At 69.6% G+C, this 112,164-nt stretch carries 110 protein-coding genes and 1 pseudogene (2 of these 111 cut by a window edge); 65 read left to right on the plus strand and 46 right to left on the minus strand.

Annotation, left to right across the window (positions count from 1 at the left end):
- Both ACQHIV_RS32465 and ACQHIV_RS32470 read right to left on the minus strand, forming a co-directional pair.
- Window positions 1–295 carry the start of a FadR/GntR family transcriptional regulator gene (locus ACQHIV_RS32465; protein WP_427887720.1) on the minus strand. Its footprint begins 398 nt before the window's first position, so only the first 295 of its 693 coding nucleotides appear in the window; it begins with the start codon at window positions 293–295; its stop codon lies off the left edge, out of view.
- Between the two features lie 94 nt (window positions 296–389).
- Window positions 390–1,028 (minus strand): HAD-IA family hydrolase, encoded by a 639-nt coding sequence (locus tag ACQHIV_RS32470; RefSeq protein ID WP_427887721.1) that lies wholly within the window; start codon window positions 1,026–1,028, stop codon window positions 390–392.
- 51 nt (window positions 1,029–1,079) lie between these two features.
- Between ACQHIV_RS32470 and ACQHIV_RS32475 the strand changes: the two genes are divergently transcribed.
- On the plus strand, window positions 1,080–1,847 hold the full coding sequence (locus ACQHIV_RS32475) for an SDR family NAD(P)-dependent oxidoreductase (protein ID WP_427887723.1): 768 nt from the start codon (window positions 1,080–1,082) through the stop codon (window positions 1,845–1,847).
- Here the strand turns inward: ACQHIV_RS32475 and ACQHIV_RS32480 are convergent.
- Entirely contained in the window at window positions 1,812–2,426 is a 615-nt protein-coding gene (locus ACQHIV_RS32480) for a TetR/AcrR family transcriptional regulator (RefSeq protein WP_427887725.1), read from the minus strand. The genes ACQHIV_RS32475 and ACQHIV_RS32480 overlap by 36 nt on opposite strands.
- A 79-nt stretch (window positions 2,427–2,505) precedes the next feature.
- On the opposite strand from ACQHIV_RS32480, the gene ACQHIV_RS32485 reads away from it, so the two are divergent.
- The gene (locus ACQHIV_RS32485) at window positions 2,506–3,177 is read left to right on the plus strand and encodes an NAD(P)-dependent oxidoreductase (protein ID WP_427896614.1); all 672 of its coding nucleotides are present in this window, start codon (window positions 2,506–2,508) and stop codon (window positions 3,175–3,177) included.
- A gap of 162 nt (window positions 3,178–3,339) precedes the next feature.
- On the opposite strand, the gene ACQHIV_RS32490 is transcribed toward ACQHIV_RS32485, so the two are convergent.
- A complete protein-coding gene (locus ACQHIV_RS32490; RefSeq protein WP_427887727.1) occupies window positions 3,340–4,233 on the minus strand; it encodes a LysR family transcriptional regulator in 894 nt (297 codons plus the stop codon).
- A 271-nt stretch (window positions 4,234–4,504) separates the two neighbouring features.
- Between ACQHIV_RS32490 and ACQHIV_RS32495 the strand changes: the two genes are divergently transcribed.
- Window positions 4,505–5,398: a LysR substrate-binding domain-containing protein gene (locus ACQHIV_RS32495; protein WP_427887728.1), complete on the plus strand. Its 894-nt coding sequence runs from the start codon at window positions 4,505–4,507 to the stop codon at window positions 5,396–5,398.
- Here the strand turns inward: ACQHIV_RS32495 and ACQHIV_RS32500 are convergent.
- The 5 genes from ACQHIV_RS32500 to tdh form a co-directional block, all read right to left on the minus strand.
- Window positions 5,395–6,219, minus strand: coding sequence for an aldo/keto reductase (locus tag ACQHIV_RS32500; RefSeq protein WP_427887730.1), 825 nt, complete (start codon window positions 6,217–6,219; stop codon window positions 5,395–5,397). The genes ACQHIV_RS32495 and ACQHIV_RS32500 overlap by 4 nt on opposite strands.
- Before the next feature lie 62 nt (window positions 6,220–6,281).
- Window positions 6,282–7,367, minus strand: a complete 1,086-nt coding sequence (locus tag ACQHIV_RS32505) for a winged helix DNA-binding domain-containing protein (RefSeq protein WP_427887732.1) — start codon at window positions 7,365–7,367, stop codon at window positions 6,282–6,284.
- 71 nt (window positions 7,368–7,438) lie between these two features.
- Window positions 7,439–8,017 (minus strand): hypothetical protein, encoded by a 579-nt coding sequence (locus ACQHIV_RS32510; protein WP_427887734.1) that lies wholly within the window; start codon window positions 8,015–8,017, stop codon window positions 7,439–7,441.
- Between the two features lie 50 nt (window positions 8,018–8,067).
- Window positions 8,068–9,252 (minus strand): glycine C-acetyltransferase, encoded by a 1,185-nt coding sequence (locus ACQHIV_RS32515; protein WP_427887735.1) that lies wholly within the window; start codon window positions 9,250–9,252, stop codon window positions 8,068–8,070.
- Entirely contained in the window at window positions 9,252–10,301 is a 1,050-nt protein-coding gene (gene tdh, locus ACQHIV_RS32520) for an L-threonine 3-dehydrogenase (protein WP_427887737.1), read from the minus strand. Before tdh ends, ACQHIV_RS32515 begins: the two co-directional genes overlap by 1 nt.
- 84 nt (window positions 10,302–10,385) lie before the next feature.
- Between tdh and ACQHIV_RS32525 the strand changes: the two genes are divergently transcribed.
- From ACQHIV_RS32525 to ACQHIV_RS32550, 6 genes are all read left to right on the plus strand, one after another.
- Entirely contained in the window at window positions 10,386–11,003 is a 618-nt protein-coding gene (locus tag ACQHIV_RS32525; protein WP_427887739.1) for a class E sortase, read from the plus strand.
- Between the two features lie 30 nt (window positions 11,004–11,033).
- Complete coding sequence (pyrE, locus tag ACQHIV_RS32530) at window positions 11,034–11,579, plus strand: orotate phosphoribosyltransferase (RefSeq protein WP_427887741.1); 546 nt, start codon at window positions 11,034–11,036, stop codon at window positions 11,577–11,579.
- On the plus strand, window positions 11,579–12,301 hold the full coding sequence (locus tag ACQHIV_RS32535) for a hypothetical protein (RefSeq protein ID WP_427887743.1): 723 nt from the start codon (window positions 11,579–11,581) through the stop codon (window positions 12,299–12,301). The genes pyrE and ACQHIV_RS32535 overlap by 1 nt, the downstream gene beginning before the upstream one ends.
- A gap of 210 nt (window positions 12,302–12,511) precedes the next feature.
- Window positions 12,512–13,402, plus strand: coding sequence for a LemA family protein (locus ACQHIV_RS32540; protein WP_427887744.1), 891 nt, complete (start codon window positions 12,512–12,514; stop codon window positions 13,400–13,402).
- 217 nt (window positions 13,403–13,619) lie between these two features.
- On the plus strand, window positions 13,620–16,601 hold the full coding sequence (locus ACQHIV_RS32545) for a BTAD domain-containing putative transcriptional regulator (protein ID WP_427887746.1): 2,982 nt from the start codon (window positions 13,620–13,622) through the stop codon (window positions 16,599–16,601).
- A gap of 89 nt (window positions 16,602–16,690) precedes the next feature.
- Window positions 16,691–17,101 (plus strand): hypothetical protein, encoded by a 411-nt coding sequence (locus ACQHIV_RS32550; protein WP_427887747.1) that lies wholly within the window; start codon window positions 16,691–16,693, stop codon window positions 17,099–17,101.
- A gap of 5 nt (window positions 17,102–17,106) precedes the next feature.
- Here ACQHIV_RS32550 and ACQHIV_RS32555 read toward each other — a convergent pair whose 3' ends face one another.
- The gene (locus ACQHIV_RS32555) at window positions 17,107–17,787 is read right to left on the minus strand and encodes a DedA family protein (protein ID WP_427887749.1); all 681 of its coding nucleotides are present in this window, start codon (window positions 17,785–17,787) and stop codon (window positions 17,107–17,109) included.
- A gap of 60 nt (window positions 17,788–17,847) precedes the next feature.
- Between ACQHIV_RS32555 and ACQHIV_RS32560 the strand changes: the two genes are divergently transcribed.
- Window positions 17,848–18,474 (plus strand): TrmH family RNA methyltransferase, encoded by a 627-nt coding sequence (locus tag ACQHIV_RS32560; protein ID WP_427887751.1) that lies wholly within the window; start codon window positions 17,848–17,850, stop codon window positions 18,472–18,474.
- Here the strand turns inward: ACQHIV_RS32560 and ACQHIV_RS32565 are convergent.
- The gene (locus ACQHIV_RS32565; RefSeq protein ID WP_427887753.1) at window positions 18,456–18,878 is read right to left on the minus strand and encodes a MarR family winged helix-turn-helix transcriptional regulator; all 423 of its coding nucleotides are present in this window, start codon (window positions 18,876–18,878) and stop codon (window positions 18,456–18,458) included. The genes ACQHIV_RS32560 and ACQHIV_RS32565 overlap by 19 nt on opposite strands.
- A 247-nt stretch (window positions 18,879–19,125) precedes the next feature.
- Between ACQHIV_RS32565 and ACQHIV_RS32570 the strand changes: the two genes are divergently transcribed.
- The 3 genes from ACQHIV_RS32570 (at window position 19,126) to ACQHIV_RS32580 (ending at window position 21,330) form a co-directional block, all read left to right on the plus strand.
- Entirely contained in the window at window positions 19,126–19,893 is a 768-nt protein-coding gene (locus ACQHIV_RS32570; protein WP_427887755.1) for an FUSC family protein, read from the plus strand.
- Window positions 19,883–21,052 carry an alpha-amylase family protein gene (locus ACQHIV_RS32575; protein WP_427887757.1) on the plus strand — a complete coding sequence of 390 codons (1,170 nt, stop codon included), beginning with the start codon at window positions 19,883–19,885 and terminating at the stop codon, window positions 21,050–21,052. Before ACQHIV_RS32570 ends, ACQHIV_RS32575 begins: the two co-directional genes overlap by 11 nt.
- A 92-nt stretch (window positions 21,053–21,144) precedes the next feature.
- Entirely contained in the window at window positions 21,145–21,330 is a 186-nt protein-coding gene (locus ACQHIV_RS32580; RefSeq protein WP_380194658.1) for a hypothetical protein, read from the plus strand.
- On the opposite strand, the gene ACQHIV_RS32585 is transcribed toward ACQHIV_RS32580, so the two are convergent.
- Genes ACQHIV_RS32585 through ACQHIV_RS32595 form a run of 3 tightly spaced genes read right to left on the minus strand, consistent with a single transcriptional unit; the run spans window position 21,319 to window position 25,199 of the window.
- Window positions 21,319–23,049, minus strand: coding sequence for an FAD-dependent monooxygenase (locus tag ACQHIV_RS32585; RefSeq protein ID WP_427887759.1), 1,731 nt, complete (start codon window positions 23,047–23,049; stop codon window positions 21,319–21,321). The genes ACQHIV_RS32580 and ACQHIV_RS32585 overlap by 12 nt on opposite strands.
- Complete coding sequence (locus ACQHIV_RS32590; RefSeq protein WP_427887761.1) at window positions 23,046–23,891, minus strand: dioxygenase; 846 nt, start codon at window positions 23,889–23,891, stop codon at window positions 23,046–23,048. Before ACQHIV_RS32590 ends, ACQHIV_RS32585 begins: the two co-directional genes overlap by 4 nt.
- Window positions 23,892–23,900: 9 nt before the next feature.
- Window positions 23,901–25,199 (minus strand): maleylacetate reductase, encoded by a 1,299-nt coding sequence (locus ACQHIV_RS32595; RefSeq protein ID WP_427887762.1) that lies wholly within the window; start codon window positions 25,197–25,199, stop codon window positions 23,901–23,903.
- Between the two features lie 64 nt (window positions 25,200–25,263).
- Between ACQHIV_RS32595 and ACQHIV_RS32600 the strand changes: the two genes are divergently transcribed.
- Both ACQHIV_RS32600 and ACQHIV_RS32605 read left to right on the plus strand, forming a co-directional pair.
- On the plus strand, window positions 25,264–26,046 hold the full coding sequence (locus tag ACQHIV_RS32600) for an IclR family transcriptional regulator domain-containing protein (protein ID WP_427887763.1): 783 nt from the start codon (window positions 25,264–25,266) through the stop codon (window positions 26,044–26,046).
- 46 nt (window positions 26,047–26,092) lie between these two features.
- Window positions 26,093–27,328, plus strand: coding sequence for a DUF1905 domain-containing protein (locus ACQHIV_RS32605; RefSeq protein ID WP_427887764.1), 1,236 nt, complete (start codon window positions 26,093–26,095; stop codon window positions 27,326–27,328).
- On the opposite strand, the gene ACQHIV_RS32610 is transcribed toward ACQHIV_RS32605, so the two are convergent.
- Both ACQHIV_RS32610 and ACQHIV_RS32615 read right to left on the minus strand, forming a co-directional pair.
- Window positions 27,309–27,734 carry a VOC family protein gene (locus ACQHIV_RS32610; protein ID WP_427887766.1) on the minus strand — a complete coding sequence of 142 codons (426 nt, stop codon included), beginning with the start codon at window positions 27,732–27,734 and terminating at the stop codon, window positions 27,309–27,311. The genes ACQHIV_RS32605 and ACQHIV_RS32610 overlap by 20 nt on opposite strands.
- A gap of 80 nt (window positions 27,735–27,814) precedes the next feature.
- Entirely contained in the window at window positions 27,815–28,834 is a 1,020-nt protein-coding gene (locus ACQHIV_RS32615) for an SIS domain-containing protein (RefSeq protein WP_427887768.1), read from the minus strand.
- Window positions 28,835–28,973: 139 nt separating this feature from the next.
- Between ACQHIV_RS32615 and ACQHIV_RS32620 the strand changes: the two genes are divergently transcribed.
- Together ACQHIV_RS32620 and fbaA are read left to right on the plus strand one after the other, a co-directional pair.
- The gene (locus ACQHIV_RS32620) at window positions 28,974–29,693 is read left to right on the plus strand and encodes a GntR family transcriptional regulator (RefSeq protein ID WP_130388014.1); all 720 of its coding nucleotides are present in this window, start codon (window positions 28,974–28,976) and stop codon (window positions 29,691–29,693) included.
- 207 nt (window positions 29,694–29,900) lie between these two features.
- Window positions 29,901–30,926 (plus strand): class II fructose-bisphosphate aldolase, encoded by a 1,026-nt coding sequence (gene fbaA, locus ACQHIV_RS32625; RefSeq protein ID WP_427887770.1) that lies wholly within the window; start codon window positions 29,901–29,903, stop codon window positions 30,924–30,926.
- A gap of 97 nt (window positions 30,927–31,023) precedes the next feature.
- Here fbaA and ACQHIV_RS32630 read toward each other — a convergent pair whose 3' ends face one another.
- The 3 genes from ACQHIV_RS32630 to ACQHIV_RS32640 are packed head-to-tail and all read right to left on the minus strand — an operon-like array spanning window position 31,024 to window position 33,252.
- Window positions 31,024–31,980 carry a type IV toxin-antitoxin system AbiEi family antitoxin domain-containing protein gene (locus ACQHIV_RS32630; RefSeq protein ID WP_427887772.1) on the minus strand — a complete coding sequence of 319 codons (957 nt, stop codon included), beginning with the start codon at window positions 31,978–31,980 and terminating at the stop codon, window positions 31,024–31,026.
- Between the two features lie 45 nt (window positions 31,981–32,025).
- Window positions 32,026–32,790, minus strand: coding sequence for a GNAT family N-acetyltransferase (locus ACQHIV_RS32635; RefSeq protein ID WP_427887774.1), 765 nt, complete (start codon window positions 32,788–32,790; stop codon window positions 32,026–32,028).
- A gap of 12 nt (window positions 32,791–32,802) precedes the next feature.
- Entirely contained in the window at window positions 32,803–33,252 is a 450-nt protein-coding gene (locus tag ACQHIV_RS32640; protein WP_427887776.1) for an HNH endonuclease, read from the minus strand.
- A 144-nt stretch (window positions 33,253–33,396) separates the two neighbouring features.
- On the opposite strand from ACQHIV_RS32640, the gene ACQHIV_RS32645 reads away from it, so the two are divergent.
- The 3 genes from ACQHIV_RS32645 to ACQHIV_RS32655 all read left to right on the plus strand — a co-directional run bounded on the left by ACQHIV_RS32645 (window position 33,397) and on the right by ACQHIV_RS32655 (window position 35,957).
- Complete coding sequence (locus ACQHIV_RS32645) at window positions 33,397–33,804, plus strand: DUF3151 domain-containing protein (protein WP_427887778.1); 408 nt, start codon at window positions 33,397–33,399, stop codon at window positions 33,802–33,804.
- 43 nt (window positions 33,805–33,847) lie between these two features.
- Entirely contained in the window at window positions 33,848–34,603 is a 756-nt protein-coding gene (locus tag ACQHIV_RS32650; protein ID WP_427887779.1) for a 2-phosphosulfolactate phosphatase, read from the plus strand.
- Between the two features lie 154 nt (window positions 34,604–34,757).
- Window positions 34,758–35,957 carry an MFS transporter gene (locus tag ACQHIV_RS32655; protein ID WP_427887781.1) on the plus strand — a complete coding sequence of 400 codons (1,200 nt, stop codon included), beginning with the start codon at window positions 34,758–34,760 and terminating at the stop codon, window positions 35,955–35,957.
- Here ACQHIV_RS32655 and ACQHIV_RS32660 read toward each other — a convergent pair.
- Window positions 35,944–36,762 carry a DUF6597 domain-containing transcriptional factor gene (locus ACQHIV_RS32660; RefSeq protein ID WP_427887783.1) on the minus strand — a complete coding sequence of 273 codons (819 nt, stop codon included), beginning with the start codon at window positions 36,760–36,762 and terminating at the stop codon, window positions 35,944–35,946. The two genes, ACQHIV_RS32655 and ACQHIV_RS32660, sit on opposite strands and share 14 nt — an antisense overlap.
- A 57-nt stretch (window positions 36,763–36,819) precedes the next feature.
- Here ACQHIV_RS32660 and ACQHIV_RS32665 point away from each other — a divergent pair, with 57 nt between their 5' ends.
- Both ACQHIV_RS32665 and ACQHIV_RS32670 read left to right on the plus strand, forming a co-directional pair.
- Window positions 36,820–37,305, plus strand: a complete 486-nt coding sequence (locus ACQHIV_RS32665) for a VOC family protein (RefSeq protein WP_427887785.1) — start codon at window positions 36,820–36,822, stop codon at window positions 37,303–37,305.
- 280 nt (window positions 37,306–37,585) lie between these two features.
- The gene (locus ACQHIV_RS32670; protein ID WP_427887787.1) at window positions 37,586–38,866 is read left to right on the plus strand and encodes an adenylosuccinate synthase; all 1,281 of its coding nucleotides are present in this window, start codon (window positions 37,586–37,588) and stop codon (window positions 38,864–38,866) included.
- Between the two features lie 21 nt (window positions 38,867–38,887).
- Here the strand turns inward: ACQHIV_RS32670 and ACQHIV_RS32675 are convergent, their stop codons facing one another.
- Together ACQHIV_RS32675 and ACQHIV_RS32680 are read right to left on the minus strand one after the other, a co-directional pair.
- The gene (locus ACQHIV_RS32675; protein ID WP_427887788.1) at window positions 38,888–40,765 is read right to left on the minus strand and encodes a protein kinase domain-containing protein; all 1,878 of its coding nucleotides are present in this window, start codon (window positions 40,763–40,765) and stop codon (window positions 38,888–38,890) included.
- A 51-nt stretch (window positions 40,766–40,816) separates the two neighbouring features.
- Window positions 40,817–40,960 carry a hypothetical protein gene (locus ACQHIV_RS32680; protein ID WP_427887790.1) on the minus strand — a complete coding sequence of 48 codons (144 nt, stop codon included), beginning with the start codon at window positions 40,958–40,960 and terminating at the stop codon, window positions 40,817–40,819.
- Window positions 40,961–41,072: 112 nt separating this feature from the next.
- Here ACQHIV_RS32680 and ACQHIV_RS32685 point away from each other — a divergent pair, with 112 nt between their 5' ends.
- Window positions 41,073–41,681, plus strand: a complete 609-nt coding sequence (locus ACQHIV_RS32685; protein WP_427887792.1) for a DJ-1/PfpI family protein — start codon at window positions 41,073–41,075, stop codon at window positions 41,679–41,681.
- Window positions 41,682–41,756: 75 nt separating this feature from the next.
- Here the strand turns inward: ACQHIV_RS32685 and ACQHIV_RS32690 are convergent, their stop codons facing one another.
- Window positions 41,757–42,458 carry an SDR family oxidoreductase gene (locus tag ACQHIV_RS32690; protein WP_427887794.1) on the minus strand — a complete coding sequence of 234 codons (702 nt, stop codon included), beginning with the start codon at window positions 42,456–42,458 and terminating at the stop codon, window positions 41,757–41,759.
- 88 nt (window positions 42,459–42,546) lie between these two features.
- On the opposite strand from ACQHIV_RS32690, the gene ACQHIV_RS32695 reads away from it, so the two are divergent.
- The gene (locus ACQHIV_RS32695; RefSeq protein WP_427887796.1) at window positions 42,547–43,131 is read left to right on the plus strand and encodes a TetR/AcrR family transcriptional regulator; all 585 of its coding nucleotides are present in this window, start codon (window positions 42,547–42,549) and stop codon (window positions 43,129–43,131) included.
- 126 nt (window positions 43,132–43,257) lie between these two features.
- Window positions 43,258–44,427 carry an alginate lyase family protein gene (locus tag ACQHIV_RS32700; RefSeq protein ID WP_427887798.1) on the plus strand — a complete coding sequence of 390 codons (1,170 nt, stop codon included), beginning with the start codon at window positions 43,258–43,260 and terminating at the stop codon, window positions 44,425–44,427.
- Here the strand turns inward: ACQHIV_RS32700 and ACQHIV_RS32705 are convergent.
- Window positions 44,424–45,230, minus strand: a complete 807-nt coding sequence (locus ACQHIV_RS32705; protein WP_427887800.1) for a siderophore-interacting protein — start codon at window positions 45,228–45,230, stop codon at window positions 44,424–44,426. The two genes, ACQHIV_RS32700 and ACQHIV_RS32705, sit on opposite strands and share 4 nt — an antisense overlap.
- Before the next feature lie 113 nt (window positions 45,231–45,343).
- On the opposite strand from ACQHIV_RS32705, the gene ACQHIV_RS32710 reads away from it, so the two are divergent.
- From ACQHIV_RS32710 to ACQHIV_RS32745, 8 genes are read left to right on the plus strand one after another with little or no spacing between them, the layout of a single operon-like run.
- Window positions 45,344–46,411 carry a FecCD family ABC transporter permease gene (locus ACQHIV_RS32710; protein ID WP_427887802.1) on the plus strand — a complete coding sequence of 356 codons (1,068 nt, stop codon included), beginning with the start codon at window positions 45,344–45,346 and terminating at the stop codon, window positions 46,409–46,411.
- A complete protein-coding gene (locus ACQHIV_RS32715; protein WP_427887804.1) occupies window positions 46,408–47,445 on the plus strand; it encodes a FecCD family ABC transporter permease in 1,038 nt (345 codons plus the stop codon). Before ACQHIV_RS32710 ends, ACQHIV_RS32715 begins: the two co-directional genes overlap by 4 nt.
- A gap of 3 nt (window positions 47,446–47,448) precedes the next feature.
- Window positions 47,449–48,366 (plus strand): ABC transporter ATP-binding protein, encoded by a 918-nt coding sequence (locus tag ACQHIV_RS32720; RefSeq protein ID WP_427887806.1) that lies wholly within the window; start codon window positions 47,449–47,451, stop codon window positions 48,364–48,366.
- Between the two features lie 8 nt (window positions 48,367–48,374).
- Entirely contained in the window at window positions 48,375–49,379 is a 1,005-nt protein-coding gene (locus ACQHIV_RS32725) for an ABC transporter substrate-binding protein (protein ID WP_427887807.1), read from the plus strand.
- A complete protein-coding gene (locus ACQHIV_RS32730; RefSeq protein ID WP_427887809.1) occupies window positions 49,376–50,362 on the plus strand; it encodes a FecCD family ABC transporter permease in 987 nt (328 codons plus the stop codon). Before ACQHIV_RS32725 ends, ACQHIV_RS32730 begins: the two co-directional genes overlap by 4 nt.
- Window positions 50,359–51,393 carry a FecCD family ABC transporter permease gene (locus tag ACQHIV_RS32735; RefSeq protein ID WP_427887810.1) on the plus strand — a complete coding sequence of 345 codons (1,035 nt, stop codon included), beginning with the start codon at window positions 50,359–50,361 and terminating at the stop codon, window positions 51,391–51,393. Before ACQHIV_RS32730 ends, ACQHIV_RS32735 begins: the two co-directional genes overlap by 4 nt.
- 31 nt (window positions 51,394–51,424) lie before the next feature.
- Window positions 51,425–52,711 (plus strand): M48 family metalloprotease, encoded by a 1,287-nt coding sequence (locus tag ACQHIV_RS32740; RefSeq protein ID WP_427887812.1) that lies wholly within the window; start codon window positions 51,425–51,427, stop codon window positions 52,709–52,711.
- Window positions 52,708–57,696 carry an AAA domain-containing protein gene (locus ACQHIV_RS32745; RefSeq protein ID WP_427887814.1) on the plus strand — a complete coding sequence of 1,663 codons (4,989 nt, stop codon included), beginning with the start codon at window positions 52,708–52,710 and terminating at the stop codon, window positions 57,694–57,696. The genes ACQHIV_RS32740 and ACQHIV_RS32745 overlap by 4 nt, the downstream gene beginning before the upstream one ends.
- Here ACQHIV_RS32745 and ACQHIV_RS32750 read toward each other — a convergent pair.
- Together ACQHIV_RS32750 and ACQHIV_RS32755 are read right to left on the minus strand one after the other, a co-directional pair.
- Window positions 57,678–58,871, minus strand: a complete 1,194-nt coding sequence (locus ACQHIV_RS32750) for a glycosyltransferase (RefSeq protein ID WP_427887816.1) — start codon at window positions 58,869–58,871, stop codon at window positions 57,678–57,680. The two genes, ACQHIV_RS32745 and ACQHIV_RS32750, sit on opposite strands and share 19 nt — an antisense overlap.
- A gap of 93 nt (window positions 58,872–58,964) precedes the next feature.
- Complete coding sequence (locus ACQHIV_RS32755; protein ID WP_427887818.1) at window positions 58,965–59,942, minus strand: helix-turn-helix domain-containing protein; 978 nt, start codon at window positions 59,940–59,942, stop codon at window positions 58,965–58,967.
- 143 nt (window positions 59,943–60,085) lie between these two features.
- On the opposite strand from ACQHIV_RS32755, the gene ACQHIV_RS32760 reads away from it, so the two are divergent.
- Window positions 60,086–63,751, plus strand: coding sequence for a S8 family serine peptidase (locus ACQHIV_RS32760; protein WP_427887819.1), 3,666 nt, complete (start codon window positions 60,086–60,088; stop codon window positions 63,749–63,751).
- 58 nt (window positions 63,752–63,809) lie between these two features.
- On the opposite strand, the gene ACQHIV_RS32765 is transcribed toward ACQHIV_RS32760, so the two are convergent.
- Entirely contained in the window at window positions 63,810–64,181 is a 372-nt protein-coding gene (locus ACQHIV_RS32765) for an FKBP-type peptidyl-prolyl cis-trans isomerase (protein WP_427887821.1), read from the minus strand.
- Between the two features lie 129 nt (window positions 64,182–64,310).
- On the opposite strand from ACQHIV_RS32765, the gene ACQHIV_RS32770 reads away from it, so the two are divergent.
- The 4 genes from ACQHIV_RS32770 (at window position 64,311) to purD (ending at window position 68,629) form a co-directional block, all read left to right on the plus strand.
- On the plus strand, window positions 64,311–65,171 hold the full coding sequence (locus ACQHIV_RS32770) for an alpha/beta fold hydrolase (protein WP_427887823.1): 861 nt from the start codon (window positions 64,311–64,313) through the stop codon (window positions 65,169–65,171).
- 11 nt (window positions 65,172–65,182) lie between these two features.
- Window positions 65,183–65,869: a hypothetical protein gene (locus tag ACQHIV_RS32775; protein ID WP_427887825.1), complete on the plus strand. Its 687-nt coding sequence runs from the start codon at window positions 65,183–65,185 to the stop codon at window positions 65,867–65,869.
- A gap of 12 nt (window positions 65,870–65,881) precedes the next feature.
- Window positions 65,882–66,877 carry an SEC-C metal-binding domain-containing protein gene (locus ACQHIV_RS32780; RefSeq protein ID WP_427887826.1) on the plus strand — a complete coding sequence of 332 codons (996 nt, stop codon included), beginning with the start codon at window positions 65,882–65,884 and terminating at the stop codon, window positions 66,875–66,877.
- A 474-nt stretch (window positions 66,878–67,351) separates the two neighbouring features.
- A complete protein-coding gene (gene purD / locus ACQHIV_RS32785) occupies window positions 67,352–68,629 on the plus strand; it encodes a phosphoribosylamine--glycine ligase (protein ID WP_427887828.1) in 1,278 nt (425 codons plus the stop codon).
- A gap of 54 nt (window positions 68,630–68,683) precedes the next feature.
- Here the strand turns inward: purD and ACQHIV_RS32790 are convergent, their stop codons facing one another.
- Together ACQHIV_RS32790 and ACQHIV_RS32795 are read right to left on the minus strand one after the other, a co-directional pair.
- Window positions 68,684–69,262: a hypothetical protein gene (locus tag ACQHIV_RS32790; protein ID WP_427887830.1), complete on the minus strand. Its 579-nt coding sequence runs from the start codon at window positions 69,260–69,262 to the stop codon at window positions 68,684–68,686.
- Window positions 69,263–69,406: 144 nt separating this feature from the next.
- Window positions 69,407–69,904, minus strand: coding sequence for a TIGR04222 domain-containing membrane protein (locus ACQHIV_RS32795; protein ID WP_427887832.1), 498 nt, complete (start codon window positions 69,902–69,904; stop codon window positions 69,407–69,409).
- A gap of 72 nt (window positions 69,905–69,976) precedes the next feature.
- On the opposite strand from ACQHIV_RS32795, the gene ACQHIV_RS32800 reads away from it, so the two are divergent.
- From ACQHIV_RS32800 to ACQHIV_RS32840, 9 genes are all read left to right on the plus strand, one after another.
- Entirely contained in the window at window positions 69,977–70,465 is a 489-nt protein-coding gene (locus ACQHIV_RS32800; protein WP_427887834.1) for a SigE family RNA polymerase sigma factor, read from the plus strand.
- Window positions 70,458–71,066 (plus strand): hypothetical protein, encoded by a 609-nt coding sequence (locus ACQHIV_RS32805; RefSeq protein ID WP_427887835.1) that lies wholly within the window; start codon window positions 70,458–70,460, stop codon window positions 71,064–71,066. The genes ACQHIV_RS32800 and ACQHIV_RS32805 overlap by 8 nt, the downstream gene beginning before the upstream one ends.
- A 15-nt stretch (window positions 71,067–71,081) precedes the next feature.
- Complete coding sequence (gene purB / locus ACQHIV_RS32810) at window positions 71,082–72,518, plus strand: adenylosuccinate lyase (protein WP_427887837.1); 1,437 nt, start codon at window positions 71,082–71,084, stop codon at window positions 72,516–72,518.
- Window positions 72,519–72,521: 3 nt separating this feature from the next.
- Window positions 72,522–72,878, plus strand: coding sequence for a hypothetical protein (locus ACQHIV_RS32815; RefSeq protein ID WP_427887838.1), 357 nt, complete (start codon window positions 72,522–72,524; stop codon window positions 72,876–72,878).
- Window position 72,879: 1 nt separating this feature from the next.
- On the plus strand, window positions 72,880–73,272 hold the full coding sequence (locus ACQHIV_RS32820) for a hypothetical protein (protein ID WP_427887840.1): 393 nt from the start codon (window positions 72,880–72,882) through the stop codon (window positions 73,270–73,272).
- A gap of 63 nt (window positions 73,273–73,335) precedes the next feature.
- Window positions 73,336–74,556 (plus strand): glycosyltransferase, encoded by a 1,221-nt coding sequence (locus ACQHIV_RS32825; protein ID WP_427887842.1) that lies wholly within the window; start codon window positions 73,336–73,338, stop codon window positions 74,554–74,556.
- Window positions 74,557–76,581, plus strand: coding sequence for a glycosyltransferase family 39 protein (locus ACQHIV_RS32830; RefSeq protein ID WP_427887844.1), 2,025 nt, complete (start codon window positions 74,557–74,559; stop codon window positions 76,579–76,581).
- Between the two features lie 2 nt (window positions 76,582–76,583).
- On the plus strand, window positions 76,584–77,075 hold the full coding sequence (locus ACQHIV_RS32835) for a hypothetical protein (RefSeq protein ID WP_427887845.1): 492 nt from the start codon (window positions 76,584–76,586) through the stop codon (window positions 77,073–77,075).
- 129 nt (window positions 77,076–77,204) lie between these two features.
- Entirely contained in the window at window positions 77,205–77,627 is a 423-nt protein-coding gene (locus ACQHIV_RS32840) for a hypothetical protein (protein WP_427887847.1), read from the plus strand.
- On the opposite strand, the gene ACQHIV_RS32845 is transcribed toward ACQHIV_RS32840, so the two are convergent.
- The gene (locus ACQHIV_RS32845; RefSeq protein WP_427887848.1) at window positions 77,611–78,216 is read right to left on the minus strand and encodes a TetR/AcrR family transcriptional regulator; all 606 of its coding nucleotides are present in this window, start codon (window positions 78,214–78,216) and stop codon (window positions 77,611–77,613) included. The two genes, ACQHIV_RS32840 and ACQHIV_RS32845, sit on opposite strands and share 17 nt — an antisense overlap.
- Window positions 78,217–78,269: 53 nt before the next feature.
- Here ACQHIV_RS32845 and ACQHIV_RS32850 point away from each other — a divergent pair, with 53 nt between their 5' ends.
- Together ACQHIV_RS32850 and ACQHIV_RS32855 are read left to right on the plus strand one after the other, a co-directional pair.
- Entirely contained in the window at window positions 78,270–79,349 is a 1,080-nt protein-coding gene (locus ACQHIV_RS32850; protein WP_427887850.1) for an FAD-dependent monooxygenase, read from the plus strand.
- A gap of 137 nt (window positions 79,350–79,486) precedes the next feature.
- Entirely contained in the window at window positions 79,487–80,356 is an 870-nt protein-coding gene (locus ACQHIV_RS32855) for a phosphoribosylaminoimidazolesuccinocarboxamide synthase (RefSeq protein ID WP_427887851.1), read from the plus strand.
- Here the strand turns inward: ACQHIV_RS32855 and ACQHIV_RS32860 are convergent.
- The 5 genes from ACQHIV_RS32860 to ACQHIV_RS32880 form a co-directional block, all read right to left on the minus strand.
- Window positions 80,353–80,844, minus strand: a complete 492-nt coding sequence (locus ACQHIV_RS32860; RefSeq protein WP_427887852.1) for a hypothetical protein — start codon at window positions 80,842–80,844, stop codon at window positions 80,353–80,355. The genes ACQHIV_RS32855 and ACQHIV_RS32860 overlap by 4 nt on opposite strands.
- A 72-nt stretch (window positions 80,845–80,916) precedes the next feature.
- Window positions 80,917–81,543: a CDP-alcohol phosphatidyltransferase family protein gene (locus ACQHIV_RS32865; protein ID WP_427887854.1), complete on the minus strand. Its 627-nt coding sequence runs from the start codon at window positions 81,541–81,543 to the stop codon at window positions 80,917–80,919.
- A complete protein-coding gene (locus tag ACQHIV_RS32870; protein ID WP_427887855.1) occupies window positions 81,543–82,868 on the minus strand; it encodes a hypothetical protein in 1,326 nt (441 codons plus the stop codon). The genes ACQHIV_RS32865 and ACQHIV_RS32870 overlap by 1 nt, the downstream gene beginning before the upstream one ends.
- On the minus strand, window positions 82,868–83,539 hold the full coding sequence (locus ACQHIV_RS32875) for an ABC transporter ATP-binding protein (protein ID WP_427887857.1): 672 nt from the start codon (window positions 83,537–83,539) through the stop codon (window positions 82,868–82,870). Before ACQHIV_RS32875 ends, ACQHIV_RS32870 begins: the two co-directional genes overlap by 1 nt.
- Window positions 83,539–84,057: a PadR family transcriptional regulator gene (locus ACQHIV_RS32880; RefSeq protein WP_427887859.1), complete on the minus strand. Its 519-nt coding sequence runs from the start codon at window positions 84,055–84,057 to the stop codon at window positions 83,539–83,541. The genes ACQHIV_RS32875 and ACQHIV_RS32880 overlap by 1 nt, the downstream gene beginning before the upstream one ends.
- A gap of 112 nt (window positions 84,058–84,169) precedes the next feature.
- On the opposite strand from ACQHIV_RS32880, the gene purS reads away from it, so the two are divergent.
- Genes purS through ACQHIV_RS32905 form a run of 5 tightly spaced genes read left to right on the plus strand, consistent with a single transcriptional unit; the run spans window position 84,170 to window position 89,955 of the window.
- Window positions 84,170–84,421 (plus strand): phosphoribosylformylglycinamidine synthase subunit PurS, encoded by a 252-nt coding sequence (purS, locus tag ACQHIV_RS32885; protein WP_427887861.1) that lies wholly within the window; start codon window positions 84,170–84,172, stop codon window positions 84,419–84,421.
- On the plus strand, window positions 84,418–85,086 hold the full coding sequence (gene purQ / locus ACQHIV_RS32890; RefSeq protein ID WP_427887863.1) for a phosphoribosylformylglycinamidine synthase subunit PurQ: 669 nt from the start codon (window positions 84,418–84,420) through the stop codon (window positions 85,084–85,086). Before purS ends, purQ begins: the two co-directional genes overlap by 4 nt.
- A complete protein-coding gene (locus ACQHIV_RS32895; protein WP_427887865.1) occupies window positions 85,086–87,137 on the plus strand; it encodes a hypothetical protein in 2,052 nt (683 codons plus the stop codon). The genes purQ and ACQHIV_RS32895 overlap by 1 nt, the downstream gene beginning before the upstream one ends.
- A gap of 1 nt (window position 87,138) precedes the next feature.
- On the plus strand, window positions 87,139–89,412 hold the full coding sequence (purL, locus tag ACQHIV_RS32900; protein ID WP_427887867.1) for a phosphoribosylformylglycinamidine synthase subunit PurL: 2,274 nt from the start codon (window positions 87,139–87,141) through the stop codon (window positions 89,410–89,412).
- Between the two features lie 45 nt (window positions 89,413–89,457).
- A complete protein-coding gene (locus ACQHIV_RS32905) occupies window positions 89,458–89,955 on the plus strand; it encodes a DUF1707 SHOCT-like domain-containing protein (protein ID WP_427887868.1) in 498 nt (165 codons plus the stop codon).
- On the opposite strand, the gene ACQHIV_RS32910 is transcribed toward ACQHIV_RS32905, so the two are convergent.
- Window positions 89,944–90,927, minus strand: coding sequence for a LacI family DNA-binding transcriptional regulator (locus tag ACQHIV_RS32910; RefSeq protein ID WP_427887870.1), 984 nt, complete (start codon window positions 90,925–90,927; stop codon window positions 89,944–89,946). The genes ACQHIV_RS32905 and ACQHIV_RS32910 overlap by 12 nt on opposite strands.
- Before the next feature lie 128 nt (window positions 90,928–91,055).
- On the opposite strand from ACQHIV_RS32910, the gene ACQHIV_RS32915 reads away from it, so the two are divergent.
- The 3 genes from ACQHIV_RS32915 to ACQHIV_RS32925 all read left to right on the plus strand — a co-directional run bounded on the left by ACQHIV_RS32915 (window position 91,056) and on the right by ACQHIV_RS32925 (window position 94,776).
- A complete protein-coding gene (locus ACQHIV_RS32915; protein ID WP_427887872.1) occupies window positions 91,056–93,473 on the plus strand; it encodes a beta-L-arabinofuranosidase domain-containing protein in 2,418 nt (805 codons plus the stop codon).
- Between the two features lie 113 nt (window positions 93,474–93,586).
- Window positions 93,587–94,129, plus strand: a complete 543-nt coding sequence (locus ACQHIV_RS32920) for a GNAT family N-acetyltransferase (protein WP_427887873.1) — start codon at window positions 93,587–93,589, stop codon at window positions 94,127–94,129.
- Entirely contained in the window at window positions 94,126–94,776 is a 651-nt protein-coding gene (locus tag ACQHIV_RS32925; RefSeq protein WP_427887875.1) for a hypothetical protein, read from the plus strand. The genes ACQHIV_RS32920 and ACQHIV_RS32925 overlap by 4 nt, the downstream gene beginning before the upstream one ends.
- Here ACQHIV_RS32925 and ACQHIV_RS32930 read toward each other — a convergent pair.
- The 6 genes and pseudogenes from ACQHIV_RS32930 to ACQHIV_RS32955 form a co-directional block, all read right to left on the minus strand.
- Window positions 94,755–96,584: an HPr family phosphocarrier protein gene (locus ACQHIV_RS32930; protein WP_427896616.1), complete on the minus strand. Its 1,830-nt coding sequence runs from the start codon at window positions 96,582–96,584 to the stop codon at window positions 94,755–94,757. The genes ACQHIV_RS32925 and ACQHIV_RS32930 overlap by 22 nt on opposite strands.
- 54 nt (window positions 96,585–96,638) lie before the next feature.
- Window positions 96,639–97,046, minus strand: a pseudogene (gene dhaM / locus ACQHIV_RS32935) (dihydroxyacetone kinase phosphoryl donor subunit DhaM); the annotation flags it as partial.
- Window positions 97,043–97,663, minus strand: coding sequence for a dihydroxyacetone kinase subunit DhaL (gene dhaL / locus ACQHIV_RS32940; RefSeq protein ID WP_427887877.1), 621 nt, complete (start codon window positions 97,661–97,663; stop codon window positions 97,043–97,045). The pseudogene dhaM and the gene dhaL, both read right to left, overlap by 4 nt.
- Entirely contained in the window at window positions 97,660–98,664 is a 1,005-nt protein-coding gene (dhaK, locus tag ACQHIV_RS32945) for a dihydroxyacetone kinase subunit DhaK (RefSeq protein WP_427887879.1), read from the minus strand. The genes dhaL and dhaK overlap by 4 nt, the downstream gene beginning before the upstream one ends.
- A 27-nt stretch (window positions 98,665–98,691) precedes the next feature.
- Window positions 98,692–99,924: an MFS transporter gene (locus ACQHIV_RS32950; RefSeq protein ID WP_427887880.1), complete on the minus strand. Its 1,233-nt coding sequence runs from the start codon at window positions 99,922–99,924 to the stop codon at window positions 98,692–98,694.
- A 65-nt stretch (window positions 99,925–99,989) separates the two neighbouring features.
- Window positions 99,990–100,550 (minus strand): RNA polymerase sigma factor, encoded by a 561-nt coding sequence (locus tag ACQHIV_RS32955; protein WP_427887882.1) that lies wholly within the window; start codon window positions 100,548–100,550, stop codon window positions 99,990–99,992.
- A 94-nt stretch (window positions 100,551–100,644) separates the two neighbouring features.
- Between ACQHIV_RS32955 and ACQHIV_RS32960 the strand changes: the two genes are divergently transcribed.
- Window positions 100,645–102,126 (plus strand): serine/threonine-protein kinase, encoded by a 1,482-nt coding sequence (locus tag ACQHIV_RS32960; RefSeq protein WP_427887884.1) that lies wholly within the window; start codon window positions 100,645–100,647, stop codon window positions 102,124–102,126.
- 127 nt (window positions 102,127–102,253) lie between these two features.
- Here ACQHIV_RS32960 and ACQHIV_RS32965 read toward each other — a convergent pair whose 3' ends face one another.
- The 3 genes from ACQHIV_RS32965 to ACQHIV_RS32975 form a co-directional block, all read right to left on the minus strand.
- On the minus strand, window positions 102,254–102,979 hold the full coding sequence (locus ACQHIV_RS32965) for a hypothetical protein (RefSeq protein ID WP_427887886.1): 726 nt from the start codon (window positions 102,977–102,979) through the stop codon (window positions 102,254–102,256).
- 100 nt (window positions 102,980–103,079) lie between these two features.
- Complete coding sequence (locus tag ACQHIV_RS32970; RefSeq protein WP_427887888.1) at window positions 103,080–103,556, minus strand: hypothetical protein; 477 nt, start codon at window positions 103,554–103,556, stop codon at window positions 103,080–103,082.
- Window positions 103,557–103,610: 54 nt separating this feature from the next.
- Window positions 103,611–104,333 carry a hypothetical protein gene (locus tag ACQHIV_RS32975; RefSeq protein ID WP_427887890.1) on the minus strand — a complete coding sequence of 241 codons (723 nt, stop codon included), beginning with the start codon at window positions 104,331–104,333 and terminating at the stop codon, window positions 103,611–103,613.
- Between the two features lie 300 nt (window positions 104,334–104,633).
- Between ACQHIV_RS32975 and ACQHIV_RS32980 the strand changes: the two genes are divergently transcribed.
- The 3 genes from ACQHIV_RS32980 (at window position 104,634) to ACQHIV_RS32990 (ending at window position 107,616) form a co-directional block, all read left to right on the plus strand.
- Window positions 104,634–105,923 (plus strand): ABC transporter substrate-binding protein, encoded by a 1,290-nt coding sequence (locus ACQHIV_RS32980; RefSeq protein ID WP_427887892.1) that lies wholly within the window; start codon window positions 104,634–104,636, stop codon window positions 105,921–105,923.
- Between the two features lie 143 nt (window positions 105,924–106,066).
- Entirely contained in the window at window positions 106,067–106,798 is a 732-nt protein-coding gene (locus tag ACQHIV_RS32985; protein ID WP_427887894.1) for a carbohydrate ABC transporter permease, read from the plus strand.
- Window positions 106,795–107,616: a carbohydrate ABC transporter permease gene (locus ACQHIV_RS32990; RefSeq protein WP_427887895.1), complete on the plus strand. Its 822-nt coding sequence runs from the start codon at window positions 106,795–106,797 to the stop codon at window positions 107,614–107,616. Before ACQHIV_RS32985 ends, ACQHIV_RS32990 begins: the two co-directional genes overlap by 4 nt.
- Window positions 107,617–107,719: 103 nt before the next feature.
- Here the strand turns inward: ACQHIV_RS32990 and ACQHIV_RS32995 are convergent, their stop codons facing one another.
- Window positions 107,720–109,123, minus strand: coding sequence for a family 43 glycosylhydrolase (locus ACQHIV_RS32995; protein ID WP_427887896.1), 1,404 nt, complete (start codon window positions 109,121–109,123; stop codon window positions 107,720–107,722).
- 122 nt (window positions 109,124–109,245) lie between these two features.
- Here ACQHIV_RS32995 and ACQHIV_RS33000 point away from each other — a divergent pair, with 122 nt between their 5' ends.
- The 4 genes from ACQHIV_RS33000 to ACQHIV_RS33015 all read left to right on the plus strand — a co-directional run.
- Window positions 109,246–109,461, plus strand: a complete 216-nt coding sequence (locus tag ACQHIV_RS33000) for a hypothetical protein (RefSeq protein WP_427887898.1) — start codon at window positions 109,246–109,248, stop codon at window positions 109,459–109,461.
- A gap of 64 nt (window positions 109,462–109,525) precedes the next feature.
- Window positions 109,526–110,173 carry an excalibur calcium-binding domain-containing protein gene (locus ACQHIV_RS33005; protein ID WP_427887900.1) on the plus strand — a complete coding sequence of 216 codons (648 nt, stop codon included), beginning with the start codon at window positions 109,526–109,528 and terminating at the stop codon, window positions 110,171–110,173.
- Between the two features lie 280 nt (window positions 110,174–110,453).
- On the plus strand, window positions 110,454–110,687 hold the full coding sequence (locus ACQHIV_RS33010) for a hypothetical protein (protein ID WP_427887902.1): 234 nt from the start codon (window positions 110,454–110,456) through the stop codon (window positions 110,685–110,687).
- A 155-nt stretch (window positions 110,688–110,842) separates the two neighbouring features.
- On the plus strand, window positions 110,843–112,164 hold the 5' portion of the coding sequence (locus ACQHIV_RS33015; protein ID WP_427887904.1) for an FGGY-family carbohydrate kinase. It continues 13 nt past the right edge of the window; only the first 1,322 of its 1,335 coding nucleotides appear in the window; its start codon is at window positions 110,843–110,845; the stop codon falls past the right edge of the window.

Consider the following 112,164-nt stretch of genomic DNA (forward strand, 5'->3'; position numbering starts at 1 on the left):
CCCGGCGTACCTCGAGCAGTTCGAGGACGCCCTCGAGCGGGATCAGTTCGACCGACAGCGAGAACCGGCTGATGATCGCGGCCGGGTCGAGCGCCGACACGTACGTCCCCGAGCCGTGCCGCGACTCGATCACGCCGAGCGCACCGAGCGACCGGACCGCCTCCCGCAGCGAGCTCCGGGACACGCCCAGGTGGTCGCACAACTCCGGCTCCGGCGGGAACTTCGCCCCCGGCCCGAGCTCCCCGGACGCGATCATCTGCCGCAACCCGGCCAGCGCCTTGTCCGTAGCAGCCATCCCCTCACCTCCCCCCGAAGCGTAAGTCCTCAGACCACTCCTGGTCACATCCGCCCACTCTCCGCCTACAGGCTCGCCGGTTCCGAGTGATTCATCAGACGTTTGCTCGAAGGAACCCTGCCACGTCCGCGGCCCGCCACCGACGCTCGCCGAGCCGCTCGGACGCCGTACCGCCGGCCACCCACACGGTCGCCATCCCGCGCTCGTGCGGCAGCGCCAGGTTCACCTCGAGGTCGTCGAACATCACCGCCCGCGCCGGGTCGATCCCGAACCGGTCGAGGAACGCGTCGAGGCTCTCGGCGTACGGCTTCGGCATCAGCTCACCCGCGAGGATGTCGAACACCCCGTCGATGTGCTCGGTCAGCCCGAGCCGGGAGAGCACCTGCTCGGCGTGGTACGCCGACCCGTTCGTGTACACGTACCGCCGCCCCGGCAACTCCTCCAGTACGCCGGCCAGCACCGGGTCCGCCTCGATCACCGAGTAGTCCATCCGGCGCTCGAAGCCGAGGAACTCGTGCGGGTCGATCGTGCCGGTGAGCATCGCGCCGCGCAGCGAGGTGCCGTACTCCGCGACCAGCTCGGACTGGATCCGCCGGGCGCCGGCGACGTCGGTGCCGTAGTACTCGGCGATCGTCGACAGGATGCCGTGGGTGAGCTGCGCGGCGAGCGCCGATCCGGCCGGGTACAGCGTGTTGTCGAGATCGAGAACCCAGGTGTCGATGTCCGCCAGCACCCTGCCAATGTAGGTGACAGACTGGGGGCGTCATCGACGGAGGGTTGGAAGATGCCGACTGCGCTCGTGACCGGGCCGGCGACCGGGATCGGTCGGGCGTTCGCGGAGAAGCTGGCGGTCGAGGGGTACGACCTCGTGCTGGTTTCCCGGGACGAGGCGCGGCTGAAGGAGGTCGCGGCCGAGATCGCGCGGCTGCACAGTGTCGAGTGCGAGGTGCTGGCCGCGGACCTGACCGACCGGGACGACCTGGCCCGGGTCGAGGCGCGCTTCCGGACCGGGCCGATCGAGGTACTCGTGAACAACGCCGGCTTCGGGCAGAAGAAGCCGTTCTGGGAGAACCCGGTCGACGTCGAGGAGAAGCAACTCGACCTGCTGGTCCGCGTCGTACTGCGGCTCACGCACGCCGCCGTCCAGCCGATGATCGAGCGTGGATCCGGCGCGGTGATCAACGTGTCGTCGGTCGCCGGGTTCCTGCAGCGGAACATCTACAGCGCGCACAAGGCGTGGGTGACGAGCTTCTCCGCCGGGCTGGCGACCGGGCTGCACGCGCAGGGTGTCGCGGTGATGGCGTTGTGCCCGGGGTTCGTGCACACCGAGTTCCACGAGCGGATGCAGATGGACAAGTCCGTCATCCCGTCGTTCATGTGGTTGGACGCGACCGACCTGGTGGACGCGGCCTGGAAGGACCTGATGCGGGGCAAGGCGATCTCGATCCCGAGCCGCCGCTACAAGCTCATCGCAGCCGCCGCCCGGTTCACCCCGCGGGCGCTGATCGCCCGGGTCTCAACCGTCGGCCTGGACCCGCGCCGCCGGTCGTAGCGATTCGTAGAGCGTCTTGCCGAGCGCCGCGGCGTACTTGTCGGTCTCCGCGTCCGACGGTGTCGCGCCGGTGAAGTTCACCTCGAAGCCGCGCTGGAAGCAGGCCCCGAACAGCAGCGCCGCCGCGGCCGGGACGTCGGCGGTACGCCGGATTCGTCCGAGCTTCTGCTCCTCGCGCAGGTAGCGGGTCAGGCCCTCCTGCGCGCGGTGCGGGCCGGCGTTCAGCTCCTGGAGGCGGAGCCGGTGGGCGGTCAGCAACTCGCGGGACGAGAACAGCGACACCAGGATCGGGAAGCCCTCGACGTAGAAGTCGATCGCGATCCGGGCCAGCCGGGTCAGGTTGCCGCGCACCGTACCGCCGCCGGGGTTGCCGATCAGCTCCTTCAGCGAACCGGGCAGCTCCGGCATCCGCTCGTGGATGACCGCGAGCAGGATCGCCGACTTGTCCGCGAAGTGCTTGTAGAGCGCGGCCTCGGAGTACCCGGCGGCCTGTGCGATCGACCGGGTGGTCGCCCGCGCGTACCCCTGCGTCCGCAGCACGTCGGCGGCCGCGTCCAGGATGTCGTCCCGTGTGCCCACGTCCGCACCCTACCTTGACAGGTTGGTGAGTGTTCACTAACCATGGTGAGTGAGTGTTTACTAACCTGGAGGGGTGACGATGAAGCTGGTGGTGTTCGGGGCGTCCGGGCGGATCGGGACCGAGGTGGTGCGCCAGGCGGTGGCGGCCGGGCACGCGGTCACGGCCGTCGTCCGCGCGGGGTCGACCCTGGGGGTGCCGCTCCCCGAGCTCCGCCTGGTCGCGGCTCGGGCCGGCGTCTCCGGCGGACTGGCCGAGGTGGTGACCGCCGACGTGATGGACCCAGCGTCGATCGCTCCGGTGCTGGAAGGGCACGACGTAGTACTGTCCGCGCTCGGCCCGCGGCCGAAGGGGCCGAGTGACATCCTGACGTCGAGTGCACGCAGCACCTTGCGGGCCTTGGAGGACAGCGGCGTACGGCGGTACGTCGTCGTGAGCGTGGCCGGGATCCACACGGGCAACGACGGGCCGGTCACGAAGTACGTCGTGAAGCCGCTGATCCAGCGGCTGCTCCGCGAGTCGTTCGCGGACGCGCGGCGGATGGAGGAACTGATCGGCGCCAGCCCGCTCGACTGGACGATCGTCTGCCCGCCACGGCTGACGAACGGGACCGCGAAGGGCACGATCCGCAGCAACACCGAAGGCACGGTGCGCGGCGGGTTCACCATCACCCGCGCGGACGTCGCCACCTACATGCTGGACGCCGTCGACAATGCGGTCCTGATCCGCAAGACTGCGCTGATCTCGAACTAAGGTCCTGGCTGGTGGTCCAGCGCCTACTGCGGGGCACTCGGCACGGCACCTCGCCGCACGGGTGCAAAGGCCACGATGCTCCGCATCGAGACCTTCGCCCCCGCACGCCGATGCACCGCACCGAGCACCTCCTCGCTACGGCGCTGGACCAGCAGCCAGGACCTAGAGCTTCTCGGCGACCTCGGTGAGGACCGCGAGGGTTGCGGTGATCAGGGGGTGGTCGGCGCGGCTGGTGCGGACGGCGGCGTAGACGCGGCGGGTGGGGGCCGGGTCGGGGAGGGGGCGGATCAGCGCGAGGGTCGGTTCGGGTACGGCGAGGCGTGGGACGAGTGAGACGCCGGCGCCGGCCGCGACCAGGGCGGCGACCGCGCGGAAGTCGTCGGACTGGTGCACGATACGCGGCTGGAAACCGGCTTGTTCGCAGGCGAGCAGGACCACGTCGCGGATCGGGTTGCCGGACGCCGGCATCACCCAGTCGTCGTTCGCCAGCTTCTCCAGCCCGATCGGGCTGTCCTCGGGGTGGGTCGGGGGGAGGACGGCGACGAAAGGTTCGGCGTACAACGGGATTCGGGTCAGGCGGCGGTCATCGGGGCGGGGGGAGCCGCGGTGTTCGACGGCGATCGCGAGATCGGCGTCGCCGTCGAGGAGTTGGGTGATGCCCTGGTGGCCTTCGGCATCGCGTACGACGAGGCTGAGGCCGGGGCTGGTCTCCTGCAGCCGGGTCAGCGCCGGCGCGACCAGCAGGCTGATCGCGGTCGCGAACGCCGTCACCCGGACCTCGCCGTTCGCGCCGTTCGCGTGCAGCCGCATCGCGTCCTCGGCGCGTTCGACCTCGGCGAGGATCGTGTCCGCGTGGGCGAGCAGCAGCCGCCCGGCGGAGGTGATCGACACCCGGCGGCCGCGGCGTTCGAGCAGTTCCTGGCCGACCTCGGTCTCGAGGGCCGCCAGTTGCTGGGAGACCGCCGAGGGCGTCAGGTGCAGCACCTCGGCGGCCGCGGTCACGGTGCCGTGGTCAGCAAGCGCGCGCAACACCTTCAGGCGTCGTACCTCGATCACGGTCCTCAGCTTGGCACACCAGCCTGAGCTCGACCTTCGGCGGCGGTGTACGGCGTGCGCGCCGGCGGGCGAGGGCGTCGCGGATCGGGTGACGTTTCGGGACGTGCGGACGCTGTGGGGCGTTCGGCATCGCGGAGTGGGTCTGTTCGTGGATCGACTTGATGACGGTGAACGGTACGTAGTGCATGTCTTCGACAGTAGGAATCGGACCGTTGATACGTCCAATGAAAGTTGTGCGCAGAGTTGATGCTTCTGGTGCATGATGTATGCCATGGAACTACGCCAGCTCAGGTCGTTCGTGACGGTGGCCGAGGAGCTGAACGTCGGGCGCGCGGCGGTCCGGCTGCACCTGACCCAGCCGTCGCTCAGCCGGCAGATCGCCGCCCTGGAACACGATCTGGGTGTCGAGCTGTTCGCCCGGGTGAAGCGCCGGTTCGTGCTGACGGCTGCGGGCGAGACGTTCCTCGCGGAGGCACGCGACCTGCTCCGCCGGTCCGACGAGGCGGTACGCGCGGCGCAGCGGACGCAGCGCGGTGAGCTCGGGACGCTGCGGCTGCGGTTCGTGCAGTCGGCGACGTTCGACGTACTGCCGCGGCTGCTCGGCGCGTTCCGCCGGGCGTACCCCGAGGTCGTGCTGGACCTGGAGGCGTGGACGACGCTCCGGCAGACGGAGGCGTTGCGCGACGGGCGGATCGACGTCGGGCTGATGCGGCCGAGTACTCCGGCCGGCGGGAGCGCCGTCGTACAGCTCGCGCCGTCGCTGACGTCGCGGGTGGTGGCCGAGGACCGGGTCGTGGTGACGCTGCCGGCCAGGCACCGGTTGGTACGGCGGAAGCGGCTGCGGCTGGCGGATCTCGCAGACGAGCCGTTCGTGTTCTACACCCGGTCGAGCGGGCCGGCCGTGTACGACACGATCGTCGGGTTCTGCCGCGCGGCCGGGTTCACGCCGCGGATCGAGCAGGAGGCGGCCGACGTCCAGACGATCGTGTCGCTGGTCGCGGCCGGGCTGGGCGTCTCGCTGCTGATCGGGCCGACGCCGCCGTCGAACCCGGACGCGGTGGTGTACCGCGAGTTGTCCGACGACCTGCCACCGTGGCAACTCTCCGTAGCCTGGTCCCCGGACAACCGTTCGCCCGTCCTGGGGCGATTCCTCGAACTGCTTTAGCCGAAGACGTCCGGGTCGCCGCCGGTGCGGACGCCGGTCTCCAGGTCCGCGATCGCGGCCATGTCGTCGTTGTCCAGCGCGAAGTCGAAGACCTCGAAGTTCTCCTTGATCCGGCTCGCGGTCACGGTCTTCGGGATCACCACGTTGCCGAGCTGCAGGTGCCAGCGGATCATCACCTGGGCCGGCGACTTGCCGTACTTCGTGCCGATCGCGTCCAGCGCGGCGTTACCGAGCAGTTGTCCGGAGGCCAGCGGGCTCCACGCCTCGGTGACGATGTCGTTCTCGGCGTTGAACGCGCGCAGCTCGTCCTGCGGCAGCGCCGGGTGCAGCTCGATCTGGTTCACCGCCGGGCGGATCGTGGTCTCCTCGAAGATCCGCCGGAGCGCCGGCTCGTGGAAGTTCGAGACCCCGATCGCGCGGACGCGCTTGTCGGCGTACAGCTGCTCGAGCGCCTTCCAGGTGTCGACGTACAGGTCCCGCTGCAGCGACTGCCAGTGGATCAGGTACAGGTCGACGGTCTCCAGGCCGAGTTTCTCGAGGCTGCTGTCGAAGGCCTTCAGCGTGCTGTCGTAGCCCTGGTCGGAGTTCCACACCTTGGTGGTGACGAACAGGTCGTCCCGCGGGAGGCCGGCCGCGGCGATGGCCCGGCCGACACCAGCCTCGTTGCCGTAGATCGCGGCGGTGTCGATGTGCCGGTAGCCGGTCTCGAAGGCCGTCGTCACCACGTCGGTGACGATCGAGTCCTCGACCTGCCAGACCCCCAGGCCCAGCTGCGGGATCTCGACGCCGTTGTCCAGAGTGATGGAGGGGACTGTGCTCATCTGCCCATTCCACCCGGCAAAAGGTTTTCGGCCCAGTCATCCGACGTGTGACAACAACCTCATTAACCGGCAGTAACCACCGAGTAGGTCTTGGCGTTGGGCTCCAGGAAGCGGAGCAGCCCGCTGCCTTCCCGCTCCAGCTCCGCCTGCGTCTTCTTCAGCGTCTTGCCGAACGGCGTGAGCGTGAGAGTGGCCACACCACGCTTCTGCTCGCTCGTCCACAGCCCGGCGACGAAGCCGTCGACGGTGTACGTCGCCTTGACCCGGAGGTTCTTCGTGAACACGGCCGGCTTGTGTTCGTCGGCGATGATCCGCTCCCGCTTCGCGTGCGACAGCAGCAGGTTGTCGAACTCCGGCAGGAACCGCACCGGCGCGGGCGTGTCCGCGTCCGGCCGGGGCGCGTCCGGTACGTCGTACAGCGTCTTGCCGTTCTCGTCCTCGAAGGTCTCCAGGTCGAGGTGGTCGAACAGCGGCTTGGCCTTCTGCAGGCCGGACCAGGTCTGGAAGTCCGCCGGCGTCGCGGGGCCGAACGCGGCGAGGTACCTGGTGACGAGCTCAGTGGGCTCAGCGGATTGGTGGAGCTTCGACCCGATCCAGTCCTCGGCCGGGGTGAACCTCGAGTTCGCCGTCCAGGACCAGCGGACGTCGGCCGGGTACATCACCAGCGGCACCAGCATCCGCGTGCAGAACCCGAGCGCCCGCTCGTTCACCTCCGGGAACTGCTGCTGCAGGGCGTCCCGCACTTCGGTGAACGTCAACGGCTCCTTCGCCAACAGCTTCTCCGCCGCCGCGACAACCTTCTCCGGCTCCAGCCCCGCCGCGCGATCCGCCAGGATCCGCAACCCCGCCTCGAGCACCGGCGCGACCGTCACCCGAAACCGCAGGTAGTCCGCCGCCGTCACCAGATGCAGCGTCCCGCGCAGGAACGTCGCCCGTACGACCTCCCGCCCGGCAACGGCTCGATCGAGCTCACCCTCCGCGAACCCGTCGATCCGCGACCACAACCCGACATACGGATGCTTCGCCTCCTGCCCCTGCATCCCCGCCAGCCGCCCCACCACCTCGACCACCGGCACCGCCTCCCGCCCCAACAACAACTGCCGCGCCAACGTCGCCCGATTGACCGCCCGCCCACTCATCACCACCATGCCCGCATCCTCCCAACCCCCACCGACAAAAGTCAGCCGTCTCGGACGATCTCCTGCTGGGTCCGACAGGCTCAGCTGTAGTCCTTCTCGTTGTACTTCGGGAGGTGGAGGAGCTGGCGGATCTGGGCGGACGGGGCTTTGCCGGCGGCGGCTGTTGCTTCCTTCAGGTGGGCGGCCATTTCGGACTTGGTGCCGGCGGCGGCGACCTTGAGCCAGTGCGGGCGGGCGGCCGTGTCAGAGGCGGCGAGTGCGCTGATCTGCTTCGAGACCGAGGACGGCCAGGTGACCTTCAGCAGCGCGCGGGACTCGGCGAGGTTCGCGGCGGCGACGGCCTTCGCGCGGTTCTGCAGGGTGGTGACCGACATGTTCTCGTTCGCGGCCTTCTCGAAGCTCTCCAGCGCGACGTTGTACGGCCGGGTGATCTGCAGGTACTTCGCTCCCGTGGCGGCGAGCGTCGGAGCCGTCGGGACCGACCGTACGACGGGTGCCGGCGTCGGCGGCTGGTACCGCGCCTCGTCCGGCGGCCGGGTCGTCGGTGCGCTGCTCCGTACGGCGGGCGACGGCGCCGTGGTGGCCGGCCCTTCGCCGGCGCCGCAGCCCGCGACGAACACCGCACTCAGTACTCCGACAACGGCCACCAACTGGCGCATGAGGCTCCTCACCCGGGGACGGACCGGGCAACTCTAGCGGGCCCGCACGCCTATTCGGCCAACGCGTTCCGGGCCTCGACGAACGCCGCGATCGCGCGCTCCACGTCCTCGGTCGAGTGTGCCGCGGACAGCTGCACCCGGATGCGCGCCTTGCCCTGCGGTACGACGGGATACGAGAAGCCGATCACGTAGATCCCGAGGTCGAGCAGCTTGTCCGCGAGCCGTCCCGCGGCCGCGGCGTCACCGATCATCACCGGGGAGATCGGGTGGTCGCCGGGGAGTACGTCGAAGCCGGCCTCGGTCATCTTGGTGCGGAAGAGCGCGGTGTTGGCGGCGAGCTTGTCGCGGAGGGTGCTCGACGTACCGATCAGCTCCAGCGCCTTCAGCGACGCGGCGGTGACGGCCGGGGCGAGCGAGTTCGAGAACAGGTACGGGCGGGAACGCTGCCGGAGCAGTTCGACGATCTCGCGGCGGGCGGAGACGTAGCCGCCGGACGCACCGCCGAGGGCCTTGCCGAGCGTGCCGGTGACGATGTCGACGCGGTCCTTCACGCCGAACAGCGACGGCGTACCGGCGCCGTCCGGGCCGACGAAGCCGACCGCGTGCGAGTCGTCGACCATCACGAGCGCGTCGTACCGTTCGGCCAGGTCGCAGATCTCGTCCAGCGGGGCGACGTACCCGTCCATCGAGAACACGCCGTCGGTGGCGATCAGCCGGTACCGCGCGTCGGCGGCGTCCTTGAGCTGCGCCTCCAGATCGGCCATGTCCCGGTTCTTGTAGCGGTAGCGGCGAGCCTTCGAGAGCCGGACGCCGTCGATGATGCTGGCGTGGTTCAGCTCGTCGGAGATGGTCGCGTCCTCAGCGCCGAGCAGCGTCTCGAACAGGCCGCCGTTCGCGTCGAAGCAGGAGCTGTAGAGGATGGTGTCCTCGGTGCCGAGGAAGTTGCTCAGGGCACCTTCCAGGTCCTTGTGGATCTGCTGCGTGCCGCAGATGAAGCGCACCGAGGAGAGCCCGAAGCCCCACCGGTCCAGCGCCTCCTTCGCCGCCGCGACGACGTCGGGGTGGTCGGACAGCCCAAGGTAGTTGTTCGCGCAGAAGTTCAGCACCTCGTTGCCGCTGGCAACCGAGATCAGCGACTGCTGCGGCGACGTGATCACCCGCTCGGACTTGTACAGCCCGGCGTCCCGGATCTCGCCGATGGTCGTCGTCAGGTCGTCCCGCATCCGCCCGAACATCAGTGCTTCTCCTCCAGGGATTCCGTCGTCCAGTCCATGATCACCTTGCCGCACTGCCCCTGCCGCGCGACGTCGAACGCGCGCTCGAAGTCGCCGTACCCGAACCGGTGGGTGATCACCGGCGTCAGGTCCAGGCCGCGCTCCAGCATCACCGACATCGAGTACCAGGTCTCGAACATCTCCCGGCCGTAGATGCCCTTGATCGTCAGCATGTTGAGCACCACGGTGCCCCAGTCGATCGCGATCTCGTCGGCCGGCAGCCCGAGCATCGCGACCTTGCCGCCGTGGGTCATGTTCGCGAGCAGCTCCCGGAGCGCGGCCGGCTGCCCGGACATCTCCATCCCGACGTCGAAGCCCTCGCGCATCCCGAGGCTCTGCTGGGCCTGCGCGATCGTTTCCTCGCCGACGTTCACCGCGCGGGTGACGCCGATCTTCCGGGCCAGGTCCAGCCGGTACTCCGACAGGTCCGTGATCACCACGTTCCGCGCACCGGCGTGCAGCGCGACCGCGGCGGCCATCACGCCGATCGGCCCGGCGCCGGTGATCAGCACGTCCTCGCCGACCAGCGGGAACGACAGGGCCGTGTGTACGGCGTTCCCGAACGGGTCGAACACCGCGGCGACGTCGAGGTCGACCGGGTCCTTGTGGACCCACGCGTTCGTGGCGGGCAGGGCGACGTACTCCGCGAACGCGCCCGGTACGTGGACGCCGAGGCCGCGGGTCTTGATGCAGAGGTGCCGGCGGCCGGCGCGGCAGTTCCGGCAGCGGCCGCAGACCAGGTGGCCCTCGCCGCTGACCAGGTCACCGACCGCGACGTCGCGGACCCCGACGCCGACCTCGACCACCTCGCCGCAGAACTCGTGCCCGGTCACCATCGGCACCGGCACGTTCTTCTGCGCCCACGGGTCCCAGTTCTGGATGTGCAGGTCGGTGCCGCACAACCCGGTGCGGAGGACCTTGATCAGTACCTCGTCGGCCTCGATCTTCGGCTCGGGTACGTCCTGCAACCACAGACCGGGCTTCGCCTCGGCCTTCACAAGCGCCTTCATGGCCACATCGTCGTCCTGGGCAACCACCGGCGTCCATCGACACGTCGTACACAGCCTTTGCAGCAGAGCTGCATACTTAGCCGTGTGCGGGGAGTGATCAGGGGACTCGGGATTGTGTTCCTGCTGGGTGGGCTCGGGGTGCTCGGGTGGATCGGGTGGCAGTACTTCGGGACCGGGATCGCGGCGAACCAGCAGATGGGGAACGCCGAGGAGACGCTCCGCGAGGAGTGGCGGAAGCCGTCCGCCCCGGTGACCGCCGAGGTGGGGCAGCCGCTCGCGTTGTTGCGGATCCCGCGGTTCGGGGCGGACTGGGAGAAGCCGATCGTGGAAGGCGTCGGCGCGGACGACCTGGCGCGCGGGATCGGGCACTATCCACAGACCCAGCTGCCCGGCCGGCCGGGGAACTTCGCGATCGCCGGGCACCGGGTCACGCACGGCTCGCCGTTCCGGAAGCTGCTCGAACTGCAGCGCGGCGACCAGATCGTGGTCGAGACCGCCGAGGCCGTCTACACGTACGCGCTGGACGGCTCGCCCCGCGACCTGACCGTGAAGCCGTCCGACGGCTGGGTCCTCGACCCGGTCCCGGGCCGGCGTACCGCCCCGACCCGTTCGATCATCACGCTGACCACCTGCCAGGACCTGTTCCACTCCCCGGACCGCTCGGTCGCGTTCGGCCACCTGGTGAAGGTCAGCAAGAAGTAGCGGACCGGCCGTCATCTAAGCTCAAGGCTCATGAGCTACGACCGGGACGGACTGCTGGAGCAGGTCAAGAGCAAGGCCATCGTGCACGGGAAGGTGACGCTGGCTTCCGGTAAGGAGGCCGACTACTACGTCGACCTGCGGCGGATCACGCTCGACGCGGCCGCGGCACCGCTGATCGGCACGGCGATGCTCGAGCTGACGAACGACCTGGAGTACGACGCGGTCGGCGGCCTGACACTCGGCGCGGACCCGGTCGCGATGTCGATGCTGCACGCCGCCGCCCAGCAGGGCCGCACGCTCGACGCGTTCGTCGTACGGAAGGCCGAGAAGACGCACGGTCTGCAGCGGCGGATCGAGGGACCCGACGTGCAGGGCCGCCGGGTGCTCGCGGTCGAGGACACGTCGACGACCGGTGGCTCGGTGCTGACCGCGGTCGAGGCGCTCCGCGAGGCCGGCGCCGAGGTGGTCGCGGTCGCGGTGATCGTGGACCGCGCGACCGGCGCCCAGGAACGGGTCGAAGCGGAAGGGCTGGAATACCGCTCCGTGTTCGGCCTCGAGGACCTGGGGCTGAGCTGATGCGGTCCAGCACGATCCTGATCTTCCTGGTCGCACTCGTCGTCTGCGGCGGTCTCTTCTACTTCAACTACTACCGGGCGAAGAAGCGCCGCGAGCTGTTCGCCGGGTTCGCCGCCCAGCGCGGCTGGCAGTACCTGGAGTCCAACCCGTCGCTGGCCGGTCAGTGGGGCGGTACGCCGTTCCAGACGGGCGACAACTGGCGCGTCAAGAACGTGCTGTCCGGGCCGTTCAACGGGCACCAGATGGTTGCCTTCGACTACAGCTACCAGACGCATTCGACCGACTCGAAGGGCCGCCGTACGACGACCACGCACAAGTTCGGCGTGGTCGTGCTGCAGCTGCCGGGGGCGCTGCCGCACCTGGAGGTCACGCACGAGGGCATCTTCGGCGGCGCGGTCGCGAACGCGCTCGGGTTCCGGGACCTGCAGTTCGAGAGCGACCAGTTCAACCGGGCGTTCCGGGTGAAGGCCGACGACGAGCGGTTCGGGCACGCGGTGGTGACGCCTCGGATGATGGAGCTGCTGCTGGCCCGCGGCGAGATCGGCTGGCGGATCGAGGGCAACTCGCTGGTCGGGTGGGACCGGGGCGCACACGACCCGAACGAGGTGCTGAACCGGTTGTCGCTGCTGGAGCAGGTGGTCCAGCAGGTCCCGCAGTACGTCTGGCGCGACTACGCGGGCGTCGATCCCCGTCCGCAGCAACCACCGAGCGGACCCACGTAGGGGGTGTCTTGCGGGTTCACGCCTACTGCGGGGCACTCGGCACGGCACCTCGCCGCACGGGTGCAAAGGCCACGATGCTCCGCATCGAGACCTTCGCCCCCGCACGCCGAGCTACCGCACCGAGCACCTCCTCGCTACGACGTGAACCCGCAAGACACCCCCTACCCGTAGAGTCGCGTACAGCACTGCCAACTCTCGGGAGCTCTTGTCATGCTTTGGGTCATCATCGCGATCGTCGCGGTCGTCGTCATCGTGGCGATCATGCTGATCACGTCGTACAACCGGTTCGTCAAGCAGCGGAACCTGATCCAGGAGTCGTGGCGGCAGATCGACGTCGAGCTGCACCGCCGGTACGACCTGATCCCGAACCTGGTCGAGACCGTCCGGGCGTACGCCGCGCACGAGCGGCACGTGTTCGAGGAGGTCGCGCGGCTGCGGACCCAGGCGGTGAACACCCAGGGCGCGAACCCGGAGCAGCGGGCCGCCGCGGAGGGTGAGCTGTCCGGCGCGCTGCGCCAGATGATGATCTCGGTCGAGCAGTACCCGCAGCTGCAGTCGAACCAGAACTTCCTCGGCCTGCAGCGTGAGCTGACCGACACCGAGGACCGGATCGCGGCCGGCCGCAGGTTCTACAACGCGAACGTCGGCGACTACAACACCCGGATCGAGGCGTTCCCGTCGAACCTGATCGCGAACGGCTTCAAGTTCGAGAAGGCCGGGTACTTCGAGGTCAAGGACGAGTCGGTCCGCGCGGTCCCGCAGGTCTCGTTCGGCACGATCGGCTCGGTCGCCGGCGAGCAGGCGCCGCCGCAGATGCAGCCGGGCGCCCCGTCGTCGGGCCAGATCCACCCGCAGATGCCGGGTGACCAGGGCAACTACCAGCAGGGCTACCCGCAGCAGCAGATCCCGCAGCAGCCCTACCAGCAGCAGCCGCCGGCTCAGCAGCCGCAGCAGGCGCCGTACCAGGGTCAGCAGGGGCAGGGCGGCTACCCGGCCCCGCAGCCGCAGCAGGGGTACCAGGGAGAGCCACCGGTGGGCGGGCCGCCTGCGGGTTCCCCCGCGCCACAGGACGGTCAGCCGCCATTCACCGGTGGCCAGTAGGCACCGGTTCCCCGTGGTCCAGGTCCCCCGATCCCGGACTCGCTCCCAGTGCCAGGCCCGGTGTGACGGCGGTCAAGTCGCCACCGCCGGGCCTGTCCTCCCCCCGGTACCTGTGAGAACTCTGTCGCAGTGACATACATCCGGCGTACATCGGCCTTCACGCCGGGCCGGGCGGGATGCCACGATAGGTCGGTTCAAGAGTGGAGAGGTCGAGCGTGTGGACAGTCTGAGGTACGGGATCCTCGGACCTCTGCGGCTCGTCCACGCCCAGGGACAGCCGCTGAAGGCCGCGAAACCGCGGCAGCTGCTCGCTACCCTGCTGCTGCACCCGAACCGGTTCGTCTCCACCGACCTGATCGCGGACGCGCTCTGGGAGACCACCCCGCCGCGGTCGGCCACCGCCAACATCCGGACGTACGTCCGCGCGCTCCGCGGGGTGCTGCAGGACGCCGGGCTGCCCGCCCCGATCGACACGTCGGCGGCCGGCTACAGCATCGAGGTGGGCGTCGACGAGCTCGACGCCAGCCTGTTCGAGTCGCTGCTCGCCGAGGGCGGGCACCTGCGGGACGCCGGTGACGGCCGCCAGGCGATGCAGGTGCTGTCCCGGGCGTACTCGCTGTGGCGCGGCCGTCCGCTCGAGGACCTGCCGATGCCGGCGGCCTGGGAGGGCTCGATCGCCCGCCTGGAGGCGCAGCACCGCGGCCTGGTCGACAGCCTGCTGGACCTGCGGCTGGAGTACGGCGACGCGAGCGGTGCCGCCGTACTGCTGAGTGCGCGGCTCACCGAGGACCCGTACGACGAGCAGCTCTGGCGGCGCCTGGTCGACGCGTTGGTTGCCGCGGGCCGGGTGGGCGAGGCGCGGGCGGCGTACGCGAAGGCCGTGCAGACCCTTGCCGACGAGTTGGACATCAAGCCAGGCCCCGAGCTGGAGGCTGCCGGGGCCCGCGCTGAGAACGGCCGTTCGGCCAACTGGCCCAACCCGGGCATTCCAGCCGACCGTACGGCGGACCGTCCGAGCCAATCCGCACCACTTGGCCCCATGGCCGCGCCTGAACTCAAAGACCCGGTCAGGCCGCCTAGCCAACTGCCCCTGGACCTGGCTGACTTCAGCGGACGCCAGGAGCTCCTGGAACAGCTGCGGGACCTGGTGTGTGGCCGTGACCCGGTACGGCCGCCTGTGGCTGTCATCTCCGGTGCACCTGGCACCGGCAAGACCTCACTGGCCGTCCGGCTCGGGCACCTGGTCCGGGAGTACTTCCCGGACGGCCAGATTTACCTGGACATGCACGGCGCGACTCACCCGCGCGACCCGGCCGGTGCGCTCACCGACCTGCTGCTCAGTCTGAACCTGCCGGACTTCGCGATCCCGACGGATCCGGAGCGGCGCTCGGCGATGCTGCGGTCCGAGCTGGCCAGCCGGCGGGTGCTGATCATCCTGGACGACGTGGCCACGGCCGGCCAGGTCACCCCGCTGATGCCCGGCACCGGTGCGTCGGCCGTGGTCGTGACCAGTCGCAACCGGCTGATGGACCTGGCCGGCGCGGACAGCACTCCGCTCGACACGTTCGACGACCGCGAGGCGGCCCGGCTGCTCGCGTCGGTCGCGGGCGCCGGCCGGATCGACCCGTCGTCGCCGGAGGCCGAGGAGATCCTCGCCGCCTGCGCGAACCTGCCGCTGGCGATCCGGATCGTCGGCAGCCGCCTGGCGCAACGGCCCGACCTGAGCGCCCGGGAGCTCGCCCGGCGGTTGCGGGACGAGACGTCCCGGCTGGACGAGCTCAGCATCGGCGAGCTCGCCGTACGGACCAGTGCCGATCTGAGCTACGACGCGTTGAGCCCCGAGGAAGCCCGGCTGTACCGGTTGATCGGGCACTTCGCGGTCGGCGTCTTCTCGGCCCGGGCGCTGGAGGCCGTGGCCTCGCCGGCCGCCGTACGGCGCAGTCTGGACCGGCTGATCGAGGTCAACCTGGTCCGGATCAGCTCGGTCGACCACCGCGGTACGGCGCGGTACCGGGTGCACGACCTGCTCCGGCTGCACGCGCTCGGGGTCGGTACGGACGAGCAGCGCGCGCAGGCGGTCCGGGACGTGGAGACGGTCGTCGACGCGATCCTGAACAAGATCCGCCGCGCCAACAACGCCTTGTCGTTCGAGTACTTCGGCGTCCTCGAGCACACCGGTCCGCTGACCGCGCCGGACCCGTCGCCGTTCACCGAGACCGACGCGATCGCCTGGTTCGACAGCGAGCGCAGTACGTTCGTGCCGGCCATCCGGGCCGCGGCGCAGAACGGGCTGCACGAGCACGCCTGGCGGATCGCCGCCGCCTGGGGACCGTACCTGGACCTGCGGGCCGGCTTCGACGACTGGAACGGGTCGCATCAGCAGGGGCTGCGGAGCGCGATCGAGTGCGGGGACCGGCACGGCGAGGCGATCATGCACCGGAACCTCGGCCAGCTCGCGGTCTACCAGGACGACTGGGACAGTGCGCGCCGGCACTTCGACGCGGCCGCGCAGGCGTTCGCCGAGGTCGGCGACCGGCTCGGTGAGGGTGTCGCGGCCGTCGGCCTCGGTACCTGGCTGCGGGAACGCGGCGAACGGGACGCCGGGCTGGCGCAGTACGAGAAGGCGATCGAGGCGTTCGTCGAGGACGGCAACGCGAATGCCGAGGCGCTGGCCCGGACCGCGGCCGCCGGCGTGTACCTGGCCCGCGGCGACGTGGCCGGCGCCCGGAGGTACCTCGCGCAGGCGTTCCTGATCGCCGTACGGCGCGCGGACGCGCACCGGGAGGCCAAGGTACGTCGGCGGATCGCGGCGCTCCGGGTCCACCAGGGCCGGCACGACGAGGCGGTTCGGCAGCTGCGCAAGGCGCTGGCGATCTTCGACGGGATGGGCGACGACCACTGCGCGGCGTACACCCGGGCGCTGCTCGGGCGGGCGCTGATGGAGCGCGGCGAGGTGGCGACGTCCCGGAAGACGCTGCTGGACGCGATCGACGTCGGCCACCGGCTGGGGGACCGCAGCGTGGAGGGTCAGGCGGCGCAGTACCTCGGGGAGCTCTACCTGTCGACCGGCAGTGTGGACAACGCCCGCCGTACGCTCGAACGCGCCGCGCGCGTGTGGCTCCAGGCAGGCAACGACTCGGCCGCCGCGGACTGTCGCCGGCTGCTGGTCGGCTCCGAGACCGGTGCCGCGGCCGGCTAGCAATGTACGGCGGCTGTATCCCCGCGCGGCAGCATTCGTGGCATGCCACGGCACGACCGGCCGAGGACGGGGGATCGGGGAGGATACCTATGGCCTGGGGGGAGGTTGCCGTGGAGCGCCGGAACGTCCCGCGGGTGGCAAACCCGCGGGACACCGAGGCGGCGCTGAACTGGCAGCTCGAACGTGCCGGTTCGGCGGCCTGGGAGGACTGGACGCTGAAGTTCCAGCGGATGGCCTTCGGCTACGCGCACGACAGCGGCTGGCACGACGCGGCCGACGCGGTGAGTTGGCTCGACCACCACGCCCTGCTCCGCGAAGGGGCCGCGCCACGGGGGGCGCTGGTCTGGTACCAGGCGGCTGACCGGATCCGGGTGGCCTGTTCACTCGGCGCCGGTCAGGTGGTCGGCCCGCTACCGACCGGTCCGGTGGAGATCGCCGAGCTGCGGCTGCTCAGCACCGACTGGGTCTGGTCGGAGCCGTACTTCCCGTTCGGGCACTAGCCAGGTCAGCGGGCGGCGTGCTTCGGTGCGTCGCCGGTGGCGGCGTTCTTGTTGCGGTTGCGCCGCCGGGCGAGGAAGTACTCGACGAACATCGGGATCAGCGAGATCAGCACCAGCAGGACGAGCGCGGCCTCGAGGTTCTTGTGGATGAACTCGACGTTGCCGAGCGCGTGCCCGAGCAGCGTGATGCCCGGCGCCCAGATCACCGCGCCGACCCCGGTCCACAGGAAGAACTTCTTCGGGTCCATCCGGCCCGCACCGGCGACGATCGTGATGAACGTCCGGACGATAGGCACGAAGCGGGCCAGCACCAGCGCCCGCGGGCCGTACCGGTCGAAGAACTCGTGCGTCTGCTCGATGTACTTCGGTTTCAGGAACCGGGCGTCCGGGTTCTTGAACAGCGACGTACCGAGGAACCGGCCGATGTAGTAGCCGGACACGTTGCCGAGGAACGCGGCCACCGTGAGCAGCACGCAGGCCAGCCAGAGCGGCACGTGGATCGTTCCCTGCGCGATGAACAGGCCGACCGCGAACAGCAGCGAGTCACCGGGCAGGATCGGGAAGAGCACCCCGCACTCGATGAACACCACGACCAGCGTGCCCCAGAGGGCCCAGTCACCCAGCCAGTTCAGCAGGTACTCCGGGTTCATCCAGGAGGGCATCAGCATCGCGACAAGAGGAAGCACGCGGACAGGGTAGCGTCCCCACCTGTGCACGAGCTGAGCAGTGACGTACGTGGAGCCGACATGGTAGGCCCGAACGAGGTTGGCGTGGGCCCGTGGACGGGCGATCTGCCCGACGACCCGCGGCTCGATCCCGAGCTGCTCGCGCACGGTGACCGGCGCAACGTCGTGGACAAGTACCGGTACTGGAAGCTGGAGGCGATCGTCGCCGACCTGGACGGGCAGCGAAACCCGTTCCACGTCGCGATCGAGAACTGGCAGCACGACCTGAACATCGGCTCGGTGGTGCGGACCGCGAACGCCTTCCTGGCCGCCGAGGTCCACATCGTCGGCAACCGCAAGTGGAACCGCCGTGGCGCGATGGTCACCGACCGCTACCAACACGTCCGCCATCACCCAACACTGCCCGACCTGGCTGGTTTTGCCGCCGAGAACGACCTACCGGTGATCGGCATCGACAACCTGCCGGGCTCGGTGCCGCTGGAGACCTACGAACTACCTGCGGCCTGCATCCTGCTCTTCGGCCAGGAGGGTCCCGGGCTGACGGCTGAGGCCCACCAGGTCTGCACATCCGTCCTCTCGATCGCGCAGTTCGGCTCCACCCGCTCCATCAACGCCAGCGCCGCCGCCGCGATCGCCATGCACGCCTGGATCCGCCGCCACACCTTCGGTCAGCCGTCGAGCAGCTGATCCAGGATGTTGGTGGCCAACTGAAGGACGGCCTGTTCCGTCGGATTGAGCCGCTCCGCGATCGCCTCCGCCAGCCAGTCGTCGGAACTCTTCACGTGCTCCTTGAGCAACGCCCGCCCGGTCCCCGTGAGCTCGATCGTCTGCCGGCGCCGATCGTGTGGATCCTGCCGGCGGTTGATCAGGTCCTGCTCTTCCAGGCTGGTCAGCACGCGCGTCAGCGATTGCGGCTGGACCCGCTCGGCCTTGGCGATCTCGCTCGCCGTCAGGCTCCCGTGACGGTGCAGCTGACCGAGTACGGCGACGCCCGTACTGCCGAGCCCGTCGCCGGTGCGCTCGGCGCGGAGTCGTAGCGCCAACCGCGTACTGGCTCGCCTGAGGGCGACCGCTGTTTCATACGCTTCCACTTATTGTTCTCCGTATCTGACCGCTGGCAAATGTTAAGCTTAGCTTATTATGAGCGTGTACGCCTGGTCGCGAGAGACAGTTGTTCCTCGGGCCCACTCGGTCACGGCCGCCCTCGCCATGGCTGGGCCTGTTACCTACGGCGTGGCCACCGGGCATCTTGTGCAAGCGTCCTTTGCTGCCCTTGGCGCTCTCGCGATTCCGTCCGGCCGGCTCTCCGTGGGGCGGTGGTCTCGGCTCGGGGTGCTGTTGACCGGTGCCGCTGCGCTCGGAGCCTTCGTCGGCGGGCGAGGCTGGCTCGCTGTGGTGGTGGTCGTCGGGCTTGCCCTGGTGGCGGCTGTGGGTGGTGGGTTCAGCCGGGAGACGGCGGACGCGGCAGCGCGGTTCGTCACGTTCCTCGTGATGGCGACCGGCTTCGGTGGGGCCGACGGGTGGGAGGTCGCGCGGTGGTTCGCGGTCGGTGTGCTCTGGGCGATCGTGCTGTCACTCGCCCAGCCGTCGACGCCTGAAGCGAGCGCGCCGACGTACCGGCAGCTCTGGCGGCGCTGGCTGCGGAACCTCCGCGCCTTCGACGGCTGGCAGTACGCCGTGCGGCTCGTCCCGCCGCTGGCGGTCGCGCTGACGATCGGCGTGGTCTGGCACCAGGAGAAGTCGTACTGGATCGCACTCGCCGTGGTGATCGTGGTCCGGCGCCGCGGCGGATCGTTGCTCCGGGCAACGCAACGCTGCCTGGGTACCTGCGCCGGCGTACTGCTCGGCGGCGTGCTCGTCCTCTGGGTCCCACCGTCCTGGCTGATCGTCGCGGTGGTCGGCGTACTCGCCGGTCTGCGGCCGTTGCTGAAGGAGCGCAACTACGCCGCGTACGCGACGATCATGACCCCGTTGGTCGTCCTGCTGATGGATCTCGGCCGTACGCCGGAACTCTCGACGGTCGGGTACCGCCTGGCCGACACCGTGATCGGCTGCCTGCTCGCGATCATCCCTACGCTGATGCTGAGGAGGCGTCATGTGGCCTGACCACGCGATCTGGTGGCACCTGTACCCGCTCGGCTTCACCGGGGCCGAGCCCGCCGCGGTGCCGGGCGTCGTGCATCGCCTGCCCCAGGTGGAGAACTGGCTCGAGTACGCGGTCGACCTCGGCTGCTCGGGGCTGCTCCTCGGGCCGGTCTTCGCCTCGGAGACCCATGGGTACGACACGGTCGACCACTTCAGCATCGACCCCCGCCTCGGCGACAACGCCGACTTCGACCGGCTGATCGCCGCCGCGCACGCCCGCGGTCTCCGGGTCGCGCTCGACGGCGTCTTCAACCACGTCGCGCGGTCGTTCACGCACCCGGAGTGGTTCCGCGGTGACGTCTTCGAGGGACATGAGCACCTGCTGGCCTTGGACCACGGCAACCCGGCAGTTGCTGCCTATGTCGGTGATGTCGTCCGGTACTGGAACGACCGCGGCGTCGACGCGTGGCGGCTGGACGCAGCGTACGCCGTACCGCCCGAGTTCTGGCGTTCCGCGCTGCCGCGGGACAAGGACGTCTGGTACTTCGGTGAGGTGATCCACGGCGACTACGCGGCGTACGTCGAGAAGAGCGGGCTCGATTCCGTCACGCAGTACGAGCTGTGGAAGGCGATCTGGAGTTCGTTGAACGACCGCAACTTCTACGAGCTGTCGTATGCGCTCGGGCGGCACAACGCGCTGCTGGAGACCTTCGTGCCGCAGACGTTCGTCGGGAACCACGACGTGACCCGGCTGGCTTCTCGTCTGGAGGACGAGCGCCACCTTGGTCATGCGTTGGCGATCCTGTTCGCGGTCGGCGGCGTACCGAGTGTGTATGCGGGGGACGAGCAGGCGTTCCGCGGCGTCAAGGAGGAGCGCGCCGGCGGGGACGACGCGATCCGGCCGGCGTTCCCCGCCGGTCCGGACGAGCTGGCGCCGTACGGGTGGCCGACGTACCGGCTGCACCAGGAGCTGATCGGCGTACGGCGGCGTCACCCGTGGCTGGTGCGGGCCCGGGCGTCTGTGGAGCATCTGACCAACACCACGATCGCGCTGCGGAGTACGTACGGTGACGAGTGGGTTCTGGTGTTGCTCAACGTGTCGGATCAGGACCAGCAGTTTCCGCTCGCCGACACGCCGGTGGTCCCGGCGAACGGATGGAAATTCTTGACGAGTTCGTAACCTTCGGCCGGGTCGTCCCGTTGTTACTGACGACAGAAGTGAGGCCTTCTCGTCGCCCTGCGTTGGCGATGGGGAACATGGGGGTTTTGTCGATGAACGCACTGTGGGACGAACTGATCCACGAACTGGGCACCGTGCGCGCGCTGAGCGCGGCGGCGCTGGAAGCGCGCTCCGAGACGTCGCGGGTCGCGCTGATCACGCTCCTGGATGCCGAGACCGCGGAGATCTCGGTGATCCTGGACAAGATCCTGCACGCGGAGGCCTCGTCAGCGGCCTAGGAGCTGGTGGAGTGCTTGGCTGAGCGTCTCGGTCGGGTCGTCCGGCTGGTCGAACGCGCGGTAGGCGATGTGCGCGTCCGGGCGGACGAGCAGGCAGCCCGCGTCCGGGATCTCCCTCGTGCGAGCCCAGTCGCCGTACAGGTCCTCGAGCTCGCGGCCGGGCCCGATCACGAGCGGTTCGATCGGAACGCCGAGGTGCTCGGACACCGACCGGGCCGCCTTCACCCAGGCGTCGCCACCGATCCCGGTCAGCAGCGTGAACCGGCCCTTGCCGACCACGTCCAGCGTGCTGACGGTCTCGGACCCGCGGGTCAGCCAGCAGTGCGGGATCCGGGCGCCCGGCCAGGTGGTCGGGTGGTAGTACAACTCGGGATCCTGCGCGTACGACGGCTCCGGCGTGCCGTCCGGGATGACGGCCGACGACGTGTACCGCTGCCCGAGCTCGACACCGTGGGCGTTGAACTCGTAGTCCTTGAGCTCGATCGCCTTGCGCAGCTCCTCGCGCTGCGCGGCGGCGTCCGGAGTGTCGTCCTTGCGGGACTCGATCGTCCACCCGGGCGGGGCGTCCGGCGTCATGCCGAGCGCACGGAAGATCTGGCCGAACTGCGTCCGGCTCTTGTTGGCGCGGTCAACGATCTGCTTGGCGATCGGGACGCGTTCGGCGTCGTAGCTCTCGAGCAGCTGTGGTGAGGCCTGGCCTTTGACGACCAGTGCGAGTTTCCAGGCCAGGTTGTACGCGTCCTGGATCGACGTGTTCGAGCCGAGACCGTTGCTCGGCGGATGACGGTGGATCGCGTCGCCCATGCAGAACACCCTGTTGGCGCTGGCCTTCTCGGCGTACATGTGGTTGACGCTCCAGACCGACGTACCTTTCAGCTTCACGTCGATCGTGTCGTCGCCGACCAGGTTGTGGACGATCTCGGTCGCCATCGCCTCGTCGACCACGGGTGCGGGCTGGGCGATGTCGTAGCCCCAGACGATCAGCCACTCGTTCCACGGGCGGACCATGCGGACCAGGCCGGCGCCGATCCCGCCGATCTGCGCGCCCGGCTGCAGAACCCAGTACAGGACGCTCGGGCGATGCGCGACGTACCGGCTGAGGTCCGCCTCGAACACGATGTTCATCGACCCCTCGATGTCCATCGCGCCGGCCATCGGCAGCCCGATGTCCTGCGCCACCTTGCTCCGCCCGCCGTCCGCGCCGATCAGGTACTTCGCCCGGATCTGGTACGTCGTACCGCTCAGCCGATCCCGTACCGTCGCGGTCACGCCGTCCGCGTCCTGCTCGAGCGTCTCGTACTCCGTGTTGAACCGGAGGCGCGCGCCGCGGGCGGCCGCCGTACTGACGAGGATCGGCTCGAACAGCGTCTGCGGGAGGTCCATCGGCAGGCACGGACTCGCCTCGGTGTAGTCGGCGAGCCGGCGCGGATGCGTACCCCAGGTACGGATCCGGCCGATCTCCTCGCCCGCGAGACTGGTGCAGAACGCGGTCTGGCCCATCAGGTCGTGGGCGGTGCCCTTGCCGGTGACCTCGTCCTCGATGCCCATGTCGCGCATCAGCTCGACCGTGCGCTGGTTGGTGATGTGGGCGCGGGGCGTGTTGGCGGTCCAGCCGTACCGGGTGAGCACGATGTTGTCGACGCCGTACGTCGAGAGGAACAGCGAGGCGGCGCCACCGGCCGGGCCGCTGCCGACGATCAGCACATCGGTGGTGATCATTGCCGAGTCTCCTCGATGGTCGCGAGTACCAGGTCGTAATCGACCGTGTAGTAGGTCTTGCCGTCTTCGTGATGCTCGACGAAGTCCGCGATCAGGGACTGTTTGACGCCGAACACGGCGTCGGTGTGGAGGTATTCGTCGCCGTTGGCGAAGACGTGGGTGATGAGGCGCGCATAACCCGGCGCGGTGACCATGAAGTGGATGTGCGCCGGGCGCATCGGACCGCGACCGCCGGCGCGGAGCAGCTCGCCGACCGGGCCGTCGTCCGGGATCGGATATGCGACCGGCTTCACCGCCCAGAACTTGTAGTTGCCGTCGGCATCAGTTGTCAGGTGTGCGCGGTTCTGGGGGCGGTCGAGGTCCTTCTGTACGTCGTAGAACCCGTCCTCGTCCGCCTGCCAGGTCTCGACCAGTGCGCCGGCGATCGGCTCGCCCTTGGTGTTCAGGACCCGCCCGCTCACCAGACACGGCTGGCCGGGGGCGCCGTTCGAGATGTCGTCACCCAGTTGCACCTCGGGCGATCCCTCGACGAAGAACGGCCCGAAGACGGTCGACTGCGTGGCCTCCTTGGGCTTCCGGTTGCCCAGTCCGACGGTGAGCATCGACAGGCCGAGTACGTCCGCCAGCAGCACGAACTCCTGCCTCGTGCCGGTCGAGATCTGGCCCGTTCTGGTCAGGAACTCGATCGCGGTGAAGTACTCGTCCTCGGTCAGATCCACCTCCCGCGCGAACGCGTGCAGGTGCCGGACCAGCGCGCCCATCACTTCCTTGTAGCGCTCACTTCCACTGCCCGCGAAACTGCCCACGACCGCGTCGGTCAGCTCGTCATCCTGCAGATCCATCCACCCTCCTCAAGGCCGCACACCATCCCAAGCCCGCACCAGAATCTCCCGCACCACCTCGACGTCTGGACCCCCGAACGCCGCAGCCGCCTCATCAACCTGCCCCCGCCCTAACCCCAACTCCCGCAAACTCACAGCCACCCCAGCCCCCTGAAACAAGTCGAACAACTCCCGCGCCAACCCGTCGCCGGTGTCCGTGTCCAATGCGGCTGCGAGGCGCGCCGCACTCCGGGGAACTGTGGGAGCTTTTATGCGGGCCACCTGTGGAAGAACAGCGGCGTGCGTCTCCGCATGCGGCAAGTTGTAGGTCCCACCAAGCAAATGACACAGCTTGTGATGCAGTCCCGTCCCCGCCGTCGCCAGCGCCGAACCCGCCAGACAAGCTCCGTACAAGAGCTCCCCCCGAGCCCCCAGATCCCCAGGCTCCACCAACACCGCCCGCAGCCCCGCACCCAACGCCCGCAACCCCTCGACCGCGATCACCTCGGTCAAAGGATCAGCCTTCGGCGTCCACACCGCCTCAACACAATGGGCGATCGCATTCGCCACACTCGCCGCGGTCACCTTCACCGGCAACCCCCGACTCAACTCCGCGTCGTAAACCACCACCCGCGGCAAAACCCGAGAATCCACCCCCGTCGTCTTGCTCCCACCAGCCGTCTCCCCCCACACCGGCGTCATCTCCGACCCCGCATAGGTAGTAGGCACCGCCACAACCACCACCCCACCACCGGGCACCACCACCCCACCACCGGGCACCACCACCCCACCACCGGGCACCGCGCCCGCACCCCCTCCCGCGCCCGCGCCCCCTCCCGTGCCCGCGCCTCCTCCCGCACCCCCTCCCGCGCCCGGACCCCCTCCCGCGCCCGGACCCCCTCCCGCGCCCGGACCCCCTCCCGCGCCCGGACCCCCTCCCGCGCCGGCGGCGCCGCCGCGCGTGTCGGCTCCACCCCGCGCGCTGGTGAGGGCTACTGCTTTTGCGAGGCCGATGGCTGAGCCGCCGCCGATCGCGACTATTGCGTCGGCGTTCAGGTCTCGGGCGGTAGTGCGGGCGGCATCCGCGAGCTCGGTGGGGACGTGCTGGGCGACCCCGTCGATCCGGCCGGCGAAGCGATCGCCGAGCTGCTGCTGGACGACGTCGGCCGCGGACCGGGCGGAGTTGGTCGCCACGACGAGAACCCGACGTACGCCGAGAGCCGCCACCTCGTCGCCCACCCGCGCCAGCGTGCCCGGCCCGAACACCACCCGGCCCGGCCAGAACGTGTGCACGAACGAGCCCGGTGCGAACTCATCTGGACGAGGCATCGGCTACTCCGCTACGATTTCGCTCAGCGAATAGTTCTTCTTTCAACGAAAAGCAGGTTAGCCGATGCCGGGTGACGCGTCTACAGGAACGTTTCTCCAGGGCCTGGAGCGCGGGCTCGCGGTGATCCGGGCGTTCTCGGCCGCCGCCCCCGCGCTGACCCTCAGCGAAGTGGCCCGCACCGTCGGCATCACGCCCGCGACCGCCCGCCGGATCCTGCTCACGCTGGAAGAACTCGGCTACGTCCGCAGCGACAACCGCCGCTTCTCGCTCACCCCGCGGGTCCTCGCCCTCGGGTGGGCGTACCTGTCCTCCCTGGACCTCGGCGAACTCGCCGGCCCGTTCATGGAGGACCTCTGCCTCAAGACCCGGGAGTCCTGCTCGATCGCGACCCTCGACCTCCCCGACATCGTGTACGTCGCCCGCGTACCCACCACCCGGATCATGACCGTCGCGCTGGGCGTCGGCGCCCGGCTCCCGGCGTACCCGACCTCGATGGGCCGCGTCCTCCTCTCCGGCCTCCCGGACGACGAGCTGACGTCGTACCTCGACTCGCTGCACGCGGAATCGCTCACCGACCGCACCGTGACCGCGGCCGACAAGCTCCGGACCACGATCACGAAGGCGCGCGCCGACGGGTACGCCCTGGTCGACCAGGAACTCGAACTCGGGCTCCGCTCGATCGCCGTCCCGATCCGCAACTCCCGCGGCCGGATCATCGCCGCCCTGAACGTCTCCGCCCACGCCTCCCGCTCGACCGCGACGTCACTCTGCGAGGAGTTCCTGCCGCACCTGCGGGAGGCCGCGGACCAGATCACCACCGCGCTCACCCATCGCGGTCAGCTCTGAAATTTCCGGAAGCCACCCTTCCGGAATCTGGTCTAGCGTTCGAACCATGGACCACACGTTCGCCGGCGAGATCATCGAATGGCGCGGCCCGGCGCCGTACTACTTCGTGACCGTCCCGCCCGAAACCGGCGCCGCCCTGCGAGCCGCGGCCGCGGAGTCCGGCTCGTCGTGGGGCGCGGTCCCGGTCCGCGCCTCGCTCGACGGTGCCGAGTGGACGACCTCGCTGTGGTCGAGGGATGGCGCGTATCTCCTTCCGTTGAAGGACGCAGTACGTAAGCCCGCCGGCCTGGGCGCCGGCGACACGGTGGATCTCCACGTCAGCTTCGAGCCCCGCAAACAAAGGCAACCGCGGCCGCAGCAGCCGCGGAAGCCGGCGGTGCGCGCGGTGGGTTCGCGTGAACCTGTCCTGTCGGAGCAGCTCACCATCGTCCCGGCCAATCAGGCGAAATGGGTCGATCTGCAGGCGATCTTCGGCGAGACCGGCGACCCGGCCCGCTGCTGGTGCCAGCGCTTCCGGATGCTCCCCAAGGAGTCGTGGGCCTCCGAAGGCCCCGACGAACTGGCCGCCCGCCTCCGAGACCAAACCGCGTGCACCAACCCGAACACCACAACCACCACAGGCCTCATCGCCTACCTCAACGAGCCAGGTGGCCTGACCTCGGGCGGCGCCGACTTGGCAGGAGCGGGGTCGCGCGGCGCCGACCCGGCTGGCGTGGGAGTGGCCGGCGCGGACTTGGCTGGTGTGGCTGTGGGCGCCGTGAGCTCGGGTGGGAGAGGCTCGGGTGGGACGGGCTCGCGTGGCGTCGGCTTGGCCGGTGTGGATGTGGGTGTGGGCTCGCGTGGCGACGACTCGGGTGGTGCGGGTTCGGGTGGCGCCGGCTTGGGCGGTTTGGGTTCGGGTGGTGCTGGATTGGGGGGTGGGGACTTGGGGCTTGGGGTGGCGGTGGGGTGGTGTGCGGTGGGGCCGCGGGCGGGGTATGCGCGGTTGGTGCGGGACTTTCGGGTTCCTTGGGTGGGGCGTGACGAGGACAAGGCGGACGGGTCCGTGTGGGCGGTGACTTGTTTTGTGACTCGGCTCGGGTATCGGCGGCGGGGGATCAGCCGGCTGCTGGCGGCGGCTGCGGTTGGGTTCGCTCGGGACCGTGGGGCCCGCGCGATCGAGGGGTATCCGGATCTGGTGGACGGCGGGTTCGTCGGTAGTTTCGCCGCGTTTGCCGACGCCGGTTTCGCCGAGGTGAGCCGGCCCGGCAATCGTCGGGCCGTTATGCGGATCGACTTCTGAGGTCGTCGAGGATCTCGACGTAGTGCGGGTTGGTCATGATGCCGAGCAGGTTCCCGAACGGGTCGACCACCGACGCCGTCCGGAATCCGGTGTTGTTGCCTCGCTCAACGATGTCCTCGTTGATGCTCGCACCCAGCTCGATCAGCCGGGCGAGCGTGCCCTCCAGGTCGTCGACGTGCCAGTACATGATCGCGCCGGCCGCCGCCCCGACCTGATGCGTCGCGTACTTGGCGTCGATGATCCCCAGCTCCGCCTGCAGATCTCCGAGCCGGAACTCCACGTACGCCGGGTCCGCCGCGCTCGGCACCGCGTAGTACGCCTCGACGCCCAGCAGCTTCTCGTACCAGTCCCGCGCCGCCTTCACGTCGGCGGCGTAGAAGCTGACGGTCGCAAGTCCTCGCAACATCGTGGTGGTCCTCTCGCAGGTCTTCCTGGTTGACGACCACCACGATTCCAGCCAAAGTGCTCATCCAGTGAGCACTTTGTTCAGTCGGTCTGGGTGACCTTGCGGAGGCCGCGGGGCGCATCCGGGTCCAGGCCGAGCTTGCGGGCCAGGAGTTCGATGGCGCGCTGGGCCGGGATGACCAGGGCGAGCGGCGCGAGCGTCTCGGGGAGGTCCGGGCCCGCCAGGTTCACGTCGCAGCGGGACGCGAACGTCGGGTCGCCGCCGATGCCGAGGATCTTGCTGCCCTTCTCGCGGACGAGGCCGGCCAGCTCGGTCATGCCGGGCAGTGCGGGGCCTTCGCCGGCCGCGACCAGGATCGTCACCAGGTCGGAGTCGACGACCGCGATCGGGCCGTGCTTGAGGTCGGCGTACGAGAGTCCGCGCACCGGCTGCAGGCAGGTCTCCTCGAGCTTCAGCGCCACCTCGAGTGTCGTGCCGAACGTCAGCCCGCGCCCGCTCGCGAGCACGTCGTGCGCGCCCGCCAGCAGGTCCGCCGCCGCCTCGACCGAACCCGACAGCATCTTGGTCGCCACGTCCGGAACCCGGGCGATGTCCGCGTCCAGCGTCCCCGGCCGCGGCGCCAGCGCATCCACGGCGACGGTGATCGCGGCCAGTTGGGTCGTGTACGTCTTCGTGGCCGGCACGGCGAGCTCCTTGCCGGCCTGGGTGATCAGCGCGACGTCGGCTGTCGACGCCAGCGGGCTGTTGCCGTCGTTCGTGATGCCGACGATCGCGGCACCGTTGCGCTTCGCCCACTCGGCCGTGTCGACGATCTCCTGGGTCGCGCCCGACTGGCTGACCGCGACGACCAATGAGTTCGAGAGGTCGAGGTTCGCGCCGTACAGCGTCGCCACCGACGGCGCGGCCAGCGACGCCTGCCGGCCGGCGTGGATCTCGGTCAGGTAGCGGCCGTACACGCCCGCGTTGTCCGAGGAGCCGCGGGCCACGAAGATCACGTTCCGGCGCCCTGCGGCCAGCCGGGTGATGTCGTGCCGCAGCGGCAGCACATGCTCGAACGTCGCCGCGAGCGCGGCCGGCTGCTCGGCGATCTCGGCCGCCATCCGGGTTTCCTGGGAGGGGACAGACACCACTGCGATCACTGGTCCTATCTGGTCTTAACAGGTATGCTGCGCACGATAGCAGTGAGCGGCGCCCCGGGGCACCCCCGAGGCCCGCCCAGGTCTGGAGGATCGAGATTCCATGGTGGCGACCAAGCGGGCCCAGGTCCGATCGGTGCTGGAACGGCTGATCGATGTCGAGCTGCATCCCGGGGACCCGATCCCCTCCGAGCGCGCCCTGGTGGACAAGCTGAACGTCTCCCGGGTGACCGTCCGGCAGGCGATCAGCGACCTGGTCGAGTCCGGCGCCCTCGAGCGGGTGCACGGCAAGGGGACCTTCGTCACCGGTCCCCAGGTCGACTCCCAGCTGCACCTGACCTCGTTCTCTCGGGAGATGCGGGCCCGCGGGCTCGAGCCCGGGACCGTGGTGCTGTCGGCGAGCGAGATCGAGGCCTCCGACGAGACCGCCAAGGGCCTGCGCGTCGCCAAGGGTACGAAGGTGATCCGGGTCGAGCGGCTCCGGACCGCCGACGCGTCGCCGATGGCCTACGAGGTCGGCTACTACCCGTCCGCGCTCTTCCCCGGCCTGCTCGGCCGCGAGCTCGGCACCCTGTACGACGTCTTCGCGAGCGAGTACGACGTCGTCGTCACCTCCGGTGAGCAGACCGTCCGGGCGGACAACGCCGACGGTCATGTCGCCCGGGTGCTCGGCGTGGCCCGGCGGGCACCCCTGCTGGTCCTCGAGCGCACCACGTTCGCCGGCCGCAAGGTCGTCGAGCTGTCCTGGTCGGCGTACCGCGCCGACCGCTACCGGCTGCACATGGCCCTGACCCCGCGCGGCCCGCGAACCGGGTCCGCCTGACCGGCCCCGGAGCGCCCTCCGCTCCCGGAGGACATCCGGACGCAACGAACTGGACCGATCCTGTTCACCAACTGGTCTGCATCCCTGCCGATCGCTCCCCGGCCACCGGGCCGGTTCGTCAGGTGGGCCGCCGGATCCGACGAAGTACCTGGCGGCAATACTGGAGCCGAACCCACAAGAACTGTGTTGTGAGGAGTACCGCGAGACATGCCTATTGCAACCCCTGAGGTCTACGCCGAGATGCTGGACAAGGCCAAGCAGAACCGCTTCGCCTACCCGGCCATCAATGTCAGCTCCTCGCAGACGCTGAACGCCGCGATCCGCGGTTTCGCCGAGGCGGGCTCGGACGGCATCATCCAGGTCTCCACCGGTGGTGCGGACTACCTGTCCGGCCCGACCGTGAAGAACATGGTGTCCGGCTCCGTGGCGCTGGCCGCCTACGCGCACGAGGTCGCCAAGAACTACCCGGTGAACATCGCGCTGCACACCGACCACTGCCCGAAGGACAAGCTGGACGGCTTCGTCCGGCCGCTGCTGGAGATCTCCGCCGAGCGCGTTGCCCGCGGTGAGAACCCGCTGTTCCAGTCGCACATGTGGGACGGCTCGGCGGTGCCGCTGACCGAGAACCTGGAGATCGCGAAGGAGCTGCTGGCCAAGGCCGCGGCGGCGAAGATCGTCCTGGAGATCGAGGTCGGCGTCGTCGGCGGCGAGGAGGACGGTGTCGCCAACGAGATCAACGAGAAGCTCTACACCACCGTCGAGGACGGCCTGGCCACGGTCGAGGCGCTCGGCACCGGCGAGAACGGGCGCTACCTGACCGCGCTCACCTTCGGCAACGTGCACGGCGTCTACAAGCCGGGTGCGGTCAAGCTGCGCCCGGAGATCCTGGCCGAGATCCAGGACCAGGTCGGTGCCAAGGTCGGCAAGGAGCGCCCGTTCGACCTGGTGTTCCACGGCGGCTCCGGCTCGACACTCGAGGAGATCCGGGCCGCGGTCGACAACGGCGTCATCAAGATGAACGTCGACACCGACACGCAGTACGCGTTCACCCGGCCGGCGGCGGCGCACATGTTCCTGAACTACGACGGTGTGCTGAAGGTCGACGGCGAGGTCGGCAACAAGAAGGCCTACGACCCGCGGGCGTGGGGCAAGGCGGCCGAAGAGGGCATGGCGAAGCGCGTCGGCGAGGCGTGCGAGAACCTCCGCTCCACCGGCACGTCGCTGAACGCCTGACGTTCCAGCAGTTTGTGTGAGCGGGCCCGTCCTGGGGAAATTCCCGGGGTGGGCCCGTCCCATGATCCGAGTGAACAGCATGGAGTGACTCCTCTCGTCATCGCACCCGGGCCAGGTCGAAATGCCGGATGCCGGTACGGCGGGCTGCTCGGGTGAACGTGGTTCGGATGCGGTCGGCCACGGTCGCGGGGTCGTCGAGGTCGGTCCAGGAGATCCAGCAGTGCTCGACGGGTTGCGGCCCGTCGTCGTTCGCCGGCTCGGTCGGTGGGTCCTCGGGATCCTCGCTGCAGAAGGGGAAACGCGGCTCGAACTCGACGACGGTGCGTTCGTCGGGGAACCACAGCGCTTCGGCGGCGGGGTCGTCGGGGTCCGGCTGCTCGGTGTCGGGTGGAGCTGTCGGGCTGGGTGCGGGCAGGCCCGCGTCGGCGAGGATGTGGCGCAGGCGCGACTCGGCGATCGAGGCGGCGCCGGTGAGCTGGTCCAGGACCTTGAGCGCACGCTTGTTGCCGTGGTCAAGAAACGTGATCGCCTGACGTAGCGCGCGGCGATCGACCATGCCCGTGTGGACAGCGGCGTCCGCGAGCACGACCGCGGGAAGGGCCGGCGCGGTCGCCGCCACCTCGACGATCGCGCGAGCCGGCGAGACCAGGCGCAGTGTGTTCCACAGCTGGAGGCCGGGGCCGACGGGATCGCGGATGTGGCGGTGGACGCCGCGCAGCCGGCCGGAGCGACCGTCCGGTGCGGTGATGTGGACACGGGTCAGGTCGAGACCCCAGACAGGTAAGGCGTGTAGGGCTGCTGCCGATTGGTGACTGGCGAAGACGCTGGGGCCGCCCGCGCGGAGGACCCGGTAGGTGCGGCGGAGGTGCAGGGTCTCGTCGGTGACGAGCATGAGGGATCGTCGCGCGGCATACGTCCCGCGGCGGATCCGCCGCCACTGGCCGGATCTCAGCAGTGCGTCGATGTCAGCGTCGGCATATCCGCAGGCACGCGCGTCGGCCCGGGTGAAGACACCACCCCGGATCGACGCCATCACGGCGAGTTGAGCATTCATGCCCAAGAACTTGCCGCGATTCACCCCCTCGCCGACCGCCGACTTTCAAGCTGTGGAGAACTCGTGCCGGACCCACACGTTCGGCTCGACGTACACGCCGCGATCGGCCCGCACGTCGCACTCCACCGGCACCAGCCCACCTGCGACCTCGACCGGTCCGCTGCTGTCGAACGGCAGCCCGGTCCACCGACGCCATTCACCCAACGACCCGGCGATCACCCAGGACGCGGGCGCGACACCGACGACCCGGCCGCCGGCGCGGACGTGGGTGCGGAGCCAAGGGTCGGCGGGTAGGCCGTCAGGTCGTGCGCGGTCGGCGTACTCGCGCATCGGGACGGCAGGCTCGAGGTGTTTGCGGGTCGGCCGGACCGGGGCGTCCAAGGCGATCAGGCCAAGGTCGGCCGCAGCGACGCGCAGGGCGGTGAGGAGAAGCGCGGCGACGCCTTCGCCTTGGAAATCGCGGGCGACGCTGATGTTCAGCGCGCAGGCGACGTCCGGGCGGACGTTGTTGCGGGCATCGGCGAAGGCCCACACCACGGACTGTTCCCAACCACCGGCCGGGAACGAATCGCGGCCGGCGGTCGAGAGCTGGACCGCATGGGCGTCGGCGACCGGGCGGCCGTCGGACGTCGCGACCAGGCAGGTGGACGGGAAGGTGGTGAGCGTCTGCGGGAAGTACGCCTCGGACACCCGGTTGTGCCGCATGAAGGCAGGCCACGGCCCGGCATCGAAGTCGGCGTTGGCCAGATCCGGGCGGTCAGCGACCGTGAAGATCTCGAGTTTGCGGCCCGAGGGGAGGGAAATGGGCATAAAAAATGCTCGTCATGTGGCTATGACGAGCTCGGCGCGGGTTGGTACCCAGGGTTGCCAGAGGAGGGGCATGCCGGCTTCGGACGGGGTCCGGTTGCCTTTGCGCTCGTTGCACGAGGCATGGGCGGCGACGGCGTTCAGCCACTCGGTGCGGCCGCCCCTGGACCTGGGTTGGACGTGGTCCATGGTGTCGGCGTTGTCCAGGCCGCAGTACGCGCAGCGGAACTTGTCCCGCCGGAGGACGCCGTGCTTGCTGTACTTCATCCGGCCGGCCGCGTAGCGCCAGTGCGTCACGACGTACCGGACCAGCCGGAGGACGCGAGGGACCGGAAAAGGGCCGATAGTTCGCTCTCCGTGCGCCTCTTCGACCACTGCGACCTCGCGAACCAGCATCCGGATGGCGTGCTGGATCGAGACGGTGTGCAGCGGTTCGTACGACGCGTTCAGGACTATGACGCTCATCCGGTGCCTCCTTCCGGCCGTAGCTGGGAACCACGGCGGTTTGAGCGAGGGTCTCAAGCATCCGTGGCCGCCGGGTGAACGGTCAACGGATTTCGTCAGACGGTCACGTGCCGGTACGGCTGCGTGATCGGCGAAGATGTACTTATGGAATTGAACAATCTGCTCTCCGGCCCACCCGAGACACTACTACCGGTCGACCCGGCCGCGGCGGAACTCGCCGACGGGGCCGCTCCGGCCGACGTCGCCGCCAAGTACCCGACGTCCTCGCTGGCCTGGGCGGTGCTCGCCGAGGGCGCGCTCGCGGACGGCCGGACCATCGAGGGGTACGCGTACGCGCGGACCGGCTACCACCGGGCGCTCGACCTGCTCCGGCGGAACGGCTGGAAGGGCCACGGCCCGGTCCCGTGGGAGCACGAGCCGAACCGCGGATTCCTCCGCGCGCTGGCGGCGCTGGGCAAGGCCGCGGCGCTGATCGACGAGAAGGACGAGGCCGAGCGGTGCGTCACGTTCCTGCGCGACTCGTCGCCGACCGCCGCCGACGAACTGAGCTGAAACCTGCTTGTGGGGCTGGTTTCCCGGCGGGATGATCGGCCGGGTGACCAGCCCTTACGCGCAGGACGGATTCGCTGCCGGGTTCGACTGGGGGCCGGTCGGCGCCGAGGTTGTTGCCGGGGACATCGTCGCGGTCGTCGATGTGCTGTCGTTCACGACGGCGGTGACGGTCGCGGCCGATCGCGGCATCGACGTGTACCCGTACCGGTGGCGCGACGAGACGGCCGTCGCGTACGCCGAGCATTACGGCGCGACGCTGGCGGTCGGGCGTTCCGAGGCCGGGCCGGACGGGGTGAGCCTGTCGCCGGCGTCGATCCGGCGAGTGACCGGAATCACGAAGCTGGTGCTGCCGTCGCCGAACGGGTCGACGATCGCGAAGCAGTTGAGCGAGAGCGGTGCGACGGTGATCGCGGTGTCGCTGCGTAACCGGCTGGCTGCCGCGGGGTGGGTCCGGAAGCAGGTGGAGAGTGCAGGCGGCAGCCGCCCGCCGAAGGTCGTCGCGATCGCGGCGGGAGAGCGGTGGCGGGACGGGTCCTTGCGGCCGGCTGTCGAGGATCTGTGGGGCGCCGGCGGGTTCCTCGGTGCGCTCGACACCGACGGCCTGTCCCCGGAGGCGCGGGCGGCGGTGGCGGCGTACGAGGTGATCAAGGACGAGCTGCCCGAGAGCCTGCACGAGTGTGCCGGCGGGCGCGAGCTCACGCAGTACGGCTTCGCGGAGGACGTTGCGATCGCGGCCGAGGCCGACACGAGCGAGGTGGTGCCAGTGCTCGTGGACGGTAGACTGTTCCGGTCAACCTGAACCACTCGAGGTTTCTGCCCGTTGACAGTGCCGGCAAGCGGCGAGCGTCCCCGCTGCTTGCCGAACATGGACGCTTCTAGGCGGACGGACAGACCGGCGAAGCTGGACGCCCACGGTCGGGTCCCCGCCCCATCGGGCAGCGGAAGGTCACACCGTGCCGGCTCTCACCGGACGGATCGGCGCGCCCACTTACGCGGAGGTACTGCGGACCCCGGGCGCCTGGAAGTTCTATTTTGCCGCGGCCCCGGCCCGGATCGGGATCGCGATGACCGGCCTCGGCATCGTCTGGCTGGTGCACGGATCGACCGGTTCGTACGCCGCGGCCGGCAGCGTGACCGGTGGCTTCGCCGTCGCCGAGGCGGTCGCCGGACCGCAGGTCGCACGGCTGATCGACCGCTTCGGTCAGACCCGGATGCTGCCGTTCACCCTGCTCGCCCACGCGACGATGATGGCGTTGCTGATCACCCTCACAGTCACCGGCGCACCTCTGTGGTCGCTGGTCGTCACAGGTGTGCTGGCCGGTGGATCGTTGCCGCAAGTTAGCGCCCAGACGGGCGCCCGCTGGGCCTACGCGCTCCGCGAGACCCCATTGCTGTCGTCAGCGTTCGCACTGGAGGCGTTGAGCGTCGGTGTGGCGTTCATGGTCGGCCCTGGGCTGGTCGGCATCGTGAGCTCGTCGGCAACGCCGGCTGTCGGCTCGATGCTCGCTACAGGTCTGCTGCTGGCCGGCGGCTTCCTGCTGGCGATGCAGCGAGGCACGGCACCGCCGCCGACCGTGGCCGGTCAGCACGAAGGCCCGAAGCGCCTGCTGCACAAGCGGTTCGTCGGATTGGTCGGTACGAACGTCGGCATCGGTCTGTTCTTCGGCAGCATGCAGGTGTCCGTAACTGCCTTCGCGGTCTCCCGAGGAGCGCCAGGGCTGGCAGGACCGCTCTACAGCATCACCAGCCTGGTCAGTCTGGTAGCTGGATTCGCCTACGGTGCAAGGCGCTGGCGTACTGCCCCGGAGACGCAATTCGTGATCGCGTTCGTCTGGCTTGCGCTCAGCTGCGTGCCCCTGCTGACAGTGCACACACCACTGGCGGCTGCGCTCGCGTTGTCCCTGCCAGGCTTGGCCATTGCGCCGTTCCAGACGTTGTCAGCGGTTCTGACCGAGTCGGCGGTCGAGCCGGCGATCCTCACGCAGGCCTTCACCTGGATCAACTCGGGTGGCGCGGCCGGCATCGCACTCGGCTCCGCGTTCGCCGGATGGGTCGTCGACGGCCACAGCGCGCAGTACGGATTCCTGGTCGCGTTGGCGGCGGCAACGAGTGCGTTGGGGATGGCGTTGACGGTGAAGCTCAGCGGTAGGTGACCTGGCGTTCGGCGGCGGCGCGTGCGGCGTACTCCGCCGGCGTCAGGCCGATCTGCTGCTTGAACTCCTTGGAGAAGTGCGCCTGGTCGAAGTAGCCGAGCGACGCGGACAGCTCCGCGAGCTCGGCGACCTCGCCCTTGGCCAGCAGCTCCGCGCCGTCGTGCAGCCGGTACCGGCGGAGCACCCACTTCGGGCCGACGCCGACGTAGCGCCGGAACAGCCGCTGCAGGGTGCGGATCGGTACGTCGAAGCGCTCGGTGATCTCGTCCACACGGGCCACCGAGCGGTCGGCGGCCATCGTCGACACGATCTCGCGGACCAGCTCGTACGACGGATCCGGCGGGGCCAGGTGGTCGCGCAGGAACGCCTCGAACACCGCGCGCCGCCGTACGTCGGACTCGGCCTCGAAGACCAGGTCCGCGAGCCGGTCGCCGTCGGGGAAGACCGCGGTCAACGGCAGCACCTCGTCGCGGAACGAGCCCACGTCCAGCCCGGTGACCGCCCCGAACCCGCCGGCCCAGAACTTCACCCCGAACGCCCGCCCGCGGCCCGACAGCTCACGCTCGAACTTCCGCGTGCAGACCCCGTTCACGAACGCCCCGCCCGGCTGCTCGAATGTCACGTTCACGGCCGGGAACGGCAGCACCTCGGCCGTGTACGGCGCCTCCAGGTCCCACTCGACGATCCAGTACCACTCCACGAACCGCCCGGCCTCCGGGCCTGGCGCGAGCCTGCTGAGTGAACGGTGCCGGGCCTGCTCGCGGGGGTGCAGGATGCCCTTCTCACTGTCGGCTGGGTGGGTCAAGGCTCCCTGTCGCTTTCTTACAAGACCGGCAAGGCACCCAGCTTGTTGACTGGGGGCATGACGAACACGGTAAACCCCATCCCCGACGGTTATCACTCGCTGGCCCCGTACCTGGCGGTCGCGGACGGTGCGAAGGCGATCGAGTTCTACCAGGAGGTGTTCGGCGCCGAGGTGGTCAGCCGGCAGGACATGCCGGACGGGCGGGTCGGGCAGGCCGAGCTGCGGTTCGGCGACTCGATGCTGCAGCTCAGCGACGAGATGCCGCAGATCGGGCTGCGGGCGCCGAACGGCGAATGGGTGCACTCGTCGCTGGTGCACTACGTACCGGACGTGGACGCGACGTACGCGAAGGCGATCGAGGCCGGGGCGACGTCGGTGGCCGAGGTGCAGACGTTCATGACCGGGGACCGGTTCGGGACGGTGATCGACCCGTTCGGGCACCGCTGGGCGATCCTCACGAAGGTGGAGGACGTCACACCCGAGGAAGCCGACCGGCGGGTGAAGGAGTGGCTCGCCAGTAACCCCGAAGAGCTCAGCGAATGAGGAAGCGGCCCGCCGGAACCGTCCCCTGCGGCAGTTTCGGCGGGCCGCTGACTAAGAGTGTGCACGTGATCACGGAAATTGGCAACCCATCAGCTGAGTGAACAATGAGTTCGGAGGTTGTGGACAGGCCCGAAACCCAGCAGCCCCGTTCCGGTAGGCTTTGGTCGCAAGAGCCTGGATGCGTTGCCGGATGAACGTCCGGTGAACGTCTCCGGGCTTCACCGTTTCCAGTACCGGCCGCCACGGGGTGTGAGGCCGGTGCGTGATGAGGAGGGCTGAGATGCCCGCAATCGTGCTCGTCGGCGCCCAGTGGGGCGATGAGGGCAAAGGCAAGGCCACCGATCTGCTCGGCAACACGGGCGAGGTCATCGACTACGTGGTGAAGTTCAACGGCGGCAACAACGCCGGCCACACGGTCGTGATCGGGTCCGAGAAGTACGCGCTGCACCTGCTCCCGAGCGGCATCCTCACGCCGGGCGTCACGCCGGTGATCGGCAACGGGGTCGTGGTCGACCTCAGCGTGCTGTTCGAGGAGCTCGACGCGCTGCAGGCGCGCGGGGTGGACACGTCGCGGCTGCTGGTCAGCGCGAGCGCGCACGTGATCCCGCCGTACAACCGGACCCTCGACAAGGTCACCGAGCGGTTCCTCGGCAGCCGCAAGATCGGTACGACGGGGCGCGGGATCGGCCCGACGTACGCCGACAAGATGAACCGGATCGGGATCCGGATCCAGGACCTCTACGACGAGAAGATCCTCGAGCAGAAGGTCACCGGTGCGCTGGAGCAGAAGAACCAGCTGCTGGTGAAGGTGTACAACCGGCGCGCGGTCGAGATCCGCGAGGTCCTCGACGAGCTGCTCGGGTACGCGGACCGGCTGAAGCCGATGGTCGCGGACACCGGCCTGCTGCTGAACCAGGCGCTCGACGCCGGCAAGACCGTGCTGATGGAGGCCGGCCAGGCGACGCTGCTGGACGTCGACCACGGCACGTACCCGTTCGTCACCTCGTCGAACGCGATCTCCGCCGGCGCCTGCACCGGCACCGGCATCCCGCCGACCCGGATCGACCGCGTGATGGCGGTCGTGAAGGCGTACACGACCCGCGTCGGCGAGGGCCCGTTCCCGACCGAGCTGCTGGACGCGGACGGGGAGTGGCTGCGCACCCAGGGCGCCGAGTTCGGCGTCACCACCGGCCGCCCGCGGCGCTGCGGCTGGTACGACTCGGTGATCGCCCGGTACGCCGCCCGCGTGAACGGCGTCTCGGACTTCGTGCTCACCAAGCTCGACACCCTCACCGGCCGCGAGCGGATCCCGGTCTGCGTCGCGTACGACGTGAACGGCGTCCGGAACGACGAGATGCCGATGACCCAGACCGACTTCCACCACGCGGTCCCGGTCTACGAGGAGTTCGACGGCTGGTCGGACGACATCACCGGCTGCCGTTCCTTCGACGACCTGCCGAAGGAGGCGCAGACCTACGTGCGCGCGGTCGAGTCGCTGAGCGGGGCCCGGATCTCCGCGATCGGCGTCGGCCCGGAACGCAGCCAGATCGTCCAGCTGTAACAGCCGCCGGCCGCCCCGTTGTCAGTTGCCGATGACGGGGAGGTCGCGGATGAACGGTGCGTTGCGGAGGTCGCCGAGCGACGGGCGCTGGATGTTCGGGGTCTCGATCGGCTTCCGCGCCCACGCGGCGCCCTTGCCCTGCGTGGCCTGGTAGAACGTGAACGCGCCGATCGCCAGCAGTACGACGGCCATCAGCCCGGAGACCCAGTGCGCCCGGAACGTGTTGCGCGCCGTGATGTGCGCACCGCGGCGCAGCGAGCTGCCGCCGGGGCCCCACCAGGAGCAGAAGAGGCCGGTCAGGGCCGCCGTACCGAAGCCGATCGCGGACAGCGGCTGCCAGTCCAGGCCGTGTGCCGACGCTGAGATGCCGGTGACGATGCCGCCCACGACAACCGCCGTGAGCAGCGGCAGGATCAGACAGGGCAGTGTGATCAGTACGGCGGTAACGAACTGCAGCGGGCTGGCCGCGGCCGCGACGACACCGTCGGACTTGCCGGACCGGCCGCGGACCTGACGGCGCCGCATCAGCGCCGTACTCGACCGGTCGACGGTCCGGGCCAGCACCAGCAGGATGATCGCGACGGCCGCGCCGAAGCCGGGCGTGAACGCGATCAGCCCGCTCAGCGCGATCATGAAGCCGATGATGACCGCCGTACGGCGACCCGTCGGAGGCGACTTGACCGGCTTCTCGGGCTGCATCGGCGCCGGCTGCGACGGCTGTACGGGCATCGGCTGTGACGGCTGCTGGTACGGGACCGGTGCGCCGCTCTGGTACGGCGCCGGCGCGTAAGGCCCAGGACCGTAAGGCCCGTAAGGATCTTGGGCGTACGGCGCGGCCGCGTACGGTGCCGGCTCGGCCGTCGGAGGCTTGGAGGACAGCTTGTCCCGGAGCGGGGCGAACGCCGACAGCGGTGGGATCACCGACGGCACCAGCTCAGCCACCTGCGTCGGCGTTGGCTCTTCGGCAGGAGGGGTCTCGGTCGGCATGAGCTTCGTGACCAGCCTGGTCGGCGGTACGGCGGCCACCGTCTGATCGGCAGCGTCCTCCGCCCGGGGCGGCAGCGCGTCGCGGCCCTCGGCGTACCGGCTGAGGCCTGTCATGATCTCGTCCTGCGTCGGGCGGTCGGCCTTGCTGGGCGAGAGTGCGGCGGCCAGCAGGGACTTCAGCCGGGGGTCCAGGCCGTCCAGATCGGCCTGCCCGGAGTGCACGCGTGCCAGCACGGCCTCGAACGGGCCCTTGCCGAACGGGCGACGTCCGGTCGCGGCAAAGGCCACGGTGGCGGCCCAGCCCCACCAGTCGGCGGACTGCGACACCATCTCGCCCTCGATGAGCTCAGGTGCCAGGTAGCCCGGCGTACCGATCACAAGACCGGTCTGGGTGAGCCGCAGGTCGTCGGCGGCCTGTGCGATGCCGAAGTCGATCATCACCGGCTTGCCGTTGCACATCATCACGTTGCCCGGCTTGAGGTCGCGGTGGATCACACCGGCCGCGTGGATCGCCTGCAAAGACTCAGCCAGGCAACCGGCGAGTGGGAGCCACTTACGCGGCGTCAACGGACCACGGTCGTCCACCTGCTCATCCAACGGACGCCCAGGCACGAAACGGGTCACCAGGTAGGGCTGTTCGCCCTCAAGGTCGTGATCGAGGATGCCTGCCACGCCAGGGTGGTTGACCTTCTGCAGTGTTGTCGCTTCACGCTGCAATCGGGCCCGTGCGATCGGGTCGTGCGCCACGTGCGGCCGCAGTACCTTCAGCGCCACCTCCTGGCGCTCCCGCCCCTCGGCCAGGTACACGACGCCCATCCCGCCCTGTCCGAGCCGCCGGATCAGCCGGTACGGCCCGACCCGCTCCTCCACCTCCTCTTCACGGGTGGAAGGCGGTCCCCCTGAGACTGACATGGCATCTACGGTACGTCCCCGGCAGACCAGACAGTCCCTGATGACCTTGAGCTACCGACGGGCTACCGCGCTGAGCCGACGTCGGTGATCGTGGGACGGGAGTGCGGCGGCGATCTGCTGCACGGTGTGGTCGCCGTCGACGAGCGCGGGTAGTTCGACACCGAGCAGGTCGAGCGGTCCGGCGACCGGCGCCATCGCACGCAGCCCGAAGTCGGGGACGGGGTGGTGGCAGCCGTGGCCAGATCTTGGTGAACGGGGGCTTTCCGGTCACTGGTGGGTGCGGCGTGCTGGCCGGTTGGGTGGGGGTATGCGGATCGAGATGCTGGTGTTCGACGGTGTGGACGAGATGGACGTGATGGGGCCGTTCGAGGTGTGGAGTCACGCGGCTCGGCGGCCGGGGTTCGAGCTGGCGCTGGTCGGGCTGGACGGGCCGGCTGAGGTGACCGGGCTGCACGGGTTGCAGTTCAAGGCGCCGGAGGGTCTGGGGCGGCCGGATGCGCTGTTCGTGCCCGGTGGTGGGTGGATGAACCGTGCGGAGAAGGGCAGTTGGGCCGAGGCGCGGCGCGGGGTGATGACGGCGCGGATCGCCGCGCTGGCGCCGTCGCTGCGCTGGATCGGGTCGGTCTGCACCGGGTCGATGCTGCTTGCGGAGGCCGGCGTCGTGAAAGGCCGGCCGGCCACGACGAACCGGGGTGCGTGGGCAGAGCTCGAGGAGTTCGGCGCCGAACTGAAGACGAATCGCGTCGTCGACGACGGCACGCTGATCACCGCGGGCGGCGTGACGTCCGGGATCGACCTGGCGCTGTACGTCGTGGAGCGCGAACTCGGCGCGGACGTCGCCGACGGGATCGCGGGTGCGATGGAGTACACCCGCGACCGGGACGTGTGGACCGCAGACACTCACCAACCGGCCTGATGGCGGCCCGCGGTCGTCCCGCTGAGCGTGGGAGCGGCCGGGGCTGTCAGCTGGGTGAGTGTCTGAGGTCCGGGGTCAGCCGACGAGCTCGGGGTAGGCCACCGTCAGGTCCTGCGCCGCTGCGGCCTTGGCCCCGCGGGCGGTGTCGTCGGCGAGGACCTCGTATGCGTCGGTCTCGATGCCGTCCAGGGCTGCTTTCGCGATGTCCTCGGGGCGGGACTTCGGGGCGGTCACGGCCGTGACCATGTCGGTGTCGACGTACCCCATGTGCAGGCCGGTGACGGCGATGCCGCGGTTCAGCAGTTCGAGGCGGATGGCGTTGGTCTGGAGCCAGAACGCGGCCTTGGTCGCGGAGTACGCGCCGTGCCGGGCGACCCAGGACAGGGCGGAGTGTGCGTTCAGGATGTGGCCGCCGCCGTTCCGCTCGATGATCGGGACGAACGCCCGGGTGAGCTGCAAGGGGCCGAAGAAGTTCGCGTCGAAGACGGCGCGGACGTCGTCGATCGAGCTGTCCAGATAGCTGTCCGGCGAGTTGGCGCCGGCGTTGTTGATCAGCACCGTGACGTCCGGTGCGGCCGCGGCGAGCGCGTCGATCGACGCCTGGTCGGTGACCTCGAGCGGCAGCGGGACGACCCGCGGGTCGTTGCTCGGCTTGGGGTCGCGGGCGGTCGCGTACACCTTCGCGACGCCGCGGGTCAGCAGGTCGGCGACGAGCGCGCGGCCGATCCCGCGCTGCCCGCCGGTGACCAGGACGACGGCGCCTTCGAGTGATGTCATCGGGAACTCCTTGCTGGAAACTGATCTGTTTCCAACACCGTAAACCGATCGGTTTCTGATTTCAAATCCAGCCGGTACCCTCGAAGGCATGAGCACTTCCGCGACTCCCCGTGAACGGCTGCTGGACGCCGCGGGTGAACTCTTCTACCGCGACGGCGTCAATATCGGAGTGGACGCGCTCTGCAAGGCGGCCGGGGTGTCGAAGAAGTCGATGTACCAGCTGTTCCGGTCGAAGGACGAGCTGATCGCGGAGAGCCTGGCGAGCCGCGGTCCGGGGTACCAGACGATGCTCCGTCCGGGGGCGGAGGACGAGCGGTCGCCGCGGGAGCGGATCCTCACCGTGTTCGAGCGCCAGGACGCGATGGTGGCCGAAGGCAACTACCTCGGCTGCCCGTACGTGAGCACCGCGGTCGAGCTGAAGAACCCGGAGCACCCGGGGTCCGTGGTCGCGCGGTACTTCAAGCAGCAGCTCACCGACTTCTTCCACCGCGAGCTGGCGAAGGCCGGTGCGGAGGATCCGGCCACGCTCGCGATCCAGCTGACGATGATCTTCGACGGCGCCAGCGCCCGCGCCGTGGTCCGCGCGCAACCGCTCGGTGGGATCGGTGCCGCGACCGCCGCGGCCCTGCTGGACGCCGCCGGCGTCCGCACCCCAGAACTCGCTCTGCACTGATGGGACAAAAGCGCCTTTTGTTCCAGTGAGTTCCGGTACCGGCGGGGGCTTGACCCTGGTCGTCGTACGTCGTGAAACTGCCGTGGAAACCGCTGTCCTACCGCCCCCGAAGACAGGACACCGCCCATGCGAAAGCTCTCCCTCGTCCTGGCCGCAGCCTTGCTGGCCGGAACCCTCAGCAGTCCGGCCGCACAGGCTGCGGACGCACCCGCGACGTTCACCCATCCCGGTGTCGGCGTCAGCCAGGCCCAGCTCGACTTCGTTCGCGCCAAGGTGCAGGCCGGTGCCCAACCGTGGACCGACGCCTTCAACCAGGCCAAGAGCAGCTCGTACGCATCCCTCTCCCGTACGCCAAAACCGCGCGCGGTCGTCGAGTGCGGTCCGTATTCCAACCCGAACTACGGCTGCACCGACGAGCGTGAGGACGCGATCGCGGCGTACACCGACGCCCTGCTCTGGTACCTCACCAGGGACGACCGCTACGCGCAGAAGTCGATCCAGCTGATGGACGCGTGGTCCGCGACCATCCAGGACCACACGAACAGCAACGCTCCGCTGCAGACCGCCTGGGCCGCGTCGTCGTGGCCGAAGGCCGCGGAGATCATCAAGTACGAGTACGGCAACTGGCCGAACGCGGGACGCTTCGCCACGATGCTCCGCAACGTCTACGTGCCGAAGATCATCAACGGCTCGAACTCCAACGGGAACTGGGAGTTGAGCATGACCGAGGCCCTGCAGGGCATTGGTGTGTTCCTGGAGGACAAGGCGATCTACGACAAGGCGATCGCGCTCTACCGGCTGCGGGTGCCGGCGTACGTGTATCTGGCGTCGGACGGTGCGCTGCCGAAGACCGTGCCGAGTCAGAACCTGAACACCCGCGACAAGATCGTCAGCTACTGGCAGGGCCAGGGCACGTTCGTCACCGGGCTGACGCAGGAGACGTGTCGTGACTTCACGCACACCGGCTACGGCATCTCGTCGATCTCACACGTGCTGGAGACGGCCCGCATCCAGGGCGTCGACATGTACCCGGAGTTCGGTGAGCGGCTGCGGCAGGCGCTCGGCTTCCAGTCCAAGTGGGAGCGAAACCTGGAGCCTGTGCCGTCCTGGCTGTGCAACGGAACGCTCAACCGAGGCCTCGGTCCGATCACCGAGGTGGGCTACAACGCATTGCACACGCGCCTGGGTATCGCGATGACGAACACGCAGGCCCTGACCGAGTCACGTCGTCCGGCTGGTTCCAACAACCTGTTCGTTGCCTGGGAGACGTTGACCCACGCGGAGAACCCGTCCTAGCAGTGGGCTTCGCCGCGCTTCCAGTAGCCCTGGAACGAGATGGCCGCCTTCGGCATCCCGACCGCGTTCACGAGGTGACGGCGTACCTCTTTGATCATCGACGACTCACCGGCGACCCAGGCGTAGTCCGGGTCGAACGGCAGTGCTGCTGACTTCACCGCGTCCACCAGGGATCCCTCGGTGACCCACGTGACGTCAGCAGCACCTGCCAACGGCCGCACGTCGGCCTTGGAAGGTACGGCGACGAAAACGGTCGCATGTACGCCGGCCGGAAGCTCCTCGAGGATTCCGGCGAGTGCTGGGAGCGCGGTCTCGTCCGCGACGAGCACTCGGCGGACACTGGTCGCCGGTGGGATGTAGTCGACGCCGGAGTGCAGCAGGCCCTTCGGACTGGTCGTGTCGACCGCGAACGGCAGTAGCAGTCCCACCTGGTCCCCTGGCTGCGCGGAGCTGACCCAAGCGGAGGCAGGGCCGTTCACACCGTGCAGGACGAACTCAACATCCAGCTCCGCCACCTCCGGCCGCAGAGCGCGCACGGTGTACGTCCGCATGATGAAACGCTCGTCGGCGGGCTGCGCGCACCAGTCGGCGTACCACTCGGGGCCGGCGGGCAGCCGGATCGCGCTGCCATTCGGCGGGGCGAGCAGCACCTTGATGCGCTGGTCCGGTCCGGCCGTCACCGCGTCCGCGATCCGCGGTGCGACGAATGTCACGCGGCGCAGGTGCGGGCTCAGGTCGTCGACGGCCGCCACGGTGGCCAGGAGCGAGTCGAACACGATCGGTCGCTCGAGCACAGTCGTCATGGGGAGGTTTCTCCATAAACTTCGCAGGGGGAGGAACGTGCGGACCCGAGGGCGGCCGGGTTATGGTGAGTCGTCTAGAGGTTAGCCTTACCTAAGAGGATCCCGAAAGTCCAATGCCCCCGCCCATTGCCACGGCCGAGTCCGGCCCGGAGACCGCGGCCCCGTCGCGCCCGCGCCGGACCCGGCGCGCCACGCTGGTCGCCGGCCTGCTCGGCTGCGCGGTCCTGCTGGTGCTGGTCTGCCTGCTCAGCATCGCGATCGGCTCCAAGCAGATTCCGCTGTCCACGGTGATCGATGCCCTGCGCCACTACAACGAGTCGAACACCGATCACGTGATCGTCCGGTCGCTGCGGGTGCCGCGGACCGTGATCGGGCTGCTGGTCGGCGCCGCGCTCGGGCTGTCCGGCGCGCTGATGCAGGGCGTGACCCGGAACCCACTGGCCGATCCGGGCATCCTCGGGGTGAACGGCGGTGCCGCGCTGTTCGTTGTCGGCGGCATCTACTGGTTCGGGATGTCCTCGCTGACGTCGTACGTCTGGCTCGCCTTCGTCGGCGCGGCCGCGGCGTCGGTCGCGGTCTACCTGCTCGGCTCGATGGGGCGGGAGGGCGCGACGCCGGTGAAGCTCGCGCTCGCCGGTGCGGCGCTGACCGCGATGCTGGGGTCGATGACGACCGCGTTGCTGATCGGCGACGTCGACACGTTCGACCAGTTCCGGTTCTGGTCGGTGGGGTCGTTCGCCGGCCGCGGTCCGGACATCGCGAAGCAGGTGGCGCCGTTCGTCCTGGCCGGGATCGTGCTGGCGCTGTTCTGCGGGCGGCTGCTGAACGCGTTGTCGCTCGGGGACGAGGTGGCGAAGTCGCTCGGGCAGCGGGTGGGGCTGGCCCGCGCGTTCGTGGCCGTGGTCGTCGTACTGCTCGCCGGCGCGGCGACGGCGGCGGCCGGGCCGATCGGGTTCGTCGGGCTGACCATCCCGCACGTGGCCCGGCTGGTCACCGGCCCGGACTACCGGTGGATCCTGCCGTACTCCGCCCTGCTGGCGCCGATCCTGTTGCTCGGGTCGGACGTGATCGGCCGCGTCGTCGCGCTGCCGGGCGAACTGCAGGTCGGCATCGTGACCGCGGTCCTCGGCGCACCCTTCTTCATCGTCCTCGTACGCCGCCGAAAGCTGGCGGATCTGTGACGGCTGAGGCAGTACAACTCGTCGCACGGGCCCGCGTCGCGCGGCAGACCCGGTCGTTGGCCGTCATCGTCGTACTCGCCGTCGTGGTGTTCGCGGTGTTCTGCGTCTCGTTGTCGCTCGGGGACTTCAAGATCCCGGTGGTCGACGTGGTGAAGACGCTGTTCGGCGGCGGGGACCACGCGACCGAGTTCATCGTGAACAAGCTCCGGTTGCCCAGGGCGCTGACCGGGCTGCTGGTCGGCGCCGCGCTCGGGCTGTCCGGGGCGATCTTCCAGAACATCGCCCGGAACCCGCTGGCCAGCCCCGACATCATCGGCGTGACGTACGGCGCCAGTGCGTTCGCCGTGCTCGGGATCGTGACGCTCGGGCTGACGGGCGTCGCGGTGTCGGCGCTCGCGATCGCCGGTGCGGTGCTGACCGCGTTCCTGATGTACGTGCTCGCCTGGCGGCACGGAGTGTCGAGCTACCGGCTGATCCTGATCGGGATCGGCATCGGCGCGATCGCGACCAGCATCACGTCGTACCTGCTCACCAAGGCCCGGGTGGAGATCGCGCAGCAGGCGCTGGTCTGGCTGACCGGGAGCCTGAACGGGCGTGACTGGTCGAACGTACGGTCGCTGGCGATCACGTTCGTCGTCCTGGTGCCGTGCATGGTGTTCCTGGTCCAGCAGCTGCGGATCCTGCAGCTCGGCGACGAGACGGCGTACGGGCTGGGGCTGCGGGTGGAGGTGTCGCGGCTCGGGCTGATCGTGATCGCCGTACTGCTCGCCGCGGTGGCGACGGCGGCGGCCGGGCCGATCGGGTTCGTGGCGTTCGTGGCGCCGCCGATCGCCCGCCGGCTGACCCGGTCGCCGGGGCCGGCGATGATCACGTCCGGGCTGCTGGGGGCCCTGGTGGTGGCGGTGTCGGACCTGGTCGCGCAGCACGCGTTCGGCGACACGCAGTTGCCGGTCGGGGTGGTGACGGGTGTGGTCGGTGCGCCGTACCTGATGTTCTTGCTGGCCCGGGCGAACCGAGTCGGGAGTGGTGGCTGAGAGATGGAGAAGACTGTGGAACACAGCCTGGCAGCCGACGGTCTTGCGGTCGGCTACGACCAGCGGGAGATCATCCACGACCTGTCGGTGCGGATCCCGACCGGGAAGATCACGGTGATCGTCGGCGCCAACGCCTGCGGCAAGTCGACGCTGCTGAAGACACTCGCGCGGCTGCTGAAGCCGTCGCGGGGCTCGGTGCTGCTGGACGGGAAGAGCATCCAGCAGGTCCCGACCCGCGAGGTGGCGACCAAGCTCGGGCTGCTGCCGCAGTCGCCGACCGCGCCGGAGGGGATCACCGTCGCGGACCTGGTCGGACGTGGGCGGTACCCGCGGACCCGGTGGATCCGGCAGTGGTCCCGCGCCGACGACGAGGCGGTCGCGGCCGCGATGACGGCGACCGACGTACTGTCGATCGCGGACCGGCCGATCGACGAGCTGTCCGGCGGTCAGCGGCAGCGGGTGTGGATCGCGATGGCGCTCGCGCAGGAGACCGGCATCCTCTTGCTGGACGAGCCGACGACGTTCCTGGACCTGACCCACCAGTTCGACGTGCTGGACCTGCTGGTGGACCTGAACAAGTCCGACGACCGGACGATCGTGCTGGTGCTGCACGACCTCAACCAGGCCTGCCGGTTCGGCGACCACCTGATCGCGATGAAGGACGGCGCGATCGTCGCCGAGGGCAACCCGGCGGAGGTGATCACCGAGGCCGTGGTCCAGGACGTGTTCGGCCTGGCCGTGAAGGTGGTCCCGGACCCGGTCGCAGGCAGCCCGATGGTGGTCCCGATCGGCCGCCACACGACCCGGCAGGACACGGTCAAGAGCGACAGCGTCAAGAGCGACACCGTCAGGAGCACCGCCGCGCAGGCGCTGGCCGCGTCCGCGGCGGCCGACGGCGTCTGTCGCCCCACCGAGCGATGAGGTCCGCCGTGAAGACAGCCGTGCGTCTGGTAGCTGCCGCCGCCTTGCTGGCCGGGTGCTCGTCGGCCGAGGGCGGGACTCGCAATGCGGTCCAGGGCTCCGGCGACGGACCGACTGCCGCGCCCAGCACGCTCGCGGACGGCATGGGATCGAACGTGACCCAGGACGGCGGGTTCCCGCGGACCGTCAAGCACTTCAAGGGCAGTACGACGATCAAGGCCGCGCCGGTGCGGATCGCCGTACTGAGCACCGGGCAGCTCGACGACCTGTTGTCGCTCGGCGTCGTCCCGATCGCGACGACCCGCGCGGTGAACGCCGGCCTCACGCCCACGTACCTGACCACCGCCTTCCCGCAGTACAAGGCGAAGCTGGCGGCGATGACCGACGCCGGCACCCGGCAGGCGCCGAACCTGGAGACGCTGGCCGCCGCCAAGCCGGACCTGATCATGGTGAACAACTCGCTCGGCGACCTCTACCCGAAGCTGGCGAAGATCGCGCCGACCGTGGTGACGGCCGGCAACGGCATCAACTGGAAGCGCGACCTGTTGCTCGTCGGTGCCGCGGTCGGCAAGGGCCAGGCCGCGCAACACCTGGTCGACGGGATCGCCGCCGACGCCGCGGCGCGGGGCAAGAGCCTGAGCGGTACGACGGTGTCGATGGTGCGGTTCACGCCCGATCGGACGCGGATGTTCGGCGTCTCGTCGTTCACCGGCTCGATCGCCGTCGACCTGGGGCTCGGGCGGCCCGAGTCGCAGCGGTTCCGGGCGATCTCCGAGGACGTCGGGGCGGAGAGCATCGACATCGCGGACGGTGACTGGATCTTCTACTCGGTGCAGGGCGATCCCGCGAAGACCGAAGCGGCGAGTGTCCTGGCCGGTCCGCTGTGGCAGTCGCTCAAGGCGGTCAAGGCCGGCCACGCGGTCAAGGTCGACGACGACCCGTGGTACCTCAACGCGGGCCCGGCCGCCGCGCGTCTCGTCATACAGCAGCTCGCTGAGCACCTGGGCGCGTGAGGTCCCGCGTCTGGCTGGTCGCGGCTCTTGGGCTGGTAGCCGCAGTCGCGGTCCTGAGTCTCGCCGTTGGGACCAGGGCGGTGCCGTTGTCGGCTGTCATCGACGCCCTGCTCCGCGGTGGGGACAACCGTGACGCCTTGGTCGTCAGGACGTTGCGCTTGCCGCGGACAGAGGTCGGGCTGACAGCTGGTGCCGCCCTGGGGCTGGCAGGTGCAGCACTGCAGGCGGTGACGCGTAACCCGCTGGCCGACCCCGGCATCCTCGGGCTGAGCCAGGGCGCGGCGGCCGGCGTGGTGTTCGCGATCGCGTTCGGGCTGGCGAGTGGATTCAGCGGCTACGTCTGGTTCGCGTTCGTCGGGGCTGTTGTCGCGGCCTGCCTTGTCTATGCGATCTCGTTACGAGGCCGTGGCGGCGCTTCACCGGTAAAGCTCGCTCTTGCCGGTACGGCGTTGTCGGCGATGGCCGCGGGCACGACAACCGTCGTACTGACGTCCAGCTCCGCAACGCTCGACCAGTTCCGCTTCTGGCAGGTGGGGTCGCTGAGCGGGCGTGACACCGGGACCGTGGTGCGGATGTTGCCGTTCCTGGTCGTAGGAGCGGTCCTCGTACTGGCGTGTGCACCCGGGCTCGACGCTCTGGAGCTAGGTGACGACACCGCGCGGGCGCTCGGCCATCGGGTACAGCTGGTGCGAGTGTGTGCGGCGCTCGGGGCGACGCTGCTGACGGCTGCCGCCGTGGCTGCGGCCGGGCCGATCGCTTTCGTTGGGCTCGCCGTACCGCACCTGGCCCGACGCCTCGTCACGAGCGGGCATCGGCGGGTGCTCCCGCTGTCCGCATTGCTCGGCGCTGCACTGCTCCCGGCCGCTGACGTCGTCGGGCGCGTCGTACGGGCTCCTGCGGAAGTTCCGGCCGGCGTGATGACTGCCCTGGTCGGCGTACCGGTGTTGGTGTTCCTGGTACGCCGGAAGGCGGCCGGGGCGTGACCGGGCTGCCAGCCGGGACTGTAGTACTCCGGCCGCGGCCGCGGGTCTCGTTCCTGTTGCATCGGCGAGCGGCTGTTGTTGCTGGGGTGCTGCTGCTGGTGCTGCTCGTGGTGATGGCTGTTGCGGTGTGCGTTGGGCAGACTCTTCTTACGCCTGGAGAGGTGTGGCGGACTGTTCGCAGCGGTAGCGGGCAGTACGACCTGGTCGTTAACGAGCTGCGGGTGCCACGCATCGTTCTTGGTGCGTTGGTTGGCGGTGCGCTTGGTGTTGCCGGTGCACTGATCCAGACAGTCACCCGCAACCCGCTGGCCAGCCCGGACGTGATCGGTGTCGGTCATGGGGCCGCTGCGGCGACTGTGCTTGCTCTTGCGGCCGGGGCTTCGTCGGCGTTGCCGTTGGTCTCGGTGGCGGGTGGTCTCGTGGCGGCGACTGTCGTCTACCTGCTCGCCTGGCGGCGCGGGATGCACGCTAACCGCTTCGTCCTGATCGGAGTAGGCATCGGTGTCGCTCTGTCGGCTGTTGTGCAGCTCTATCTTGCTGACAGCCAGTTGGAGGCGGCTGAGCAGCTCAAGCTCTGGCTGACCGGAAGTCTCAACGGCCGCGGCTGGGAGCAGGCTGTACCGCTGGCAGGCGTGCTGGCGCTCTGTGTGCCCGGACTTGTCTGGGCAGGACGTGCCGTACGACCGCTAGGACTGGACGACGACACCGCGGCCGGGCTGGGCGTCCGTGTGCAACGCAACCGGCTCGCCCTGACCGTTCTTGGGGTCGTCCTCGCCGCGACCGCGACAGGAGCTGCCGGGCCGATCGGCTTTGTCGCCCTGACCGCTCCACAGCTTGCCCGCCGGATTGCCCGTACGCCGCAGCTCCCGCTGCTCGGCTCCGCGCTCACGGGAGCCGTCGTACTCGTGAGCGCCGACCTGGCCGCGCGTACGGTGCTGCCTCCGGTCGAGATCCCGGTGGGGGCGCTGACCGCGCTGGTCGGCGCGCCGTACCTGCTGTGGCTCTTGGGGCGGGCCAACGAACGACACTGAATGGTCGGTGGCGCCGGTTATGGTGGCGGGCATGTTGTCAGCGCTCGGGTATCACCGGTCCGTCCTGGCGGTCGTCCGCCGGGTCGACGAGCGTGCCTGGACGGCGTTGCACGGTGGCCCGGAGGAGTCGCTCGACGACGTACTGCTGCGGAACGCGTACCGGTTGGACGCCGACGTACATCCGGATGTCTCTCGCGCTGGTGAGCGGGCTGCGCGGGCGTTGGGGTTGGACGAGGGTGTCGAGTATTACCAGGTCAGCGGGGAGCCCAACGCGTCGTACCTGCATCAGGCGGGGAAGGCGGTGGTCCTGTTCCAAGGGGCGTTGCTGGATCGGCTTGACGAGGACGAGCTGACGGCGGTGATCGGGCACGAGTTGGCGCACCGGTTGCTGTGGCAGACCGAGGACGGTGCGTTTCTGGCGGTGGATCGGCTGCTCGATGCGGCCGCCGGGGATGCTCGCACGCCGTCGCAGTACCTGGAGACCCATCGGCGGTGGTCGCTGGCGACGGAGCTGTTCGCGGATCGGGGTGCGTTGACCGCTTGCGGTGATCTGCGGACGGCGATCCGTGCGCTGCTGAAGCTGGAGACCGGGTTGAGTACGGCGGATCCGGATGCGTACCTGCGACAGGCGGAGTCGCTCGATCTGCGGTCGGGGAGCCGTGGTACGTCGCATCCGGAGGCGGTCGGGCGCGCGTGGGCGCTGAAGAGCTGGCTGGCCGGCGAGGACGTTGAGGCGTTGGTGACGGGACCGCTGGATGTGGATGCGCCGGACCTGCTGGACGCGGCGTTGTTGCGGGACCTGAGCCGGGACTTCGCGGCGTTGATCGCGCAGACCGAAGGCCTGCGAACGGACGCCGTCGCAACCGCGGCCGCGGACTTCACCGAGCCGCGCGACGCACCGGCCATCGGTGTGCCGCTCGACGCACGGGGCATCGTGGAGCCGCTCGACGCACCGGGCGTCGTGGCGCCGTGGGAGGTGGCGGAGGTCGCCGGGCCGCGACCGGCGGCGGGCGCGGGGCGGCTCGGCGCGGGTGGTCGTGTGCGGTTCGACGAGCCGTTGGCGGTGCGGCCGGTGGACGGTGCGCCGGCGCCGCGGCCGCGACCGTTGGCGGCGGCAACGATCCGCTATCTGTGCTACCTGCTCCTCGACCTCGCCACGGCCGACCCGGACACCGGCGACGCCGCGTTGGTCGCCTCGCTGGTGGTCGCCCGGCGGTCGGGACTCAGTGGGTACGTCGATGTCGCCGACGACGAGCTGGGGTGGAGCGACAAGGAACGTGGGCGACTCGTCCAGGCGGCCGCGGAGGTGGCCGGATGAGTGCCGAGGATCTCGTCGCGCTGGCCGTCTCGCAAGGCGGGCTTGGGAACGACGCACTGCTGGCGGCTGTGCTGCCGTTGTTCCATCAGACCGCGGCTGTGCACGAGCGCGGGCTGGTGGCGCCGCTGCGCGGGCTGGACCGGATCACGATCGACGAGCAGAGCCGGCTCGGGTTCGCGCCCGAGGACGCGCGGCGTCCGACGCTCGCCACGCAGCAGATCGACGCCCTGCAAGGCAACCGACCGACCGCGGTCGAGGTGTCCACCCGCCGGCAGACCGTCCTCGACCTCGGCGAAGGCGGCGGCCGCCAACAGACCGTCGTGCCCGGCACCAGCGACGGGACCGCATCCGGGGACGGAGCCGCAGCTGGGAGGGCTGTCGGCTCGGCGGCGGTCAGTGCGCCGACGCTGGGGGCTGGGTGGCAGAGCTGGGAGCATGTCGTGGGGCACCACGATCAGCTCACCGACATCTTCAGTCTGGGGCAGCTGCTGCTCGCGCTCGGCTGTGGGCTCGACCTGTCCAGGACGGCGGATGTCGCCACCCTGATCGATGCCCGGGGCAACTTGTACCAGCTGGACCCGGACCTGCACCCGGTGATCGTCTCGGTCGCCGCGCAGATGGCGGAGCCGGACCGGCACCGGCGGGCGCAGGACCTGCGGTCGTTGATCGAGCAGCTCGAGAACTACCGCGACCAGCCGTTGGACTTCGACGTCGAGGCGGTCGTCCGCGGCGTCGCGGACCGGCGTACGGCGGTGCTCGGCGCGCTCCGCGACCGGCTGTTCGACCTCTCCCGGCGGAACCGGCTGATCAACTTCCGCCCGACCGCGCAGGCGCTGAACCTCACCGAGGTCTCGGTGCCGCTGATGCTCGACGTCCGCAACATCCGCCCGGAGCAGCTCTTCACCTGGCGCGACGACCTGGCCGGACAGCTGCTCGCGAAGGCGCAGCCGCTCGGCAAGTGGATCCGGTACGACGAGGCGCCGTACGCCGCGAACACGCTGGACAAGCTGATCTCGACGGCCCGCCGGGACAAGGCCGACTACGGGCTGGACCAGTTGCGGCTGGTGCCGGCGTTCCTGCGCTGGCACGACCTGAAGAACGATCGCGACACCCGGCTCGCGTCGCCGTTGGTGCTGGCGAAGGTGGAGCTGACGAAGAAGCGCGGCGTCCGCGACTCGTACACCCTGCGCGTCACCGATCCGGTCGCCGAGGTGAACCCGACGCTGCGGCACAGCCTGCGGCAGCTGTACGGGATCTCGCTGCCGGAGACTGTCGACCTGTCGGCGCCGGGCGCGCTGCGGGACCTGCACGAGCGGCTCGCGAAGGAGATCCAGGCGACGGAGCCGGGACTGCAGCTGCACCTGCGGGAGAAGCCGCGGATCGACCTGGTGCGGCAGCGCGCGGTGACCCGGCTGCGCACGTACAACCGGCGACGGCACGGGAATCTGGCCACCGGTTTCGGCGGTAAGCAGTACCCGTACTCGTACCGGCGGACCGACTATCAGCCGCTCGGCGTCCAGATCTTCCGGACGCAGATCGCGCAGCAGACGCTGCCGTTGGGGATCGCGCTCGGCGAGGAGCCGCGGCGCCCGACCGCGCTCGAGACCGACACGTACACGCTCGACACCGACGGCGGGCCGTACTCGTGGGACGTCGATCTGTGCGCGGTCTCGCTGGCGAACTTCAACTACCGCACGCTCGGCCTGGTCCGGGACTACGACGAGCTGCTGACCGGAACGGACTCGGCGGCGTCGTTCGACCAGCTGTTCTCGGACCGGCCGCGGCCGGTGGGGAGCGAGCTGCCGGAGCTGCCGCCGGGCGAGCGGCATCTGGTGGTGCCGGCGGACGGATCGCAGGTGGCGGCGATCGCGCGGGCGCGACGCGGCGAGAGCTTCGTGATCCAGGGTCCGCCGGGGACCGGCAAGTCGCAGACCATCACGAACCTGATCGCGGACTTCGTCGCGCGCGGGAAGCGGGTGCTGTTCGTCTGCCAGAAGCGGGCCGCGCTGGATGTCGTGTACGCGCGGCTGGCGAGCCGGCGGCTGGACGGGCTGTGTGCGCTGATCCACGATTCGCAGGGCGACAAGAAGGCGTTCGTGCACGGGCTGCGGGACACGTACGACGCCTGGCTGCCGGCGAAGGACGATCTGGATGCGCTGACGCAGCGGCGTACGGCGTTGGTCGCGCGGGTGGATCGTCTGCTCGCGACCGTCGACGAGTTCGAGCAGCAACTGGCGGCGGGCGACCCGCGGCTCCGTGAGGTGGTGAACCGCCTCGCCGAACTCCGCGGACACGTCTGGACTACCCCTGAAAGCTTGCCTGGTGTGAGGGAGTGGTGGGCCGCGCGGGATGCGGTGCGGGTGGTTGCGCAAGGGTTGGCCGCGGCCGAGCCGGCTACCGGTGGGGTGTTGGCGCGCAGTCCGCTGGCCTACTTGGCGCGGTGGGACGAGGCGGATGTGGTGGGGGCGGTGCGGCGGCTCCGCGAGACGTGGGATGCGGTCGAGATTGGGGACGTCGCCGTACGGGACGTGCAGGAGCTTGCGCGGCTCGGGCGGCTGTTGGAGCCGTTGGCTCAGCTCGACAAGGAGGAGGCGATCGTGCCGCGGTCGGCGGCGGCGCGGGAGCTGGCGGAGGCGGCAGCTGAGCGGAAGTGGCTGGTCAAGGCCGAGCGGGCCGCCTGGAAGGAGGCCGCGGGCTGGCGGGAGCCACTCGACCCGGCCGACGCCCGCTCCGCGCTGAAGGTTGCCCAAAGCAAGGAAGGCGGCACTTTCGCCTTCCTCAGCGGCGACTGGCGCCGGGTGAAGCACCTGGTCCGGGACCGCTTCGACGGTACGACGCGCACCGTCCAGCCGTCCGTCACCGAGATCCTCACCGACCTCGTCGCCGCCCAGTCCGCCACCGCGGCGGTCGCCGAACACACCGAGCAGACGCGCCACGACTGGGCCGCCGACGACCCGCGCGACCTGATCGACCAGCTCGCCGCCGCCCGCAAGGCAGTCTCCGATTGGCGGGACGCCCTCGACGACACGGCCCGCCTCGCCCGCCTGGCGGACGTACTCGACGACGCCACCGCGGCGGCGCGGGACCTGCTGGCCGGCGACTGGGACACGCTCACCGTCGACGAGCTCCGCGACCTGGCGGATCGCCTGGCCGCCGAGGGTCCCGTCGTACGGGCGATCGGCCCGAAGCTCCGCGATCTCGGCACCGCACCTCCTGCCGTGCTCGCCGCCGTACGCCGGCTCGACGCGACGCCGGACCAGCTCGAGTACGCCGTTTGTGCCGCGGAGTGGGAGCACGCCCGCTCCGCCGCCCCGCTGCAGCTGTCGTCGGAGCGGGTCGACGCGATCGTCGGCGAGCTGAGCATGGTGTACGACGACCTCACCGACCTGAACGCGCAGGTCGTGGTCGCGCGGGTCCGGCGCCGGTTCCTGGCCGAGGTCGCGCACTCCGAGCAGAGCGTGACCGGGATGTCGGCCGAGGACCGCGAGCGCAAGAAGACGTTCGCGACCGGGCGCCGCGAGCTGGAGCACGAGTTCGGCAAGGTGATGCGGTACCGGTCGATCCGGGACCTCGCCTCCGGCCCGCCCGGCGAGGTGGTCGCGATGCTCCGGCCGGTGTGGCTGATGAGCCCGTCGTCGGTGTCCGACACGTTGCCGTTGACAACTTCCTTCGACGTCGTGGTGTACGACGAGGCGAGCCAGATCCCGGTGGAGGAGGCGATCCCGGCGCTGCACCGGGCGCCGCAGCTGATCGTCGTCGGCGACCAGCTGCAGCTGCCGCCGACGCAGTACTTCCGGGTGCAGAACGACGACGCCGACGAGGAACTGCTCGGCGTCGCGTTGACCGAGGACAGCTTCCTGTCCATCAGCGCGCTCCGGCTGGCGTCGACGATGCTGACCTGGCACTACCGGAGCCGTTCCGAGGCGTTGATCTCGTTCAGCAACGCGGCGTTCTACCAGGGCAAGCTGGCAACGGTGCCGGACCGGTTGCCGCCGCACACCGCGCCGCCGTGGACGCTGCGCTCGGACTCGCCGGCCTCGGACGTCTGCGACAACATCCTCGCCGGCAGCATCACCGCAGTACGGCTCGTCGACGGTGTGTACGTACGGCGTACCAACCCGGCCGAGGCACGCTGGATCGCCTCGCTGGTGCGGGAGCTGCTGGTGCGCGAGACCGGGAAGAGCATCGGCATCGTGGCGTTCTCGGAGGCGCAGCAGGGCGAGATCGAGCGGGCGCTGGCCGAGCTGGCCGAGAGCGATCCGGAGTTCGCCGACCGGTACGAGGCGGAGCAGGTCCGTACGCACGGCGAGCAGGACGCCGGGCTGTTCGTGAAGAACCTGGAGAACGTACAGGGCGACGAGCGGGACATCATCCTGATGAGCGTCTGCTACGCGCCCGGTCCGGACGGGCGGATGCTGATGAACTTCGGCCCGATCAACACCTCGGGCGGCGAGAAGCGGCTGAACGTGATCTTCAGCCGCGCCCGCGAGCACATGGTGATCGTGAGCAGCATCGAGCCCGACGCGATCACCAACACCTACAACGACGGCGCGAACACGCTGCGACGGTTCCTCGGGTACGCCGCGGCTGTGTCGCGCGGGGACCAGCACGCCGCGCAGGCCGCGCTCGCGTCGTACAACCTGAAGACCGTCCGCGAGAGACGGCAGACGACTCCGGTGGTCGAGCAGCTCGCGGCGGCGCTGGAGGCGCGCGGGGTCGAGGTCGACGTGGCGGTGGGGGAGTCCGTGTTCCGGTGCGACCTCGCGCTGAAGCTTGCGGACGACAGCGGGTACCGGCTGGCCGTCCTCGTGGACACGCCGGACCGGGTCGCGTCGGACACGTTGCTCGAGCGCCTCACCACGCATCCGACCGCGCTGACCACCGCCGGCTGGCGAGTCCACCACGTCCTCACCACGGACTGGACCCGCTCGCCGGACGCCGTCGTCTCACAGCTGCTGGACGCGCTTCATCGCCCGGTCGACTGAATCAGCAGTTCGGCGGCCACCGTCGCGCCGTCGGTCTTGATCATCCCGCCCACCTCGCGGGCCCGCTGGGTGGCGCCCAATGCGGTGCCGAGCGCGGCCGACAGCGAGTCGACAGTCGGTGCCTTGTCCGCGGCGCCGATGCCCAGCGCGGTCACCCGGGACGCCCAGTACGGCTGGTCGGCGATGAGCGGTACGACGACCTGCGGTACGCCGGCCCGTGCGGCCGTGGTCGTCGTACCGGCGCCGCCGTGATGCACGACCGCCGCCACCCGCGGGAACAGGGCCTGCTGGTTGACCTCGTCGACGACGAAGCAGTCGTCCGCGTCGATCTCGGACCAGCCGCGACTGAGCAGCACGCGGCGGCCGTGAGCCCGTGATGCCTCGACGGCGGTCTGGGCGATGTCTTTCGGTGCGTACGACGCCATGCTGCCGAAGCCGACGTACACCGGTGGCTCACCGGCGTCCAGGAATGCCCGCAGGTCGTCCGGGAGCGGACGGTGGTCGGGCAGGATCCAGGCGCCGGTCTGTACGAGTTCTAGATCGGTCATGCCCTTCGATGGGCACAGTGTTGGGTCTGCGGCGAGCCAGGGGTGTTCGGTGAACACGTAGTCGCGGACGTTTGCGACAGGCGGCAGGCCTATCGCGGCCCGCTGCTCGTTGAGGGCCACGCCGTACAGCTCGTTCACGCGGAGGGCGTCGTACTCCCACTGCTCATGCCGGTCGGTGACGTTGTCCGGGGTCGGCGTACCCGGTCGTGCTCCTGGGGCGAAGTGCTGCGACGGGATCCCGCCCAGGTGGAAGCCCGCGAGTACGTACCCGATGCCGAGCTTGTCGGCCACGTCCCGCGCACCGGCCGGCATCAGCCCGGTCGCCACGATCGCATCGGCGCCAGGCGCGACCCGGCCGAGGGTCTCGAACCGCGCCGCGATCAACCGCGGCGCCAACTCGAACGCCGGATGCACTCCGGAGGTGGACTTCGGTGCCGTGACCACGGACCGCACGGACGGACCGAGCGGCTCCATCGGCACCCCCGCTCGCGCCAGCAGTTCCTCGAAATCACCCTCCGGCGGCGCACAGACCGTTGCCTCGGCCCCCAATCCCTGAAGCGCCACCGCAAGCCCCGCCAACGGCTCGACGTCACCACGCGATCCCCAACTGGCCAACACAAAACGCACGCGTTCATCCTCTCGTAGACCCCCAATTCTCCGAGCCGAACCGTCCCTTGCGGCAAGCCCCCCAACCGGCTGTACGTTGGAAGTAGAGGGTCGTCAGAGCCAGCCGCGGCGGGTGGCTTCGTGGCCTAGTTGGAAGCGGGTGACGACCTGGGCGCGGTCCATCAGGTGGCTGACGCGGCGCTGGACGGTGCGCAGGGACAACCCGAGCTGACCGCCGATCGCCTGGTCGGTGAGGCCGGCCAGGAGTAGCGTGAGGATCCGGGTGTCGAGGTCGTCGAGGCGGTCGGCCGACAGTTCGGTGGTGCCGTTCTCGCTCGGGAGTACTTCGTTCGCGCCCGCCCAGATCAGGTCGAACAGGTGCAGCAGCGCGTCCAGCAGCCCGGACGGATGGACCAGCAACGCCCCGCCCGCGGAGTCGGCCGCAGTAGGGGCTAATGGCAACAAAGCGAGCGAGCGGTCGGCGACGATCAGCCGCAGTGGCAGGTCGCCGGTGACCCGGATCTGCTCGCCGGCCTTGACCGACTCGGCCACCAGGTCGACGAAGCCCGGCTTCGCGAACGCCGCCCGTTCGACGACCACCCGGTAGGCCACCCCGCGGGCCAGCGCCGCGTCCTCGTCCACGTTCTCGTCCGCGGAGACGACCGCGACCGACGCCTTCACCAGCGCCAGTACCTCGGCCGACGCGCCGCGCTGCATCTGCCCGAACCGCTGCGCCACCGCCTGCGCGCCGCGGACCACCTCGATCACGTCGGTGTCCGAGCGGTCCGCCATGACACCCCGGTACTGCTCCGCGAGCCGGCCGAGCTCTAGCTGCGCCCGCCGGATGTCCTCCTGACGCTGCACGATCAGCGACCCGAGCGCGAGCGCCGGCGGCGACGCGACGAAGTGCCCCGGTGTCGCGGTGGAGCGGGCGACCAGGCCCTTCTCCTCGAGCCCGTCGAGCGCTGCCGCGAGGTCGCTCGTCTCGACCCGGAGCGCCGCCGCCAGCTCCTCGACGGACTCCGACGGCAGCGTGATCAGCCGCCGGTAGGCACTCTCCTCGATCGCTTCCAGTCCCAGCACGTCGAGCATCGTGCGCTCCTTCGGGGGCCGCCGGACGGAGGGTGGCATGGCGGACACGTGTCATGCCGCAATCCCGCCATGGACCACTGTACGGCGACGCGGCATATTCATGCCATCCGTTCCGCAGGTCTCCCCCCAGGAAGGGTCCGCCCATGTCCCGATCCGCACGCGCCGTCGCCGGTGGGCTCGCCGTACTCGTGGCTCTGGCCACGGCCACGACGACGCCCTCGCAGGCCGGCGCTCCGGCAACCTCCCCACCGACCCCGTCCGCCACCGGCACCACCCACCGCGTCACGCTCGTGACCGGCGACGTGGTCACGCTCACCGACAACGCCGGCGGCCCGCCGACCGCGTCCGTCGAGCCCGCCGCGGGCAGCCGCGGCGGCGTCCAGATCCAGCAGGTCGGCGAGGACCTGCACGTCGTACCGGACGCCGCCCTGCCGTACCTCGCCAGCGGCCGCCTCGACCCCGAGCTGTTCAACGTCTCCGCCCTGGTCGACCAGGGGTACGACGACGCGTCGGTGCAGTCGATCCCGCTGATCGTGCAGTACCGGCCGGGGCTGCGGGCCGCGGCCGCGACCCCGCGGTACGCCGACCGTGGTGCGACGCTGGAGAGCATCAGCGGTCTGGGCATGTCCGCGCACAAGGCCGAGGCCGCGAAGTTCTGGTCCGGTATCACCGCGAGTACGGCCCGGTCGGCCGCCCCCGGGCAGTTCGGTGAGGGCATCCAGAAGGTGTTCCTCGACGAGAAGGTCAAGGCCAGCCTGGCCGAGAGCGTCAACCAGATCGGCGCGCCGACCGCGTGGGCGCAGGGTCTCGACGGCTCCGGTACGACGGTCGCGATCCTGGACACCGGTGTCGACCAGACGCACCCCGACCTGGCCGGCCGGATCGCCGAGACGCAGAGCTTCGTACCGGGTGAGACCACCGAGGACGTGAACGGTCACGGCACCCACGTCGCCTCCACGGTGGCCGGTACCGGCGCCGCGTCGGCCGGCGTCGAGAAGGGCGTCGCGCCGGCCGCGCACCTCGCGATCGGCAAGGTGCTCAACGACGGCGGCTCCGGCGCCGCGTCCTGGATCATCGACGGGATGGAGTGGGCCGCGCACCGGGCCAAGGTGGTCAGCATGAGCCTCGGCAGCACCGAGGCCAGCGACGGCACCGACCCGATGGCGCAGGCCGTCGACCGGCTCAGCGCCGAGACCGGCGCGCTCTTTGTGATTGCCGCAGGCAACTACGGGCGGGTGAGTGGGATCGGCTCGCCGGGTGCGGCGTCGGCCGCGCTGACCGTCGGCGCGGTGGACAAGAACGACAACCGCGCGTACTTCCAGGACATGGGTCCGCGGCTCGGCGACGCGACCGTGAAGCCGGAGATCGTCGCGCCCGGCGTCAACGTACTCGCGGCCCGCGCGGCGAAGTCGTCCGGCAGCGGGTACTACAAGTCCCTCAGCGGTACGTCGATGGCGACACCGCATGTCGCCGGTGCCGCCGCGCTGCTCGTGCAGGAGCACCCGGACTGGACGGGTGAGCAGCTCAAGTCGGCGTTGGTCAGTACGGCGAGACCGTTGGCCGGCGAGACGGCGTACCAGGTCGGCGGCGGGCGTCTCGACGTACCGGCGGCGGCTTTCGGGAAGATCAACGCGACCGCGACCCGCGACTTCGGGTTCCACGCCTGGCCGCACGGTGACGACCTACCGGTCGAGCGGACGATCACCTACACGAACCTCGGCGACAGCCCGGCCACGCTGGACCTGTCGACGGACGTGACCAGTGACGGTACGACGCCCGCACCGGCCGGACTGCTCACGCTGGCGTCGAACCAGGTCACCGTCCCGGCCAAGGGCACTGCTTCGGTCAACGTCACCGCGACGCCGAACCTGGCCACGCCGGGCCCGTCGTACTCGGGCACCGTGATCGCGAAGCAGGACGGCAAGCAGGTCGCGCAGACCGCCGTCGGGCTGGTCATGGAGGGCGAGCGGTACAACCTCAACGTGCACGCGACCGGCCGTGACGGTAAGCCGGCGGGCGGGTTCGTGACGCTGTACAAATACGGCAACCAGTTCGTCGACACGCTCGAGATCGACCCGGCCACCGGCAACGTCTCGACGCAGCGCCTGGAGCCCGGCGTGTACGCGGCGTACTCCTGGTTGCCGGTCGACGGCGAGCAAGGTGTCGCGCTTGTTGGCAACCCGCACCTTGTGATCGGGAAGAACACCGACTTGACGCTGGACGCGCGTACGGCGAAGCCCATCACGCTCAGCACGCCGCTGCCGGGTGAGGACGTCTACCGGCGCTCCGGTTGGTACCACGACTCCGGGATCGGCGGGCAGTACGCGACCTTCTTGAGCCAGTACGTGCCTACGCCGGTGGTGACCAACGTGTACGCCGCCCCAACGGGTGCTGTGGCTGGTGGCGTGTACGACTTCTCGTCACGCTGGCGCCGTACGACGCCGTTGCTGTCGATGACTGTGGACGACAAGGCGCTGCACCCGCTCTTGCAGGGCGGATCGAAGCGTTGGGACGGTAAGGCGACGCTGAGCAGCGTGTACGCCGGCAATGGTGCGGACTACACGGGTCTCGACGTTCGTGGGAAGGCTGTGTTCGTAACGGCCGACCCTGCGGTCACGCCGAGCGCCCGGGCTGCGGCTGCCCTCGCTGCTGGTGCGGCTGTGCTGGTCGTGGTGAGTGAGGGCCGGTACTACGACTGGGCTGGTGGTACTGACCTGCCTGTGTACTCGTTGACGGCGGCAGAGGGTGCTCCGTTGATTGCCCGCATGGCGTCCGTTCGGCTGCGGATGATGGGGACCGAGGCTCCGCCATACCTGTACGACCTGGTGAAGGCGTACAGCGGGGGGATCCCGGCTGACCTGCGGTACGCGCCGCGGGCCGGTGAGCTGGCCACGGTGGTCAACCGGTTCGTCGGGCCGACCGGTGAGCTCGCGTTCGAGAGCAGGGCCGACTGCCGGATCGGGTTCTGGCCGCCGTGCCTGCAGGTGACCGAACCGGTGCACCTCGGGACCCAGCGGGTCGACTACGTGTCCACAGGCGCGGGGACCGACTGGTACGAGCAGACGAATGACCCGCGGGGCTGGGAGCAGCGTGGCGAGCGGCACATGTACCGGCCGACCTCGGTGCAGACGAACTCCTGGTTCGCGCCGGTCGCCCGTCCGCGGGTCGGCTCCGGGTACTGGAACCCGCGACGCAGTGGCAACTTCTTCGCGGTGAACGTGCCGTTCGCGAGCAGCGGCGACCAGGGCGTCACCGGGGCGATGGACGACGAGTCGACGGTCGCGACCAGGCTGTTCCAGAACGGGAACCTGGTGCGGACGAGTACGTTCCAGGCGATCCAGACGAGCGTGCCGGCGACGACGGGCTGGGCGAACTACCGGTTCGAGATGGACACCACCCGGCCGGCGGTGTGGGAGCTGGGGACGAAGACGTCGACCGCGTGGGACTTCCGGGCGCAGACGGCGGCGACGAACGGGTACGCCTACCTGCCGTTGATCCAGCTCGACTACCACTTGGCGACGGACCTCAACGGTGCGTTGACGGGGAGCCCGTGGCAGCGCATCGGACTGTCCGCGTTCCAGTTCGACGGTGTCGAGGGTGGCGGCAAGCTCAACGGCGCGACGTTGCAGGTCTCGTACGACGACGGCGCGAGCTGGCAGGCGGCTCCGCTGTCCCGGGCCGGGGCCGGCTGGTACGCCGACGTACGGCTGCCGAAGGGTGCGTCGTACCTCTCGCTGCGCGCGACGGCCACCGACGACGCGGGGAACGCGGTCCGCCAGGAGGTGATCCGGGCGGCGTCGATCCACTAGAAACAGCGCAGCCGGCGGTGACCCAGTCTCGGGTCGCCGCCGGCTGTCCGTACGTGCTTCAGCTGACGCTGATCAGGTCCACGACGAAGATCAGGGTCTCGCCCGGCTTGATCGAGGCGCCCGCGCCGCGGTCGCCGTACCCCAGGTGCGGCGGGATGACCAGCTTGCGCCGGCCGCCGACCTTCATACCCTGGACGCCGGTGTCCCAGCCCTGGATGACCTGGCCGACGCCGAGCTGGAACGCCAGCGGGGCGCCGCGGTTGTACGACGCGTCGAACTCCTCGCCGGTGGAGTGCGCGACGCCCACGTAGTGCACGTTCACCCGGGAACCGGCCTTGGCCTCGGCGCCGTCACCCTCGGTGATGTCGGTGATCTCGAGATCCGCCGGCGGCGGCCCGTCCGGAAAGTCGATCTCTGGCTTCTCAGTCATGTCTCCAGCTAAGCAGAAAGTGCCGGGAAAGTTCCGATCGGGTTCCTGTTGGGGGTGATCGGGAGCGTCTAGGCTCTCGAACACGAGGCCGACCAATGGGGGTGGGCCGCGGGCGCGAGGAGTTCGACCATGCCGGAGCCGGTGACCCAGACACTCGACGTACCAGGTGCGACGCTGACGTACGACGTTCGCGGCGACCTCGCGAACCGCCCGGTGCTGCTGATCATCGGTTCGCCGATGGGCGCGAGCGGCTTCCCGACGCTGGCCTCGCACTTCGAGGACCGGACCGTCGTCACGTACGACCCACGTGGCGTCGAGCGGAGCGTCCGCAGTGGCGAGCTGACCGAGCTCTCACCGGAGGACCACGCCGCGGACCTCGCCGCGCTGATCGAGCACCTGGACGTCGGCCCGGTCGACCTGTTCGCGAGCAGCGGTGGCGCGGTGAACGCGCTGGCCCTGACCGCCCGGCGCCCTGACCTGATCCGGCGCGTGGTCCCGCACGAGCCGCCGCTGGCCGGCATCCTCCCGGACCACGAGGCCGCGACCGCCGCGGTCGAGGACATCTACTCGACGTACCAGCGCGACGGCATGGGGCCCGGGATGGCGAAGTTCATCGCGATCGTCGGGTACGACGGCGAGATCCCGGCCGACTACACCGAGCAGCCCGCGCCGGACCCGGCGATGTTCGGCCTGCCGACCGAGGACGACGGCAAACGCGACGACGCCCTGCTCGGGCAGAACCTGCGCGGCTGCACGTCGTACCAGCCCGACTTCGACGCGCTCGCGAAGGCGAAGGACCGGATCGTGATCGGAGTCGGCGAGGAGTCCGGCAACCAGCTGGCCGCCCGCGGCGGCAAGGCGGTGGCCGAGCGGCTCGGCCTGACGCCGGAGGTCTTCCCGAGCGGCCACGGTGGCTTCCTCGGCAACGAGTACGGCCAACCCGGCAAGCCGGTCGAGTTCGCGGCCAAGCTCCGCGAGGTCCTTGGGTAACCTAGCTCTCCGTGATCAAAGCCCTGGTTTTGGTGATCGGCCTACTGACCTCTCCCACCGCGCCTGAGACCTACGCGCAGTACTCCCTGATGTTCGAGAAGTCCGCCGGCCAGTACTTCGCCGGCGGCACCGCGGCAGGACAGTGGGCCTGGACCCCACTGTCCGCCACCGAGTCCGACATCTCCTGGGGCGACCCGAAACCCTGGCCTCCCGCGTCGGCCGAACGCTTCGTCCACGACGGCGACTGGGTCCTCCTCGACGGCTACAACGACGGAGCCGGCCGCCCACTTACCCAGATCCAACGCGTCACCACCGAAACCATCGGCGACGCCAACTGCACCAACATGCAGCCAATCCCCTCCGCCAACGGCCGCCAGCACTACGTCAAGTGGACCATCCCCACAACGGCCTACTGCCTCGACGCCACCGGCACCATCAAACCCCCCAACGGCTCCACCACAGTCCACTTCCGCCACCTCCAGAAGTGGCTCCCACCCCACCCCTGCTCCAACCCCTACTTCACCAACCAAACCTGCATCACCCAGTCAGAACAGTGGTGGGACGACAACCACCACCCCTACTCCCTCCAACTAGCCCGCACAGTCGAACTGGCCAAGGGCCTAGGCATGGCCTTCACCAACCACACCACAGTCCCCTTGGACTGGAACGCCGACGGGCGTTACTACTGGCACTACTGATTGAGTATTCGCATGAGTGCAATGTTGTCGACGGAAGACATCGATCGCATCGCGGAGGAAGCGATCGACAGCGAGACGCCGGGCGCGTTGGCGGTGTCGTTGATCGATGCCGTCGAGAACGGCAGGGTCGCTGACCAGACCGACATCGGCTATGCCCTGACAGTCGCGGCCGAGATCACCAGCGACACCGGCGATGCGGAGACCTCGATCGCGCTTGCGGAGCGTGCAATCGAGGCCTACGAGCGATCCGAAGGCACCTTCGTTTGCCACCCGGCTGCAGTTCGCGCTGACGCGCTGTTCCAGGCGGGCCGCGATGAGGAGGCGATGACGCAACTCTCGGCTCTGCGTGAACGATTGGCAGCGGATCCGGATGCCCCGATGCTCGTCGGTGACGTTCTGGTGTCCAACGGGCTGGCGGAAACCGCTGAGGAGTGGCTGACTGAGGCCTTGGACGAAGTTCTCCGTCGTCACGGTGAACTTGAGTCCACTCCCTCGGACCCGACCTACGACGACGTCGCGACGCTCGCCTTCGAACTCCTTCAGGCCAGGCATGGTGTGCGGCACGAGCTGGGGCTCCCGCATGATGATCACGACGAGCTCGCGGACGAGCTGATGGAGAATCTGGAGGACTCGCTCGAAGACGAGTCGGCGTTGCTGTTCCTGCCACAGCGCGAGTACGAAGAAGCTCTCCGCCGCTGGCCAGAACTGGCTGTCGACCACGGCGCAACCTGGGACGAGCATCGAGCCGCTACGGAGCAGGAGCTCCGGCTGCGCGCGGAGCATGGCGCAGTTCGCTTGGCTGTCGTTCCCGGCTCAGCCGACGGACTTGCGGAGTTCGCCACGATGGACGGGACCGAGCAGCTCGTCAACGACGCAGTCCAGGCCTACAGCGACTCCCTCGCAGAGTCGAACATCGCCGAGGTCAACTGGCCCCCGGGCCGCAACGACCCATGCTGGTGCGGCTCGACAAGCAAATACAAGAAGTGCTGCCTCCCACGCGCGCACTGATACGTCGCATTCTGGCGCCTCGCCGATCCGTCTTCCCAGGCGTGGTCCGCAGCACCCTGTTCGTCGAGTCGTGGGATTCGGCCGACGATGCGCCGTCTCTGGCGACCTCGATCCACGAGTCGCTGTCCCGGGCACCAGCCAAACGCCACGACTCGGCGTTCCCCGGGGCGATGCCGGCCGACGGCCAGGTTGGGGAGGATTGCCCACCCGAACGGGCACGTAATCCTCCCCAGATAGTCAATCCGCGACGGTAGCCGCACGGTCTGGTACTCCGCGGCAGCCTCACGGGTGTTCTTCGCGGCCGGCTCGGGTTGGCGCCGCGATGTCATCGCGTGAGACGAGCCCCCTACCAGAAGTCGTCGCGTAGGACGCTCGGCTGAGCCTTCACTCGCGGGGGCTAGTACCTCACCTCTTTAATCACGACCGTCCGTCCGTGGGCGGCTTCTGCGGTGGGGCACGCTAGGGTGGGCGTCCGTGAAGGTTTTGGTTGTCGGGTCTGGTGGGCGCGAGCATGCTCTGGCCTGGGCGTTGGCTCAGGATGCGGAGGTTGAGCTGGTGGTGGCGGCTCCGGGGAATCCGGGGATTGCTGCGCTGCGGCCGGTGTACGACGGGCAGACGGTTGGGTGCCGGGCTGTGGACGTCGAGGATCATGACGCGGTGGTCGCGCTGGCGCGGGAGCTGGACGTGGACCTCGCGGTCGTCGGGCCGGAGGCGCCGCTGGTGGCGGGGCTGGCGGATCCGTTGCGGGAGGCTGGGATCGCGGTGTTCGGGCCGTCCCGGGAGGCCGCGCAGATCGAGGGGTCGAAGGCGTTCGCGAAGGACGTGATGGCGTGCGCGAGCGTGCCGACCGGCCGCGCGTACGTCTGCACCACGCCCGAGGAGGCGGCGACGGCGATCGACGCGTTCGGGCCGCCGTACGTCGTGAAGGACGACGGGCTCGCCGCGGGGAAGGGCGTCGTCGTGACGTCGGACCGCGAGGCGGCGCTGCGGCACGCGGCGGAGTGCGACCAGGTGCTGATCGAGGAGTACCTGGACGGGCCGGAGGTCTCGCTGTTCGCGATCACCGACGGTACGACCGTACTGCCGATGCAGCCGGCGCAGGACTTCAAGCGGCTCGGCGACAACGACGAGGGCCCGAACACCGGCGGCATGGGCGCGTACACACCGTTGCCGTGGGCACCGGAGGACCTGGTCGCCGAGATCACCGAGAAGGTGCTGCAGCCGACGATCGACGAGCTCCGGCACCGCGGTACGCCGTTCAGCGGGCTGCTGTACGCCGGTCTCGCGCTGACGTCGCGCGGTGTCCGCGTGATCGAGTTCAACTGCCGCTTCGGGGACCCGGAGACGCAGGCGCTGCTGCCGATGCTGAAGACCCCGCTCGGCGGCCTGCTGTACGCCGCCGCGACGGGCAAGCTCGCCGACCAGGGCGGCCTGAGCTGGCGGAACGCGTCGTCGGTGGCGGTCGTGGTGGCCGCGAAGAAGTACCCGGCCAGCCCGCGCAAGGGCGACCCGATCGCCGGGATCGACCAGGCCGAGAACGACGACGTCCGGGTCTTTCACGCCGGTACGGCGCTGGACGACGACGAGCTGGTGACGGCCGGCGGCCGGGTGCTCGCGGTGAGCGCGGTCGGCAAGGACCTGGCCGAGGCGCGGCAGCGCGCGTACGCGGCGGTCGGGCAGATCCGGATCAAGGGATCGCAGCACCGCACCGACATCGCCCTCAAGGCCGAACGCGGCGAGATCACTCTCTGAAGCACGACAGAACCGCCGGCCCAAGGCGTGGCCGGCGGTTCTCCGAGCGCGGGTTCAGACGGTACGAGGCTCGCTGAGCTTCGGCATCACCTCGCGGTTGGCGGGCACGGTGCGCAGGTGCGCGTACCCGAGGACCGACAGGATCAGCAGCACCCCGGCGGCCGCGAAGGCGGCGATCGCGGCGATGAAGGCGATCTGTCCCATCTTCCAGAACGCGTACGCGTTCAGCAGCATGCCGCGCAGGGTCTCACCGCGGAACACGGTCTGGACCTCGCCGGCCAGCTTGGCGTCGTTCGGGTTGGCGATCGACTCGGCGGACAGCTGCGCGTAGGTCTTGCCGCCGCCGATCGACTGGATGTGGACGGCGATGTAGTGGTTGGCGTACGCCTCGGCCTGGGCGCCGTTCACCAGCTGCTGACCGGCGTACGGCGTCAGGTACGGCTTGATCGCCGGATCGTTGAGCGAGTCGCTGCCCGCCTTCGGGAAGTAGATCTGCTGGGCGGCGAGCTGGTCGTGGACCTGGTTGTCGACGAAGCTGTGCGCCCACAGCAGCAGTGCGCCGGCGGCGACCATGACGATCGCGAGAACAAGCCCGGCGGAGGTGAGCAGCGCGTCGAACGTCTTGCGGCGCATGATGTCGTCCTTTCGGCCCGCGGTCCTCGGGGCCGCGGAGTGGATGGCCTGTACTCCGAGTGTTCGGCAGCGGCAGCCATCACCGACAGGCACCGAAAGACCTCCACCGGCAGGTCCAAGTACCCCGGTCCGCCGGGACCTGGCTCAGTAGACCGTCCGCCTGAGCGATCCGTCGAAGGTGTTGTCCCGGATCGGTTTGACCGGCTCGATCTTCGGCATCCCCGGCAACGGGTGCGCCAGCATGTCCCGGAGCCGGTCGTCCTCGATCCCCGGTATGCCGAGCACGGCAACCCGCCGTACTCCCGTGCCGGGGTGCTCCCGCAGTTCGTGGTACGTCCGGCTGAACCACCGAAGCGCTCTGACCTCCCCCTTCGCCAGGACGGCCGCGCGGAGGTCCGCGACCGCGGGCGTGGCCGCGACCGCGGCGAGGAACTCGGGCACCGAGAGGCCGCTGTCCGGGACCACTGTGAGCGCCGCCGCCTCGATCGGGTACGTCGACTCGGTCCGGACCGCCTTGACCCGCTGCCGCTTGTACGCGACCTCCAGCCGCCCGTCGCCGGCCAGCGTGACGAACACCACTACGGCGGCGCGCTCGGCGCCGCCGACGAGGAACGCGACCTCGTACGGCGTGAGCCTGTCCATCTGTTCATGGTGTCCTGTAAACAGGTCAGAATTCGATGGAACCGGATCAGTGGGTCGGGGGTGTAGGTGGGTATGGAGACCGAGGGGCTGCGGGAGTTCTACAGCGCCCACCAGCCGCGGCTGGTGGGCGTCGTCTCGCTGCTGACCGGATCGCGCGCCGAAGCCGAGGACATCGTGCAGGAGGCGTTCGTCCGGTTGGTGCCCCGCTGGGAGAAGGTGTCGCGGTACGACTCTCCCGAGGCCTGGGTGCGGCTGGTCGCGATGCGGCTGGCGGCGAACAGGCACCGGGACGGCAACCGGGTCAGCCAGCTGTTCCACCGGCTGCCCGCGGAGCATTTCCCGGACCATGCCGACGGATATTCGGGCGACCTCGAGCAGGCTCTCGCCGGCCTGCCGATGCCGACCCGGCAGGCCGTCGTCCTCCATTACGTCTGCGACCTGAGCGTGGCTCAGGTGGCGGACACGCTCGGGATCGCGGAAGGCACGGTCAAGTCGCGCCTCTCCCGCGCCCGGGACGCCCTGTCCGAATCTTTGCTGTTGAGGAGTGACGACCATGCCTGAGCTGCAGGAAGACCTGCAGGCGCTGGCCGACCGCCGCGCCGACGAGTCCACCGGGGACTTCGAGTCGGTCCTGGTCGCGGCCCGGACCCGCAAGCGCCGCCGGACCGCCGGCCTGACCGTGATCGGAGCAGCCGCGGTGGTCGCGGCGGTTGCCATCATCCCTACGCTCCGCCCTGCTGCTGACAACGCCCCGGTGGCCGGCAGCCCGGTTCCGACCAATGCGGTCCAGCCGCCGACGGTCGAGTCGCACCCGAACGCTCAGCAGCTGCCGAAGGTCGTCGGCCCGCTGGCGCTGCGTACGTCGACGGTGGCAGCCGGTGCCCAGTTCGTGGCGGGGCTCCCCGACAAGGTGGCCCGCGGCGCCGGGTTCTCGCTGTCCTCGGTCTCGCAGCCGGACAAGTCGCTGTACACGCTGGTCGCCAAGATCGGCTCGGCCGCGCCGTACGCGATCCCGATGACCGGTGAGATGGGCGTCGCGATGCCGTCGTACTCCGGCACCGGCCCGTTCACGCTGGCCCTGCCGAAGGGCCTGCCGGCCGGTACCTACCAGGTCTGCACGCTGTCGGGTGCCCGCCTGTGCAGTCTGGTGACCGTCAAGTAGTCGCCGTCTGGGACAATGGGGTTCGTGACCAAACCCCGGATTCCCAACGTTCTCGCCGCTCGCTACGCCAGTCAGTCGATGGCGGAGCTGTGGTCGCCGGAGCACAAGATCGTGCTCGAGCGGAAGCTCTGGGTCGCCGTACTGAAGGCCCAGAGCGCGCTCGGCGTGCCGGTTCCGGACGGCGTGATCGAGGACTACGAGCGGGTGGTCGACCAGGTGGACCTGGGGTCGATCGCCGAGCGTGAGCGGGTCACGCGGCACGACGTGAAGGCGCGGATCGAGGAGTTCAGCGCGCTCGCCGGGCACGAGCACATCCACAAGGGGATGACCAGCCGTGACCTGACCGAGAACGTGGAGCAGCTCCAGATCCGCGCCGGCCTCGAGCTGGTCCGGGACCGCGCGGTGGCCACGGTCGTCCGGCTCGGCCAGCTGGCCGCGGACCACGCGGCGCTGGTGATGACCGGGCGTTCGCACAACGTGGCCGCGCAGGCGACCACGCTGGGCAAGCGGTTCGCGTCGGCCGCGGACGAGCTGCTGGTCGCGATCGCGCGGCTCGAGGAGCTGATCGAGCGGTACCCGCTGCGCGGCATCAAAGGCCCGGTCGGTACGTCGCAGGACATGCTCGACCTGTTCGGTGGCGACGCGGAGAAGCTGGCCACGCTGGAGACGACCATCGCCCAGCACCTCGGGTTCAGCAACGCGCTGACCAGCGTCGGGCAGGTGTACCCGCGGTCCCTCGACTACGAGGTGGTGTCCGCGCTGGTGCAGCTGGCCGCGGGGCCGTCGAGCCTGGCGACCACGATCCGGCTGATGGCCGGGCACGAGCTGGTCACCGAAGGGTTCAAGGAGGGCCAGGTCGGGTCCTCGGCGATGCCGCACAAGATGAACACCCGGTCCTGCGAGCGGGTCAACGGCCTCACCGTCATCCTCCGCGGGTACGCGTCGATGGCCGGTGAGCTGGCCGGCAACCAGTGGAACGAGGGCGACGTCTTCTGTTCCGTCGTACGGCGGGTCGCGCTGCCGGACGCGTTCTTCGCGCTGGACGGGCTGTTCGAGACGTTCCTGACCGTGCTCGACGAGTTCGGGGTCTACCCGGCCGTCGTGGCGCGGGAGCTGGAGCGGTACCTGCCGTTCCTGACCACGACCAAGGTGCTGATGGCCGCGGTGAAGAACGGCGTCGGCCGGGAGACCGCGCACGAGGTGATCAAGGAGCACGCGGTCGCCACCGCGCTCGACCTCCGCAAGGGCCTCGCGGCGAACGACCTGTTCCACCGCCTCGGCACCGACGGCCGCCTCGGCCTCACCGAGGAGCAGATCGTCGGCATCGTCGGCGAGCCGCTGTCGTTCACCGGCGCGGCCGTCGCCCAGGTCGGCGCGGTCGTCGCGCAGATCGACGAGCTCGCCAAGCGCCACCCGGAGGCAGCCGCCTACACGCCGGGTGACATCCTCTAGTCCGTGTTCGCACCGCTCACCTGGTTCATCGTCGCGCTGTCGCTGGCAGCGATGGTGTACGCCGTCGTGCTGGCCGCGCGGAACAAGCGGATCGACTGGCCCGTGCTCGGCGCGATCGGGGTCGTCGAGGTCGGGCTGCTCGCGCAGCTGGTGGTCGGAATCGTGCAGTTCAGCGGCACCGACCGGCACGTGTCCGGGCCGTTCTTCCTCGGGTACCTGATCGGCTCGCTGATCATCCTGCCGATCGGGGCGTTCTGGGCGCTGGCGGAGAGCAGCCGCTGGGGTGCCGGCGCGCTGGCGATCGCCTGCCTGGTGATCCCGATCCTCGAACTCCGGCTGCACGACGTGTGGACGGCCTGAGATGAGCGATCCGGCAGCCACCAAGCACGGTCCCGGACGGATCCTGATCGCGGTGTATGGCGTGTTCGCGCTGGCGGCGACCGCGCGGGCCGGCGTACAGATCGCGACCAAGTTCCACGATGCGCCGATCGCCTACCTGTTGTCGGCGGTTGCCGCGGTCGTCTACATCGCGGCGACGTTCGCGCTGGCGAAGGCGACGGCGGTGTCCCGCAAGGTGGCCACCGCCGCGATCGGGGTCGAGCTGGTCGGCGTGATCGGCATCGGCGCGTTCAGCTACGCCGTACCGGGCGACTTCCCGGACGCGACCGTGTGGTCGCACTTCGGCCAGGGGTACGGGTTCGTTCCCCTGGTGCTGCCCGTGCTCGGCCTGCTCTGGCTTCGTCGCACCCGGTAACTGCCAGGAAACTGCCAGCCACCCGCAGGGGCTGACTCAGGTTCACCGGACAGCATCGGTGCCATGGAGATTCCAGGTCAGCCTCGGGTCGAGATCGTCGTACCCGTCAAGAACGAGGAGAACGACCTCGGACCGAACATCAGGCGGCTCCGTGAGTTCCTCGACACCGCCTTCCCGTTTCCGGCCGAGGTCTGCATCGCGGACAACGGAAGTACGGACGCGACATATGAGATCGGCCTGCTGCTCGCGAGCGAGCTGCCCGGGGTCCGGATCGTCCGGCTCGAGCAGTCCGGTCGCGGCCGTGCGCTGAAGCAGGTCTGGTCCGCGAGCTCCGCCGAGGTGCTCGCGTACATGGACGTCGACCTGTCCACGAACCTGAACGCCCTGCTGCCGCTGGTCGCGCCGCTGCTCGCCGGGCACAGTGACGTTGCCATCGGCACCCGGCTGGCGAAGAGCTCCCGGGTGGTCCGGCGGCCGAAGCGGGAGTTCATCTCGCGCTCGTACAACCTGTTGCTGCGGGCAACGCTCAGTGCGCACTTCTCGGACGCGCAGTGCGGGTTCAAGGCGATCCGCGCCGACATTGCGCGGGAGCTGCTGCCGCTGGTCGAGGACACCAGTTGGTTCTTCGACACCGAGCTGCTGGTGCTGGCCGAGAAGGCCGGGCTGCGGATCCACGAGGTGCCGGTGGACTGGGTCGACGACCTGGACTCCCGGGTCGCGATCGCGAAGACGGTGGGCGAGGACCTGCGGGGGATCGCCCGGCTGATGCGCAGTCGTGTCGACCTGGAGCCGGTCCGGCAGAAGTACGGACGGCCGCGGATGCTCGATCCGCGGACCGCGTTCGCGGCCCGGGTACTGCGGTTCTGCGCGATCGGCGTGCTCAGTACGGCGGCGTACGCGCTGATCTACCTGGTGCTGCGGCAGGGGATGCCGGCGCAGGTGGCGAACCTGCTGGCGCTGCTGATCACCGCGATCGGCAACACCACGCTGAACCGGCGCTTCACGTTCGGCGTCCGCGGCGTGGAAGGCCGGTGGCGGCATCAGCTGCGCGGCCTGGTCGCGTTCGGGATCGGCTGGAGCCTGACCGCCGCCTCGCTGTGGCTGCTGCACACCGCGGTCACCACGCCGCACCAAGCGGTGGAGGTCACCGTGCTGACCCTCGCCAACCTGGCCGCGACCATCGTCCGGTTCAGCCTCTTCCAGACGTGGGTGTTCGACGACGACGCGCCTACCTTGCCCGCCTTCGAACCCCCAGCGGTTCTCGACCAGACCCGGAGCAACTGAATGACGACCGTCTCCGATCCCGTCGAGGCAACCCGGCCTCGCGCGATCACGACGCAGTACACCCTCAGCAGGGACAAGATCCTGTACGGCGGCCTCTTGGTGCTGACCGCGATCGCGTACCTGTGGGGGTTGTCCAAGAACGGCTACGCGAACGAGTACTACGCGGCCGCGGTGCAGGCCGGCTCGAAGAGCTGGAAGGCCTGGTTCTTCGGGTCGTTCGACTCGTCGAGCTTCATTACCGTCGACAAGACCCCGGGCTCGCTGTGGGTGATGGGGCTGTCCGGGCGGATCTTCGGGTTCAACACCTGGAGCATGCTGGTACCCGAGGCGCTGATGGGCGTCGCGAGCGTCGGTTTCGTGTACGTGTCCGTACGCCGCTGGTTCTCCGCGAACGCCGGCCTGCTCGCCGGGGCGATCCTCGCGCTGACGCCGGTCGCCGTACTGATGTTCCGGTTCAACAACCCGGACGCGCTGCTGATCCTGCTGCTCTGCATCGGGGCGTGGGCGGTGACGCGAGCGATCGACTCGACCAAGTACGCGGCGCGCTGGATGATGCTGGCCGGTGCGATGGTCGGTTTCGGGTTCCTGACCAAGATGCTGCAGGCGTTCCTGATCCTGCCGGCCTTCGGCATCGCGTACCTGGTGGCCGGCAAACCCAAGCTGGGCAAGCGGATCCTGCACCTCGTACTGGCGACCGTGTCGTTGATCGTCAGCGCCGGCTGGTGGGTCGCGATCGTCGAACTGCTGCCGGCGTCGGCACGCCCGTACGTCGGTGGGTCGTCCGACAACAGCATCCTCGAGCTGACCCTGGGGTACAACGGCCTCGGTCGGTTGAGCGGCAACGAGACCGGGTCGGTCGGCGGCGGCGTCGGCAACCCCGGCTGGGGCGGCGCCACCGGTCTGCAGCGGCTGTTCGGCGGCGAGTTCGGGTCGCAGATCTCCTGGCTGATGCCGGCCGCGCTGCTGTCCACCGTCGTACTGGTCGTGGCCGCGGGCAAGGCACCGAGGACGAACCGGACGCGGGCATTCGCGTTGCTGTGGGGCGGCTGGCTGGTTGTGACCGGGCTGGTGTTCAGCTACATGCAGGGCATCATCCACCCGTACTACATGATCGCGCTGGCGCCCGCGTTCGCTGCCGTCATCGGCGGGGCGATGTCGATCCTCTGGCGGCGCCGGGCGGAGTGGTTGCCGCGGGCAACTCTCGCGGGCGGCGCGCTGCTGACGGCCGGGTGGAGCTTCCACCTGCTGGACGCGACGCCGACGTGGCAGCCGTGGCTGCGCTGGGTGGTGCTGATCACCGGCGTACTCGCGGCGGGTCTGATCATGCTGCTGCCGGAGCTGAAGCTGCACCGGGCGGCGGCGCGACGGGCCGGTCTGGCCGCGGCCGCGGTGCTGACGATCAGCGCGCTGGCCGGACCGACGGCGTACTCGATCGACACGATCAGTTCGGCGCACTCCGGCGCGATTCCGACCGCCGGGCCGGCCGGGTTCGGCGGGATGGGCGGGGGCCGCGGCGGCTTCGCGGGCGGGCGGATGGGTACGCCGCCCGGCCAAGGCACTGGTACGACGCAACCTGGTACGGGTACGACGCAACCTGGGGCCGGTACGACGCAACGCGGTGGCGGGATGGGCGGCGGCGGTGTCGGCGGGTTCCTCGGCGGAGGTGGTACCAGCGGGGTCTCGAGCGAGTTGGTGACGCTGCTGCAGCAAGGGGCGAAGGGGTACACCTGGACGGCCGCCGCGGTGACCGCGATGGGCGCCGCGCCGATGCAGATCGCCTCCGGCGAACCGATCATGGCGATCGGCGGCTTCAACGGCACCGACCCGGCGCCGACGCTGGACGAGTTCAAGCAGCTGGTTGCCCAGGGCAAGATCCACTACTTCATCGGCGGCGGTGGTGGCTTCGGCGGGCGCGGCGGGGACTCGACCACGAGCGACATCTCCACGTGGGTCAGCCAGAACTTCACGGCGCAGACCGTCGGCGGCACGACCGTGTACGACCTTTCCACCGGAACAGGAGCATGAACATGACGCAGTCCCCGGAAGCGCAGTTCCAGGCCGCCAGAGCAGTTGGTGAACCGGGCCTGAGGCAGCACGAGGCCGGAGCAGGTCAGCAGCAGCCGGGCGGAGTGGTCCAGCCGGGAGCGGCGCAGGAGGCCGGGCGGAAACGGCCGAGCAACCTGATGCTGGCCGGAGCCGGGTCGATCCTCGCGGTGCTGGCGTTCCTGGGCGGAATGGCGGTCGGGCATTCGTGGGACGGGAGCAGCAACCAGCAGGGGCAGTTCGGTGGACCGGGAGGCGGCGGGTTCCCCGGCGGTGGTTTCCGGGGGAACGGCCAGGGCAACGGCACCGGCCAGAACGGCGGCACCGGCCAGAACAACGGGACCGGTCAGGGCAACGGGACCGGCCAGGGCTTCGGGCAAGGCAACGGCACCGGGCAGGGCAACGGCACCGGGCAGGGGACCTTGCCTGGTAATGGGAACCAACAGGGGACGCAGGGGCAGACCCAGACCAGCTGACCAGCAGTTGGTCCGACCAGGCAGCCCGGCGGGTGTGAGCGGACAACTCGGCCCGCCGGGCGTCGTTCTGGACAGGTGTCAAGAGCGCAGAGGGTTCACAGGGCGGCAGGGTGGGGTAAGGATCGGGGCGTGGAATGGTCGAACGTCACCTGGTTCCTGACCGCGCTCGGGGCGGTCGTCGTACTGATCACGCGCGTCCGGCTCGGTGGGACCGTTGTCGACGGCACCGGTCACGGTGCGGGGCGGCACGGGTATTCGGCCATCCTGCTGCGGCTGCACACGATCGTCGGCATCGTCACGCTGATCGGCTGGGTAGTTGCCCTGATCATCGGTCGGCGGGAGATCGCGCTGGTGATGCTGGCCGGCTGGTGGGCGCTGACCGTCGTCGGGCTGTTGCTGCTGGCCCGTTGGTTGCCGAGCGGCGGCAAACACTCGGAGGACACGCAGAGTGATTCCTGGGGTTCCGGCGCGGGACTGTCCGTGCTCGGGCACGTCGGCATGCTGCTCGGCGTCTGCTACTTCACGTTCGTGGCGGTCACCGACCGTCTTTGAGCGAGCGCTTTTCTCGCTCCTGTTGTGCGCCGAGTCCAATGATCAGCGCGGTCACGGAGCGTCGTACGCCGGCCTCGAACGCTTCTGGTGACAGCGTCGACCCGGCCCCCGCGACCCGGTCGTACAGCAGCCCGTCCATCATTGCCGCCGCCGGCCATGCCGCGGCCTCTGGATCGGGTACGCCGATCCCGTCGAGCAACTGCGCCAGCATCGTCCGCAACTGCCGCCCGCCCTCGTCGATCGTGGCCCGCAGCTCGGGCTGCCGGCTCGCCTCGAGCGACAGCTCGTACCGCGCGATCAGATCGTCCGGCCGCTCCCGCGCGAGACCGGCGACCATCGCCACCATCAACTCGATCGGATCCGCCCCGGCCGGCGGCATCCCGGTCACGTCCCGCGCGAGCATCCGCCGTACGCACGCGCTGAGCAGCGCGTTCCGGGTGCGCAGGTAGTACGACGTGGAGCCCGGCGGCAGGCCGGCCTCCGTGTCGACCGCGCGGTGGGTGAGCCCGCGCAGTCCGCGGGTGGCGACCAGGTGGATCGCGGCGTCGGCGATCGCGTCCTGCCGGTCCGCCCCCCGTGGCACTGTCACGCCGGACAGTCTCGCACTTCCCAGCCGGACTCTACAGATGTAGAGTCGTGGACATGAGGACGGCGATCGTGGTCGGAGCGGGTATCGGAGGGGTGACCGCCGCAGTCGCGCTGCAGCGGTCCGGGTGGCAGGTCACGGTGCTGGAGCGGGCCGCGGCGCTGGGCGAGGTCGGGGCCGGGATCTCGGTCTGGCCGTCGGCGGTCGCGGTGCTCGAGGAGCTCGGGGTCAAGGGCGTCGAGAAGGCGTCGGTGCCGTCCAAGCCGGCCGGGATGCGCAAGCCTGACGGCCGCTGGGTGGTGAGCGCGGCCGAGCTGGGCGTGGAGATCCCCGTGATGATCCACCGCGCGCAACTGCATGACCTGATCACGGCCGAGTTCGGCCCGGCGGTCACGGTCCGGACCGGGTACGACGTACGCACGGTGGACCAGGACGCGGACGGGGTCACGGTGAACGACGACCTGCGGGCGGACCTGCTCGTCGCCGCGGACGGGATCCGCAGCGTGGTACGCGAGACGCTGTACCCGCAGTACGCCGGACCGCGGTACTCCGGGTTCACGGCGTACCGGGGGATCGCGGACGTCGAGCTGGACGACGGCGGCGGGGAGACCTGGGGACGTGGGCAACTGTTCGGGTTCGCTCGGCTGATCGACGGGCGGTTCTACTGGTACGGGACCGCGAACCAGCCGGCCGGGACGACGAGCGAGCCGGGCGTGTTCGAGAGCTGGCACGATCCGATCCCGCGGTTGATCGCGGGCAGCGAGAAGATCCTGCAGAACGACATCTGCGACCTGACGCTGCCGCTGGTGCCGTTCGCGCGGGGCCGGGTGGTGCTGCTCGGCGACGCGGCGCACGCGATGACGCCTAACCTGGGCCGCGGCGCCTGCTCCGCGATCGAGGACGCCGGCGCCCTGGGCCGGCACCTCGGCGGCGGCGACGGCCGGCACCTCCGCGACGGCGACCTGCTGCAGGCGCTGACCGCGTACGACGCCGAGCGCCGCCCCGCCACCACCAAGCTGGTGAAACGCTCCCGCTCCCTCGGCCGCTTCGCCCAAACCGAGAACCCGATCGTCTGCACCCTCCGCGAGGGCCTGTTCACCCTCGGCGGCAAACTTCTCGCGCTGCGCAAGCGCTAGCGAGCGGACCTCCGCCACTCACCAACCCGCCGGGACGGCGGGCGTGCAGGCTCAGCCGCGCTCCGGCGCGCGGGCTGCGCGGAGGTTGGTGAGTGCTGCGCGTCCGCCCCTGCGCGCGAGATGGAAGAATCGCCTGCGTGACGACTCTTCCGCACGCCCCTGAGATCCCTGGTGCGAAGCACATCCACTCCGGCAAGGTCCGGGATCTGTACGAGTTGGAGTCCGGCGACCTGCTGATGGTCGCGAGCGACCGGATGAGTGCGTTCGACTGGATCCTGGAGACGCCGATCCCGGACAAGGGCAAGGTGCTCACCGCGATGAGCCTGTGGTGGTTCGAGCAGCTCGACGTGCCGAACCACATCGTCTCCACCGACGTACCGGCGGAGGTCGCCGGGCGGGCCGTGGTGTGCGAGAAGCTCGCGATGTTCCCGGTCGAGTGCGTGGCCCGCGGGTACCTGAGCGGTTCCGGCCTGCTGGACTACAACGCCACCGGCGCGGTCTGCGGGATCCCGCTGCCGGGCGGCCTGGTCGAGGGCTCCCGCCTGGAGACCCCGATCTTCACCCCGGCCACCAAGGCCGAGCTGGGCGAGCACGACGAGAACGTCTCGTACGACGCGGTCGTGGACACCGTCGGCGCCGACGTCGCGGCCGCCCTGCGGGACACGACCCTCGACGTCTACACGAAGGCACGCGCGACGGCCGAGGAGCGCGGCATCATCCTGGCGGACACGAAGTTCGAGTTCGGCGCCCGCGCGGACGGCACGATCGTGCTGGCCGACGAGGTGCTGACGCCGGACTCGAGCCGGTTCTGGCCGGCCGACCAGTGGGCGCCGGGCAAGCAGCAGCCGTCGTACGACAAGCAGATCGTGCGGGACTGGCTGCAGTTCGAGTCCGGCTGGGACCGGCAGTCCGGCGAGGCCCCGCCGCCGCTGTCCGACGAGGTCATCGAGCGGACCCGCTCCGCCTACATCGGCGCGTACGAGCAGCTCACCGGCCGGAAGTTCTAGAACATACTCACGCCGAGCGCGAGCAGGATGAAGCGGGCGCCGCGGCCGACCAGTACGGAGGCGGCGAAGAACACGGTCCGCATCCGGGAGGCGCCGCCGATCAGCGCCACGCCGTACAGCGGGGGGACGCCGACGAAGGCGCTCAGCAACGTGACCGGGACGCCCCAGCGGCTGTCGCTCATTGCGTCCAGCAACCGCTTGCTGAGGTCCCGGTTCCACTGCACGAAACGGCCCCAGCGGGTGTCCAGGTCGACCGGCTTGGGCTCCTTCTTGGTCTTCCGGGCCGCGTAACCGGGCCGGTGCCGGACGGCCAGGAACATCGCGACCTTGCCGATCGTCTGGCCGATCGAGACGCCGATTGCAGCGGTCACCGGGTTGAGGGCGTCTGTGGCGCCGAGCGCGAGGACGTACGCCTCCGCGTTCATGAACGGTACGACCGCGGACCCGATGCCGAAGCCCACCGCCAGTGCCAGTTGCCAGACCCACATACTTCCGAGGCTAAGCGCCAATCCGGTCGATGCCACGGAACCTAGGCCCACTTCCGGGAGGGGCCAGGGTTACTACCCATCGTGACCCTCGGCGGGTACGGCGGCCCGGCGGCCGCAGAGGATCATGATCAGCCGGTACGACGAGACGACCTTCACCACCAGCGCGGCGACCGCGATCGTGTACGGCAGCCATTGCGCGCCGGTCTGCCCGGCGACGATCAGCGAGATCACCACGGCCGCGGTGTTCATCGCCTTGGCGGGCTTGGACCAGTTCCAGAGGAAGATCGGCCGGTCGACCTTGTAGAAGTAGTTCGGGCTGAGCATCCACGGCCAGAGCAGGAACGAGAACGTCAGCATCGTGTCCAGTACGCCGAACTGCACCAGGTAGATCGCCAGCGGCCCGATGGTCGCCGGGTACGTCGCCATGAACGCCGCCGCCAGCAGGAACGAGCACGCCCGGTCGCAGACGATGTCGAACACCGCCCCGGACAGCGACTCCTCGTTCCGGCGCCGGGCCACCCAGCCGTCGAGGCTGTCGCCGAACCAGTACGAGAAGTACCCGACCACCAGCCAGGTCAGGTCGCCGGTCCGGAACGCGTACGTCGCGACCGCCATCGCGATCACGGTCCGGATCAGCGTGATCCGGTTCGGTACGCCGAGCAGCAGCGCCGGGCGGATTGCCAGGGGGAGTGTGCTCATCAGGCCGCCCTCAGGTTCTCGGGATCGAGTGCGTCCCGGAGTTGGTTGCGAAGCAGGAAACCGGCGACCGTGCCGCCGAGTCGGCCGAACAGCCAGCCGCCGGCGGCCAGCACCGCCGCAAGGATCACAGCGACCGGGTCGAACGCCGCGACGCTCCCGCCGGCGACCCGGTCGGCGCCGATCAGCGTGCCGACCAGTAGGCCGGCCGCGAGCGCCGGTGCCGCCACCGCGGTGAGTTGGCGGCGTACGACCCTGCGGAGGAACCGAAGGTCGACACCCATCGCTGTCAGGCTGGCGAACTGCCGTCGCTGGTCGACCAGTTGGTCCGCGACACCCACGAAGAGCGCGGCCATGGCGGTGAGTACGACGATCGGCAGCCCGACGATCGCCAGCCCGAACCCGGTGGCGTAGAACGTCCCGCTGCCAGCCATCTCGTACGGGTCGGCGAGCGCGCTCTCGATCCCGCTGGCCATGTTGCCGATCAGGAAGCTGCAGCAGCCCAGCAGCACGCTCATCCGTGCGGAGGGCCGTCCGTCCGCGAGCAGCCGGACGCCGGCCAGCAGGTCGGCCGGGTTGCTTGAGCGCCGCATCCGCCGCCCGAGCCAGCCGATCCAGAGCGTCGACGAGCCGAGGAACAGCAACGCCGTACCGGCCAGCACGACCGTGGTCGCGACGTACCCCAGGTATGGCGCGGCGATCAACCCCAGCAGGAGCAGCACGGGGCCGACGATGAGGCTCGTACGACGTTGGGCGACGGGCTGCGGCTCGTACGTCGCCCCGTCGCGGTGCAGGAGGCTTCCGATGACGGCACCGGCCGCTGTGGTCAGCACGATGACCGGGAGCCACACGACCGCGTCCAGCACCTCGGCGCCGGGCAGGACGCGAGCCATCCGCGGTAGGGCGCCAAAGACAAGGCTGAGCAGCAAGTACGTCGGTCCCGCGAGCAGGCCGCCCGCCAGACCGGCCATGGCCGCGTCGGCCACGGTGAGCTGCCGTAGCTGCTGCCTGGATGCTCCCGCGAGCCTGAGCGCGGTCAGGCGCCGTTCACGGGCCGCAGTACCCAGCCGCAACGCCTGGACTGCCAAGCCGCCGATCAGGACGGCCAGGATGACAAGGATCGCTATCAGGCCGGAGCGGAGTCCTGGCTCGGCGATGTAGTTGCTGTAGATCTCTTCGTTCAGCGGGTTCTTGCCCAGGCGGGTGATGCGCAGTGCCCCAAGCAGGACGGCCCCGCTCACTGCCAGAGCCGCCGTGGCGAGCTGGACCCGTCCGCGGTCGGCAGGTGTCCGTGAACGCGCCAACTGGACCAGTGTCTCGAGCGTCATCAGAGCTGGACCTCGTGCTGGATCAGGCCGTCCCGCAGCCTGATCTCACGGTCTGCCGACGCAGCCAGGAGGTTGTCGTGCGTCACCATCAGCAACGCGGCCCCGCGGTACCGGGCGGCCGCCAGCAGTACGTCGAGGAGCTCCTGACCGGCCCGGCTGTCCAAGCTGCCTGTTGGCTCGTCTGCAAGCACAACGGACGGCCCCGTGATCAGTGCACGCGCAACCGCCGCGCGCTGGGTCTGGCCGCCGGACAGCTCGGCAGGTACGGCGTCAGCGTCGTCCGCGATGCCCACCTGCTCCAGCCAGTTCATCGCGGACACATGAGCTTCACCACGTTCATGTCCCCCCAGTAACAGTGGCAGCGCCACGTTGTCGACGAGCGGCAGGTCCGGTACGAGTTGCCCGAACTGCAGCACGATGCCGATCTTCGTACGCCGAAGGGCCGCACGGTCCGCTTCCTGCAGGTCGGCGAGGTCCTGCCCGTCCACCTGGACGGCGCCGACGTCCGGCGCGAGGATGCCTGCCGCGCAGTGCAGGAGCGTCGACTTGCCGCAGCCGCTGGCGCCGGTCACCGCCACGACCTCGCCCGGCGCGAGTTGCAGGCTGACGCCGCGAAGGGCGGTGTTGCGACGGTACGAGTACTCGACCTTCTCCAGTTCCAGTGCGTTCATCAGCGAGTCCCCCTCTGCTCGGCGATGCGGTCCAGCGCGCTGTCCAGCCAGCGCAGGTCGGCGTCCAGGTGGGCCACGGTGTACTCGCGGACCAGCGGTGAGGTCGGGTCGTCGTCGGCCGGCGTCTCGCGCAGCTCCCGGATCCGGCGCAGGTGGCTGGCGCGCTGGCGGGCCAGGAACCCGGCCGCGTCGCCGCCGGTACGGATCGCCGCGACGAGCTTGCGCAGTACCTCGTCCGCGCTGCCCCAGGCCGGCGGGACCGGGTCGTTCAGCCAGTCCGCCAGATGGTCGCGGCCCTTCGCGGTGAGCGCGTAGACCGTGCGGTCCGGGCCGCCGCCGGAGGTCTTGTCGACGATCTCGACCAGTCCGTCCCGCTCCAGCCGGCCGAGCGTCGTGTACACCTGCCCGAACGCCAGCGGACGGCTGTCCGGGAACCAGGCGTCATGCCCGCGCTTCACGTCGTACCCATGGGCCGGCCCCCCGGACAGCAGCCCGAGAACGAGCTCCGCTGTGGCCATGCTGAGAACTATACATTGCGTGTATGTACTGAGTGAGTAGTCCGGATGCGGGAGTTCCGTGCCGCGGTCGGTAGGATTCAGGCGTCACCCCGCAACGAACCTGGAGTAGTCAGTGGCTCGCGTTGTCGTCGACGTCATGCTCAAGCCCGAGATCCTCGACCCGCAGGGCAAGGCGGTGCACGGCGCGTTCGGCCGGCTCGGCTTCTCTGGTGTGGCCGATGTCCGGCAGGGAAAGCGCTTCGAGATCACCCTGGACGGTGAGGCGACCGAGGAGGCCGTTGCGGAGATCCGGAAGGCCGCGGACACCCTGCTGGCGAACCCGGTGATCGAGGACTACGTGCTGCACGTGGAGAACGACCGGTGAAGATCGGCGTCGTCACCTTCCCCGGCTCGCTGGACGACGCCGACGCCCGGCGGGCGGCCGCGGTGGCCGGTGCCGAGGCGGTCGCGCTCTGGCACGGCGACGCGGACCTGCACGGCGTGGACGCGGTCGTGCTGCCCGGCGGGTTCTCGTACGGCGACTACCTGCGCGCCGGTGCCATCTCCCGGTTCGCGCCGGTGATGGAGACGATCATCGCGAAGGCCGGCCAGGGGATGCCGGTGCTCGGCATCTGCAACGGCTTCCAGGTGCTGTGCGAGTCGCACCTGCTGCCGGGCGCGCTGATCAAGAACCACCACCGCAAGTTCGTCTGCAAGGACCAGCCGCTGCGGATCGAGAACAACCGCACCGCGTGGACCAGCGACTACGACGCGAACCACGAGATCACGATCGTGCTGAAGAACCAGGACGGTTCGTACGTCGCGGACGAGGCGACGTTGGACCGGCTGGAGGGCGAGGGGCGCGTGGTGGCGCGGTACCTCGGCAACCCGAACGGTTCCTACCGCGACATCGCGGGCATCACCAACGAGCGCGGCAACGTGGTCGGCCTGATGCCGCACCCGGAGCACGCCGTCGAAACACTCACCGGTCCGACCACGGACGGCCTGGGCTTCTTCACCTCGGTGCTGAAGGCCGTCGTCGCCGGCTGATGGGCTGGTCGGGGGCGCGACGGGTACTCCTCGGCGTCGCGGCGCTGGCCGCGGCCATCGGCGGCACCGGTACGGCGGACGCGGCACCGTCGGGTCTGTTCGCCAAGGTCGTGGTGGTCGGCGTTCCCGGGCTGACCTGGAGCGACGTGCAGGCGTCGCCGGAGCTGACCGCGCTGGTGGACCAGGCGCACGTGGGGTCGATCTCGGTGAAGACCGCGGGCCCGCACACCTGCCCGATCGACGGCTGGCTGACGATCAGCGCGGGGACCCGGGCCTGGGGGAACGTGCCGGACCAGCCCTGCGGTGAGCTGCCCGCGGTGACCAACGGCACGGTCGACAACTGGCAGGCGTACGTCGACCGCCAGGCCGGGCACCACACCGGCGCCCCGATCGGCCGCCTCGGCCAGACCGGCTACCCGATCTGCGGCTTCGGCCCGGGCGCCGCGATCGCCCTCGCGAAGACCGACGGCTCCGTTGCCAACTGGCAGCCGACGTTCGACCCCTCCCGACTGGCCAAGCCCGACTGCGGCGACGCGGTCGTCGACGCCGGCGCGATGCCGCTGCGTGAAGGCCGCGACGAAGCCCGGCAGAAGGTCGCGGACCTCGTCGCCCAGGCCCGCGCCGCCGGCGGCTGGGTCTTGCTGGTCGGCGTCAGCCAGGAAGACCTGAACGCGCACAAGCAGACCCTGGTCGCGATGCAGCTCCCCCCGGACAACGGGCCGCGCTGGCTGACCGGTGACAGCACCCGGCGCCCCGGGTTGATCCAGCTGACCGACATCACCGCCACCATCCTCAAGGGCCGTACCCCAGCCACTGTGGACCCCGCGGGCGAAGAAACCGCAAGCCCGCTGGACGGCGGTGAGATCCACTTCACCGGCAAGCTCCACACGGACGCGTCCGCCGTGATCGCGGACCGCCTGGGCGCCAACCAGCGGTACGAGCAGCCCCGGCCGATGCTGTTCTACGTAGCCCTGACGATTGTCGGTGCCGAAGTACTCGCCCTGATCTGGTTCCTCGTACGCCGCTCGCCCGCGTCCCGCCGTGCCGCCGTCTTCACGCTCCTCGTCCAGGGTGGCTTCTACATCGCGGTCTTCCTGGCACAGGCCACCGTCTGGTGGCGCTGGCCGGCCCCTGGCTTCTCCTTGTACGCCGTGACGATCGGTATCAGTGTCCTGTCCGCGGTCCTGGCCCAGGTGTTCTTGAAGAAGTACGCGTACTTCGGCCTCGCAGTCGCGACGTACCTGCTGCTGCTCGTCGACGGCGTACTGGGGACGCCCATGCAGCTCGGCAGCATGTACGCCGACGGCCCTGTGATCGGCGGGCGCTTCTACGGCTTCGGCAACTCGACCTTCGCAGCGTTGGGTGTCGGGGCGCTCGTCACGGCCGGCTGGGCCGCGCACAGGCTGCTGGACAAGAGCAAGCTGCAGGCTGCGCTCGCCGTACTGGTCATCGGCGGCGCCGCGATCATCGTGGACGGCAAACCGGGCTGGGGCACCGACTTCGGCGGCATCCTGGCGCTTACGCCGGCAGTGCTGCTGATGGGCTGGCTGACCTGGCACGGGAGCCTCTCGCTGCGCGCACTGATCAGCGTCGGCGTGCTCGGCGTACTGGCTGTCACGGCTGTCTCGTTCCTGGACTACCTGCGGCCGGCCGACCAGCGCACACACTTCGGGACGTTCTTCGCCCGGATGCTCCAGGGTGACGTCGACGACGTGTTCGTCCGCAAGCTGCAGATGGCCGTGATGTTCTTCCACGGCCCCACCGGCTGGGCGATGCTGATCGCCGTACTGCTGTGCGTGTTCGCCACGGTGTTCCCGGATCGGGTTCCGTCGCAGGCGTACCGCGACTTCTACCGGAGCAGCGCGATGGTCCGTCCGGCCCTGCTGGCGCTGTCCGCGTGCGGCATCGTCGGCATGCTGCTGAACGACGCGGGCGTCGCCCTGCCCGCGATCATGGCCGGGTTCGCCGTACCGATCCTGGTCGCCCACCTCCTGGCTTCCCACCAGCCAGCTACCGTTTCACCTGAGTCCCACCTAGTGCAGGAGTCCTGAAGTGTCCCCGGAATTTCACAGCGACACCGTTAGCAACGCCACCGGCACCCCCGACGTCGAGCAGCCCTGGGCCGAGCTCGGCCTCAAGCCGGACGAGTACCAGCGGATCCGGGACATCCTGGGCCGGCGCCCCACCAGCTGTGAGCTGGCGATGTACTCGGTGATGTGGAGCGAGCACTGCTCGTACAAGTCGTCCAAGGTGCACCTGCGCAAGTTCGGCGAGATCCCGCAGGAGACCCCGGCCGGGAAGATGCTGGCCGGTATCGGTGAGAACGCCGGCGTCATCGACATCGGCGAGGGGTACGCCGTCACGTTCAAGGTCGAGTCGCACAACCACCCGTCGTACGTCGAGCCGTACCAGGGCGCGGCCACCGGGGTCGGCGGCATCGTCCGCGACATCCTCGCGATGGGCGCCCGCCCGGTCGCGGTGATGGACCCGCTGCGGTTCGGCCCGCTGGACGCGCCGGACACCAGGCGCGTGCTGCCCGGGATCGTGTCCGGGGTCGGCGGCTACGGCAACAGCCTCGGCCTGCCGAACGTCGGCGGCGAGGTCGTCTTCGACCCGACGTACGCCGGGAACCCGCTGGTGAACGCGCTCTGCATCGGCGTCATGCGGCACGAGGACCTGCACCTCGCGAACGCGACCGGCCTCGGCAACCAGATCATCCTGTACGGTGCGAAGACCGGCGGCGACGGCATCGGCGGCGTGTCCGTGCTGGCGTCGGAGACGTTCGCGGACGGCGGCCCGACCAAGCGCCCGGCCGTCCAGGTGGGCGACCCGTTCATGGAGAAGCTGCTGATCGAGTGCACGCTCGAGCTCTTCCAGGCGAACGTGGTCGAGGGCATCCAGGACCTCGGCGGCGCGGGCCTGTCCTGTGCGACGTCCGAGCTGGCCAGCGCCGGTGACGGCGGCATGCACGTCTCGCTCGACAAGGTGCCGCTGCGGGACGCGTCGCTCGCCCCGGAAGAGATCCTGATGAGCGAGTCGCAGGAACGGATGATGGCCGTGGTGACGCCGGACAACGTCGAGGCGTTCCTGAAGATCTGCGCCAAGTGGGACGTTCAGGCGGACGTGATCGGCGAGGTCACCGACACCAACCGGCTGGAGATCGACTGGCACGGCGAGCGGGTGGTCGACGTACCGCCGCGGACCGTCGCGCACGAGGGCCCCGTCTACGACCGTCCGTACGAGCGGCCGGCCTGGCAGGACGAGCTGCAGGCCGACGGCGCCGAGAAGTTGCCGCGGGCAAGCAGTGGCGCGGAGCTGCGGGACACCCTGCTGAAGCTGGTCGCGTCGCCGAACCTGTGCGACAAGTCCTGGGTGACCGACCAGTACGACCGGTACGTGCTCGGCAACTCGGTGCTCGCGCAGCCCGAGGACAGCGGGATGATCCGGGTCGACGAGACCAGCGGCCTCGGCGTCGCGGTGTCCACCGACTGCAACGGCCGGTTCGCCAAGCTCGACCCGTACACCGGCGCGAAGCTGGCGCTGGCCGAGTCGTACCGGAACGTCGCGACCACCGGCGCCCGGCCGGTCGCGGTCACCGACTGCCTGAACTTCGGCTCGCCCGAGGACCCGGCCGTGATGTGGCAGTTCGTCGAGGCGATCCGCGGGCTGGTCGACGCCTGCAAGGAGCTCGGCATGCCGGTCACCGGCGGGAACGTGTCGTTCTACAACCAGACCGGCGAGACGCCGATCCTGCCGACCCCGGTCGTGGGTGTGCTGGGCGTGATCGATGACGTGACCCGGCGTACGCCGATCGGGTTCACCGCGGAGATGGAAGGCCACCAGCTGTACCTGCTGGGGACGACGGAGGACGAGCTGTCCGGGTCCGAGTGGGCGCACGTCGTCCACGGGCACCTCGGCGGGCGGCCGCCGGCGGTGGACCTGGCGGCAGAGAAGCAGCTCGCCGACATCCTGATCAACGCGTCCCGGGACGGGCTGATCGACGCGGCCCACGACGTCAGCGACGGCGGTGTCGCGCAGACGCTGGCCGAGTCGGCGCTGCGCGGCGGGGTGGGCGCGCGGGTGTGGGCGCCGGACGGGCTGGACCCGTTCCTGTTCCTGTTCGCGGAGTCGGCGGGGCGCGCGATCGTGGCAGTACCGCGGACCGAGGAGGTGCGGTTCACCGACATGTGCACCGCCCGCCGCTTCCCGCACGCCAAGATCGGCGTGATCACCGGCGACACGCTCGACGTCCAGGACCAGTTCGAACTCCCCCTCACGGAACTCCGCGAGGCCTGGACCGCGACCCTTCCGGCGGCGCTCAGCTGACCACCCGGATGGCACACTCTGAATGACGAGTGTGAGGTGAGGCGGATGGTGGAGCGGCGACCGGTGAAACCGGCCGACCTGATCGGATATGCGACGGCGGCCGGGCAGGAGGCGCGGGAGGTCGCGACGCGGCGGCGGATGGTCAACATCCGCCTCACCGACGAGGAGCGGCACGTCTGTACCGACGAGCTGGCCGAGCAGTTCGCGATCGGCCGGCTGGACGAGGACGAGCTGCACCGGCGGGTGGATCTGCTGAACGACGCGGTCACGCACGGCGACCTGATCCCGATCTTCGCCGGCCTGCCGACCCCCTCGCTGTACAAGCCCGCGCCGCGGACGCCGGGGAAGTGGCGCTGGGCGGCGTTCATCGGCGCGGTGTGGATGGCGTTGCCGTTCGCGCTGGCCGGGCTGCTGTTCCTGGTGTTCGGCCGGGAGGTCGTGGCCGCGATCTTCGGGTTGCCCGCACTCGCCTGGGTGTTCTTCGCCTACCGCTGGGCCTCCCGCCCGAAGCGCGACGAGCAACGCAAGAAGTCAGGCGCCTAGCGTCGACTCCCGGGTGATCAGCCGGGCCGGGAGCTCCAGTACGCCGTGGTGCCGTTTGCCGGCGATTCCTTCGAGCAGCAGTGTGGCGGCGCGGCGGCCGAGGTCCTCGAGGCGCGGGTCGACGGTGGTGAGCGGCGGACGGCTCGCCATCGCCATCACCGACCAGTCGTCGTAGCCGGTGACCGCGATGTCCTCGGGTACGGCGTGGCCGAGCTCGCGGAGGCGGTCGCAGACGCCGCGGGCGATCTGGTCACTGCCGCAGCTGATCGCGTCCGGGCGTTGCCGCAGTACGACCTCCGTCGCCTGGCGCCCCCACCGTTCGCTCCACTCGCCGTACAGCGGCTCGCCGCACAGGGCGTCGCCGGCGGCGCTGACGACCGCCTCGGCGCGGGCCGTGGCGGAGCGGTGGTTGCTGGGCCCGGTGATGTGCGCGATCCGCTGCCGGCCGAGGCCGAGCAGGTGCGTGATCGCGGCCGTCATCCCGCCCGCGTCGTCGACGATCACCGAGGCGTCCTCGGGGTTACTGGAGGGTGCGAGCGCGTAGACGACCGGAAGCGGTACGTCGATCGGCGGCCGCGGCTCGGTCCGACGGCCCGTGACGACGAAGCCGTCGACGCCGCGGGCGACCATCGAGCGCAGGTACGTCAGCTCGCGCAGCGGGTCGTCGCGAGTGTCGCACAGCACGGTCGCGAGCTGACCGGCGCTGAGCACGTCCTCGACGCCGCGCATGATCGGGATGCTGAACCGGCCGGTGCTGTCGGTGGTCACCAGCGCGACCGTGTAGGTGCGTCCCGAGGACAGCGCGCGGCCCCGGCTGTCCGGGGTGAACCCGAGCTTCGCGGCGGCCTGCCGCACCCGGTCACGGGTTTCCTGGCTCAACTGGCCGGTGTTGTTGAGCGCCTTGGACGCGGTCCCGGCGGACACCCCCGCGAGCGCGGCAACATCCACCATGCGCACTGCCGGCGGCCTCATCCTGTCATCCTCCTGGTCTTTCCGTCTTGCGTCGAAGCGTAGCTGAGACCTACGTTGTCAATGACGGAAAACGTGTGCCGTTTTTCCGTCGGTGTGATGTCCGCCCCCGTCACCCGAAAGGTCCGCCCATGTCCGAACCCCTTCCCGAAGGACTGCCCCGACGTGACTTCCTCGGTGTCTCTCTCGCCGCGGCGGTGCTCGTGACGAGTTCCGCGACCGCCGCTCCTCCGTCCGGTCCGCCCGCGAGCCGCGGCGGGCATTACGTCCCGCAACGCGCTCCGCTGCGCCCTGTCCCGTTCCAGAAGCTCCCGCCCGGCGCGATCGAGCCCCGCGGCTGGCTCGCGCAACAGCTCGACCTGCAGGTCAACGGGCTCTGCGGGCGGTACGACGAGATCTCGGACTTCCTGGTCTACGACACGAACGGCTGGGTCGACCCGGCGCTGGGTGCGTGGGAGGAGCTGCCGTACTGGCTGCGCGGGTTCGGCGACCTCGGCTACGTCACCGGCGACACCGGCGTACTGACCAGGACACAGCGGTGGATGGACGGGATCCTCGCGACACAGGCTGCTGACGGGTGGTTCGGTCCGGAGCGGTTGCGGACGTCGCTGGAGAACGGCCCCGACTTCTGGCCGGGGATGCCGCTGCTGGCGGCGTTCCGGTCCTGGTACGAGTACTCCGGCGACGAGCGGGTCATTCCGTTCATGACGAAGTACTTGCGCTTCCAGAACACGCAGCCGCCGGAGGTGTTCAACCGGTCGTGGGGTGCGTTCCGCTGGGGCGACAACATCGACAGTGCGTACTGGCTGTACAACCGCACCGGTGAGCAGTGGTTGCTCGACCTGGTGACCAAGATGCACAACGGGTCCGCGGACTACGTCAACGGCATCCCTACGTGGCACAACGTCAACCTGGCGCAGGGTTTCCGGGAGCCGTTGCAGTACTGGCTGCTGTCCGGGGACGCCAAGCACCGGGAGGCGACGTACCGGAACTATGCGACGGTCATGGGCCTGTACGGGCAGTTCCCGGGCGGTGGGTACGCCGGGGACGAGAACTCGCGGCCCGGGTTCGGCGACCCGCGGCAGGGGTTCGAGACGTGCGGGATCGTGGAGCTGATGCACAGCTTCGAGCTGCTCACCCGGTTCACCGGCGACGTCGCGTGGACGGACAGGTGCGAGGAGCTCGCGTTCAACTCGCTGCCGGCGTCGTACGACCCGCGGCAGCAGGTGATGCACTACATCACCTGTGCGAACAGCGTGCAGCTCGACGACCGGCCGAAGCATGGGCAGTTCCAGAACGCGTTCCCGATGGGTTCTTACAAGTACGGCGTACACCAGTACCGGTGCTGCCCGCACAACTACGGCATGGGCTGGCCGTACTACGTGCAGGAGCTGTGGCTGGCTACGACGGACAACGGTCTGGCCGCGTCGATGTACGCCGCCAGCAAGGTGACCGCGACGGTTGGAGCGGGTGAGACCGTGTCCGTCGTACAGGACACCGAGTACCCGTTCTCGGACACCATTAGCTTCACGGTGGAGTCAAAGCGGCCGGTGCGTTTCCCCTTGTACCTAAGGCGTCCCGGCTGGGCGCAGGGCGCGTCGGTGAAGGTCAACGGGGAGCAGGTGCGTACTACTGGCGACTGGATGAAGGTAGAGCGCACCTGGCATCCGGGTGACCGCGTTGAGCTCACGCTGCCGATGCGGACAACCACCCGCGTCTGGAACGACAACCACGACTCGGTGTCGGTCGACCGCGGCCCGCTGACGTATTCCTTGCAGATCGACGAGCGGTACGAGCGCATCGGCGGCACTGAGGCGTGGCCGGAGCTGTCCGTGTACCCGGAATCCCCGTGGAACTACGGTCTCGTCGCAGGCGCCTCGTTCGACGTCGTACGACGGGAGGGCGGTGGCGACCCGTTCACACAGGACGGCGTACCGCTGGCACTCACCACGCAGGCTCGACGGATCCCGCAGTGGGAAACGGACACCGAGGATGTCGTAGGGCTGCTGCAGCAGAGCCCTGCGCTGTCAGAGCAGCCTGTGGAGACCGTGACGCTCATACCGATGGGGGCGGCCCGGCTGAGGGTCACGTCGTTCCCGCAGGTGTCTGCGCAGGGCGAGGAGTGGTTCTACCGCACGCGGATCACCGCGTCGCACGTGAACGACGGGGACTCGCTGGAGGCGCCAGACTCCGGCCGTACGCCGGAGTCCTCCGCGGACACGTCGATTCCGCGCTTCACCTGGTGGGACCGTCGCGGGACGACGGAGTGGATCGAGTACGACCTACGCGAGGTGCGGGAGCTGTCGAGCGTCTCCGCGTACTGGTACGACGACACCGGCTCCGGCCTGTGCCGCGTACCGCAGTCCTGGCGGGCCCTGTGGCTCGACGGGGACACGTGGCGCCCGGTCGGCAACACCACCCCGTACGGCGTTGCAGTCGATCAGCCCAACAACACGTCGTTCACGCCAGTACGCGCCCAGCACGTCCGCGTGGAGGCTGTCCTACGTCCGACGTACTCAGGAGGCTTGCTGCTTCTGACATTCGACTGACCACCCGCCGGCACCTCCTCACCGGACAGGGCGCCCTGGTCTGGAACTACCTCGCCTGGTTCTGGGCCACAAGAGGTCACCGGGGCTGACGACACCACAGATAGTCTGTGGGCGTGGAGCCTGTGTTGCGGTTGGCTGTGGTGGGGGATGGGCCTGCGGTGGCCGCGTTGGCCCGGGCGGCGGTGGAGACGCAGTTCCCGGCGTACTACGACGCCGTGCAGACGGCCAGTGCGGCCGAGCACATCACCACGCTGGACACCGCCCTGATCGACGACGGCACCTACTACGTGCTGGAGGCGGCCGGAGAGGTCGTCGCGTGCGGCGGGTGGAGCCGGCGGAACAAGCTCTTCAACGCCAGTACGGCGGGAGCCGACACCCGGCTGCTCGATCCGGCGACCGAGCCGGCCCGGATCCGGGCGATGTTCGTACGGGCGGACTGGACCCGCCGGGGACTCGGACGGGCGATTCTTACCGCCTGTACGGAGGCTGCCCGCGCGGAAGGGTTCACCAGGCTCGCCCTGATGGCGACGCTGCCCGGCGTACCGCTCTACAAGGCCTACGGCTTCACCGAGGTGGAAGACGCCCAGCTACCGATGCCGGACGGGACCCTGCTCCCCGGCGTCGCGATGGAACGACCGATCGAGGAGAACGCATGACCGCAGGTACTACTGTCACCGCACCGGACGGCACGGAGGTCGTGCTCGGTGAGATCGGCACCCGCGTGCTGCTGAAGAACTCACGGGTGCGTGTCTGGGAGGTGGAGCTGCAGCCCGGTACGGCGCAGGGCTGGCACCTGCACCACAACCCGTACGTCGTCCTGTGCCTGTCGACGTCGCCGTGTCACATGGACTGGCTGGACGGCAGCCCTGCCCGCCACCTGAGCGAGACGGTCGGCGGTTCGGTCTACCGGCCCGTGTCGCCGGTCCACATGCTCACCAATGACGGCGACGCGCTGTACCTCAACCGCCTCATCGAGGTGCTCGACCTGGGCGAGGAGGCCTCAGGCGAGCCGTACGCCGCGGTTGACACAGCCGCTGCGGGCTTCGAGCAGACCGGCGAGATCCCGACGAAGGTCGTGGTCGACGAGGACGACGTACGCGTGCAGCACGTCACTCCCGAGGCAGGTGAGTCCTACACGTGGCGTACGGGCTCCTACCCCGCTCTTGTCATCGACCTGGACCTGTCGAGCCCAGACGTGACGTACCTCGAGCCCGGGCAGTCCTACACCCTCCCCGCGAAGCCTGAGCGCACCTCAGGCTTCAACCTGGTCGAGCTTCTCTACTACAGCAAGCCTCGTACCTGACCAGCGTCCCGGGCAGCCAAAGCCGCGGCAGTGTCGACCTGGCTGAGGTCGGCCTGCCGTAGCTGCGCCTTCACCAGCGGCACCTGCGGGCCAACGGCGCTCAGCTCGGTCACACCGAGAGCAGCCAGCAGTACGGCGGCCTGTGGGTCGCTGGCGAGGTCACCGCAAACGGCCACGCGTACGCCCGCCGTACGGACGACGTGGTCGATCAGCTGGAGCACCGCGGGGTCCAACCCGTCCGCAAGCGGTGCCACGGCAGCGTTGGTACGGTCGGCCGCGGTCGTGTACTGCGTGAGGTCGTTGGTGCCGATGCTGACGAAGTCGAGGTCCTTCGCGAGCGTGGCGACCCGGAGCGCGGCCGCCGGGACCTCGACCATGATGCCGACCTCGAGGTTGTGCCGCGGCCCGAGCTCCTGCAGCGCCCAGTCGACCTCGTCGGCGGTCGTCACCATCGGGAACATCACGTGCACCGGCGTCTCGGCCGCCGTCCGCCGGATCGCCGCGAGCTGATCGCGGAGCAGCTCCGGCCGGCGGCGGAACACCCGCAGCCCGCGTTCGCCGAGGAACGGGTTCGGCTCGTGCTCCTGCGGGAGGAACGGGAGCGGCTTGTCGCCGCCGATGTCCCAGGTGCGGATCGTGATCGGCTTGTTCCCGAGCGCCCGGGCGATCCGGAGAAACACCTCGGCCTGCTCGTCGACGCTCGGCGCCGTACGCCGGTCCCCGAACAGCACCTCGGTCCGCACCAGCCCCGACCCGTCCGCGCCCCGCACTTCCACGGCGTCCTGCACGACACCGACATTCACCAGTACGTCGACGGTGCGGCCGTCGCGCGTCGTGGCCGGCGCGTCCGCGTCCGCGATCGCCCGCTCGCGCTCACCCAGCCGCTCGGCGATCGTGGCACGTACCGCGGCCTCGTCGGGTGACGTGTCGAACACCCCCGTTCGAGCGTCGAACGCGACCACGGTCCCGGCCCGTACCGCGACGTCCCCGATCCCTGTCACCAAAGGGATCCCACGAGACCGCGCCACGATCACCCCGTGCCCGGTCGTCCCGGCGGCCCGTACCGCAATGCCTTCGATCGCGGTCGCATCAACCGTCGCAGCGGTCGCCGCGTCCAGCTCGGGCACGATGAGGATTCCGTTGGCGGCTGCCTGCTCCGCCACGCCGACCAGCAACCGCAGCACGCGGTCCCGCACGGCACGGACGTCCTGGGCGCGTTCCTGCTGGTACGGGTCGTCCAACGCCTCGAAGGTGGCGGCCAACCCGTCGTACGTCTGCTTCCATGCGACCGGCGCCGACGTACCGTCCGCGATCGCCGCGCGGACCTCCGCCAGCAGCGTGCGATCGTTCAGCAGCGCGACGTGCGCCTCGAAGATCCCGCCACCGTCGGCCAACGCCCGCAGCTCACCGCCGGCAACTCGAACCGCATCCTCCAGCCGACCGTTTTCGTTGTTCCCAGCAACATAACCACTGAGATCAACCGCGGCATCGACAATCACGGCCGGCCCGATCGCCATATCCAGACCAGACCCACCTGTCAAGGGAGCCACTGCCACGTCACCGAAGTTGTCAGCCGCAAGTTCTTCAACGGCCGCCAGCACCTCGGCCGCCTGCGCCCCGCTGGCACCCACCCGCAACCGGTGCCCCTGCTGGGCGTTCAATGTCGCGACCATACTCAAACTGCCCGCATCCACCGGCCCTTTCCCGGTGTCCAGATCGGTCAGCGTGACCACGGCGTCAAACCCGTTGACCAAACCAACCAATCGGGCCGCCGGCCGCGCATGCAACCCGTGCTCGTTGCCGACCATGACCTCAACGGTGTGATCAGCCGCAGCAACCGGCCCGGCCTCAACCGGCGCCGCATCCCCGAGATGGTCCTGCTTACCAGCCAACCCCCGCGCCGCCTCGGCAGCAACCGCGTCCAGCGAAGCGCCTGTGGACGCCGTCACCACCGCCGCCACCAGCCCCTCGACCAGCGGAGCGCTCGTCAGCCGGACATGGTCCGCGACCGAGGGATCGACAAACTCCAGCGCCATCTCCGCGCTCAGCGCCGCCGACCCGAGATCCAGCAGTACGAGTACGCCGTCCGCGCTGTCCGCCACCCCGAGCGCGTCCGCAACCGCCATCGCGTCGGTCCCGAACGTCGTCGCGTCCAGCCCTGCCGCCACCGCGATCACCGGACGCTTGTCCTCGGCAACCATCTCCGCCGCCAGCCCGACCGCCGCGTCCGCGAGCGCCCGGCTGTGCGACACCACCACGATCCCGATCATGACAGCGTGCGCGCCGCGGACTCCAAGATCAGTGTCGTACTGGTCGCCCCCGGATCCTGATGCCCGGCGCTGCGCTCACCGAGGTAGCTGGCCCGCCCCTTGCGCGCCACCAGCGGTATGGTCCCGTCCCGCCCCTTCGCGGCCGCCTCTGCCGCGGCGTTCAGCGCCGCACCCAGATCCGCGCCGCCGGCCACGGCGTCGTCGTACGCCGTCAACGCCGGCGCCCACGCGTCGTACATGGTCTTGTCGCCGAGCTCCGCCTTGCCGCGGGCCAGCACCCCCTCGACCCCGGCGTGCAGCGCCTTCCCGATCGCCTCCGGCGTCAGGTCGACCCCCGCCAATGCGGTCCCGAACCGCAGGAAGAACGTCCCGTACAACGGCCCGCTGGCCCCGCCGACCTTGCTGACCAACGTCATCCCGGCCTTCTTCAGCAACTCGTCGGCCGACCCGAACGACGCACCGTCCAGCACCTCGACGACCGCCTGGAACCCACGGTCCATGTTGGCTCCGTGATCCGCGTCCCCGATCGCCGAATCCAGCTCGGTCAGGTACGCCGCGTTCTCGTGCAGCACCTGCGCGACGTCCCGCATCCAGTTGACGAAGTTCTCGACGCTCATGCACCCCACCGTAGGCCGGGGGTGTTCACCGGGGCGTCCCAGAGGCGTACCAGTTCGTCGTCCACCTTGAGGAGGGTGACCGAGCAGCCGGCCATCTCGAGCGAGGTGATGTAGTTGCCGACCAGCGAACGGGCGACGGTGATGCCGGCCCGGTCGAGGAGCTGGGCGATCTCGTTGTACATCACGTACAGCTCGATCAGCGGCGTACCGCCCATGCCGTTCACGAACGCGATCACCGAATCGCCTTGGCTGTAAGGCAGATCGGTGACCACCGGGTCGACGAGCAGCTCGGCGATCTCGCGCGCCGGGGCGAGCGGGAGGCGTTGCCGGCCGGGCTCGCCGTGGATGCCGATGCCGACCTCCATCTCGTTCTCGGCGAGTTCGAACGTCGGCTTGCCCGCGGCCGGGACCGTGCAGGACGTGAGCGCCATCCCCATGCTGCGGCCGTTGTCGTTGACCCGCTTGGCCAGGTCCGCGACCTCCTGCAGCGGGCGGCCCTCCTCGGCGGCGGCGCCGACGATCTTCTCCAGCAGTACGGTGACGCCGACGCCGCGGCGGCCCGCGGTGTAGAGGCTGTCCTGGACGGCGACGTCGTCGTTCGTCACCACCGACAGCACCTCGGTCCCGGCGTCGGCCGCGGCCAGTTCGGCGGCCATCTCGAAGTTCATCACGTCGCCGGTGTAGTTCTTCACGATGTGCAGTACGCCGGCACCGGCGTCGACGGCCTTCGTCGCGGCCATCATCTGGTCCGGCACCGGGGAGGTGAACACCTCGCCCGCGCAGGCCGCGTCCAGCATCCCGGCCCCGACGAAGCCGCCGTGCATCGGCTCGTGCCCGGAGCCGCCGCCTGAGATCAGCCCGACCTTCCCGGGCCGCGGCGCGTCCTTGCGGTAGACGATCCGGTTCTCCAGGTCCACCCGGAGCCGGTCCGGATGCGCCGCCGCCATCCCGCGCAGCGCCTCACTCACAACATCGGCAGGGTCGTTGATGAGCTTCTTCATGGATCCATCTGAGCACACGAGCGCCGCCTACGGGAGGGCCTCCACGTCCGAAAGCAGCGGGATCGACCGGATCGACCGGCTCACGGTGAGCAGTACGGCGCCTACCGCGAGCAGCGCCGCGAAGAGCAGCAGCGCGTTCCGGGCGCCGAGCGTGCCGAGGAAGACGCCGCCGAGGAACGGCGCCAGCGGGGCCGCGCCGTTCGACATGAACATGAACGCGCTCTGCGCCCGGCCCTGCAGCTTGTTCGGGGTGATCAGCATCTGGTAGCCGAACAGGCCCGAGTTCAGCGCGGGCAGCAGGAACACGGCGAGCGCCGGCAGCGCGATCAGCACGGCGGGACGCGTGCTGGCGGCCGTCGCCGCGAACGTCACGGTGATGACCCAGGAGCCGACGATGGTGATCTTCCCGGTGCTGTACTTCGCCAGCAGCCGCGGTGCCGCGAACGCCCCGAGCAGGCCGCCGACCCCCATCGCGGTCTCCAGCAACCCGATCACGGACGGCCGTACGCCGCGTTGCTGCATGCTCAGGATCAGCACCAGGATCGTGCCGTTCGCGGCGAAGTTGAGCAGCGTCGCGGTGACGGCGATGGTCCGCAGGTCGCGCTGGCGGAACAGCCAGGCCAGCCCGGACCGGATCGCCTTCAGGATCGGCTCGGGTGCCTCGCCCGCGGGCTGCGCGGCCGGCAGCGGGTGCCGGATCGTCGTCAGCATGATCGCCATCACCAGGTACGAGATCGCGTCCGCGGCGACCGGGATGGCGCGCCCGATCGAGAACAGCAGGCCGCCGAGCGGTGCGCCGGCCAGGCCCGCCACGTTCGCTCGGCCGTGTGACGCGGCGAGCGCCGTACTGATGTCCTCGGGCGCGACGATCTCGCGCAGCGCGGCGCTCTCGGCGGGCATGAACAGCGCGTAGCCGGCGCCGTTCAGCAGGCCGACCAGCAACAGGTGGGGGAGCGTCAGGTGGCCGAGCCAGGCGGCGACGGCGACCGAGCCGAACAGGAACGCGCCGAGGAACGTGTACCCGATCAGGATCCGGCGCCGGCTCCACCGGTCGGCGAGCGCGCCGCCGGGCAGCGCGACCAGGATCGTGCCGAGCGAGGACGCCGTACCGACCAGGCCGGCCTGCACCGGGGAGCCGGTGATGGCCAGGCCGAGCAGCGTGAACACGAACGAGCTCATCGCGGAGCCCAGCGAGCTGACCGTTTGACCGGTCAGCAACTTCAGATAATCACCGTTGTGCAGCAACCCCCGGGCGGACATAACCGGGAGAGTATGCCTGCATCAGGCTCACATATCAGGTCTGATGCATTGCACGTTAATGCAAATCAGTCCTTGGGTCGCAGCAGCGGGCGGACGACCTCGCGGGCGTCGTGGATCCGGGACTTGACCGTGCCGAGCGGGGCGCCGACCTCGGCGGCGATCTCCTCGTACGACAGCCCGTACACGTCGCGCAGTACCAACGGGGTGACCATCTGCGGACGGTCCCGCTCGAGGGTCTCGAGCGCCTCCAGGAGGTCCAGCCGGGTGCCGGCGATCACGCTCGTGGTGCGGGGGTCCGGCTTCTCCATCTGCTCGGGGTTGTGCGCGGCCTGGGCGGCGCGCTTGAGCTTGCGGTACGTCGAGCGGGCGGAGTTGGCCGCGACGGAGTGCACCCAGGTGGAGAAGCTGCTGCGACCGGAGTAGGTGTTGATCTTGGTCGCGATGTTCAGCAGGGCCTCCTGCGCCGCGTCCTCCGCGTCGGCGGAGTACGGCAGGACGCTCCGGCAGATCCGCAGGACGCGCGGATGCACCTGCCGCAGCAGGTCGTCCATCGCGTTCTTGTCGCCCGCCTGTGCCTGCTCCGCGAGGGTGGCAAGGTCGTCCGTCGGGCTGGTGCTCTCGCTCATCTGCGCCTTTGCTCTCGATGGGCCCCAGGTAAGGACACTCCAATACTCCATAATGCCTTGTATGGGGGTCCCAACCAGACTCGGTCGGTACGTCGTGCGCCGACGCCTGGGCTCAGGCGGTTTCGCGACGGTGTGGCTGGCCCATGACGAGCAGCTCGACGCCGAGGTGGCGATCAAGGTGCTGGCCGACAACTGGGGCCACGACGACTCGGTCCGGAAGCGGTTCCTGGAGGAGGGCCGGTTCCTCCGCCGGGTCGAGTCCGAGCACGTCGTCCAGGTGCACGACGTCGGCGAACTGGAGGACGGCCGCCCGTTCCTGGTGCTCACGTACGCCGACCGCGGCACGCTGGCGGACCGCCTGAAGCAGAAGCCGCTGCCGCTGCCCGAGGCGGTCGACGTGGTCGTCCAGGTCGGCCGCGGCCTGCAGGCCCTGCACCGACGCGGGCTGCTGCACCGCGACGTCAAGCCGGCCAACGTCCTGTTCCGCAGCACCGACGACGGCGAGCGGGCCGTCCTGTCCGACCTCGGCCTGGGCAAGTCGCTCGACGAGGTGTCACGGATCACCATGCCCGGCGGCACCCCGTCGTACGTCGCCCCCGAGCAGGCGCTGGGGGAGCGGCTGGATCAACGGGCGGACCAGTACTCGCTGGGCGCCGTCGCGTACGCCGCCCTCACCGGCCGGTCCCCACACCAGGTGGACGGCCTCGGCGCCGCCAGCCGCGTCAAGGTGGCCCCGCCACCAAGCTCCCTCGGCTTCGAGCTACCGGAACAGGTCGACGCCGCGATCGTCCGCGCCCTGGACCCCGACCGCGAGAAGCGCTGGCCGGACGTCCAGTCCTTCACCAAACAACTGGTCGGCGCCCTCGACGAAAACACCCACGACTTCCCCCTCGCCGAGCGCGAGACGGTCCTGGTCGCCGACGAGCCCGAGGACGACGCGGACAAGACCGCGCTGAGCGACGAGAACCAGCCGACGGTCGTGAAGACCGTCGAGCCGTCGGCCGAGGTGGCAGAGCCTGAGCCGGCACCGGTCGTACCGGAGAAGCCCGCGAAGAAGAAGCGGCGGCGAGGGCGTTGGGTGGTCGCCGCACTGCTGGCGCTCGTGGTAGGCGCCGGAGCCGGGTACGGCGGCCAGTGGTACCTGTCCGGCCGCAAGATGATCGCAGTCGGTGACAAGGGCTTCCATGTGAACCTGCCACGCGCCTGGGCCCAGTCGATGGCCTCGTCGACGTGGACCGTACCGGGCGGCAACGGCACCGGTCCGGCGTTCCGTGTCAGCGAGGATGCGGACTGGTCGGGCCAGACGCCGGGGGTGTTCATCGGCGTGTCCAGCACCAAGCTGGCGCTGCCGGACAGCACGCAGTGCCAGAACGTCGGAGCACCCCTGCCGCACACGGTCGGTGGACAGTCGGTCACGGACCGGGTTTCCAGTGGCTGCTTCGATGCGGATATCGTGCTGCTCCAGCGAATCGTCGATCACGGGGACGGCGGCTCGCTACTCGTTCAGGTGGTCGTACCCGGGTCGAACCAGGTGCGTGCCACCGAGATCGCTGACACGGTGCAGTACACCCCCTAGGACGTCCCCATGCGTTTCCCGACCGAACGGCTTCGGCCTTCGCCGGCCCTGATCCAGTCCGTACGCCGCAGCTTCTACCGGATCCGTTCCACCATCTTCCGCACCATGTGGCCCGTCGACTGACGGCCTAGGAATTCAGCGGAGTGTCCTTGCGCTGAACGCTCCTCGTAGCGTGCTCCAGCACATCCATCAACGCGTCCTGATCCTGGGGAAGCCCGGTAGAACCCATCTCGATGGCACAGTTTCCACTGTCGTTCGCGACCCAGCGCACGATGACGTATCGCAGCACCGCATCTGGCGACTGCTCAGGCGGCGGCACGTACGTGTAAGCGATCGTGGCGTAGTCCTTGTCCACACGCTGCGAGAGCAGTTGGAACATCTGGTTTGCCGACAGGCGCTTCAGTTGCGCGAGCCTGATCTCCATCGAGGCGGCCGGCGGGCGTTTGATCGTGAAGCCGCCCTCGACCCGGAGCCATCGCTTGCCGGTCGGGTCGGTGAACCGCCCGATCGTCGGCGGGTCCGGCTGCGTGAATCCCCAGCCGTCCGGTACCCGTACCGTGATCCGCGACTTGAGCACGGCTCGCACGTCGAAGGTCTGGCTACGGTAGCTGAGATCGGCCGGCTTCAACGCCGGCGAGTTGTCGTAGGTGACCTTGCGGGGCGTCGGGGTCGGGCTGGCGGTGGGCGACGGCGATACGCCGCCGGATCCCATCGGAAGTGGTGCGGCCGTGCCGGCCTGGCTGGGTTCAGCCGTCAGGAACAGGCCGGCGCCATACCCGCCGGCGCCCCCGACGCCGGCCAGGGTGAGTAAGCCCGCGCCGAGCAACGCACGTCGAGACACGTTCCGCACCACCCACGCACCTCCCCCAGTCCTACACTCAAAGACACCTCAGCCCCCGCTCAGGTTGCACCGCGCAGGTAACAATTCCGTGAAACCCGCAACTCCGGTGGAGTTAGAGGCTGCCCGGAACCTTTACGGTCCGGCCGGTTGCGATGCCGTACCACGGCTGGCCGTCGTCAACGCGGGTGTCGTAGTGCGCGGTCGCCTGGAAGCCGTCGATCAGGACCCACGAGACCTTCCCCGTCCGGCAACTGGTCTGACCGGTCACGATGTACCCGTTGCCGCCTGTCGAGTTGCACGTGTACCCAGGCTGCTGGATGCCGTCCTCCCAGACGACAAGGACCGCGGTGGCTCGTGAATCCATGTCGGGGACCGGCGCGTTGAGCTTCAAGTAGGCCCAGTACTGATGGCAGGTGTCGCGGTGCAGTTCGACACGACCCCGAACTGCGCCGCCCCGGACGGCGGTGAGCGGCGCGGTAGCGACCGGTGGGACATTCTCGCTGCAGGACTGTGTGACTGCGACCTTCGCACCGGCTGGTGCGGGGATCAGCGCCATGGCCAGGGCGAGTGCGGCGATGCGAAGGATCACTGTGAGGTCTCCAGATCTTTGGGCGGCGCGTCAGCCTACTGCGGGACCGGGGGCCTAGCCGGTCTCGCTGACCGAACTGGAGGCCTTCTCGAGTATCTCCGCGAGGGCGGGAGCGTCGGCGGGGATTCCGGTGATGCTCATCGAGATGTTGCCGAGCTTGCCATTGGTCGCGATGAAGCGGACGATCACGTACCGCAGAATGTCGCTCGGGATGTACGTGTAGGTGAGTGTGGCGACCGACCGGGTCTCACCGTCGTCGCCGGTGATCGTGCCGGGCTTCTGGTCGAGGATCTGTACGTCGTTCTGTGGCGGCTGGCTCGTCCGCAGGTTGATGACGAGCTGCGACAACGCCTCCGCGGGGGTCTTCTGCTGAGCCGTTGGGACGGATTGGACCCGCACCGCACGTTGTTTGAGGTCGTCCAGGAACTTGACCTCGTCGGGATGCTTCGCGTCCCGCGTCAGACCCCAACCTTTGGGGACCTTGACCGAGAGCTGAACGGGCTGGTCGGGGTCGGGGTGGACCGTGAAGGTGCGGTTCGCGTAGTCCAGGCCGGGCTGGAGCGGGTCCAGGTTGCTCGGGCTGGGGGTTTTGACGGGGAGCGGAGGCTCTGTCGGGGTTTGGGAGGGAGTCGGCGACGGGGAGATCTCGCCCAGGGGGTTGGCGGCACCGGTGGTAGTGGGTTCGGGATCGTCCCAGCGGTCGCCGGCGTAGTAGCCGCCGCCGATGCCGAGGGCCAAGGCCAGCAACAGCAGGCCGACCAGGAGGGCTCGTCTCACGCCTGCACCGGTCCGCTCGTGGGCGTCACGGACTCGCCGGGCCGCGGTACGACGCGCGTCGTACCGGCCGGATGCGGGAAGGCGGTCGCGGGCACGGGCCCATCTTCTCAGGCGACCGAGGCAGGGAACCAAAACCTCGGCGGCCGGCCCGGAGTCGTTTTCACACCGGTATGGACTGAATCCTTTCAACGAGGTCTTGACACCCTCCCGGGCCGTACGTAGCGTCCCGCGTGACAAAAGTAACAGGCTTCGACGGTTACTTCACATCCTTGGCCGGTATCTCGGCGCTCAGGAGGAACCATGGCACTCGATCGGTCCGTCAGCCGTAGGCGGCTCCTGCAGTTGGCCGGCGGGGCCACCGTCGCCACCGCGCTCGGCGGCACGCTGGCGGCGTGCGGCGGCAGCAGCGGCGGTACGTCGTCCGGCGGCACGCTGAAGGTGATCGGCGTCGGCGACCAGGAGCCGGGCCTGCGCAAGGTGCTCGACTCGTACAAGGCGGCACACTCGGGCTTCGACTTCAACCTGTCGTTCGCGCCGGCGGACCAGGTGCAGACGGCGCTGCGGACCCAGCTCGCGGGCGGCAACGCACCCGACGTACATGTGGTCTATCCAGGCAGCGGTAGCGCGATGTCGATGGTCCAGCTCAGCAAGGCCGGGCTGCTCGCGGACCTCAGCAGCCAGTCGTGGACGCAGAAGGTGCCGGCCGGGTTCAAGGGCGCGTTCCAGAACGACGGCAAGACGTACATCTACTCGCCCGGCTCCAGCATGCTCGGCGCGATCTACAACAAGAAGGCGTTCGCGACCGCGGGCGTCGAGCCGCCGACCACGTGGTCCGAGCTGCTCGCGGTCTGCGAGAAGCTGAAGGGCAAGGGCATCGTGCCGATCGCCCTCGGCGCGCAGACCCCGTGGATCACCCAGCTGATCCCGTACGCGCTGGTGCCCGGCACGGTCTACGCGAAGACGCCGGACTTCGACGACAAGATGAGCGCGGGCCAGGCGACGTTCGCCGACTCCGGCTGGGTCGACGCGATGAACAAGTACCTCGAACTGCAGAAGAAGGGGTACTTCAACGACAACCCGAACGGTACGACGTACGAGCAGGCCACCTCGATGGTCGCCACCGGCAAGGCCGCGATGGCCGTCCAGGTGTCCGCCGTACTGTCGGCCTTCCGGGCCGCGGCGCCGGCACCGGACGACCTGTCGATGTTCCCGTTCCCGTCCACGGATGTTGCCGCCGACAACTGGATCCCGGCCGGCGTGGTGGTCGGCATCGCGGTCAGCGCGAAGAGCAAGAAGGCCGACGACGCGAAGAGCTTCCTCGACTACTGCGGCCAGCAGGACAACCTGAACGCCTGGGCCGAGGCCGTCTCCTGCGTCCCACTCTTCGGCGACGCCAAGGTCGACCCCGCCCTGACCTCGTTCCTCCCGCTCCTGAAGGCGAACAAGGCCGTCCCCTTCATGGACCAACGCTGGCCGAACGCCGAAGTACAACCAACCCACTTCGCCGTCGTCCAGCAACTCCTCGGCGGCAAAACCACCGTCCGGGACGCCCTGAAGAAGATGGACGACGCATACAAGAAGGGCGCATGAGAGGACGAATTGCGCCGCCGTGGTGGTTTGCGGTGCCGGCTGTGCTGGTTTATGCGTTGGTGGTTCTGTATCCGAGTATTGCCGGGGCGGGGTCGGCGTTCACGGACTGGTCGGGGGTGGGGAGTGCGAAAGCATTCGTTGGGGTGGCCAACTTCAAGCAGTTGGTGCGGGACGACCAGGCGTTGGGGGCGTTGCGGAACACGCTGCTGCTGACGGTGGCGATCGTCGTGGTGCAGAACGGGATCGGGCTGTTGCTCGCGCTCGGGGTGCATACGCGGATCCGGAGCCGGATGGTGCTGCGGCTGGTGTTCTTCGCGCCGGTTGTGGTGAGTCCGGTGATGGTGTCGTTCCTGTGGAAGTTCGTCTACAATCCGGCGCCGGACGCGGGGCTGAACGCCGCGCTCGGAGCGGTTGGGCTCGGTGGGTTGCGGCAGGACTGGCTGGGTGATCCGTCGCTCGCGCTCTGGTCGGTCGCGTTCACCGTGATCTGGCAGTGCGCCGGGTACTCGATGGTGATCTTCCTCGCCGGCCTCGAGGGCGTCCCGGCCGAGCTGCACGAGTCGGCGATGGTCGACGGTGCGGGGACGGTCGCGCGGTTCCGGCACATCACCTGGCCGTTGCTCGCGCCGGCCGTGACGATCAACGTCATGCTGTCGACGGTCGGCGGGCTGACGTTGTTCACGCAGATCATCGCGATGACGAACGGCGGGCCGGGGTACGCCACCGACACGTTGTCGACGGTGCTGTACAAGCAGGCGTTCGTCTACGGGAAGTTCGGCTACAGCACCGCAGTCGCGCTGGTGCTCGCGATCTTCGTCGCGGCCGTCACGTTCCTGCAGATCGGGTACCTGAGGTCGAGGGAGACGACGGCATGAAGTACCGCCCACGGACGTTCCTGCTCGAGGTCGTGATGATCGTGGTCGCGATCGCGTTCCTCTTCCCGGTGTACGTACTGGTGACGCTGGCCTTCAAGGACCCGCAGCAGATCGCGAACAAGCCGCTCGGGCTGCCGTCACCGCCGAGCGTCGGCAGTTTCGGCGAGGCGTGGCGCGAGGCGGCACTCGGATCGGCGTTGCTGAACAGCACCCTGATCACGGTGGCCAGCGTCGTACTGCTGATCGCGGCCGGCTCGCTCGCGGCGTATTTTCTCGCCCGTACGGCGACCCGCCTGAGCTACGGGCTCTACATCCTGTTCCTGGTCGGGATCATCCTGCCGTTCCAGCTCGGGATGATCCCGCTGTACAAGCTGGTCGACGACCTCGGTCTGCTCGGGACGTACCAAGGGATGATCCTGTTCTACACCGGCATCCAGCTGCCCTTCACCGTGTTCCTCTACACGGGCTTCATCCGCTCACTGCCGGCCGACTACACGAACGCAGCACTGATCGACGGAGCGTCACATCTGCAGGCGTTCATGCACGTGATCTTCCCGCTGCTGCGACCGATCACCGGCACGGTGCTGATCCTGAACGCGGTGCAGATCTGGAACGACTTCTTCACGCCGCTGCTGTACCTGGGCGGCTCCGGCCACGAGACGGTCCCGGTCCGGGTGTTTGCCTTCGTCAACCAATACACCTCGAACTACGGCCTGGTCGCGGCCGGCCTGATCCTGGCCGCGCTCCCGATCCTGCTGCTGTTCCTGATCCTGCAGCGGTACGTCATCCGCGGCTTCGCGTCAGGCCTCAAAGGTTGATGTAACGCGGACCCTCCCAGTCCCGATAGACGAGCAGGTGCGCCGTGGCGTCGATGGAGCACACTGGGAGGGTTCCGTCGACGCTGTACGGCGCACCTTGACGTCAGTAGACCTCGATGCGGTCCAGGCTGATGACCGCGCTGGTGGAGGCCGGGTTCTTGTCGCCGGTGACGCGGACGCGGACCGTGTGCGGGCCGGACGGCAGCGTCGGGCTGATGTACATGAGCTGTTCGCCGACGCGGATCGAGCTGTAGTAGTCGATGCGCTGCTCCGGACCGCCGTCGACCGAGATCGCGGCGATGCCGTTGCCGGTGTCGGCCACGCTCAGCAGCGCGACGCGGGTGCCGGTGAAGCTGATCGTGGCGGTCGCGTTCGGCTCCCAGCTCCAGTGGTCGTTGCCCCAGAAGCACTGGTTGCCGCAGCCCGACCCAGAGCTCCACGCGCCGGTGTAGGCGACCGCGGTGTCGGTGTCGTTGATCCAGTAGTTCGACGAACCCGGGTCACCCGACGGCAGGTTCTGGGTCGCGCCGGCGGCCAGTGGGCGGCCGAGGTTCGGCGTACCGTCCGCGTTCCAGGTGATCTTCTGGATCCGCGTGGTGCGGAATGAATACGTATACACGCTGGTGTTCTTGCCGTGGTACGCGATCCAGTCCTCGGTGCCGTCCGGCGACTTGAAGAACGAGTGGTGCCCGGGACCCCAGACGCCGGTGTCGTCGTTGCGGGCGAAGATGGGGCCGGCGTGCTGAACCCAGTTCGACGCGACCATCGGGTCGGCGCCGTTCGCGATGCTCTTCATCCACAGCTGGTAGTCCGGCTTGCCGGTGTCGCAGGTCGAGTAGGTCAGGAACGTGCGCGTCGCGCCGTACAGCGGCGTCGGGCCCTCGCGGACCTCGCTGCACCCGCCGTCGGCCGGGATCGCGACCCGGTCGCCGGTCGACGTCCACGGGTTGCTCATCCGGACGATGTACAGCTGCGCCGGGCCGCCCTGGCCGCGGCCCGGGCCGGTCCAGACGAAGTACTGCTGCCCGTTGATCGTGAACGGCTCGCCGTCGATCGCGTACTCGCCGAAGTCGGCGATCTTCGCCTTGAAGCTGTACGGCCCGAGCGGGTCGTCGCCGGCCGACTCCAGGACGTACATCCGGTGGTTGGCGTCCACGCCGTCGGAGGCCGTGTAGTAGATGTACCAGCGGCCGCCGACGTGCCGGAACGCCGGCGCCCACATCTGCGTGTTCCGGCTGGTGTCGGAGTCCCGCCAGACGACGTGCTCGGGCTGCACGAGCAGCGTCGCGGCACTGGTGGACGACCAGATCCCGATCCGGTCGCCGCGGGTGGTCGCGACGTAGTACTTGCCGTTGTAGAACATCATCGACGGATCGGCCGACGGGTTGATCGGGTTGCGGAACGTCTGCGACGTCACGGCCTTCTCCTGGATCTCGGCCGCCGGTGCGGTCGGCGCGAGTACGCCGATCAGAAGCAGGGCGGCGACGGCAACACGGAGCAGTCTCATGGGCGGGCACCTTTCGAAACCTGGGGGGCGGACCGGTCTCGATCTCGGTTGTACCGGCTACTTCCAACGTTGTAAACCCTCTACACAGGAACCACCGCTCCGGAGCCGGCGTCGTACCGCACATGAAGCTCAAGGTGCGGGTCGTGCACTACCGGCACGACTGCTGGTACGCCGACATCGACGACGCCGAGGACCGGCAGCCGGACGACCCGTTCTGGTACGCCGACTGCCGCACGCAGGCCGAGGCCATCACGCTCGCCTGCTCCGAACTCGCCGCCCTGGACGCAGCCGGCGCCGTACCGTGCCGCCTGAGCGAAACCCCCGCGCAAGTCGCCTGACCCGAACACCCTGTAACGCACCGCCACGGTCACTGGATGTAACCCCCGAGGGGGGAACTCAACCATGGCTACTTTCAACTCGCCACCGGACTGGCCGGCACCGCCGACCCCGGACTGGCAACCACCACCCGGCTGGAAGCCGGATCCTTCGTGGCCGGCCGCGCCGGCCGGCTGGGCGTTCTGGCTGAACGCGCAGGGGGCACGGGCCCGCGGACCACGCGGACGGTACGGCGCGGAATCGCCCACGAAGCTGATCGCCGGATGGAGCGCCGGAGCGGCCGCGTTCGTCGTCGTACTGGCGGCGATCGGCGGTAACAGCAACGACCCGGCGACCGGTGCCGCGTCACCAGGCACAACGGCGGCAGGCCCGACCGTCACCGTGCCCGGGCCGACCGTCACCGAAGCGGGTCCGACCGTCACCGAGACCGTTCCGGGGCCGACGGCAACGGTCACGCAGGCACCGCTGCCGGCACAGATCGTGACGGTGGCGCCGACCACTCGCACGACCCGCACGACGGCGCCCGTGCCGCTCGCGCAAACGACCCGGACCACGTCGACGCCCAAGAGGACGAGCGCGCCGACCACGAGCAGCGTCTATTACAAGAACTGCGCGGCCGTCCGCGCGGCAGGCAAAGCTCCGCTGTATCGCGGCCAGCCTGGTTACGCTGCGCACCTGGATCGTGACGGAGACGGTGTGGCCTGCGAGACGTAGCCGAGGGCAACAGTCTTGTGGATAACCACCGCAGGGCTGTGGATATGTGGCTGATTGCTGTGCACAACTGCCACTCAACCTGTGGATAGCCGGTGCGAATGCACGTGCAGTCCGGCTGGTGAGAGAACGGTTGCCGAGGGGTTGTTTCGGTGGTGGGATGAGGCCGTGCACCGGATGAAACTTTACGAAGATTTGTCCGTGACATCCGGTGCGTCGGATCGTTGATCCGTCAGGTATGGATCGACGGCAGCGGATCGCTGTTCACTCGGAGGGACCCGCTATGCACAAGTTCAACTCACCGCCCGACTGGCCCGAGCCGCCGAGCGACGGCTGGCGTCCGCCGGTCGGCTGGCAGCCCGACCCGGCCTGGCCCGCGGCCCCGAAGGGCTGGCGATTCTGGCTGAACCGCAACGGCCGGCACAGCAGCGGCCCGATCGGTGCGTACGGCGCCGTCGACGCCGGCCGCCTCGAGCTCGCGACCGTCGACCCGGGCCTGCTCCTGATGCATTCCTGACCGTTCCTGATCGACCCGCAAGAACCTTCGGCTCCCGTGCGCCTCGGCGTCCGGGGGCCGACTTGTGTCCGCCTTCGGCCAGAGGGCTGGCGTACTCTTATCGCGATCTGGTGTTATGTTATCAGCGCAGATAACACTCACTCTGGAGGCGGTACGTGGGCTGGATCGGGCTCGACCTCGGCACGCAAAGTGTGCGGGGCGTGCTGGCCGATGCCAAGGGGCAGGTGCTGTCCCGGGCGGTGCGACCGCTCACCAGTCACCGCGACGGCGTCCGGCACGAGCAGGATCCGCGGGAGTGGCTGACCGCCGTCGACGCGGTCCTCGCCGAGATCGGCACCCGCGACGTCGACGGTATCGCCATCTGCTCCACCTCCGGCACCTTCCTGCTCACCGACAGCTCCGGCCGGCCGGTCACCCCGGCCCTGATGTACGACGACGCCCGCGCGGCCGCGCGCCGCGAGCAGATCGTCAACGCGGACCCGGATCGCTGGGCGACCAGCATGCAGCCGACCTGGGCACTCCCGAAGATCCTCGACCTGGATCTCACCGGCCGCCGTGTGGCGCACAGTGCCGACTTCGTCGCGGCCCATCTGGTCGGCCACCCGGTCGCGACCGATACCAGCCACGCGCTCAAGACCGGCTACGACCTGGTCGCCGAGTCCTGGCCGGCCGCCGCGTTCGGCAAACTCGGCCTGCCGCTCGACGCCTTCCCCGACGTCGTCCGCCCCGGCGCCGAGCTCGGCCGCACCTCCGACGGCATCCCGGTCTACGCCGGCATGACCGATGGCTGCGCCGCCCAGATCGCCGCTGGTGCGCTCGCCCCCGGCGCCTGGAACTCGGTCCTCGGTACGACTCTGGTCCTCAAGGGCGTCAGCGCCGACCTGATTACCGACCCGACCGGCGCGGTCTACAGCCACCGCCATCCGGACGGCGGTTGGCTCCCCGGCGGCGCCTCCAGCTCCGGCGCCGGCGTACTCACCGAACTCCTGCCCGGCGCGGACCTCGACGCTCTCGATCACGCGGCGTACCCGGTCGATGCTGTCGTCTACCCGCTCACCACGACCGGTGAGCGGTTCCCGTTCGTGGCGCCGCAGGCGGAGCGGTTCACGCTCGGGAGCACGCCGGACGAGGTGTATACGTATTCAGCCATACTGCAAGGGGTCGCGTTCGTCGAGCGGCTCGCGTTCGAGCACCTGGAGCGGCTCGGCGCGGAACCGGTTCGGTCGGTGTCGCTCACCGGCGGCGCGACCCGCGGCGCATACTGGAACCAGTTGCGCGCCGACGTTCTCGGCGTACCGGTGGAACTTCCGGCCGTCCCGGATCCGGCGTACGGGATGGCGATCCTCGCCGCGTCGGGTGGTACGGATCTTGCCGGTACGGCGCGCCGGATGGTGCGGGTGGACCGGGTGCTCGAGCCGCGCGGGGAACGGCTCGACGATCTGTACGGCGAATTCGTCGCGGAGCTCGACCGCCGGGG

Origin of the sequence: Kribbella polygonati (assembly GCF_050320105.1) — a bacterium.
In the GTDB taxonomy this organism is placed as follows: Bacteria; Actinomycetota; Actinomycetes; order Propionibacteriales; family Kribbellaceae; genus Kribbella.

Coding starts and splice junctions, on each gene's coding strand:
- ACQHIV_RS32535 (WP_427887743.1), top strand. CDS start 11,579: ATGCGGTCCAGCACGATCCTGATCTTCCTGGTCGCACTCGTCGTCTGC.
- ACQHIV_RS32825 (WP_427887842.1), top strand. CDS start 73,336: ATGGAGATTCCAGGTCAGCCTCGGGTCGAGATCGTCGTACCCGTCAAG.
- ACQHIV_RS33010 (WP_427887902.1), top strand. CDS start 110,454: ATGCACAAGTTCAACTCACCGCCCGACTGGCCCGAGCCGCCGAGCGAC.
- ACQHIV_RS32475 (WP_427887723.1), top strand. CDS start 1,080: ATGCCGACTGCGCTCGTGACCGGGCCGGCGACCGGGATCGGTCGGGCG.
- purB (WP_427887837.1), top strand. CDS start 71,082: ATGGGGTTCGTGACCAAACCCCGGATTCCCAACGTTCTCGCCGCTCGC.
- ACQHIV_RS32610 (WP_427887766.1), bottom strand. CDS start 27,734: ATGTTGCGAGGACTTGCGACCGTCAGCTTCTACGCCGCCGACGTGAAG.
- ACQHIV_RS32910 (WP_427887870.1), bottom strand. CDS start 90,927: ATGAGGCCGCCGGCAGTGCGCATGGTGGATGTTGCCGCGCTCGCGGGG.
- ACQHIV_RS32485 (WP_427896614.1), top strand. CDS start 2,506: ATGAAGCTGGTGGTGTTCGGGGCGTCCGGGCGGATCGGGACCGAGGTG.
- ACQHIV_RS32895 (WP_427887865.1), top strand. CDS start 85,086: ATGGGCTGGTCGGGGGCGCGACGGGTACTCCTCGGCGTCGCGGCGCTG.
- ACQHIV_RS32605 (WP_427887764.1), top strand. CDS start 26,093: ATGGACCACACGTTCGCCGGCGAGATCATCGAATGGCGCGGCCCGGCG.
- ACQHIV_RS32850 (WP_427887850.1), top strand. CDS start 78,270: ATGAGGACGGCGATCGTGGTCGGAGCGGGTATCGGAGGGGTGACCGCC.
- ACQHIV_RS32820 (WP_427887840.1), top strand. CDS start 72,880: ATGAGCGATCCGGCAGCCACCAAGCACGGTCCCGGACGGATCCTGATC.
- ACQHIV_RS32595 (WP_427887762.1), bottom strand. CDS start 25,199: ATGCCTCGTCCAGATGAGTTCGCACCGGGCTCGTTCGTGCACACGTTC.
- ACQHIV_RS32585 (WP_427887759.1), bottom strand. CDS start 23,049: ATGATCACCACCGATGTGCTGATCGTCGGCAGCGGCCCGGCCGGTGGC.
- ACQHIV_RS32680 (WP_427887790.1), bottom strand. CDS start 40,960: ATGGCGCCGGTCGCCGGACCGCTCGACCTGCTCGGTGTCGAACTACCC.
- ACQHIV_RS32705 (WP_427887800.1), bottom strand. CDS start 45,230: ATGACGACTGTGCTCGAGCGACCGATCGTGTTCGACTCGCTCCTGGCC.
- ACQHIV_RS32835 (WP_427887845.1), top strand. CDS start 76,584: ATGACGCAGTCCCCGGAAGCGCAGTTCCAGGCCGCCAGAGCAGTTGGT.
- ACQHIV_RS32540 (WP_427887744.1), top strand. CDS start 12,512: ATGCTTTGGGTCATCATCGCGATCGTCGCGGTCGTCGTCATCGTGGCG.
- ACQHIV_RS32875 (WP_427887857.1), bottom strand. CDS start 83,539: ATGAACGCACTGGAACTGGAGAAGGTCGAGTACTCGTACCGTCGCAAC.
- ACQHIV_RS32640 (WP_427887776.1), bottom strand. CDS start 33,252: ATGAGCGTCATAGTCCTGAACGCGTCGTACGAACCGCTGCACACCGTC.
- ACQHIV_RS32990 (WP_427887895.1), top strand. CDS start 106,795: ATGAAGTACCGCCCACGGACGTTCCTGCTCGAGGTCGTGATGATCGTG.
- ACQHIV_RS33005 (WP_427887900.1), top strand. CDS start 109,526: ATGGCTACTTTCAACTCGCCACCGGACTGGCCGGCACCGCCGACCCCG.
- ACQHIV_RS32600 (WP_427887763.1), top strand. CDS start 25,264: ATGCCGGGTGACGCGTCTACAGGAACGTTTCTCCAGGGCCTGGAGCGC.
- ACQHIV_RS32695 (WP_427887796.1), top strand. CDS start 42,547: ATGAGCACTTCCGCGACTCCCCGTGAACGGCTGCTGGACGCCGCGGGT.
- ACQHIV_RS32830 (WP_427887844.1), top strand. CDS start 74,557: ATGACGACCGTCTCCGATCCCGTCGAGGCAACCCGGCCTCGCGCGATC.
- ACQHIV_RS32515 (WP_427887735.1), bottom strand. CDS start 9,252: ATGTTCGGGCGGATGCGGGACGACCTGACGACGACCATCGGCGAGATC.
- fbaA (WP_427887770.1), top strand. CDS start 29,901: ATGCCTATTGCAACCCCTGAGGTCTACGCCGAGATGCTGGACAAGGCC.
- ACQHIV_RS32510 (WP_427887734.1), bottom strand. CDS start 8,017: ATGCGCCAGTTGGTGGCCGTTGTCGGAGTACTGAGTGCGGTGTTCGTC.
- ACQHIV_RS32575 (WP_427887757.1), top strand. CDS start 19,883: ATGTGGCCTGACCACGCGATCTGGTGGCACCTGTACCCGCTCGGCTTC.
- ACQHIV_RS32755 (WP_427887818.1), bottom strand. CDS start 59,942: ATGCTCGACGTGCTGGGACTGGAAGCGATCGAGGAGAGTGCCTACCGG.
- ACQHIV_RS32765 (WP_427887821.1), bottom strand. CDS start 64,181: ATGACTGAGAAGCCAGAGATCGACTTTCCGGACGGGCCGCCGCCGGCG.
- tdh (WP_427887737.1), bottom strand. CDS start 10,301: ATGAAGGCGCTTGTGAAGGCCGAGGCGAAGCCCGGTCTGTGGTTGCAG.
- ACQHIV_RS32995 (WP_427887896.1), bottom strand. CDS start 109,123: ATGAGACTGCTCCGTGTTGCCGTCGCCGCCCTGCTTCTGATCGGCGTA.
- ACQHIV_RS32805 (WP_427887835.1), top strand. CDS start 70,458: ATGCCTGAGCTGCAGGAAGACCTGCAGGCGCTGGCCGACCGCCGCGCC.
- ACQHIV_RS32690 (WP_427887794.1), bottom strand. CDS start 42,458: ATGACATCACTCGAAGGCGCCGTCGTCCTGGTCACCGGCGGGCAGCGC.
- ACQHIV_RS32905 (WP_427887868.1), top strand. CDS start 89,458: ATGGTGGAGCGGCGACCGGTGAAACCGGCCGACCTGATCGGATATGCG.
- pyrE (WP_427887741.1), top strand. CDS start 11,034: ATGAGCTACGACCGGGACGGACTGCTGGAGCAGGTCAAGAGCAAGGCC.
- ACQHIV_RS32780 (WP_427887826.1), top strand. CDS start 65,882: ATGAGTGCAATGTTGTCGACGGAAGACATCGATCGCATCGCGGAGGAA.
- ACQHIV_RS32495 (WP_427887728.1), top strand. CDS start 4,505: ATGGAACTACGCCAGCTCAGGTCGTTCGTGACGGTGGCCGAGGAGCTG.
- ACQHIV_RS33000 (WP_427887898.1), top strand. CDS start 109,246: ATGAAGCTCAAGGTGCGGGTCGTGCACTACCGGCACGACTGCTGGTAC.
- ACQHIV_RS32870 (WP_427887855.1), bottom strand. CDS start 82,868: ATGACGCTCGAGACACTGGTCCAGTTGGCGCGTTCACGGACACCTGCC.
- ACQHIV_RS32760 (WP_427887819.1), top strand. CDS start 60,086: ATGTCCCGATCCGCACGCGCCGTCGCCGGTGGGCTCGCCGTACTCGTG.
- ACQHIV_RS32700 (WP_427887798.1), top strand. CDS start 43,258: ATGCGAAAGCTCTCCCTCGTCCTGGCCGCAGCCTTGCTGGCCGGAACC.
- ACQHIV_RS32955 (WP_427887882.1), bottom strand. CDS start 100,550: ATGAGCGAGAGCACCAGCCCGACGGACGACCTTGCCACCCTCGCGGAG.
- ACQHIV_RS32615 (WP_427887768.1), bottom strand. CDS start 28,834: ATGGCGGCCGAGATCGCCGAGCAGCCGGCCGCGCTCGCGGCGACGTTC.
- ACQHIV_RS32720 (WP_427887806.1), top strand. CDS start 47,449: ATGGAGAAGACTGTGGAACACAGCCTGGCAGCCGACGGTCTTGCGGTC.
- ACQHIV_RS32560 (WP_427887751.1), top strand. CDS start 17,848: ATGGTAGGCCCGAACGAGGTTGGCGTGGGCCCGTGGACGGGCGATCTG.
- ACQHIV_RS32740 (WP_427887812.1), top strand. CDS start 51,425: ATGTTGTCAGCGCTCGGGTATCACCGGTCCGTCCTGGCGGTCGTCCGC.
- dhaK (WP_427887879.1), bottom strand. CDS start 98,664: ATGAAGAAGCTCATCAACGACCCTGCCGATGTTGTGAGTGAGGCGCTG.
- ACQHIV_RS32620 (WP_130388014.1), top strand. CDS start 28,974: ATGGTGGCGACCAAGCGGGCCCAGGTCCGATCGGTGCTGGAACGGCTG.
- ACQHIV_RS32860 (WP_427887852.1), bottom strand. CDS start 80,844: ATGTGGGTCTGGCAACTGGCACTGGCGGTGGGCTTCGGCATCGGGTCC.
- ACQHIV_RS32645 (WP_427887778.1), top strand. CDS start 33,397: ATGGAATTGAACAATCTGCTCTCCGGCCCACCCGAGACACTACTACCG.
- ACQHIV_RS32980 (WP_427887892.1), top strand. CDS start 104,634: ATGGCACTCGATCGGTCCGTCAGCCGTAGGCGGCTCCTGCAGTTGGCC.
- ACQHIV_RS32770 (WP_427887823.1), top strand. CDS start 64,311: ATGCCGGAGCCGGTGACCCAGACACTCGACGTACCAGGTGCGACGCTG.
- ACQHIV_RS32925 (WP_427887875.1), top strand. CDS start 94,126: ATGACCGCAGGTACTACTGTCACCGCACCGGACGGCACGGAGGTCGTG.
- ACQHIV_RS32685 (WP_427887792.1), top strand. CDS start 41,073: ATGCGGATCGAGATGCTGGTGTTCGACGGTGTGGACGAGATGGACGTG.
- ACQHIV_RS32665 (WP_427887785.1), top strand. CDS start 36,820: ATGACGAACACGGTAAACCCCATCCCCGACGGTTATCACTCGCTGGCC.
- ACQHIV_RS32915 (WP_427887872.1), top strand. CDS start 91,056: ATGTCCGAACCCCTTCCCGAAGGACTGCCCCGACGTGACTTCCTCGGT.
- ACQHIV_RS32630 (WP_427887772.1), bottom strand. CDS start 31,980: ATGAATGCTCAACTCGCCGTGATGGCGTCGATCCGGGGTGGTGTCTTC.
- ACQHIV_RS32505 (WP_427887732.1), bottom strand. CDS start 7,367: ATGGTGGTGATGAGTGGGCGGGCGGTCAATCGGGCGACGTTGGCGCGG.
- ACQHIV_RS32580 (WP_380194658.1), top strand. CDS start 21,145: ATGAACGCACTGTGGGACGAACTGATCCACGAACTGGGCACCGTGCGC.
- ACQHIV_RS32590 (WP_427887761.1), bottom strand. CDS start 23,891: ATGGATCTGCAGGATGACGAGCTGACCGACGCGGTCGTGGGCAGTTTC.
- ACQHIV_RS32675 (WP_427887788.1), bottom strand. CDS start 40,765: ATGTCAGTCTCAGGGGGACCGCCTTCCACCCGTGAAGAGGAGGTGGAG.
- ACQHIV_RS32950 (WP_427887880.1), bottom strand. CDS start 99,924: ATGTCCGCCCGGGGGTTGCTGCACAACGGTGATTATCTGAAGTTGCTG.
- ACQHIV_RS32710 (WP_427887802.1), top strand. CDS start 45,344: ATGCCCCCGCCCATTGCCACGGCCGAGTCCGGCCCGGAGACCGCGGCC.
- ACQHIV_RS32790 (WP_427887830.1), bottom strand. CDS start 69,262: ATGCGCCGCAAGACGTTCGACGCGCTGCTCACCTCCGCCGGGCTTGTT.
- ACQHIV_RS32745 (WP_427887814.1), top strand. CDS start 52,708: ATGAGTGCCGAGGATCTCGTCGCGCTGGCCGTCTCGCAAGGCGGGCTT.
- ACQHIV_RS32635 (WP_427887774.1), bottom strand. CDS start 32,790: ATGCCCATTTCCCTCCCCTCGGGCCGCAAACTCGAGATCTTCACGGTC.
- ACQHIV_RS32500 (WP_427887730.1), bottom strand. CDS start 6,219: ATGAGCACAGTCCCCTCCATCACTCTGGACAACGGCGTCGAGATCCCG.
- ACQHIV_RS32550 (WP_427887747.1), top strand. CDS start 16,691: ATGGCCTGGGGGGAGGTTGCCGTGGAGCGCCGGAACGTCCCGCGGGTG.
- dhaL (WP_427887877.1), bottom strand. CDS start 97,663: ATGAGCGTCGAGAACTTCGTCAACTGGATGCGGGACGTCGCGCAGGTG.
- ACQHIV_RS32865 (WP_427887854.1), bottom strand. CDS start 81,543: ATGAGCACACTCCCCCTGGCAATCCGCCCGGCGCTGCTGCTCGGCGTA.
- ACQHIV_RS32930 (WP_427896616.1), bottom strand. CDS start 96,584: ATGGTCGGCAACGAGCACGGGTTGCATGCGCGGCCGGCGGCCCGATTG.
- ACQHIV_RS32670 (WP_427887787.1), top strand. CDS start 37,586: ATGCCCGCAATCGTGCTCGTCGGCGCCCAGTGGGGCGATGAGGGCAAA.
- ACQHIV_RS32880 (WP_427887859.1), bottom strand. CDS start 84,057: ATGGCCACAGCGGAGCTCGTTCTCGGGCTGCTGTCCGGGGGGCCGGCC.
- ACQHIV_RS32795 (WP_427887832.1), bottom strand. CDS start 69,904: ATGGACAGGCTCACGCCGTACGAGGTCGCGTTCCTCGTCGGCGGCGCC.
- ACQHIV_RS32800 (WP_427887834.1), top strand. CDS start 69,977: ATGGAGACCGAGGGGCTGCGGGAGTTCTACAGCGCCCACCAGCCGCGG.